Genomic DNA, 112,404 nt, shown 5'->3' with positions numbered 1-112,404 from the left:
CCCACCATCGAGCCCATCACCTCGACGGGCTGCCAGCCACCTGCGCCGCGGAGGCGGGCGGGGCGCCCACGATCCGAGGCCTCGGTCTCGACGTCGACGCAGTACCACCGCGTGGTGCGCGACGTGCTCCAGCCGGCCTCGGCGCAGAGCCGCGCCTCGGCCTCCTGCAGCGCGCGGTGGGACGCGGCAAAGGCAGCCCGCGGGTGCAGCACCAGGACCAAGGCGTACTCCGGTTGCAGCTGGCGCACGATGTAGCTCTTGCGGTGGGCGCGCACCGTGATCTGGCGCGACACCCCCAGTCGCGAGCCTGCGACCTCGGCCAGCACGAGCTGCCAGTGGGCCGCGGTCACCTTCACATCGAAGGGGTCGAGCCCGCCGGCGTAGTCGATGGTCTCCCCCTCGAAATCCACGAGCGCGGCGGCGTGTGCGCCCGGGATCGCGCACAGGAGATCCTCGAGGATCGACGTGAAGGAGGACGGCGCCTGGTCACGTGGAAGCCGGCGTCGGGTCCGGTTGCGACCTCCGTTGCGCGAGGTGGTCATGGCTCGATCCGCACGAGCTCGAGCAACGCATCGACGGCCCCCGCGATCTTCGGCTCGCGCCGTGCCACCTCGAGGAACCTCGACTGGGCGGCGCGCGCGCGGTCCGCCACGACCTCATCGCGCACCAGGCCGCGTCGCTCCTCGACAGACACCACCTGCGCCGGGATGCGCTCGAGGAGCATGATGACATGAACGCCGAAGGCCGATGTGACCGGTTCGGTGAGATCTCCGCGCGCGACGAGGGACGCGGCCGCGCGGGAGAACGCGGTGTCAAACTGCTGCAGCTCCGGCGTGAGCACGCGGCCCGCCTCCGTCACCGGCGCGAGCGCCTGCGCCACGACCTCGAAGCCCTCGGCAGGGACGCCCTTCGCGGCGCTGATGAACGCCTCTGCAGCCGGATCGGGGGGCGGTTGCGGCGTCGCCGCGGCGCGGGGCGGCTCGGTGCGCTGAGCGACCTCGCGCGAAGACAACACGGCCGTCCGGATGGCGTCGGCGATCGCCTTCGCCCTGTCACGGGTAGCCTCGCCAGCGTCTTCCGAGAGCTTCACGACGGCGTGCACGGTGCGGTACCCCTCGGGACGATCGAGATCGAGCCAGTGGCGCTCGGTGGCGACGCGCAGCTCGTCGTCGGTCACCGGGCCGGCGTTCGCCGCCTCCTCTTTCAGGCGGTGGAGCATGCGACGGGCGAGCAGCAGGCTGATCTCGCGCCGCACGTCGGGCTCCTGTTCGAGGCCGCGAGCTCGTGCCTCGGCGGCCCAGAGCGCGTCGCGGACCGCCGCGTCCCGGGCCTGCGCAGGCGGGATCTGCTGCGCCGCCGCGATGCGCGCTACCGAGTCGACGGCGATGGCGCTCGCGCCCACGCGGGCCGCCACGTCGGGCGACAGCGGCGCCGCCCCCCTCGCGGACGTCGATAGAGCAGCCCATGCCGCGCACGCGCACAGACACGCGACGGCCGCGATCGCTCGGCGCCCAGGGCTCACGCGCTACCCCCGCGGGGACGAAGGATCTCCGTGGACGCCTTGAGCGAGAGGCCGCCGATCACGAGGAGGTAGATCGCCTTGAAATCCTGGCGATCACCGAGCGCGTGAACCCCGAAGGCAAAGGAGAACGCTGCGGCGACGAGGAGCAGAACCGCGAACACATCGACTGCGCGGGACACGCCCATGAGTGTAACGCGATTTGGTGAGGAACCGGCGGGGATGCGGGGACACCAGGGAGCGGCGGCAGCCGGGAGGCCACGGCCGCGCCGCCGCTCACCGCAGCGTCATCGCCACCGCCCCCAGAACCGCAAAGACGATCAGGACCACCAGGTGCCGAACGGCTCGGTGGGGGAGCCGCCGTCCGCCGCCCGTGTGCCGGCGACCACGAGCCACCGCGACGCCGGACGCCGCCGTGATCAGCGCGACAGCGCAGGCCACCGCGACGGCCTGGGCCAAGAGGGCGCGCTCCGGGTCCCGGATGCGCCAGGCGAGCACGAGGATCGCGAGGCTCACGAGCGCTCCGAACGCGACGATCGCCGTCGCGAGCGGAGGGAGGTGGGCTCGGGCCTGCAGGAGCGGGGCGTCTGGTTCCGGCTCCGGCTGGCGCCGCACATCCCAGCGATCGCGCCAGGAAAGCGCGAAGATGCCCCAGGCGATCGCGCCGATCGCCGCGCGGACCGGGTCGAGGCGGGATGGCTGAAGGGAAGGAGAAGCCAGCAGCCAGGTCAGCGTGACCAGCGCGAGAAAGACGGAGATGCCAAGGTGCCGGGCGACCCGGCGGTGCGTGGCGGCGAGCAGCGGCGCAGCGACGCCGCACAGGAAGGCGAGCGTGGCGGCGATGCTGGCGACCACGGGCGCGCCACGACCGAAACCCGCGGGCGCGACCGTGATCATCCAGGCGACGACCGCGGCGAGCAACGCCTGCGGGGCGCGCCCGCCGCCCGGACCCAGGTCGAAGCGCGCCGCCCCCGGCAGCGGCGCCTCCGGGTGGTCCGAGCCTGACGCCCCGTCGACCCCGCGCGTCAACGCACCGCCGCGACCGACGGAGGCCGACGCGGTGGACTCCTCTTCGCGCGGAGCGCCGATCGAGATGGCGCCGGGGGCATCCGTGCTCATGAGCGAGCGCTAGGCCAGGTTTCTCAGGAGGTTGCCCACGGGCAGCACGTCCGGCGCTGGGGCACCCACGCCCGCCTGGTCGCCTGCGCTCCCCTCTTCACGGGCGACCTCGAGCCCGAGCCGCTTCCAAAGGCCCGTGTCGAAGAGGTGGCTCGGGCGCACATTGCCGAGGGCTGCGAGCATGTTCTGCCGCGTCCCGGGGTGGCGCGCGTCGAGATCCGCGAGGAGCTGGCTCACCGCCTTGCGCTGGAGGTTGTCCTGGGACCCGCACAGGTCGCAGGGGATGATCGGGAACCGCTCCTCCGCGGCGAACGCGGCGAGCTCGGCCTCGGCGCAGTAGATCAGCGGACGGATCACGATGTTGTCGCCGTCGTCGGAGATGAGCTTCGGCGGCATCGATTTCAGCTGCCCGGCGAAGATCAGGTTCAGGAGCAGCGTCGTCACGGCGTCGTCACGGTGGTGACCGAGGGCGATCTTCGAGCAGCCGAGCTCGCGCGCGATGCGGTACAGGATGCCCCGGCGCAGGCGGGAGCAGAGGGAGCAGTACGTCTTGTTCTCGGGGATCTTCTCGGTGACGATCGAGTAGGTGTCCTCGGAGATCATCCGGAACTCGTGGCCGCCCGCCGCCATGTAGTCGGTGAGGAGGTGTCCCGGGTAGCCAGGGTGCCCCTGGTCGATGTTGACCGCGATCACGCTGAACCGGACCGGCGCGCGCCGCGCGAGGTCGACGAGCAGCGCGTGCATCGCGTAGCTGTCCTTGCCCCCCGAGACAGCACAGAGGATCCGATCGCCGTCGGCGATCATGTCGAAGTCGGTGATGGCGCGCCCCATGGCGCGCGCGAGCTTGCGGCGGAGTTGCACGGTTTAGCCGGTGAAGCCTTCGATGAGGCGGAGGAAGGTAAGCACGCCGTGGCCCGTCCCGCCCTTGGAGAAGATGCCGTACGGCTTGTTCGCCATGGATGGGCCAGCGATATCCACGTGGACCCAGGGGACATCCCCCACGAACTCGCGCAGGAACAAGGCCGCGGTGATGGCCCCTCCCCAGCGGTCGGCCGTGTGCTTGATGTCGGCCCAGTCGCTCTTGAGGCCGTCGCGGAGCTCTTCGATGAGCGGGAGCTGCCACATCGACTCGCCCGCGGCCTTCGCGGCGCTCCGCAGGCGCTCCGCGAGCTCCTCGCGGTTCGAGAAGAAGCCGGACACGGTCGGCCCGAGGGCCACGACGCACGCGCCCGTGAGGGTCGCGTTATCGACGATGAGGTCCGGCTTCAGCGCGCGCGCATAGGCGAGGCAGTCGGCGAGGACCAGGCGCCCCTCGGCGTCGGTGTTGATGATCTCCACCGTCCTGCCGTCCAGAGAGCCGAAGATGTCGCCGGGCCGGTATGCCGCGCCGTCGGGCATGTTCTCTGCCGCGCCGATGACGCCGTGCACCTCGACGTTCGGCTTGGCGGCCGCGACGGCGGCCATCAGCGCGATCACGTTCGCGGCGCCGCCCATGTCGCCCTTCATTTCTTCCATGCCCGGAGCTGGCTTGATGCAGAGCCCGCCGCTGTCGAAGGTGAGCCCCTTGCCCACGAAGACGAGCTTCCCCTTCGGCTTCCCGGGAGGAGCGTAGACCATGTGGACCAGCCGAGGCTCCCTCGCGCTCCCCTGCCCCACCGCCATGATGAGCTTCATGCCCCGCTTGGTGAGCGCGGCCTTGTCGAGCACCGTCACCTTGAGCTGGTGCTGCTTGCCCACGTCCACCGCGACACGCGCGAGCGCCTCCGGATAAACCTCGTTCGGCGGCTCGTTGACGAGGTCGCGCGCGACGCAGATCGCCTCGCCGACCTGCTGGCCGAGCGCGACGGCATCGCGCGCCGCCTTGCCCCCCTTGCCCTCGATGACCACGGTGCCGCGGGAGAGCTCGACCTTGGGCACACGATCGCCCGTGAAGTAGCGGGTGAACCGGTAGGCCCCGAGCACGAGCCCCTCCGCGGCAGCCCGCTCCGCGCGCTCGACGCCGGGAGGCACCACGACCGCGACGCTCTCGGCGCGCACGCCGTTCGCGAAGCGCGCCCCCTTCGCCGCGAGCAGCCGGCACTCGACGTCGGTGACCTTGCCCGACCCGAGCCCGAGCAACAGCACACGGCCGGGCTTCAACGCGCCGTGCGTCGCGAAATCGATGCTCTGATCCCTCTTCCCCGTGAAGTCGTCACGCTTGACCTGGTGAGTCACCGACTCGCCCAGCGCCGCCACGAGCCTCGCCAGCACGCCCTCACCCGTCGAAGCGCCTTCAGGCACGCCGATGACGACGACGTCGACGGCGATGCTCAGCGGGTCGGACGAGGCGAGGTTCACTTTGATCGGCATGCGGTCTCCTGAGCCCGGGATGTGGAGGGTCTCCAGCGCGGCATCTAAACACGAAGGGCTAACCCCGTCGACGTGGACGATGCCCGCAGGCGGTCGGCCCGAGGTGCGGGCGGGAGAGCGCTCCCGCTCCCAGGCGCGTAGTCCCGCACGGTCCCGCACGGTTCCGCGCGGCTCCACGCAGGCTTCGCGCTCGGCGGCCCGCCGTCGGAGCGCCTCGCGCGACGCTGCCCTCCGGACTGCGGGTCCGAGCCGGCCCGGCCCGGGCGCCGGATCCAGCGGCGTCAGCGCGCCGACCCGTAGATCTGGATCACGTCGGCGAGGAGCCGCAGCGCCTCGGCGCGAGGGCGCTGGAACGCGTTGCGCCCCATGATCGACCCGAAAGAGCCGCCTGCGGCCATCTCGCGCACCTCCTCCAGGACGGCGTCGGTCGCCTTGGACTCGCCGCCAGAGAAGATCACCACGCGCTTGCCGCCGAACGTCGCCTGCACGACGTGCCGGGTCCGGTCGGCGAGCGTCTGGATGGGAATGTTGTATTTCTCGTACATCTTTTTCGCCTCCTCCTGCTCGATATGAGCGGTCGGCGGCTTGACCTTGATGATGTGTGCGCCGAGCTGGGCCGCAATCGTCGCCGCATAGGCGCAGACATCGATGGCCGTCTCGCCCTGCTTCGAAAGTCCGGCGCCGCGCGGATAACTCCAGACGATGACGACCAGGCCCCTGCGCTTGGCCTCGAGGGCGATCTCGCGAAGGTCCTCGTACATCCTGTTTCTCGCGCCGGACCCCGGGTAGATCGTGTAGCCGACGCCGACGCAGCCGAGGCGGAGCGCGTCCTCGACCGAGCCGGTCACCGCCGACACGGGCTGCTCCACCTTCGCCAGCGTGTCGCTGTTGTTCAGCTTCAGGATCAGGGGCACCTGCCCCGCGAACCTGGCCGCGCCCGCCTCCAGCGATCCGAGCGGCGCCGCGTAGGCGTTGCACCCGGCGTCGATCGCGAGCTGAAAGTGGTAATCGGGGTCGTAGGCCTCGGGGTTCGGAGCGAACGATCGCACCGGACCGTGCTCGAAGCCCTGGTCCACCGGCAGGATCACCATCTTTCCGGTGCCCGCGAGCGCGCCATGGTTGAGCAGCCGGACGAGGTTCGTCAGCGTGCCTGGGTTCTCGGAGGCGTACCAGGAGAGGATCTGCTCTACACGGGTGGTGAGCGCCATGAATCACTCCGTCGAAGGTGCTGCTGCGCCAGGAAGCGCGTGGCCCGCCCGGGGCGTGAACCCACCCCGTCATGCCCGCGGCGCCGTGCCAGGGTGCTCGGGCGAGCGGGCTCGGGCCGCATCTTCAGGACTTGGACGAACGTATCGAGCCCAACGCGCGGGCGGTCCAGCGCCCCGAGGATGTTGTACGAAGCCATCGGATACGCAATTCTCGAAACTGCGCCGGTCCGCCCTCGGGGCCACAGCGGCGGACGCGAGCGCGAGCACGTGGCGGGGCGGTAACGTCCTCGCCGACAACGCGGAGGGATCATGTCGGACCAACGGGATCTGAGCTGGAAGCCGCCGGAGGCGCCGTCACGCATCGGGATCACGCTCGAGACATACATCCTCGAAGGGATGCTCGGGTTCCCCGCGGCGACAGGGGCGTTCACCTCCCTCCTGAACCAGTTCGGCCTGGTGGCGAAGCTCGTGACGTCCAAGGTCCGGCGGGCCGGCCTCGCCAACGTCCTCGGATACACGGGACAGACCAACGTCCAGGGCGAGGTCGTGCAGAAGCTCGACGAGGTCGCCAACGAGACGCTGCTCAGCGTGCTCGGAAGGCGCGGGCACTGCGCGGCCGTGGTGAGCGAGGAGCTCGGTGAAATGAGGCTCCTCTCCACGGACCCACGAGCAAAGTACATCGTCGTCGTGGACCCGCTCGACGGCTCGTCCAACATCGACGTGAACATCTCGATCGGCACGATCTTCGGTGTGCTCCGAAAGAGCGACGCCAAGATGGGCGCCGATCCCTCGGACTTCCTTCGCCCCGGCCGCGATCTGGTCGCGGCCGGCTACGTGCTCTACGGCTCATCGACGCTGCTCGTCATCACGACTGGCCTCGGCGGCGTGCACGGCTTCACCTACGACCCGACCGTGGGAGAGTTCTTTCTCTCTCACGAGAACATCCGGATCCCCGAGCGCGGCTCGACGTACTCCATCAACGAAGGCCACAGCGCGCGATGGCCGGAGGACGTGCGCCGCTGGAACGCGTGGATCAAGGAGGACAGCAAGCACGAGGGGCGGCCGTACGGCGCGCGCTACGTGGGATCGCTGGTCGCGGACGCGCACCGGACGCTGCTCAAGGGCGGCATCTTCGCGTACCCCGCCGATCGAGGCGGCCAGGGCAAGCTGCGGCTGCTCTACGAGGCGAACCCGTTCGCGTTCATCTTCGAGGCCGCGGGCGGAAAGGCGAGCACGGGGGCCGAGCGCATCCTCGACAAGGTCCCGAGGTCGCTCCACGAGCGCGTGCCGCTCGTCCTCGGCTCGCCCCGCGACGTCGAAGATTTCGAGCAGTTTGTGCGCGGCGAGCGCTGAGGCTGCGAGAGAAGGGCGCCGTCCTCACCGGCACGAGCCGCAGCGCCGGGGGGCGACCGGCGGGTCAGACCCCCTGCGCGTCTGCTCCCCAGATCACCTTGTGGAGCTGGACCTGCACGCGGACGCGGAGGCCATCGTCGAGCACCCACTGGACGAGCTCCTTCGGCGACAGCTTGCCCCACACGCACGAGGCGAGCAGCGTCACGCCGCGCGCGTCGAGGCGCCGCTCGCGGATGGTGTCCCGCATCCACGCATAGTCCGCCCGATCGGCGAGCACGAACTTGATCTCGTCGCGCGGCGTGAGGTGATCCAGGTTCGACCAGCGGTTCCGGTGGGATTCCCCCGAGCCAGGCGCCTTCAGGTCCATGATCTTGTGCACGCGCGGATCGACGCGCGAGACGTCTGCCTCGCCGCTGGTCTCGACGAGGACCGTCCGGCCCGCGTCGCAGAGCTCCGCGAGGAGCGGGAACGACCCGGGCTGAAGGAGAGGCTCGCCCCCTGTGAGCTCGACGAGCGGCGTGCCGAGGGCCAGCGCGCGCTCGAGGACCTCGCCGCGGCGGATCCGCTTGCCGCCGTAGAAGGCCTGCGACGTGTCGCACCAGGCGCAGCGCAGGTTGCACCCGGTGAGCCGGACGAAGGTGCACGGCAGCCCGGCGAACGTCGATTCGCCCTGCACGCTGGCGTAGATTTCGTGGACGACGAGGGTGTCTTCTTTCAAGGAAGCGACGCCTCCGAGGAGCCTCGGTCGGCCTCGGCGGCGCAATGCCGCCGGCGACCCGAAGTGGGGCGGGAGCTTTGGCCGCGCCGAGCGCGCAACGCAAGCGGCGCGGGGCGCTCAGCTGGAGATGACGCTGACCTCGCCCGCCGCCACCGCTCGAAGGATGCCGTCCGCGCCGCGGACCAGCAGGTGCCCCTCCGGATCGATCCCCGCCGCGACGCCGACCACGCCGCCGACCTCGACGCGGCGGCCGCGCAGCCAGTCCATCCGGGCGAGATCCTCCGCGAAGGGCGCGAGCCCTCCTGCCTCGAACCTCGCCGCTGCGTCGCCGATCGCCTGGAGCAGCTCCGCGGCGAGGCGCTCGCGCGGGACGTCGTCGATCCCGAGCATCGCGAGCGACGTGGCCCGCGCCGACAGATCCGGCGGGAAGCTCGACGCATGGACGTTGAGCCCGACGCCGACGATCACGCTGCTCACCGACTCGCCGCGCAGCTGGGCCTCGACGAGGATCCCCGCCAGCTTGCGGGCCCCGGCGAGCACGTCGTTGGGCCACTTGAGCCGCACCTCGACGGCGGAGCCGCCGCCCGACGCGCCGCGGGACGGAAGAGGCGCGAGCCGTCGCTCGATGACGGACGCGACGGCGAGCCCCATGACGAGCGCGATGGGGGCCACTCGGCTCGCCGGCAGGCTCGGGCGCAACACCACCGACAGGTAGAGGTTCTCGCCGGGCGGAGAGTGCCAGGAGCGCCCGCCGCGCCCCCGACCCTGGGTCTGCGCGTCGGCCAGGAACGCAGCCCCGTGCGGCGCGCCGGCTGCGGCCGCGCTCCGCGCGTCGTCGTTCGTCGACGCGGTCTCGGCCGCCACGGCGAGCGGCCGCCCGAACGACGCGCCCAGCCGCGAGAGCTCGCGCTCCATCGCCTCCCCGTCGAGCCGCCTCACAGCGAGAGATCCAGCGCGATGTCGGCGGCGCGCGCCGAATGCGTCAGCGCCCCGACGCTGATGACGTCGATGCCCGCGGCGACGAGCTCGGGGATGCGCTCCAGCGTGATGCCGCCGGAGACCTCGAGGAGAGGCCGGCCGCGCTGCGCCGACCGCACGCGCGCGGACGCGGCCTTGACATCGGCCAGCGTGAAGTTGTCGAGCATGATGATGTCCGCGCCGGCGGCCAGCGCCTGATCGAGCTCCTGCAGCGAGGCCACCTCGACCTCGACCTTCGTCGTGTGCGGGGCACGCGCCCGCGCGCGGGCGATGGCGGTCGTGATGCCGCCCGCCGCGACGATGTGGTTGTCCTTGATGAGCACGGCGCTCCCGAGGCTGTCGCGGTGGTTGTGCGCGCCGCCCACGCGCACCGCGTAGCGCTCCAGCCCGCGGAGACCGGGCGTCGTCTTGCGGGTGTCGGTGATGCGCACGCTCGACCCAGCCGGGATCGCCTCGGCGTAGCGGCGCGCCTCGGAGGCGACGCCACTCATCCGCTGCGCGAGGTTGAGCGCGGTGCGCTCCGCGCTGAGGAGCGAGCGCGCGCGGCCACGCACCGTCCACAGCGCCGTGCCGGCGACGACGGCGGTGCCGTCCGCGACGAGCACCTCGCCCTCCACCTGCCGATCCAGGCGCTGAAAGACGCGCAGGAACACGTCGCCCCCGCACGCGACGAGCGGCTTGCGCGCGACCGCCTTCGCGGTCGCGCGCGCGGAGGCCTCGACACAAGCCTCGGTGGTGAGATCGCCTCCCGCGAGGTCTTCCTCCAGAGAGCGATCGATCAGGGCATCGAGCAACGGCGCAGCCAGCACGGGCATCTCCTCGGCGCCGCTCCCACGCGGCGCTCCCAGGTATACTCGGTCCCGCACGCGCGCATCAGCGGTGTCGCGCCCACACGAAGCGCGACAACGCAGTGCGTCATCGCGAATCCTTGTGATGGCACGTGCACCTCGGAGCGTGCGACCTCAGCCGTATGGGCGCCCTGGACGGGACGCGGGCGGAAATGGATGGGGCTCGCTGCGCCGAAAAGCAGGGCGGTTCGCGATCATCGCGACGCTGTGTCGCACAAATGGGGCTGACGTTCGTCTACCAGCCTGTGAGACTCTCCGAGCAACTCCAGCGCCCTCAACGGAGATCGATGCGTCCGCAGGCAGGCCAGGTCATCAACAACAAGTACCGACTCGTGCGCCTCATCGGCGATGGCGGCATGGGGAGCGTCTACGAAGCCCGCCACGAGGTGCTGGGGACGACGGTCGCCCTCAAGTTTCTCCACCCCGAGCTCTCCCGCCGCTCCGGCCTGGTGCAGCGCTTCCTTCAGGAGGCGCGCGTCTCCGCGCAGATCCAGAGCGCGCACGTGGTTCGCGTCAGCGACGTCGACCAGACGGCGTCCGGCCTGGCGTTCATCGTGATGGAGTACCTGGAGGGGAAGACGCTCCAGACCCTGTACGAGGAGCTCTACCGGGCAGGCATTCGTCTCGGGTACCCCGACGCGCTCGAGTACACGATGCAGATGCTGGAGGGCGTCGAGGCCGCCCATCGCGCGGGCGTCGTCCACCGGGACCTGAAGCCGGACAACGTGATCATCACGAAGTCCGCCAAGGGAGAGCCGCTCATCAAGCTGCTCGACTTCGGCATCGCCAAGCTGAAGGTCACGGGGGAGCTCGATCGCGGGTTGACGCGCCCCGGCGTGATCATGGGCACCCCCGAGTACATGGCCCCGGAGCAGGCCTACTCCGCGGACTCCGTGGACGCGCGCGCCGACATCTTCTCGCTGGGCGTCATCATCTTCGAGATGCTGGCCGGCCGCCGGCCGGTCGGCGGCGATGAGCCCCAGCAGATCGCGGGAGCCTACCTTTCGGGCCAGATCTCGCGGCTCTCTGACCTGGCGCCGGAGCTCGCGCCCGGCCTCTGCGCCGCCGTCCACCGCGCCATGGCGGCCTCGCCGCCGGATCGCTTCGCGACCACCGCCGAGCTCCGCAGCGCCCTGGAGCCGTTCGCCCGAGCCGCCCGCGCCCCGTCGGCGCTCACCCCCGCGCCGTCCGAGGTCAGCCTGGCGCGGTCGTCCGGGGCCGCCCTGGCGGCAGCCCTCGCGGCGCCCGGGATGCTCACGCCTTCCGCGGCGGCGCCCGCGACCAACGCGATGGGGGACGGTCGCGCCAGCTCCGTTCCCAAGACGATTCCGCCGGAGGACGGCGGCGCGCAGCACGCGTCCAGCGGCCCCCCGGGCGGCCTCGGGCCCTCGACCCCCATGGGCGGCTTTTCCTCGGATTCCCGAGGTCCCTCGGCGTCAGCTCCAGGGTTCACGCCGAGGCCGGAGCCCTCCTCAGGCCCGTACTTCGCCCAAGGGGGCTATCCCCAACAAGGTGGGTATCCCCAGATCGCGCAGCCGGCGACCGTGAGCGCCGCCCCCTACGCTCTCCCCCAGGGGGTGCCCGCCACGAGCCACGAGCCGGGACCCTTCGATGTGTCGCCGCGCCCGGGAGGGACGGCGGTCGGAGGCGCGCCGTTCATGGACAGGAGCGCGGCCCCGGGCGGCGGATTCAACGGCGGCCCAGCGCCCGGGTATGGCGGCGCGTATGGCGGCGGCGCGCAGGGCTACATCCCTGGGACGGCGCCGATGGATCCGCTGCCGAGGATCTCGCAGAGCGCCTCGGCGCACGGCGCGCAGCGGCCCGCGCGAGGCGGGACGTCGCTGTTCGCCATCCTGCTGCTCGCCATGGGGATCACGGGGGCCGTCGTCGGCGGTCTGTACATTGCCAACGAGCTGAGCCGGAAGGAGCAGACCGACGTGGCGCCGGCCCTGCCGACCCTCCAGCCGGCCAACACGGTGCCTTCGGATCCCAGCCCGCCCGCGACGACGCCGCCCGCCGTGACGCCCCCGGCGGTGACGCCACCTCCTGTCGAGCCGCCCGTGGTCGCCAAGCCGCAGCCCCGGCCGACCACGACGGCGAAGCCGCCGGCGCCGACGACCACGACGGCGCCGACGACACGCCCCAGCGGGACGACGATCATCCCCCAGCTTCCCTGGGTCATCCCGTCGACGCTGCCGCCGTTCCCGTTCCCCGCGCCGCCCAGCGGACAGCCGCCGGCCAACCCACAGCCGAACACGACGAGCCCGCCGACGACGAGCCCGCCGACGACGAGCCCGACCACCACCACGCCGTCGGACAGGCCTCGACGGCGCGTGATCATCGTACCCAACAACTGACGCGCCCAGCGCCTACGGTAGGTAGGATGCGATCTCGATGAGCAACCAGAATAGCGGTCCGCCGCCGGGATGGCCTGCGCCCCCGAGCGGCATGTACGGCCCTGGCAAGACCGTGCCCGGCGAGCCTCCGCTCGCAGGGCTCAACTCGCCGCAGGGCGCCTTTCCCGTGCCGCCCGGCACCGCGCCGCACGATCCGAACGCCGCTGGCGCAGCCGTCCCGCGGACCCTCGTCGAAGGCGGGACCAACAGCGCGCCTCCCGGAACGCCCGGCCCTTACGGCGCTCCCGCTGGCCCGTACGGCGCGCCGCCACCTGGTGTACCCGGCCCGTACGGGCCCGGTGCGACAGCGAATTACGGCGGGCCACCTGGAGCAGGAGGCGCTTACGGGCAGCCGCCCCAGCCTCCCAGCCCGTACGGCGGCTCGCCGTTCGGGGCCCCAGGTGGCCCCGGGGCCGCCGGAGCGCCGGGGTTTCACGCCGGCGGCGCTCCCCAGCCGCCGGGCAGCGGTGCGCTGTACCCGGCGCCGATCCCCGCGCGGCCTCGCGCGAAGAGCTCCGGCGCGACGCTCGCGCTGATCGGGATCGGCGCGTTCGTGGTCATCGGCGGGCTGACGACCGTCTTCTTCGTGATGCGCAGCCGAGGGTCGTCCGAAGATGCTGCAGCGCTGACGCCCATCGAGGCGCCCCCGGCGCCTGCGTCGGTCGCCGGCGATCCGGCGCCTCCCCCCCCGACGGCCGCCACACCCGCGGCGACCGCGCCGGAGCCGCCCGCGCCTGCCCCGGCGGCAGCCCCGAAGCCGACGGCGCAAGCACAACCCAAGCCGACGGCGACGGCCCCTGCGCCCACCGCCACGGGGACGACCCCTGCGCCCACCGCCACGGGGACGACCCCTGCGCCCACCGCCACGGGGACGACCCCTGCGCCCACCGCCACGGGGACGACCCCTGCACCCACCGCCACGGGGACGACCCCTGCACCCACCGCCACGGGGACGACCCCTGCGCCGACCCCTTCTACGTCCTCGACGGGCCGTCGAAGGATCGTCTTACCGGGCAGCCACTGAGCTGTCCTGCGCCGCCCGCTGTGCCGCTGGCAGCGGCGCGGCGGGTCCGTGCCGAGGTTCCCCCAGCCCGCTTGACAGGGCGGTCACGGTGATCAGGTTCCGATGCCATGAGCAAATCCGGGATCGCCGCAGTGCTTTCGTTCCTTATTCCGGGCGTTGGGCAGCTCTACAACGGCGCGTTCCTGCGCTGCATTTTCTGGCTGATCGTCACCCCCGGCCTGTGGATCGGCTCGGGCGGCTGGCTCGGCTGGATCTGCCACCTGATCTCCGCCTACACCGCGTACCAGTACGCGAAGCGCGCCGGCGGCTGAGCCGCGCTCCCCGGGACAGCGCGCCGGTTCGCGCGGCGCGCCCGCTCACGTAGCCTTCGCGAAGATCCGCTTCAGCACCTCGCCCGTCGCCGTCGGCTGACGCGCCACCTCGCGCGGGGTGCCCTCCGCCACGATGCGCCCGCCGCCGGAGCCGCCCTCCGGGCCGAGCTCCACCACGTGATCCGCGCACGCGATGACCGCCGGGTGGTGCTCGATGATCACCAGCGTGTCGCCGCGCTCGACGAGGCGATCGAGCACGCGGACCAGGCGCGTCACGTCCGCCAGATGCAAGCCGGTCGTGGGCTCATCGAGCACATAGAGCGTGGGCTTCGGCCGCGCGCCGGCCGTCAGCTCCGCCGCGAGCTTGAGCCGCTGGGCTTCGCCGCCCGAGAGCGTGTGCGACCCCTGGCCGATGTGGAGGTAGCCGACGCCGAGATCGCACATCGTCGAGAGCGGGGCGCGGATCTTCGGGTGGGCCGCGAAGACCTCGACGGCCTCCTCCGCGGTGAGGTCCAGGAGCTCGCCGACGGACAGACCGAGGTAGCGCACGTCGAGCGTCGCCGGCTCGAAGCGCGCGCCGCCGCACGCCTCGCACGGCGTGGTCACGTCCGGCAAGAACGACATCTCGTGCGCGATGACGCCCTGCCCCTCGCACGCGGGGCACCGCCCGCCGGAGGCCGTGTTGAAGGAGAACCGCGCAGGGCCGTAGCCGCGCACCTGCGCGTCGGGGCAGGCAGCGTAGAGCTTGCGGACCTCGTCCCAGACGCCCAGGAACGTCGCGGGGATCGAGCGCGGCGTCCGCCCGATGGGCGACTGATCGACGGCCACCGCCCGCAGGATGCTCTTCGGAAACCGGAGCGCCTTGTGCGGGCCCGGCTCGGGCGCCTCCAGCTTCAGCGCACGGCGCGCGGCGGGGTAGAGCACCTTCTGGATCAGCGTGCTCTTCCCCGAGCCGGACACGCCGGCGACCACCGTCATCCGGCCCGCGGGGATCCGGAGCGTGTCCCCCTGGAGGTTGTGCGCGCGGGCGCCGAGGAGCTCGATGTGCTCGCGCACAGGAGGGCGCGCCGGGCGAGCGCTGAGCAGCGCATCCTCGCCGGCGAGCGCCCGGGCGGTCGGCGAGTCGGGGTTCGCGAGCACCGCGCGCGACGGCCCCGCCGCGACGATCCGGCCGCCTTTGCGCCCGCCCGAGGGGCCGAGGTCGATCAGGTGATCCGCCGCGCGGATCGTGTCGGCGTCGTGCTCCACCATCAGCACGGTGCTCCCCATCCCGGCGAGCCTCCGGAGGTTGCCGAGCAGCCGGTCGGTGTCGCGCGGGTGAAGGCCGATGGTCGGCTCGTCGAGGACGTACAGCGCCCCGGTGAGGCCGCTGCCGAGCTGCGCCGCGAGCCGCAGGCGCTGCATCTCGCCGCCCGAGAGGGTGGCCGCGCGCCGATCGAGCGTGAGGTACCCGAGGCCCACCTCGCAGACGAAGTCGAGCCGGCGGCAGAGCTCCTTGTGCGGCGCCTGGGCGATCAGCGCGCGGTCGCCCGTGAACTGTAGCCCCCTCGCCCACGCGGCCGCGGCCGCGACCGACCGGCCCGACGCCTGGTGGTAACGCTCTCCCGCGAGCCGGACCGCCCGCGGGATCGGCGCGAGGCGCGAGCCGCCGCAGGCCTCGCACGGGTCGGGCGTCGCGAGCGCGTCGTCGTCGAAGTCCGAGGCGCCCGTCCCCTCGCATGACTCACACCGGCCCTGCTTCGTGTTGAAAGAGAACCAGCGGGGATCGAGCTCCGGGACGCCGACGCCGCAGCGCGGGCAGGTGCGCGTCGTGGAGAGCAGCTGCTCACCGCCGCGGCCGCCGACGAGCTTGACCGCCCCCCGCCCGAACGCGAGGGCGCGGTCGAAGAGGGCGCGATCCAGCCCGTCCATGCGCCCCTCGTACATCACAAGATCGATCGAGTGCTCGCGGCGCTTGTCGAGGCGGGGAGGGCTGTCGGTCGCGCACGGCTCGCCGTCGGCGAGCGCGCGGGTGATGCCGGCCCGGGCGGCGGCGGTGAAGACGTCGAGGTACGTCCCCTTGCGCGCCACGACGGCGGGGGCGAGGAGCGTCCGCGCGCCGCGCGTCGAGACGAGCGAGCGGTACACCTCGTCCGGCGAGCGCGCCTCGATCGGCACGTCGCAGTCCGGGCAGCGCGCCTCGCCGACCTTGGCGTAGAGCAGCCGCAGGTAGTGCGCGATCTCGGTCACGGTCGCGACGGTCGAGTTGGCGCCGGAGCGCGTGGTGCGCTGCTCGAGCGCGATCGAGGGGGGGACGCCGGTGACGCGATCGACGTCCGGCCGCGGCAGCGTGGGGAGGAACTGGCGCGCGTAGGGGGTCAGCGTCTCGAGGAAGCGCCGCTGGCCCTCGGCGAAGACCACATCGAACGCGAGCGTGCTCTTGCCAGAGCCGCTCGGGCCGGTGATGACGACGATCTCGCCGTGCGGGATCACGGTCGAGACCTCGGCGAGGTTGTGCTCGCGGGCGCCCTCGACCTCGATCCGCCCGCGGTCGAGCGACGCGCGCGCGCCGCCGCCGCGCTTGCCGGGCTTCAGGGCGGCAGGCGCCGCTGCCGCACCGCGCCGCGGGCGCCGAGCGCCGCCGTCGCCCCGCTGCGCGAACCACTCGGCCAGCGAGACGCCGGTCCGCGTCGCCGTCCGGGCCACCTCCTCGGGCGTCCCCTCCGCGACGACGCTCCCGCCCTCGCTGCCCGCGCCCGGGCCGAGATCGACGACCCAATCCGCCGCGGCGATGACGTCGAGGTCGTGATCGACGACGATCACGGAGGCGCCCTCGGCCACGAGCACGGAGAGCGCGGCGTTGAGGTGCGTCACCTCCGCGGGGTGCAGGCCGGCGCTCGGCTCGTCGAGGAGGAAGATCGCGCCCGCGCAGGGCTCGCCGAGCGCGCGCGCGATCTTCAGCCGCTGCGCCTCACCGCCGGAGAGCGTCGAGAGCGGCTGCCCCAGCGTGAGGTAGCCGAGGCCGAGCTGCTTGAGCGGCGCGAGCGCCCGCCGGATCGCGGGCTGCCCCACGAAGACCTCGAACGCCTCGTCGATCGAGAGGTCGAGCACGTCGGCGACCGAGCGGCCGTCGAGCTTCACCTCGAGCACCTCGTCGCGGAACCGCTTGCCCTTGCAGGTCGGGCAGGTCAGCGACACGTCGGCGAGGAACTGCATCTCGATCGTCTCGCTCCCCTCGCCCGCGCACGCCTCGCAGCGCCCGAGCGCGACGTTGAACGAGAAGTGGCCGGGCCCGAGATCCCGCGCCGACGCCTCCGGCTGCTCGGCGAAGAGCGCGCGGATGCGGTTCCATGCGCCGGTGTAGGTCGCGGGGTTGCCCCGCGAGGTGCGCCCCAGCGGCGCCTGGTCGACGAGCGTGACGGTGCGGATGTCGGCCGTGCCCTCGATGCGCCTGTACAGGCCGGGCGCCTCGACGTCCTTGTAGCCGCGCGCCCTCGCGATGTGCCGGTAGAGCACGTCGTTCACCAGCGTGCTCTTGCCCGAGCCGCTCGGCCCCGTGATCGCCACGACGACGCCGAGCGGCACGTCGACCGTGACGTCGCGGAGGTTGTTCTCGCGCGCGCCGTGGATCGCGATCTTCCCGCTCGGCGCCCGGCGCTCCGCGCGCGCCGACGCGAGCGGGCCGCGCGCGGCGAGCCCGTCGGGCGGGCCGTCGAAGGTGACGCGCCCGCCCTGCTTGCCCGCGCCGGGGCCCAGCTCGACGACGCGATCGCTCGCCCGGATGACGAGGGGCTCGTGCTCGATGACGAGCACGGCGTTGCCGCGATCGGCGAGCTCGCGCATGGCCGCGATGAGCGGCGGGATGTCCGTCGGGTGCAGGCCGACCGTCGGCTCGTCGAGCACGAAGAGCGCGCCCGTCAGCGACGTGCCGAGCGCCGCGGTGAGCGCGACGCGCTGCGCCTCGCCGCCCGAGAGCGTGCGCGCCTGGCGGGCGAGCGAGAGGTAGCCCAGCCCGACCCGCTCGAGGTACCCGAGCCGCGCGATGAGCTCGCGGCGGGCCATCTCCCCCTGGCCTGTCTGGGGGCGCTCGGCCTCGAGGCGCGCGCGGGCGTCGCGGAGCTCGAGCTCGTGCCACGCGGCGAGATCCAGGCCGCCGACGCGGTAGAGGAGCGACTCGGGGGCGAGCCGCTTGCCGTTGCACGCGCCGCACACGTCGTAGGTGCGGTAACGCGCGAGCAGCACGCGGACGTGCATCTTGTAGGTGCGCGTCTCGAGCCAGCGGAACCAGGCCTTCACGCCGGGGTACTTCCCCTGGGTCCACGAGCCCTCCCCCTCGAGCACGAGCGCGCGCTGCGCGTCGGAGAGGTCGCGCCACGGCTTGTCGGTGCGGATGCCTTTCCGCTCACAGAACGCGCGGAGCAGCTTCCGCTCCCACGTCGTCGAGCGGCCGTTCCAGGGCCGGATCGCGCCGCCTGCGATCGACTTCGAGGGGTCCGGGATCACCTTGTCGTAGTCGATGCCGAGGGTGCGGCCGAAGCCGCGGCACGAGGGGCACGCGCCGGTGGGGGACTGGTACGAGAACAGCCCGGGGCGCGGCGGATCGAAGGCGCGCGCGCACGAGGGGCAGGCGAGCCCGCGCACGAGCCGGAGCCGCGTGGGCCCCGCCCCCTGGCCGCCCTGCTCATCGGCCTTGCGCTGCAGGTGGAGCGAGGCGTCGCCCCCGCTGCCCTTCCACGCCTCCTCGATGGCGGCGCCGAGGCGCCGGCGCTCCCGGGGGGCGACCCGGACGCGATCGACGATGACCTCGACCTTGTCCGCGCCGCTCATCGCCTCGGACGGCGCCACGGTGTCGATGTCGCGCGCCTCGCCGCGGACGAGGAGGCGCCGGTAGCCGGCGGCGAGCAGCGACTCGCGCACGTCGAGGAACCGCTCGGTTCCAGCGACCGCGATCGGGTACGTGACGAGCGCGGTCGCCCCCTCGTGCGCGCTCGCGGCGAGGTCGGCCGCGCGCGCCGGGTCGGTCCGCGCGGCCGGCTCCTCGCAGGACGGGCAGACAGGCACCGCCTCGCGCGCGAAGAGCGCGCAGAAATACGGCTCGAGGTCGGCCATCGTGGCGACGGTCGACCGCGAGCTCTTGACCGGCGCGCGTCGATCGACGGCGACGCCGGCCGCCACCGGCTCGAGCGCGTCGATCGGCGGCCGCTCGAGCCGCTCGAGGAACTGGCGAGCGTACGGGCTGAAGCTCTCGACGAACCGGCGCTGTCCCTCCGAATAGAGCGTGTCGAGCGCGAGCGACGATTTGCCAGCGCCCGAGACGCCGGCGATGGCCACGAGCTCGCCGGGCCGGAAATCGAGGTCGATGCCCTGGAGGTTGTGCGTGCGGGCGCCGCGGAGACAGATCGAGTGCATAGGACGCGCGGTAGGGTGAACCCGCGGGACGCCGTCCGGAGTGGACACGGCCGCGTGAAAACCGCGAGTGTTTAGCCCCCTTTCAGCCCATCGTCGCGAACGATCGTACGTGGGCGGCGTGCCGACCCAGCGTGCTGCGGCATTGCGTTCCGCGTCGTCGAATTATCACGGTCCGTGACGTGGGGTGCGCACGACGCTCGGGCGACCCGGCAAGCCGAGCGCTGCAGGCGCGCCCGGCAGGCGCGGCGGCTAGCCGTTGACGAGGAGGATCGAGAGGTAGCCGTAATCGTTGCTTGTCCAGTTCGGGCTCAAGGTCTGGCCGCACATTCCGATGTTGTAGGTGCCCGCGGTGAGATTGGTGATGACGGCGCTGAGCCCGAAGGGGACGCGGGTATCCGCGGGGACCCGGCCGCCGGCCATCCCGAGGCCGACCGCCTGGACCTCGTCGAGCACCGTGCCAGACGGCCCGGAACGAACCCGCTGGTAGCACATGTAGAGCTTGAGGCTGTCCGCAGGCGAGCCGTCCGTGCCCAGGTACCGATGCGCGGTCGCATAGATCGACTGGCTCGTCGACGAGACCGCCACCAACGCTGTCGGCCCGAAAAAGTCGACAGGCCTCCCGACCGGCAGCGCGGCGTGCGGCCCGACGCCCTGGACCGTCAACGTCAGCACGACCCCCTGGGGCCCGGTCGGACCAACGGGGCCGGTAAACCCGCGTGGCCCCTGCGGACCGGTAGGGCCCACTGGCCCCTGCGGACCGGTAGGGCCCACTGGTCCCATGGGACCGACCGGCCCCTCTGGCCCGAGCGGCCCCATCGGGCCCTCCGGACCGATCGCGCCGACCGGGCCTTCTGGTCCCCTCGGGCCCATCGGGCCCTCCGGACCGATCGCGCCCACCGGGCCTTCTGGCCCCCTCGGGCCCATCGGGCCCTCCGGACCGATCGCGCCCACCGGGCCTTCTGGTCCCCTCGGGCCCATCGGGCCCTCCGGTCCGGTCGCGCCCGTCGGGCCCTCTGGTCCCGTCGGGCCCATCGGACCGTCTGGTCCCATCGGGCCCTCCGGTCCGATTGCGCCCACCGGGCCTTCTGGCCCCATGGGCCCTGCCGCGCCTGCGGGCCCTGCCGGGCCCTCCGGCCCCCTAGGTCCAGCCACGCCTTCCGGCCCCGTGGGCCCGGTGGGGCCTGCGGCGCCCGTCGGCCCGATCGCTCCGATCGGCCCGGCCGGCCCTGTCGGACCAGCAGCGCCCGCAGGCCCAGTCGCACCGACCCTCCCCTCCGGCCCCGTCGCACCGGCCGGACCGATCGGTCCAGGCAGCCCCTGTGGGCCCTGAAGTCCCGTCGGCGAGCCGACCCACTCGCCGTTCTCGTCGATCACGAGGACGCCGTTCACGATGACCCCACGCTCGCCGAGCACCAGCGTGTTGCCGCTCGTGGTGTTCACCGTGACCGAGGTCGGCGTGATGTCGCCGTTCACATTGCCGGCGAGCAGCGCGTACGGGACGCTCGCGACCGTCGCGCGCGGCTCCAGCTCGACATCGTCGCCCACGGTGATGCCGAGGTACCGCTCGGCGCCGTCGAAGATCGCCTGCTCGAACGGGACGATCGAGCCGAGGCGCACCGAGAAGAAGCCGTCCTCGAACGTGATCGAATGGACCTCGCTCCACAGGGGCGTCGAAGCGTCGCGCTCGTCGTAAAGGGCGAACACGACATCGAGCGTCGCGCTGATGGGCACATCGCGCTCGTCGTAGAGCCGGCCTTGATGGGTGACGGTCGCCGGGACCGCCGCAGCCGCGGTCCCCGCGAGCACGACCGCGCCCGCCGCCAGGGCGGATGCCGTCATGCATCGCGCGATCATCGATGTCCTCATCGCCAGCTCCTCGTCATGGCAAGCTCCCGTCGGCTCCGATGAGCCCTCCTCGCATCCGCACCTTGGGTGAGGTCGACGTCCCCTGGTTCTGCGTCGGCTGCCCGAGCGTGAACACCATGCGGTAGCGCGAGCTCCTAGCGACCTCGCCAGCCGTCACCGTCTCGGTCGCCCCGACGCGCCTGGGAGTCGGCGCGCCCCCGCCGTGCCCATCGCCGCCCTGCCCGCCGCCGCCGCCGTGCGCATCGCCGCCGTGCCCGCCGCCGCCGTGCGCATCGCCGCCCTGCCCGCCACCGCCCCACCCCCCATCGCCGTCCACCGTGCCGGAGTCCGTGGCGACGCCGCAGCTGCAGCTGCACGCGGGGAGCAGCGCAGAGCTCACCACCATCGCCCCGAGCCAGGCCGAAAAGCGCAGTCCGCGATTCACTGAGTCCTCCAGGCCGACGGCAGGTCGTGCGAAAGGACCATTGGACGAGCGGCGGCGATCGGCGTCAAGCGAGGACGCCGCCACTGCAGCGGGGCGCGCCGCGCGAGCGGCGCGCAGCAGCAGCGCCGGCGCAGGCGCCGCCCTGTGAAGCGGTGTGGACAGGCGGCGGCGCGCGCGCTATGCGGCCGCGTGAGCCGCGCTGGCAAAGAGAAGGAGCGAGAGGGGGAGAAGCTCATCGTGCGCAACAAGCGCGCGACGTTCGACTACACCCTCGACGATCGGTTCGAGGCAGGGTTGGTGCTGCTCGGCAGCGAGGTGAAGATGCTCCGCGACGGCGCGGCCGAGCTCACCGACAGCTGGTGCGCCATCGAGAACGGAGAGGTGTTCCTGAAAGGGGTCAACATCCCCGTGATGTCCGGCGCGGCCTTCGGGCACGAGGCGAAGCGCCCGCGCAAGCTGCTGCTGCACGAGAGCGAGATCGAGACGATCCGCAAGAGCGTGGAGCGGGAGGGCATGACGGTGATCGCGACCCGCCTCTACTTCAAGAACGGCCGTGTGAAGGCCGAGATCGCCCTCGCGAAGGGGAAGAAGACCGTCGACAAGCGCGAGAGCCTGAAAGAGAAGGACGCTGCCCGCGAAGCCCGCGCGGCGATCGAGCGGGCCCGCGGCGGCGCCGCCCGCGGGCGGAGCGCCGGCCTGCGGAGGCCGGAATGACGTCGCACCTCACCTGGTCCAAGGGCGGCGAGGCAGAGCTCGTCGAGATCGACGGCGATCGCGTGCGGCTCCACTCGACTGCCTCCTCGGCGCCCGGAGCGCGCGTGGAGGGCTCGCTGCAAGCGACGGGGACGGCGATCCGGGTGAAGGTCGCCCGGTGCCGCCTGCGCACACCCACCGAGCCCAACGACGCGGCGCCCGGTGAGCGCACCTACGAGCTCGAAGGCCGGCTCATCGATGCGACGCGCGAGGTCCGCGCCGAGCTGGCGCGGCTCGTCGGCGGCGAACGCACGGGCTGAGCCACGACGATCCGTCCAGCAGCGAACGCCCAGGCTGTTCTGCAGCGGTAGCGCAGCGCGGCTCGTCCGGCCGGCTCGTCCGGCGGCGAGTGTTGCGATGCCTCAGCGCGACCCATACGCTGGCTTTCTATGAAAATTACGTCGCGCCCTCGTGTAATTCTGCGCCGCTGCTCGACGTATGACGTTGCGAAGATCCGCAGCATCGTGCGCAGCGGTCTCGAAGAGCTCTCGCTGCGCCCGCACGGCCGGACGCTCATCAAGCCCAACGTCGTCGCGTCGGGAACGCACTTTCCGCACGCGTACACGCGGCCCGAGTTCGTCGAGGGGGTGATCGGCGCGCTCAAGGATCGCGACGACGGGCGCGTGAGAGAGCTCGCCGTCGGGGAGCGGTGCGGCATCACGCTCCCGACCCGCATGACGTACGAGAGCGCCGGCTACTACCCGATGTTCCGCCGGACCGGGGTCAAGCACTACCACTTCGAGGAAGAGCAGCAGGTCGAGATCCCGCTCACGCACGAGGGCCGGCTGCGCGACTACGTGTTCACGCCGGAGCCCGTCGCGAAGGCCGACTTCTTCGTGAACTGCCCCAAGTTCAAGTCGCATCCCTGGACCACCGTGACCTTCTCGATGAAGAACTACATCGGGATCCAGGACGATCGGCACAGGCTCATCGATCACGATCACCGGCTGAACGAGAAGGTCGCCGATCTGCAGTACATCGTGCAGCCGCAGTTCATCGCGATCGACGCCATCACCGCGGGCGAGGGGCGGATGCTCACGCCCTCGCCGTTCGACCTGGGCCTCATCATCATGGGGAACAACCAGGTCGCGTTCGACTCGGTCTGCTGCCAGATCATCGGCGTCGATCCGAGGAGCGTCGAGCACATCCGCCTGGCGTCGGAGCGCGGCTTCGGCCCGATGGACCTCGGCGAGATCGAGATCACGGGGGACGTGACGCTCGACGAGGCGAAGCACAAGGCCAAGGGGTTCAAGGTGGGCCTCGTCCGCGTCGAGAAGTACTTCGAGGGCACGAACATCACGGCCTACGCGGGCTCGCCGCCCGAGCCCGAGCACACCGATTACTGCTGGGGCGGCTGTCCAGGGGCCATCGAGGAGGCGATCGAGATCCTGCGCGAGTACGACAAGGAGTGCGACGCGAAGATGCCGCGGATGCACGTCGTGTTCGGCGCCTACGAGGGCCCCATCGACGCGAAGCCGGGCGAGAAGGTGATCTTCATCGGCGACTGCGCGACGTACAAAGGGAAGATCGGCGATCAGCTGGTCAGCATCGAGAGCCTGTACCGGGAGCGGAGCGCGCGGGACCCCTACACCGCGAAGCACGACGACGTCCTCGCGAAGATGGTGAAGGTGACGACCAAGCTCGCGATGGCCCGGAACGAGACCGCCCTCCGGCTCGAGGGCTGCCCCGTGAGCGTGGCGGAGCAGGTGCTCACGCTGGTCACGCTCGGCAAGACGAAGAACCCCTACTTCGCCCCCGACCAGCTGCTCGACTTCAACAAGGCGTACGTCGCCTGGCGCGGGGCTTCACTCGCGAAGCGGCTCGCCGGCAAGCCCTACCAGGTCCACGGCGCCTGCTCGCGCGGCGACGCGGCGCCAGAGCTCCCGTCCGAGCCGCCTAGCCCGCCGGACGCAGAGTGAGATCGAAGAGGACATCGAGCTCGTCCCGCACCTTGAAGGCGCCGAGCGGCCCCTTGACCTCGCGCACGCCGAGCGCAGCCATCGACAGCTGACAGGTTCCCGTCACCCCGATCGCGCCGTCGCCGCGATCGCGCGAGGAGAGCCGCGCCACCAGCGAGGCGCTCCCCGAGGCGATCTGGACGCGCACCTCGGCGCGGTCACGCGTGGCCCCCGAGGCGCGCACCGCCACGATCTCGGTCCCCGCGAGCACCTCGCCGCGCAGGCGCCGCTCGATGTCGCCGCGATCTCCCGCGGAGAGCGCGTCGGGATCGACGCGATCGCCGCGCAGGACCCCCGCGACGGAGAGCTTGGCCACGGGGACCTCGAGCTCGGCGCTCCATGACTCGCCGTCGAGCCGCGCCCGACCGCGCAGCTCGGACGCCGTGATCTCGAGGTCGTGCGCCAGGCGCGCGAGCATCCCTACGGCTCGGGTGTGGATCGTCAGGCGGGATGCGTTCGGATCGAGGTGCAGCTCGCTCATTGGATGGAGCTCCTTTTCATCATCATTCAAGGGCGCGCCGGTCAGCGACGCTTGGAGCGGCGGGGACCGTCGGGCACGAGCACGTAACGGCTCGACGACGGCTCGGGCTGCCGGAGGAGCTCGGCTCGGAGCAGCGCCTCCGCGAGCCGCGCCTCGATGACCTCGTCCGTGACGCCTGGCTCGAGGGTCACCACCGCGGCCTGGATGTCGCGCGCCAGGGCGTCGAACTCCGCGCTGTCGAAGGCGTAGATGTCGTCGGGGAACAGGAGCGCGAGCGGCTTCCGCTCCACGGCCGTGTTCGTCAGCGCCGCCAGGTCGCTCTCGACGATGAGCATGACGCGAGCCCGCAGGCACATCCCCCTGCAGCGCGCCGCCAGCGCCTCGGACGAGCCGACGAGCAGGACCGATCGAGGCGCGTTGACCGCCTTGGTGGCCTCGTCGTCCCCGTGCTCCTGAGTCATTCCCTGAAGAGTACGTGAACGAGCGGATGAAGCCATCCCTCTTGCGCCGCTCACGCCATCGCGGTGGACGTCAAGCAGCCGGTCGGGGCAAGGCGAGCCGAGCCGCCGCGGCCCCGGCCCGCGCGCTACTCCCTGCAGCGAGCCGCCGCGACGAGCGCGAGGACAAGGGCACTCGACGCGAGCAGGGCGGCGCTCGCGGGCTGCCCGAGCCCGAGCGGCGGCGGACCGCCGAGGAGGTTGACGGCGTTGCCCCGGGGCAACAGTGCGCCGATCACCCCGGCCGAGCCACCGAGCAGGAGATCGGCCGCGAGCGGCACGAAGCGGCCGAGGCCGCGCCGGAGAAAGGTCGCACCGAGCGAGAACCAGCCAGCGTAGGCGGCTCCGGTGAGCGCGCCGATCCACCCACTGACGAGCATGTCTCGGACGAATGGCGCAGCGCCGGGACCATGGGCGGCGGCGACGACGACGACGGCGAGCAGCGCTCCCACGAGGGCGGAAGCGAGGGCCGTGGCCAGGGCGATGCCGAGCGCGACATGGTGGGACGAGGCGCCGAAGCGGGCCGCCGGCCAGGCCGCGTCGCGCAGCGTGGTGCGATCGGCGGCGTCGGCGGCGAGGGCGAAGATCGTGAGCGGCGTGGCGAGGCGGAACGTGGAGAGCAGCGCCCGGTCCACGGCCCCGGAAGGCCCGAACGCGATCTCGATGACCGCGGCCGCGACCGCGAGCGCGGCGCCGAGCCCCAACGCCAGCAGCGGACGCCGCGCGCGGAGGCGGCTCAGGGTCATCTCCATCCCGAGGCGGACGCCCGTCAGCGCGCGCCCGCCCCGCTCGACCCCCCCTTCCGCTGGAGGAAGCGGCCGCGCTGCGGCGCTCGATGCGCTCTCACCCACCATCGTGGCGTCCTGTCTCCGTGGCGCGCGGCGAACCGTCGGCCCCCGGCGGGTCGGCCCCGATCCGTCCGCCGGCAGCGGCATCGCCGTGCGCCGACAGCGGCTTACCAGCGGGCGCGGACGGACCGTCCGACGGCCGGCTGAGCGGCGCTGCCAGGCCGAGCGGCGTCGGTGCGTCGAACGCCGCCACCGCAAACGGCCCCTCGGGCGCGCCCGGCAGCGGGGCGGCGCCCTCGATCGCGGGTGCGCCGAAGGGCCGGCGCGAGCGAACGGCGGCCAGGTGCAGCGCGGTCGCCGCCCGCACGTCGTGCATCGACGGGGGCGGCGAGGAGATCGCGATGAGCGTGACGTCCTCCCTCGCGGCCGCATCCAGGATCGCGAGCGCGGCCGCCTCCCTGTCCGCGGCCCGGATCCGCAGCGTCGACGACGCCTCCGCCGGCCCCTGCTCCCACGCGCCCGCGCGCACGGCGGGAGCGCTCGCGAGCGCCGCGGCGAGCGCGCGAGCGCCGGGCGCGTCGGGCGCCCGCTCATGAACGAGCACGTGGATCTCGACCTCGGGCCGCCCCGCGCCCGGCGGGTCCGCGCCCGGGGCAGCGGCGAGGTAGTCGCCGGCGCCAGGCTCGGTTCGCGCGATGACGCCGCGATCGAGCACGTGGATGCGGTCGGCCAGGGCGCTCGCGTCGACGGTCGAGGACGTGACGAGCACGACGCAGGCGCCAGCTGCAGCGAGGGCGCGCAGGCGCTCTCGGAGCGGCTCCGAAGACGGCACGGCGACGTCGGCGAACGGCTCGACGAGGCAGAGCAGGAGCGGCCGCGGCACCCCGAGGGCGAGCGACAGCTCGACCGCCCGGGCCTCGGAGAAGCTCAGCGAGGCCGCGCGGCGGGCGAGGAGCGGCGCGACGCCGAGCGGCTCGAGGAGCGCCGCGGCGCCGCTCGCGGGCGCGCCGCGGGCCCGGAGCGCGACCGACATGCACGACGCCACCGACGCGCCGTCGGGCAGCTCCGGGGTGGCGGCGAGGACGCCGATCCGCGCCCGCGTCGCCGCGCTCCGGCGCGGGTCGCGCCCCGCCACGAGGACGCGGCCGGCGAGGGGGGCTGCGCGCCCTGCGAGCACCTCCGCGAGGGCGAGCGTCCCGTCCTCCGGGGCGCCGAGCACCGCATGCACGCCCGGACCGAGCGCCAAGGACAGGCCCGAGAGGCCCCCCCGAGGGCGCCCCTCTTCGCCGGCGCCGTCGCGCGCGCGCACGCCCTCGAGCACCACGACAGGAGCGTTCGGGCTCATCCTGCAGGGCCTCCCGCCGAGCGGGCCGCGAAGGAGAGGAACGCGCCGAGCGCTCCCGGGATCGACCACCTCGAGTCGCCGGCGAGATCGGCGAGCCCCCAGGGGACGAGGGTCAGCACCAGGAACAGGGCGCGCCCTCGCGCCCCGGCGACGCGGCCGCTCGCCGCGGCGAGGCCGCCGAGCGTCACACCGGAGACCACGCCGAACAGGGCGAGCGCGGCGCCGTACGCGAGGTGCTGGAGGCCGAGCAGCAGCGAGCCGGAGAGGAGCGCCGCGAGCACCGAGAGCGCGGCCAGCGGGAGCGCGACGACGCGCGCGACCTCGAGCATCGCGGCGAGGCTGCGCACGCCGTGGAGCGAGGCCCGCGAGATCCCCCGCGCGGCGGCGAGCGCCTCGATGCCGTCGCGGCGATCGGCCCCCGGGCGATCGTGCGCCGCGGCGAGGGCGATGGGGCCAGCGGCCGCCCACGCGAGCCCGTGCGCCGCGGACCCGAGCAGCGCCTCCAGCGAGGTCGTCCCGTCGTCCAGCCGGAGCACGAGCGCCACGACGCCGCACCCCAGCGAGATGAGCGCCGCCATGGCGAGGCCGAGCCGCCCGCCGCGAGCGCCGCGGAGCCGCGCGCAGCCGAGCGCGACGGCTGCGCGCAGCGAGCGCCGCGCGGCCGCGCGCCGCCGTACGGGATCGTCCGGACGCTTGCTCGGCGCGTCGCGCGGTTCGGGGTCGTGCGGGCGGGTCATCGGAGGGAGCGTGCGGACGGCGCGGCGGCGACGCGCGCTGCTAGCGCTGCCCTTCCAGGCGCCCGGGCGCAAGGCGAATGTGCCGCGGACCGGAGCGCGCCGCCGGAATGTGGTGCCGCCGCGCGCCAGCGCCACCCATCGCGACAGCGTCGCGACCGCGAGCCCCTGCGCGCTCCTCGCGACGCCGAGGGGCCTCAGTCGTACGAGAGCCCGCGGCGGCCCTTGTGCTTGCGCTTGCGCTCCTTGTCGGCGACGCCGATCTTGCCCCACTCGTAGGTGATTCGACGGCGGAAGGCGCCCAGCGCATCGCCGCCGTACAGGAAGAGCTCGCGCGGCGAGTCCGTCTCGCCGATCGTGGGCTCCCAGAGATCCGACGGGACGAACGCGAGCAGCGCCGGCGCGCTCATGCGCATCCGGCCGATGAGGAGCCCGCACGTCGTCCCGTCGCCCGGGCGCGCCCGCTTCGCGCGCTTGCCGCGGCCGCGCGGCGCCCCGTTCACCCCGGCCGGCCGCGCGCAGCCGCCGCCGAGCACGAGCTCCTCGTTGCCCCGGGGGTGCCAGGTCCACATGCGCTCCACGCTGAACGCCCCCTCGGCCGACCCGGCCCGGGACGCGTTGCGCACCTCCTCCGGCGCGAGCGCCGCGAGCTGCGCCGCCGCGCGCGCGTCGACGAGCGGCTCCAGCCGGAGCGGGCGATCGCGCGTCACCTCGAGCACCACCTCGAAGCTGTTCACCTCGCCGGCACAGCAGCGGACGCCGACCTCGGGGCGGCGCGTGTCCGGCTTGGCGCCGCGCCCGTGGGCGCATCGCCCCACGAGCTCGCCCGTCGGCCCGTTGCCTCCGCGCAGCGTGACGAGCCCCGACTTGCCGCTGTCCCGCTGCCACTGGCTCGAGGTCCATGTCCATACGCCGCCGTGGAGATCGTGCACCCCGAACGCGCTCACGCACCCGGCGTTCACCCCGTTGGGCGTCAGGACCCGGCTCTGCCCGGTCGCGCAGACCGGCGCCTTGTACGTGTCGCCGTACTCGTACGTGGTGTTGTCCGGCCCCTTGCAGGCCCGCTCGATCTCGAGCTCCGTGCAGAGGCGCTTGCCCTGCGCCTCGCACAGCGCGCGCGCCTCGTCCTGCGCGATGTTCGTGGTCGGGATCGCGCCGACCTCGTTGGGGTACGAGAAGATGTCGATGTAGAAGCCGTGCATCACGACCTGCGCGCCCGCCATCTCCTCGTCGGCGATGCGCGGCAGCCGGTCCGGCGGCGTGCCCGCGATGAGCACGCCCTTCGGGATCCACGCCATGCCGGGGCGCGGCTCCGGCTCGGTCTGGCTCACGTCCCAGGGCGGGGCGGCGTCGAGATCGGCGTCCGTGCCCGGCGAGGCGCCGCCGCGATCGCAGCCGGGAGCGGCCGCGAGGAGGCCTGCGAGCGAGGCGGCGGCGGCGAGGGCCTTCCCCCCCGGCGCGCGGACGGAGCGCTGCTCGCCGAGGCCCACAGGCTCACTCGGCGTCGCGCTCGCGGAGGTTCAGCTCCTTCATCTTGAGCTGGAGCCCCTTGCGCGAGATCTTGAGGAGCCGCGCGGCGTGGGTGACGTTGCCGTGCGTCTGCTTGAGGGCGCGCTCGATGAGGTCGCGCTCGAGCTTGCTCATCGCCGCCTTCACCTGCTCTTTGAGGCCGTCGGGCGTCGACGGCGCGGCGGAGGTGTCCGCGGCGGCGGCCGCGAGCGGCAGCGACGCGCCGGGCGCCGACGTGGCGCCGCCGCGGATCTCCTCCGGCAGGTCGTCGAGGCGGATGCGCGCGCCGTCGGCGAAGAGCAGCGCCCGCTCGACGACGTTCTCGAGCTCGCGGATGTTCCCCGGCCAGGCGTGCGAGGCCAGGCGCTCGAGCGCCTCGGGCTCGATGCTCTCGATGCTCTTCTTGAGGCGCGCGTTGAACTTCGCGACGAAGTGGGTGCAGAGGTGGGGGATGTCGCTCCTCCGGTCGCGCAGCGCGGGGAGCGCGATCGGGACGACGTTGAGCCGATAGAAGAGGTCTTCCCGGAACGTGCCCGCCGCGATCTCCCGCTTGAGGTCGCGGTTGGTGGCGGCGACGAGCCGGACGTCGACGTGGATGGTCTTGATGCCCCCGACCCGCTCGAACTCGCTCTCCTGCAGGACGCGCAGGAGCTTCACCTGCATCTCGTTCGGGATCTCGCCGATCTCGTCGAGGAAGAGCGTCCCGCCGGAGGCGAGCTCGAAGCGCCCCGGCTTGGAGGCGACCGCGCCGGTGAAGGCCCCGCGCTCGTAGCCGAAGAGCTCCGACTCCATGAGGTCCTTCGGGATGGCCGCGCAGTTGACCTTGATGAACGGCCGGTCGCGACGGCCGGAGTTCTCGTGCAGCGCCCGCGCGACGAGCTCCTTCCCGGTGCCGCTCTCGCCGCTGATGAGCACCGTGGTCGGCGTGTCAGCGACCCGCTCGAGGATCGCGTAGAGCTCCTGGATGGGCGGGCTCTCGCCGATGATGCCGAACCGGTCGGAGCCCCCCCGGGGCTGCGCCGCCGAGACGTCCCGCGTCGCGTCCGCGCTCGCGAGATCGCGGGTGCGGAGGGCCTTCTTCACGACGACGCGCACCTCGTTCTGATCGAACGGCTTCGTGATGTAGTCGAACGCGCCCGTCTTGAGCGCCTCGACGGCGTTGTCGACGGTCCCGTGCGCCGTGAGCAGCACCACAGGCCGCGATGGGTCGTCGCGGAGCGCGGCGCGGAGCAGGTCCATGCCGTCGACCTTGGGCATCCGGAGATCGGTGATGACCAGATCGATGTGGTGCTCCTTCAGGAACGCGAGCCCCTCCTCGCCGTCTTCCGCGGTGTGGACCTCGTAGCCATCCCGGCCGAGCTGGGCGCTGAGGACCCGCCGGAGGTTCGCCTCGTCATCCACGACGAGGATCTGCTTCTTTTCGGGGAGCATCACCGGGCGAGACTAGCAGAACCGGAAACCAAGCAAGCGCCGGGACCGTCTCTCGACGCTCCGGTCGGCCGGTCGGCCACCCACGCGCCGCGCGGGCGGCGTTCCCGTCCCGCTCCCGCGGCCGCCCTCCCATGCCGTCCCCCGGCCGTCGCTTCGCTCGGCGCTCCCGTCCCGTTCCCCTGGCCGCCGCTTCGCTCGGCGCTCGCCACGCCGGTCGGCAGGCCGAACGCATTGCCTCGAGGTCCGCAACTATTCCTTTTTCTCGCTGCCGGCGAAGCGGATCAGTATGCTGCGGCCACTTCTCGGAGGGCGGCTCGGATGCGTGTGCTTCGGACTTGGCTGGTCGGTCTCGGCGCGGGGATATTCCTCGCCGCGGGGTTGGCCTTAGCAGGAGATCCGGCCATCGAGTACCCCGAGTGCTACCGCACGGCGACCCCCGCCGACCTGGAAGGCGCCAAGGGGGCGCACAAGGCCGCCACCCAGTTCTACGAGCGCGCTGACTACGATCGCGCCATCCAGTACTGGAAGGACGCTTACCAGCTCGACTGCTCGGCGCACGGCGTGCTGATCAACATCGCCAACGCCTACGAGAAGAAGGGCGAGCGGGCCGAGGCGGTCACGGCGCTGGAGACCTACCTGGCCCGCACGCCGGACGCGAGCGACGCGCAGACGATCCAGGACAAGATCCAGAACCTCAAGAACGCCCTCCGGCCGGCGCCGAGCGCCAGCGCGAGCGCGTCCGCGTCGGCGCCGGCGGTGCTCCCGACGGCCCCCACCGCCTCGGCGATCCCGGACCGCCCCAAGGAGGAGCCTCCGCCGCAGCCTCCTTACGGCTATTCGCCGTGGGTCGCGACGGGCGCCGGGGTCGTCACGCTGCTGGTCGGCGGGATCCTGACCTCGAGCGGCTTCGCGGACATCGGCGCCGCCGAGGACCGTTGCCCGTCGCGCAAGGGCTGCGCGGAGGAGGTGGCCGAGAAGGGCAATCAGGGGCGCACGCACGCGACGGTCGGCGGCGTGCTGCTCGGGTTGGGCGCCGCCGGCGTCGCCGGTGGCCTCATCTGGGAGCTCGGGTTCAATCAGCCCTCGCCCAGCAGGATCCAGCTGACGCCGGTCGCTGGACCCGGCGCGGCCGGGCTCGGCATGACCGGCCGCTTCTGAGGGCCGGCTTCCTGGCGGCCCGCTGCCTTTCGCCGGGCGTGACGGCGACGGGGTCGGGCGCCCCGACGGCGCGGAACGGCGGGGAGGCAGAGGCTGGCAAGAGAGCGCCGCCACGCGAGCGGGCGCTCACCGGCGCATCGTCTACTCTCCTGTCGTGCGTCTCAGCTCCTACGCCCGCTCGCCCCTGACACGGCGCCGTCTGCACAGGATCGCGCTCCCCTGCGCGTTGCTCGCCGCGCTGACGGGCACGATGACGGCGGTGCTCGCCGATGGCGACGCCCCTGCGCCCGCGATCTCGCGGGTCGGCCGTCTCCTCGTGCCCACGGCCGTCGCGGCGCCCGCCGATCCCTCCGCGCCACCCAGCGTCGCGATCCTCGCGACGCCTCCGGGGGCGGCCCGGACCACGCTCCACATCGCGCCGATCGGCGGAGCCAAGGCCGGTCCCGCGCTCGCCACGCTCCGGCACCTGAGCGACGCCGTGGTCCGCGCCCGCGTCGTCCCGCGAACGCGGCTCGTGGTCGCGACCGCCGAGACGAGCCCGTCCAGCGACCGCTCGTTCAACGCGAGCCTCTTCCGGATCCAGCCGGGCGCAGAGCCCGTCGCGCTCTGCGACGGCGTGGTCCACGCGAGCCGCCCGCTCGTCACCGCCGAGGGGCGCGTCTTCGTCTCACGCGGCGTCGCCGGCCCGGAGCCGCAGCCCGACAACGACCCCGCGCAGCTCCGGGTCGACGCGCTCACCATCGACGAGGTCGACCTCGCCACCGGCGCGATCCGCACCGTGCACCGACACACCGGCCACCTCGCCTTCCTCGCCGGCGCGTGGAACGGCGAGCTCGTCCTCTACCGCGTCTCCCCGGCGTCGGCCGACATCGTCCTCGTGGACCCCGACTCCGGCGCGACGCGGGCGATCGCCCCGTCGATCCCGCCGTTCGCGCGCGATTTCTCGATCGACGCCGCGGCGGGCGCGCTCGTGTTCCAGGAGCGGCACGAGACCGACCCTGGCATGTGGGTCATCGATCGGATCGATCTCGCCCGGGGCAAGCGCACCCGGCTCGAGGCGAGCGCGAGCCACGGCCTCGCCCCGTACGCCTGGCCGGGCGGCGGGCTCGCGTACACGCCCGAGCGCGCCACCGGCTTGTTCGTCGTCGGCGCGCGCGCCACGGTCCGCAGCCCGCTCGGCCCCGGCATCGACGCCATCCAGGCCGTCTCGCAGGACGCGGCGTGGGTGGCGGCGCTGCACACGAACCCGTCCGCGTTCGCCGTCCCCTTCGCGATCCGGGTGGAGAGCGGCGAGGTCGCCGCGATCCCTGCGCCACCCGGAGCGCGCATCGCGGTCGCCGGCTTCACCGCCGCGAAGGAGGAGCCGTGACGGGCCGCCTTCTCCTGATCCCGGCGGCGCTCTCCGCGGCCGCGCTGGTCGCGCCGGCCGCGCGCGCCGCGTACTGCCCCTGCTTCACCGCGTCGAGCGCGTACAACGATCGCGGCTGCGCGATCGAGGCCGTGCCCGGGATCAACCCCTCCGTCGCGGAGTGGAACGCCATCTTCGACCGCGTCTCGCGAGGCCCCGAGGCCTGGGGCGAGGCCGGCCCGCCGGCCTTCAACCTCGGTCAGGGCTGCGACCTGCCCGAGGCGCGGCGCGACGTTCCCGCCACGTTCCCCTGCGAGCTGCTCAAGGCGATCGCCATGCAGGAGTCGGGGTGGCAGCAGTTCTGCGCGCCGGACCGGCCCATGGACCAGGCGGGGGAGAGCTCGCGGACGATCATCTCCTTCGATTGCGGCTACGGCGCCTCGCAGATCACGAGCGGCATGCGGAGCGGCGACAGCCCGGATTTCGATCCGCGCCGCGTGGCCGCGGAGCCGACCTACAACGCGGCCACCGGCACCCAGATCCTGGCCTCGAAGTGGAGGGCCACGCGCTGCGTCGGCGACCGGCAACCCGCGTTCATCGAGCACTGGTACAGCGCCGTGTGGGCCTACAACGGGCTCGCGTACGTCAACAACCCGAACAACCCCAACTACGACGCGGGCCGCGGCGTCTACGATCCGGCTATCGGCGGCGCCGTTCCGTACCAGGAGCGGGTGTTCGGCTGGATGGAGCACACCGCGGGGCGCTGGGAGAGGACCGAGGTCGCCTACCCTGACCTGGGCGAGATCGGCGGCACAGGCGCGCCGCCCGCGCTCTCCGATCCCCGCTGCGCGTCGCCGACGGACTGCACGCGCAAACGTCCCCTCCATCTCACGCGCTGCGCGGACGACGGTGGCGAGACGGGCGGCGGCGGCGCAGGCGGGAGCGGCGGCGCAGGCGGCGCAGGCGGGAGCGGCGGTGAAGGCGGGAGCGGCGGTGAAGGCGGCGGCACGGGCGGCAGCGGCGGCACAGGCGGGAGCGGCGGCGACGCCGGTGACGCCGGCGGCGCGCCCATCACGACCGCAGGCCACGGAGGCGCTGGAGCCCCGCTGGGCAACGACGACGACCACGACGACGAGACGACGGTCGGCATCTACGGCCGATGCTCCTGCGACGCGCCCGGGAACGGCGCGGCCGCGGGTGCGGCGTCCTGGCTCTCGCTCGGCGCCGGGGCGCTCGCGATCGCATGGCGCCGGAGGCTTCCGAGGCGACGCCGCGCCGACTAACCTCGCCATCCATGCCGCCTCCGCTGGGATCCGATCACATCGCGGCGTGGGCTGCCCGGCGCGGCCTCGCCTTCACCGCGCGCCCCGACGAGGCCTGGTTCCGCCGCTGGGAGCCCTACGACACGATCGCGCCGCCCTCCGCGTACCTCTCCGCGTGCACGTGGACGGCGAACCCCGGGCACGCGGTGATCGCCGAGCCCTGGTACGCCGAGGGCGAAGCCGAGCCCCTCGAGCGGACGCTGCTCGGCTTCGCGTCGCACCCGGCGCTCCAGCGCCGCGCCTCGATGCGCGTCGGCGAGCATTTCCTGACGCGCGTCGCCTTCATCGAGAGCGCTCCCCCGCCCCGGGTCACCCTCGACGATGCGCTCTGGGACGCCCACGTGACGACCTTCGCCGCCTCCCAGCGCGAGGCCGCCGGCGCGTTCCATCCGCGGCTGCGCAAGCTCCTCGCCCGCCGCGGTTTCCAGGGGCACCTCGAGCTCCGCCCTGGCGGCCTCGTGGTCCACTGCGCCGGCCTGCGGCCCGTCCCGGAGCACTACGAGCGGCTGCTCGGCGTCGTGCGCGAGCTCGTCAACGCGGCGATCCCGCACGCCTGAGCGCGCACGAACGCGGCGATCGCGACGTCCGCGAGCCCCCGCAGGGGCGGGGCCGGCCAGGTCCGCTGACCAGCCCCGCTGACCAGCCCCGCCGACCAGCCCTGTCGACGCGTCCGCCGCGCCGTTCTAGGCTCACCGACCATGGCCAAGGTCCTGGTCGTCGAGGATGAGCCGGCCATCGCCGAGTCGATCGCCTACTTCCTGCGCCGCGACGGGTTCGCGGCCACCGTCACCACCACGCTCGCGGCCGCGGAGCGGGAGATCGACAAGGCCGACCTCATCATCCTCGATCTCATGCTCCCCGACGGCAGCGGCTTCGACCTGATCGGCCAGGCGCGGCGGAGCGCGGCGCGCGCCGCGATCATCGTCCTGTCGAGCCGCGACAGCGAGGCCGACCGCGTCGCCGCGCTCGAGACCGGCGCCGACGACTACGTGACCAAGCCGTTCTCCCCCCGGGAGATCGTGGCGCGGGTGCGGGCCGTCCTGCGCCGCGCCGCGCGGCCCTCGCCGTCCGCCGCCGCGTCCGCGCCGCTGCCGCTCGTGGTCGACGAGGCCACGCGGCGCGCGTACGTGAGCGGCCAGAAGGTCGACCTCACCCGCGTCGAGTTCGATCTGCTCGCCTGCATGCTCGCCGCGCCGGGCAGGGTCTTCACGCGCGCGCAGCTCATCGATCGCGTCTGGGGCGACGGGTTCGCGATCACCGACCGGACCATCGACTCGCACGTGAAGGGGCTCCGGAAGAAGGTCGTCGAGGCCGGCGGCGACGCCGACCTCATCGAGACGGTGCGCGGCGTCGGCTACCGCGTCGCGGACAAGCCGGGCCCCGCGGAAGGCGGCGGTTGACGCGTGCTGCGCCTCGTCGTCACCGCGGCGGCGGCGGTCTCGCTCATCCTGCTCGTCGCGCTGTTCGCCTCGCGCCTCGTCCGCGCCCGGACGGCGGGGATGAGCATCCGGATGCAGATCTTCATCGCGCTCGGCGGCATCGTCGGCGCGTTTGCGTTCGGGCTCGGGCTGCTCGTCATCGATCGCATCGAGGCGCGCGCGACGCTGCTCGCCGAGGGCAGCGCGCGCGACGAGGCGGCCGCGTTCGCCGCCGTGGCCGCGATGGAGATGGAGGTGCGCGGCGTCGATCTCGCGGCGGTGCGCGCGCTCGACGGCGAGGCCGAGGGCCCGACCGCCCAGAGCATCGCGCTGCTCGATCCCGAGGGCCGCGTGCTCCGGGCGCGCGGCGCCTCGCCGGGCGAGCCCGGGACCGTCTTCGTGACCGCGCCCATCCAGGTCCGCGGCCAGCGCGTCGGCAGCGTGCAGGTCGTGAAGCCGACCATCGTGGTGCAGCGGATGGTCGCCGACTTCGCCCCGCCAATCCTCGTGCTCAGCACGGTGCTCGGCGCCGCGGCGGCGATCTCGTCGTTCCTGATCGGCCGCACCATCGCGACGCCGATCGAGGCGCTCACCGAGTTTGCGGTGCGCGTGAGCGAGGGCGAGGTGCGCGCGGCGACGCCGCCGGCGCAGGGCCGCGAGGTCCAGCGGCTGACGCGCGCCATCGACTCGATGCGGCGCCAGATCGAGGGCCGCCCCTTCGTCGAGACGTTCGCCGCGGATCTCTCGCATGAGCTCAAGAACCCCGTCGCCGCGATCCGCGCGAGCGCCGAGGTGCTCTCCGAGGGCGCGCTCGACGACGCCGAGGAGGCCGCCCGCTTCGTCGCGCGCATCCGCGAGGCGACCACGCGGATCGAGGCGCTCCTCGGGGAGCTGCTGTCGCTCGCGCGCCTCGAGGCGCGCGGCGTGGAGCACGCCGCTGTGGTCGACCTGGTCGCGATCGCAGAGGCCGCCGCGGCGCGGGCGCGAGAGCGCGGCAGCCGCGTCGAGCTCGACGCGCCGAGCTCGGCGACGGTGCGCGGCGACGAGCAGTGGCTCTCGCGCGCCGTCGACAACCTGCTCGACAACGCGCACACGCACGGCGACGCCGCGGCCCCCGTCCAGATCGCCGTGTCTCGCGTGGGCGGACAGGTCGCGATCTCGATCCGCAACCGCGGCGAGATCGGGCGGCACGTCGCGGGCCGCCTTTTCCGCCGTTTCGTGACGACCCGCGCCGACCGGGGCGGCACCGGCCTGGGCCTCGCGATCGTCAAGGCGATCGCCGAGGCCCACAGCGGCTCGGCCGAGTGCACCCACCGCGGGCCGCCCGAGGTCGAGTTCAAGCTCTCGCTGCCGGGGGCCTGATCCTGTGAAAGGATGAGCTCTCTCGCCATGCCGCTCCTCCCGGCGACCCTTTTGGTTTCCGGGAGGTTTCCTCGGTTTGACAGCGCACCGGGTCGGTGGTGCGAAGGCGCGGCGGTGGTCTTCGGGCGAGCGAGCGCGTGCCAAAGAGCTCGCGCACCCGTCAGCGGCCAGAGCGCCTTGAGCTCTCCCGCGCCATCCTCCACAGAACCTCCACGATCGCACCACCGTCGGCCCCCCTGCCGCGCTCATGCTCGGCGCAGAGTCCGTCGTCGTCCCCACCCAGGAAAGCCCATGACGTCCAGCAATCTCCCCAAGCACGTCGCGATCATCCTCGATGGCAATGGCCGCTGGGCGGCGGCGCGGGGGCTCCCCCGCATGCGGGGGCACCAGCACGGGGCGCAGGCCGTGCGCACCTCGGTGCGCGCTTGCCGCGATCGCGGCATCCCGTACCTCACGCTCTACGCGTTCAGCGTGGCGAACTGGTCGAGGCCCAAGGACGAGATCGACGCGCTGATGCGCATCTGCCAGGAGTTCGCCGAGGGGGAGCACGACGAGCTGATCCGTCGAGGGATCGCGGTTCAGGTGGTCGGCGATCTCGAGGACATCCCGACGCCGACGCGGCGCGCGATGGAGAAGCTCGTGGAGGACACCGCCGGGGGCACCGAGATGACCCTGGCGCTCGCGCTGAGCTACGGCGGTCGCCGCGACATGGCGAACGCCATGCGCGCGCTCGCGGTCCGCGCGCGGGCCGGGCTGGTCATCCCGGAGGAGATCAACGAGAAGTCGCTCCGGAACTTCCTGACGACCAGCGCGATGCCGGATCCCGATCTCATCATCCGCACCGGCGGAGAGAAGCGTCTCAGCGACTTTCTGCTCTTCGAGGCCGCGTACGCGGAGCTGTTCTTCACCGACACGCTCTGGCCCGATTTCACGGAGGCGACCTTCGACGAGGCGGTCGCGACCTACAGCCGGCGACAGCGGCGTTACGGCCGGACCGGCGAGCAGGTCCGCCGCCTGGCCGCGTCGACCTGACCGGACGTCGCCGGGGCGCTCGCCGCGCCCACGGCGCTGGCGACGCTCGTAACGCTCGTAACGCTCGTAACGCTCGATTCCGCGTCCGCGATGCAGTACGAGAGATGCGCTTGTCGTCCAAGCGCCCGTAGCTCAGCTGGATAGAGCAGCGGCCTTCTAAGCCGCGGGTCGCAGGTTCGAATCCTGCCGGGCGTGCCGAACGTCCTCGGTGCGTCGCTTGACGGTGCTGCCCGGCGCGGACCACCATGTCCCTGACGCCATGGACAAGAGGGTCGTGCTCGTGCTGGGCGGTCTGGTGCTGGGCGCGGCCGTCGCGCTCGCGGCGGGGCGGGTGCGCGCCCAGGGGCTCACGCCGAGCGTCCCCGCGCCGCGGTGGGAGCAGGACTGCGAGCAGGCGCACGGCGTGGACGAGGCCCGCGCCATCGCGAAGGCGCGGGGCGAGGGCGGCTGGGAGCTCGTGGCGCTCGACGCCGGTGTGATGTGCTTCAAGCGGCCGGTCCCGGCGCCTCCGAAGCCGGCCGATCCCTGGCCGGGCTACTGACGCACCGCCGCTCCGCTGCCCGCCGTTCGAGGCGGAGGAGCGCCCGAGGCGGCGCAGCGACGGCCCTTCTCGGCCGGCGCGCTGCGTGTCAGCGTTCGGCATGATCGAACTCGGCGACCGGCGCTATGCGCTGCCCGCGCGCAAGACGGTGGTGTTCTGCGTCGACGGGTGCGGGCCGGAGTACCTCGACCAGGCGCTCGCGGACGGGCTGATGCCGCGGCTCGCGGGCACGCTCGCCGCCGGCGGCCTGTACGTGCGCGGTCGAGGCCAGGTCCCGAGCTTCACGAACCCGAACAACGTGTCGATTGTCACCGGCCAGCCGGCGCGCGTGCACGGCATCTCGGGCAACTATTACCTCGACGCCGCCACGGGGGAGGAGGTGCCGATGAACGATCCTCGGTTCCTGCGCGTCCCGACGCTCTTCGAGAAGATGGAGCAGGCGGGCGTCAGGACCCTCTGCGTCACGGCCAAGGACAAGCTCCGCGCGCTCCTCGGCGCCTGCCGCGAGGGGGGCCCTCGCCCGATCTCGCTGTCGGCGGAGAAGGCGCACGAGCAGGCCATCCCGGAGCACGGGATCGGCTCGATCACCGCCGCGGTCGGCCGCGAGAACCCGTCGATCTACGACTGGGACATCTCCCACTACGCCATGGAGATGGGCCTCGCGCTGCACGAGCGGCTCTCGGCCACGCTGCTCTACGTGTCGCTGACCGACTACGTGCAGCACAAGGAGCCGCCGCGCGGGCCGATGTCCGATCGGTTCTACGCCCGCTTCGACGCCCTCTTCGGCGAGTACCTCGACGCCGGCTTCGTCTGCGGCATCACCGCGGATCACGGCATGAACGACAAGACCGCGCAGGACGGCTCACCGAACGTGCGCTACCTGGACGACGCGCTGCGCGAGGCCGGCCTCTCGGGCTTCCGCGTGCTCCTGCCGATCACCGACCCGTACGTCGTGCACCACGGCGCGCTCGGGTCGTACGCGACCGTGTACCTCGGCGCGCCGGACGACGGCGCGCGCGCCGCGCAGGTCCTCGAGCGGCTCCCGGGCGTGGAGCTCGTCCTGACCCGGGAGGAGGCCGCGCGGCGCTTCGCGCTGCCGCCGGATCGGATCGGCGACCTCGTCGTCCTCGGCGATCGGAGCACGGTGCTCGGCAAGAGCGCGGCCTACCACGACCTCTCCGCCGTGCAGCGCGGGCTCAGGTCCCACGGCGGCCTGCACGAGGCGGAGGTGCCGATCCTCGCGAGCCACCCGCTCCGGCCCGGGGAGCGCGCCTGGCTCCTCGGCGCGGAGGCAGCCGACGCCGACGCCGCGCGGGGCCGGCCGAGCGCGCTGTCGAACGCGGACGTCTTCGATCTGGTGCTCAACCGACTCTCGACCGCCATGGCCTAGCGCCGACGATCGAGCGCCTGAAGGGGGGACAGGGATGGGCTCGATGCTCTCAATCGATCGACCAGCGTTCCATTTTCCGTGCCTGATCGGGGGAAGACCGGTGAACCGGGACGAGGTCATCCTCGTGCGCTACCCGTTCACGGGGGAGGTGATCGGCAGCGTGCCGAGGCTCGACGAGGGGGCGGTGCTGGAGGCGCTCGCGAGCGCCTCCTCCGGCCCGCCGCGGCTCTCTCGCCACGAGCGCAGCGAGATCCTGCTCCGCGCCGCGGCGCACATCGAGGCGCAGGCGGGGGCGGTGGCGCGGCTCATCACGTGGGAGAGCGGGCTCTGCCTCAAGGACACGGCCTATGAGGTGCGGCGCGCGCTCGACGTGCTCCGCTTCTCCGCGTACGAAGCGCTCCGCGACGACGGCCAGTGCCTCGCGTTCGACATCTCGGCGAACGGCAAGCCCCGGCGGGGGTACACGCTGCGCGAGCCGCTCCGCCTGGTGACGGCGATCACCCCGTTCAACCACCCGCTCAACCAGGTCGCCCACAAGGTCGCGCCGAGCGTCGCGAGCGGCAGCTCCATGGTGCTCAAGCCGTCGGAGAAGACGCCCCTCTCCGCGATCTACCTCGCGGCCGTGCTGCACGAGTCGGGGCTGCCGCCCGGCATGCTCAGCGTCGTGACCGGCGATCCGGCGGAGATCGGGCGCGCGCTCGTGACCCACCCGGCCGTGGAGCTCGTGAGCTTCACCGGCGGGGTCGAGATCGGCAAGCGCATCGCCGGCCTGCTCGGCTACCGGCGCGCGGTGCTCGAGCTCGGCGGCAACGACCCGCTCATCGTGCTCGACGACGCCGATCTCGACGAGGCCGTGCGGCTCGCGGCGTACGGCTGTTACAGGAACTCGGGGCAGCGCTGCTCGGCGGTGAAGCGGCTCATCGTGAGCGAGCGCGTCGCCGACGAGTTCGCCGGCCGCCTCGCCGCCGCGTCGGCGCAGATCAAGGTGGGCGATCCGCTCGATCCGGCGACCGACATGGGGACGGTGATCTCCGAGGCCGCGGCGCGGCAGCTCGAGGCGGCGGCCGAGGACACGCTCGCGCGCGGCGCCCGGCTGCTGTTCGGAAACGAGCGCCGCGGGGCCCTGTACGGCCCCACCGTGATGGATCATGTCCCGCGGGACGCCCCCTCCGTGCAGCACGAGACCTTCGGCCCGCACGCGCCCATCCTGCGGGTGAGGGACATCGACGAGGCGATCGCGGTGGCGAACGGGACGAGCTACGGCCTCTCCGCCGGCGTCTGCACGAACGACCTGGGGCGCGTCCACAGGCTCGTGCGGGAGCTGCGCTGCGGCACGGTGAACGTGCGCGAGGTGCCGGGGTACCGGTCCGAGCTGTCGCCGTTCGGGGGGATCAAGGACAGCGGCATCGGGATCAAGGAGGGCGTCGTCGAGGCGATGAAGGCGATGACCAACGTGAAGCTCTACACGGTCCCCTGGGAGTGAGGGGGCGCCGGCGCTTCCCCGTACCGCCTCGGCGCGCGCCGTTGTAAGCGGATCGGCATGAGCGGAGAGCCCCTATCGGAGCGAGAGTTCGACGACGTGGCCGATCGGTCGCTGCGCGCGCTGGATCGAGCGATCAACGAGATCCCCGACGGCGTCGAGGCCGACCTGCAGAGCGGCATCCTCACCCTGGAGTTCGAGGACGGCATCAAGTACGTCATCAACAGCCACCGCGCGGCGCGGCAGATCTGGATGGCCGCCGAGCGGGCCGCGTGGCACTTCGACTACCGGCCGTCCGAGGACCGCTGGGTGGCCCAGAAGTCGGGCGAAGAGCTCTGGAGCACGCTCGATGCCGTGCTGTCCCGGAAGCTCGGCCGCGCCGTGAAGCTCGCTCGCTGAGCCGCGCGGTCCGCGGCGCGAGGTGCATCACAGGGCGAAGCGGATGCCGAGCCCTCCGAGCAGGCCCGTCACGGAGGCGCCGACCCGGAGGTCGAACGCGACGCGGTCCCACGGGCGAAGCGCGAGCCCTATCTCGGGCAGGACGAGCCACGGATAGACGAGCGGCCGCAGGCCTTGAGGCCGCCCCTTGGGACGGGTAAACCAGCTCGGCTCGACATAGCCTGGGTAGTGATCCGCGTCGTAATCGAGCTCGTTGCAGTACCGGAAGCTCCCGATCGGATTGTTGGGTCCGCGGCATTTCACATAGCGGTACGGGTCCCCCGGCACGAAGGAGCCCGGGTCGCCAGGCACCGCGTCGCCGGGATATGCCTGGGTCCGGTAGAGGTCGCCCGTGAACGTCCAGCCCACGCCAAGGCCGGCCCCGACGCGGAAGGCGAACAGCTCGTCTCGATCGAGCGGGATGTTCCAGACCAGGCGGACCCCCGCCTGGAGCGCCTGGAGATCGCTCTCGACGATCTCGTAGTCGGTGTCCGGGTGCCCCTTCGGCTTGAACGGCGTCTCGTCCATCCAGAAGCGCGCGTAGGCGACCGAGAAGACGAGATCGAACCGCCGCCCGAGCCGCGTGGACAGCGAGATGTCTCCGCCGGGGACGAGGACGTCCCGCCCCCCTTCCCCGAGGAGCCCGAACATGAGCTGAGGGATGAAGAAGCCCTGGAAGCCTGCGCCGAGCCACACGTCGCGCTGCCTGCGCGGGCTGGGCGGCGTGGGCTCGGGCATCTCGACGGCGGGCTTCGGCCTCTCGTCGGGGCCCGTCGCGACGCGCGGCTTCTTCGCGACCGGCTTCTCGGCGGCGCGAGGCGGCTTCTTCGCGACCGGCTTCTCGGCGGCGCGAGGCGGCTTCTTCTCCGGCGGCTTCTTCGCGACCGGCTTCTTCGCGACCGGCTTCTTCGCGACCGGCTTCTTCGCGACCGGCTTCTCCGGCGGCTTCTCCGGTGGCTTCTTCGCGACCGGCTTCTCCGGCGGCTTCTTCCCCCCGGGCTTCGGCTTGAGGCGCAGCTTGATCTCGCGCCGCTGCTTCTCCTTCAGCGTGATCTTCTGCGACGTCTCCTCGTGGCCCTCGGCCCTGGCGACGATCACCAGCACCTCGCCCGGATCGAACCGGTGCGGCGCCGACGGCTCGCTGATCACCTCCCCGTCGATCTCGACCACCAGCCCCTCGTACGGCTCCGCCGGCGTGACGACGAGCGTCGGGATGCGCGCATCGAGCTGAGCTGCCTTCTTCTTGGCCGATGTGATGGCCGCGACATCCCGCGCGTTGTAGCCGGGCGCCTTCTTCTCGCTCGCGACCTTGTGATAGATCTCGCTGGCCTTCAGCAGCTCGCCTTGCTTGACGTAGCAGTCGGCGAGCGGAACCGCCGAGCTCGGGCGATGCCGCTGGCTCTCGGCGGACTCGAGCAGCGGGATCGCCCGCTTGCAGAAGCCGCCTCTGGCTGCGTTCATGCCCTGGTTCGCCTCCTTGTCGCCGGGTCCGGCGAACACCGGAGGGGCGAGCAGCACAGCCAGGAGGCCGAAGAGAGAAGCGATCGGAAGACGCAAGAGGCGCTCAGTCTACCACTGCCCCCCGCGAGGCGCGCGGGACGGACCGGGCGCTGCGACGCTACGACCGCGGATGTCGCGAACGGCGCGGCCCGAGGTAAGGAGCAGCGCCAGGGATCGCCCACATTGGCCCCTGCGTTGCCTGGCGGCTGGCTCGACGGAGCGAGCGGGGCCTGGACCGCTCACCGTCCGGGCAGATAGCGCAGACCCCGGCGAAAGCGCGGGATCTCGTCAGGATCCAAGAGCGCTCCCCGGCGCGCCGAGCGCCGCAGACGAAAAGCTCGACGGATTCCGCTTTACACCTTCGACGCTGGCCGAGAGCCCCTGTAAGCTCCCCCGGAATGGCTTCCGGCGCAGGTATCGAAGGACCGCACGGGCTGGGCGAGAGCACCAGCGCAGAGGGATCGGGCGGCGGTGTTTTGTCCGGGCCCGTGCGACGCACATTGAAGGCAGGCGAGATCCCGAACACGCTGATCGAGTGCACGCACTCGGTCGAGTGCGCGGGCTGTCCGCTCATCGCGGGTGATTACGCGGAGCAGCTCGGCACCAAGCGTGCTCGGGTCGTGTCCGCAGCCGCGCACTACCCATCACTCGGGCTGCTCCAGACGAGCTCGGTCATCCCGGCCGATCCGATCACCGGCTATCGCGGTCGAGCCAAGCTCATCGTCGCCCCCTCCGGCGCGATCGGGCTGTACGGCCGCACGGGACATCACGAGGTCGTCGACATCCCGGGCTGCCGGGTCCTCACCCCGGCCCTCGCCGCGGTCACCTCGCGGCTGCGCGAGCTGATCGCGTCGCCGCCGCCGGAGGTCCGGCCGCTGCTCCTCCCGTACGACCCGGCGAGGGGCGGCGTGCTCCGCGCCCTCGATCTGCGCGAGGTCCACCTCGCGCCCGGGACGCCGCTCTTCGCGGAGGCGGGAGCGACAGAGGACAACCCGGCGTTCGTGCTGGTCACGTTCGTCCTGCAGCGCGAGCGCGCGTGCACGCGCGACGAGCTGCGGGAGGCCGGCCGCGCCATCCGCCCGATGCTCCCGCGCGTCATCGGCGTCGCGGCGAACTTCCACGACGCGGAGGCGCCGCAGATCCTCGGGCCCGAGACGATCGTGCTCGACGGCGCCGCGCACGCGGAGGACCGGATCGGGCAGACCTACCACATCGCCGCGTTCGGCTCGTTCGTGCAGGCGCACCGCGCGCAGGCCGCGCGCGTGCACGCCCTCCTGCTCCGCGAGATCGCGTCGCTCGAGAACGACGGGCCCGTCATCGAGGGAGAGGCCGCGCTCGGCCCCGCCTCCCGGCGCAAGGAGCCGCCGCGCATCCTGGATCTGTACGGCGGCTCGGGCGCGATCTCGCTCGCCCTCGCGCAGGGCGGCAATCGGGTCCTCATGGTCGAGTCCTTCGCGCCCGCGGCGGCGAACGCCCGCGCCGCGGCCGAGGCCCAGGGCCTCAGCCAGCGCGTGGAGGTGCGCACCGGCGACGTCGCGGAGATCGTCAGCTCCCTCGTCCACAGCTCGGAGAAGTTCGACGGCATCGTGGTCAACCCGCCGCGCCGCGGCGTCTCCCCGACGGCGCGCGAGGCGATCGCGCGCCTCGGCGCGCCGCTGCTCGTCTACGTCTCGTGTGATCCCGACACGCTCGCGCGCGACCTCGATCACTTCTGCCGCCTCGGGTACTCGTCGACGGAGCTCACGCCGCTCGACATGATCCCGCTCACGGAGGAGATCGAGACGATCGCCGCGCTCCGCCGGACGCCCCCGCCCGCGCCGAAGGTCATCTACGACGACGACGGCGTGCTGGTCGTCGAGAAGGGCCCCCACGAGCCGGTGGCCACGCAGCCGGAGTACCTCGGCTCGCTGCTCGCCCGGTGCGCCCGCATCCCGGGCAGCACGACGACGCCCATCATCGTGCACCCGCTGGATCCGGGCACGAGCGGCCTGGTCATGCTCGCGCGGAGCGAGGAGGCGGCCGCGCGCTGGGGCGAGGCGCTCGCGAAGACGGGGCGCCTCATCTACCTCGCCGCGGCCAAGGGCGTCACGCCGGGCAAGGGCGCGATCACCCGCGATCTCCGTGAAGGGACGCGCACGTACACGGCGCGCACGCGGTACCGCCGCCTCGCGGTCGCCTCGGGCCACTCGATCCTCCGCGTCATCCCGGACGGCGGGCGCACGCACCAGATCCGGCGGCACCTCGCCGCGATCGGGCACCCGATCCTCGGCGACGAGCGCTACGGTCACGTGCCCACGAACCGGTACTTCGAGGAGAAGCACGGGCTCGATCGCTCGTTCGTGCACCTCGTGCGCATCGAGATCGAGCACCCCCGCACCGGGGTGAAGATGATCATCGAGTCGACGCTGCCCGGCGATCTGCGCTCCGCGCTGGAGCGCTCGACCGGCCCCTCGGTCCTCCGCTTCCTCGAGCAGAAGCACGCCCTCGGCGAGCAGCGCGCCGTGCCCGTCCTGACGACCGCGAGCGACGAGCCCGCGCCGAGCAGCAGGATGATCCCGCTCCGCCCCGAGGACGCGGAGTCCGCGCCTCCTCCCTCCATCCGCAGCCCCGGGCCCATTTCGATCCGCGTCCCGGATCTGGACGAGTCGCCCCGGACCATCCGGCACCCCATCATCTCGACCGGCGACGAGGACTGAGCGGCGCGCGCCGCCGCTCGGCCACCCCGGCGAGGCGGGTCCGCTCCTGTGCCCGACCCGCCCACCTTGGTGCGATGCGCTGCGAGCGGATCTGGTAGGCTTACCGGCCGCATGTCCACGTTTCCAGAAGACCGCCCTCGCATCCTCGTCGTGGACGACGAGAAGGTGATCCGCGACATGCTGGCCGACTTCCTCGGCATGGAGGGCTACTACGTCCGCACGGCGGAGGACGGCTCCAGCGCGCTGAACGAGCTCACGAAGGGTCACTACGATCTCGTGATCAGCGATCTCAAGATGCCGCGGATGGGCGGCATCGCGCTGCTGGATGAGATCGGCAAGACGGCGCCGAACGCGCTCACGGTCATCATGACGGGCTTCGGCACCGTCGAGACCGCGATCGACGCGATGAAGCGCGGCGCCTACGACTACGTGCTCAAGCCGTTCAAGCTGGACGAGGTGGTGCACGTCGTCCAGCGCGGGATCGAGAAGCAACGGATGGCTGCCGAGAACATCCGGCTGCGCGAGGCGGTGTCGCTCTACAAGGTGAGCGAGGCCATCGCGGCGAGCCTCTCGCTCGACCAGGTGCTGGAGACCGTCGCCGACAGCTGCCTCCACGAGGTGTGCGGCGATCTCATCTCGACCTGGCTCGACGACGGCGAGGGCGGCTTCTTCGAGCGCCAGCACCTCCGCGGCCCCTCCATCCCGGCGGGCGCCGACCTCGGGCGGCTCGACCCCGCGCTCGTGCTCGATCACTTCCGGCCCGACGCGCAGCTCCTCGAGCAGGGCATGAAGGGGCTCAGGTTCTTCGCGGCGGAGCCGGCGCTCCCGCTCCAGTCGCTCGTCGCCGTGCCGCTCCGCATCCAGAAGCGGCTCATGGGCTTCCTCGCCGTCGCGTCGTTCACGCGGACGAGGCGCTTCGACGAGGGGCAGCGCAAGCTGCTCAGCATCATCGGCTCGCGCGCCGCCGCGGCGATCGAGAACGCGCGCCTTTACCAGGATCTCCAGGCGACGTTCCAGCAGACGATCGAGGGCCTCGCCAAGGCGATCGACAAGATGGACCGCTACACCTCGGGCCACTCGGATCGGGTCGCCGTCTACGCCGTGCTGCTGGCGCAGCGGCTCGGCCTCGGCCCGCACGAGATCGAGATCGTCCGGCAGAGCGCGCTCATGCACGACATCGGCAAGATCGGGTGCGTGCTCAACCTGAACAAGCCGGGCAAGCTCACGAACGACGAGTACGAGGTGTTCAAGCGGCACCCCGCCTACGGGCGCGACATCCTCGACCCGATCAAGTTCCTGCACCCGCTCATCCCCGGCGTGCACCTGCACCACGAGCGCTGGGACGGGCGCGGCTACCCGCTCCGGATGCGGGGCAACGAGATCCCGATCATCGCGCGCATCATCTCCGTGGCCGACACGTACGACGCCATGACGAGCGACCGCTCGTACCGCCGCGCGCTCCCTCACGAGGTCGCGGTGACCGAGATCGAGCGGTGCTCGGGCTCGCAGTTCGACCCCGAGATCGCGGCCACCTTCACGACGCACATCGAGGCCTACCGCGAGGAGCGGCGGGCGCGGGGCGAGAAGGTCCCGGAGTAGCCATGCCGACCACCTCGCTCCGCGACCTCCTCCAGCCCGCGAACGGCCAGACGACGGCCGTCGAGGCGCCCCGGCCGAGGCGCGCGCGCGCCGTGTGGATCGGCCGGCGCCGCTATGCCCCGATCCACGATCTGCAGAAGCAGCTCGTCGAGGCGCGCGCGCAGGGGCGGATCGGCGACACGATCCTGCTCCTCGAGCACGATCCCGTGATCACGCTCGGCCCGCGAGCGAACCCCGAGAACGTGCTCCTCGACGCCCGCGCGCTGGACGAGCGCGACATCGACCTCGTCGCGACGGGGCGCGGGGGCGACGTCACCTACCACGGCCCCGGCCAGCTCGTGTGCTACCCGCTGCTCGATCTCAGGCCGGACCGCTGCGACGTGCGCAGGTACGTGCGCTCGCTCGCGGAGGTGATGATCCTGCTCGCGCGCGAGCACCACGTCGAGGGCGGCGTGGTCGACGGCATGATCGGCGTCTGGGTCGATCGCGCCGCCCCGGAGGCGTGGGGCGGCGCCGAGTGGGCGCGCGAGATCGCGAAGCTCGGCGCGATCGGCGTGCGCCTGTCGCGATGGCTCACGATGCACGGCTTCGCGTTCAACATCGCGGTGGACCTCAAGGCGTTCGAGCTGATCGTGCCCTGCGGCATCCGAGAGCACGGCGTGACGTCGCTCCACCAGCTCACCGGGCGGAAGCTCAGCGTCGCCGAGGTCGCCCTCGCCAGCGCGCCGCTGCTCACCCGCGGGCTCGAGCTCGACGTCGCCTGCGTCGAGGATCTGTCGGCGGTCACGGATCTCGCGGGCGCGCTCCTCGCCCCGGAGGCCAGCGCCGCCGAGGGCCGGAGCGCGCCCTAGGCGCGCGCCGGCCTCCGGGGCGAGAGCGCGCCGACGTTGCGCGTCGCACGGCGCGCGCTCCGCGGGTGACGCCGGCGCCCGGGACGTGGAGCACGCTGCGTCGCGGAGGCAGTGTCGCTCGGCCGTGCCGTGGGCTAAAAGCCGTCCCGTGTGCGCGCAGCCCACCCCACGGCCCCGTGAGCGCGACGGGAGCTCCCCGCTCCACCGCGACGCATCGACCGCGCGGCCGCCCTGGCGGCGCCCCCTCGCCCTGGCGCTCGCGGCGGCGGCCGTGGCCGTGCCCGCGCTCGCTCTCCTTGGCCTTGTCGCGGCGATCCTCGTGGGCACGCGCACCGCCGCCGCGTGCCTCGCCTCGATCGAGGCGCCGCGCGGCCCGGCGCTGCCCGACTGCAGGCCCGAGATCCGCTGGTTCGCGCTGCCGTCGCGGCTGCCCTGGACCCACAGGGCGGCGAGCGAGCTGGCCGAGGAGCTCGGCGTGCGCGCAGCGATCGCCGACTACACCGACGCCGCGGTCGGCCGGCCGGATGGCGCGGCGCTCGTCGGCGCGACCGAGGCGGTGGCGACGGCCCAGGCCACGGTCGCCGCCGGGACCGGGCGCGTCACGTTCGATGAGCTCGGGCCCGCCTGCGGCGCGCCGAGCCTCGGCCGCGAGGCGGCGAGGCTCGGCGATCGCCGCACGCTCCTCTCGCAGCCGGACCGCTGGACCGACTGGCACGTGCGCGTGCACACCCTCCGCGCGGCGCTCACCGAGGGCGACCTGCAGCGCGCGCTCGCGATCGCCAAGGAGTACGCGGCGATGGAGCCCCGCGACGAGGATCTGCGCACGACCACCGGCGCGATCCTCTGCCTCGGCGCGAGCGCCGAGGCGAAGCGCGGCATCGAGCTCCTGACGCTCAACCAGGACGACCGGGCATCGAGGCGCTACGCCGGCATGGCGCGCAACTGGGGCGAGGTCCGCGCCGTCCTCGTCGCCTGCGCCGCCCGGGCCGGCGTGGAGCCTCCGCCGATGCCAGAAGCCCCCGAGGCCGGCGTGGCCGACGCCGTGGAGGTGCGGCTCGCGCAGCGCGCCCGCCTCGCCGCCGCCCGGAAGGACGCCGCCGAGGCGACGCAGCGCGCGACGCGCGCGATCCGCGACCTGCTCGGCACCTCGGCCGCGCTCGATCCCGAGGCCCGCGGCGATCTGCTCGCCGTCGTGCTGGCGAAGGACGAGGCGCTCGACGCGGCCGAAGCCGCCGCGCTCGCGCGGCCGGACGACGATGGGGACGAGCCCGCGGCCGGAGAGGCAAGCCTCGACGGCGCCCCGGCGCGCGCGGAGCCCCGCGCGCCGACGGCGCTGCCTGCGAGCTCGCTGCGCGCGCTCGACTGGCTCCCGGAGCGTGGGCTCGCGAGGCCCGTGATCGCCGGGTCGTTGCGCGCGCGCGCCGCCGCGCGCGCCGCCGAGCTGGCCGCCGCCCCCCAGCTCTCGCCGTCCCAGGCCGACGCGCTGCGCGCGGCCGCGGGCGCGCTCGCGCTGCGCGCCGCCCGCGAGCTCGCGCTCGAAGGCGACGCGCCCCGGGCGGTCGACGCGCTGGATCGCCTTGACTCGCTCGCGCCGGAGGCGGCCCGCGCGCTCGCGCGATCGAGCGCGTGGGCCCTCGTCGGCCAGCGCGATCGCGCGCTCGACCTCGTCGAGCGCGTCGATCTCGCCGCCGCGCCGCCAGCGCTCCGCGCGGCCGTGCTCCTGCAGCGCGCCGAGCTCCTCGCCTCGAGCGGGCGCCGGCGCGACGCCGCGCGCGCGGCCGTGCTCGCCGACGAGGAGGCCGCCGCCGCGCGCGCGGTGGACCCCGCCGGCGAGGCGATGCCTGCCGGCGCGGAGCTCGCCCTGCTCGACGCGCGATCGCGGTGGACCCGGCTCTCCCTCGCGCTCCCTCCGGGCGACTCGCCGCTCCGACAGGGCAGCCCGCCCGCCCAGCTGACCGCGGACCACGCCGCCGCCTGGCCGTGGGTCGGCTTCGCGAGCCTCGACGCACCCTGGGCGCGCGACGACCAGCCGGCGCTCTCGCGCGCGCTCTCCGCCTGGAGCGCCGCGCGCGACGCGCCGCCGCCCACGCGCCGCGCGCTCCGCTACGCCGCCCTCCGCCGGCGCGGCGACGCGCCGCCCGCGCTCGTCCCGTACGCCGCGCTGTCGGCCCAGCTGCTCGGCGACGGCGAGGGCGATCCCGAGGTGTGGCTCGACGCCTTCCTCGCGCTCGACGCCTCGCGCTTCTCGCTCCGGCGCTATGCATTCGCCCGCGCCGAGGCGGCGCGATGGCGTGGAGATGAAGGCAGCGCGGCCGCATGGCAACGCCGGTACGACGCCCTGCGCGCCGTGGCCTCCGACCCGGCCCGCGCCGAGATCGCGCGCTACCTCGGAATCTGACGCTGGCCGACGCTGGCCGACGCTGACCGACGCCGACCGACGCCGACCCGCGCGGCGGGACCGCGAAAAACCTGGAGATCCCGCGGTTGCACACCTGGCGGCGGAGGGGCTTCATTCCTACGCTACGGCCTGGCTCGCGACGATCTGCTCGCGGGGGAGTCCTCATGTGTCCTCATTGCGGAAAGAACGCGCCCGTCATCCACCGCGGGCTCGCCGCGTACTGCACCGCGTGCGGTCGGGAGCGCCTGCCGTTCGCGGGCAAATCGGTCAGCCTGGCGGGGCAGCCGTCCAGGGTCGGCGGCGCGGTCGCCGGCGTGCTCGGCTGGTTGGTCCTGGTCGGCGGGACCGCGCTGGCGCTCCTCCTCGGGCTGGGCGCGGCCGCGCTGTTCCCGGGGTCGATCGCCGGCCTCGCGATCGGCCTGCCGATCGGCTTCGTCGCCCTCGCCTTCGGCCTGCTCCTCCTGCTGGGCGGACGGAAGCTCTCTCGCTCCGGGGCGAAGGCCTCGCGCGACGCACAGGTTCAGGCGATCTTCTCGCTCGCGTCGCACCGCCGCCGCCCGCTCACGGCGCAGGAGGTCGGCGTCGCGCTCGACCTGCCGGCCCCGGAGGCGGACGCCCTGCTCACGGAGCTCGCCAAGGAGCGCCCCGGCGACGTGGGCGTCGAGATCGGCGAGCGCGGCGAGATCCTCTACACCTTCCCCGGGATCTCGGGGGCGTCCGCCGTCCGCTTTTCCCGGCCGTCGCTCCGCATCGATCCGGGCGAGGGCGCGGCCGACCCCGCGGCGCGCATCTACGCCGACGAGTTCGAGGAGGAGGACGCGGGGGCGTCGCGGGCCCCGCGTCGGCGCGAGCAGCTCCGCTGAACATGTCCTGCGGCGCGCGTGCTAGCCTCGGCCGCGCGCGCCCATCGAGCGCCCGGCGCGCGCCGTCGTCGCCCTCGATCCATGGTTCGCCGCGGGGGCGCTCCGGGCTGCTCGCCGCAACCGACCATGAGATGCTCCCCTGTCGCCCTGCTGACCTCCGCCGCGCTCGCGCTCCTCGCGCTCCTCGCCCCCTCGCGGGCCGACGCCTTTGAACGGCAATGGCATGCCGGCGCCGGCGTCGGGTACGCGCTCCTCGCGGACGGCGGGACGTACCCGGGGATCGGCGGCAGCCTGCACCTCGCCTACGGGCTCACGGACGCCTTCAACGCGGTCGCCGAGGTCAACACCGCGTCCCACCCGGGGGGCGATCTCATGCTCCTCGGCGCGTCCGCCGGCGCCACGTACGTCATCGATATTCTGCAGTGGGTCCCCTACGTCGGCCTCATGACCGGCGCGTACGACAGTGTGCGCCTCGCGCCCTGCGGCTCGTCTGGCCAGCCGGGTTGCCACCGGGGGCAGTTCGGGGTCTCCATCCCGTTCGGCATCGACTACGCGTTCAATCGCGAGTTCGCCGCCGGCTTCGCCGGCAAGTACACGCTGCTCCTCCCTGGCGCGGGCGACGGTCCGGGGAGCTATTTCACGGCGTTCGCCCGCGCGGAGTTCCTCTGGGGATACTAGAGCAGGGTGCAGGCTCGTAGGATACGGGCTCAGCCGCGAGGCAGGCGAGCGAGGCGTACGAAAGTACGCCGCAGCGAGCCGAACGACGCGGATGATCCCGTAGCGCACGACGATGCGCCCCGCTCTGGGCCGTGTGCGCCTGGAGAGAGGAGGAGCGGACCGTGGAACAGCTCTGGCAGCGCATTTCCGAGGGCCGGCACACGGCCTTGCTGAACATCGTCCCCGGGGATCCGCCGGCACGGCTCGGGCTGCGGATCGTGCGCGTGCGCTGCGACGTCCCCGAGATGACGCTCGGACCGCTGCGCGACGCGCGGATCCAGATCGAGCGCCTCGCCGGCGGGGCGCAGCCGACGCTCGATCAGGCGCGCAGCCGCGCCGCCCCGGGGCTCCGGCGCCGCCTCCTCGGCGACGTGCACGAGCTGATGGTGGACGCCGAGTTCATCGAGACCGCCAACCGCCTCGCGCAGCGGGCGGATCGCACGTGGGCCATCGTGTTCGACGCGGTCGAGCACGCCGATCCTGCCACGCTCGACGTGCTGCGCCGGGTGGTGTCCCGCCCCGACGCGCTCCGCGTCGCGCTCGTCCTCTCCTTCCGCCTGCACGCGCCGACCGGCCCCGCAGGCGGCCTGGTCGACGCGATGCGCGCCGCCTGCGGAGCCGACGCGCTCCTCCGGCCGGCCGACGGCGCGATCACGCTGACGAGCGCGACCACGCCCCCGCCGCCGCAGCAGCAGGTCGCGGTGCGCGAGCTGCCCGGCGAGGTGCTCCGGGTGCTCCGAGCCGGCGCGATCGTCGGCTCGGGGTTCGAGAGCGAGCTCGTCGCCGCGCTCCTCCGCGTGGACACGCTCGACGTGCTCGAGGCGCTGCAGCGCGCCGCGGACGCGGGTGTTCCGGTCGAGGACCGCGGCGACGGGCGCTTCCATCTCCCGCAGGAGACCGTCGATACGCTCCGCGGATCGATCCTCCCGTCGCTCGCCCGCGTGTGGCACCGGCGGCTCGCGACGCTGCTCAGCGAGGAGCGGACCGAGCCGGACGCCCCGGCCGCGCGCGAGCCGCGCGCCGCGCTGGGCGTCGTCGCGGCCGATCACCAGGCGACCCATGCCGCGGCGGCGCCCGCCCATGCCGCGGCGCCGCCGACCCAGAGCGCGGCCATCCTCACGTCGACCGTCGAGCGGCACGTCATCGGCGGAGCGAACCTCGGCGTGCCTCGCGGCGACGACCCGACCACGAGGGCCGCCGCTGCGCAGGCAAAGGCCGGGGCGCCGCCGCTCTCGACGGCGCCGCCGTCCGCGTCGTTGCCCGCCATGGCGACGCCGCGCACGATGGCCGCCGCGCCCCCGCCAGCGGGCCCGTGGCCGTCGACGGCGTCACCAGCGGCCGCTTCGCCCGGCGTGCCCGTCGCCGGCGGGCCGACCCCCGAGGCCGGCGGCGCGGCGACCGCCGATGAGTGGGAGAAGACCGCCGACCCCACGCTCTCGGTGGTGCGCGGCGGGGTGCCGCGGGCGGCCGAGACGCTGAGGCCGCCGCCAGCCATGGCCCATACGGGCGGTGCGTCCATGAGCAACACGCGCCGCGCGCCGCCGCGCGTTACCCAGGACAGGCCCGCGCCGATGGCCCCCGCAGAGCCCGGCAATCCTGCGTGGCCCTACGCCGATCTGTTCCACCGCAGCCCCGAGAGCCGCCGCGTCTCGGAGCCACCCGAGTCCATCATGTTCGACGCCCCGCCCGACTCGCTCGACGCGCCCATCCCGGGGCCGATGCGGGTGCCCCGCGATCTCGCGTCCCTCGGCGGCGCCTTCCCGGACGAGCCGAGCCGCTCGGCCCGCGGGGCCTCGCTGCGCGTCCCTGCCGCGCTGTCCGAGCGATCGTCTTCCGGATCCCGCCACGCCTTCTCCTGGCCGGCAGCGACCGACTCCGTCGCCGGGCGCGCCGCGGCCGAGTCCCTGCGCGCCGCGGCGCCGCTCGGCGTGTCCATGTACCCGGCGCCCGTGGCGCCCGATCGCGCCGAGGCAGCGGGCGCCGCGAGCGCGGCGGCGCACGGCGCTGGACGCCACCTCCACGACGTCCGCGCGGCGGCGCACCTGACCGAGGCGGGCGAGCACGAGGAAGCGGCGCGGCGCTACTGCGCGGCCGCGGTCGAGGCGGCGGACATGGGCGCGTACGCCCAGGCGCTGAGCTACGGGCGGAAGGCGCTCTCCCTGCTCGACGGCATGCCGGCCACGCCCGCGCGCCGCCGGCTCCGCATCGGCGCGCTCGCGGGCATCGCTCGGGTGCAATGGCAGGCGGCCGGTCCGGACCCCGCCAGCACGCTCGCGGGCGCGCTCGAGGTGCTCGACGCCGCGCGTGCGCTCCTCGCGCAGGGCGACCCGCCGGAGCTGCACGCCGAGGTCGCCGCGCTCATCGCCGACGTCTGTTACGACATGGGCGACGCGCGCTCGCTGGAGCGCGCGCTGGAGGAGCTCGCGACCGCGAGCCGCCAGCTGCTCGACGCCGGGGACGCGCTCGGCGCGGCCCGGCTGCTCAACGATCAGGCGGCGGTCCACGTGCGCATGGGCGATCCCGTCCGCGCGACGCACCTCCTGATCGAGTCGCGCCGGACCTTCGAGGAGCGGGCCCGGGTCGATCCGTCGGCGCGCGTCGAGCTCGCCGAGACCGACCACCTCTTCGCGCGGATCCCGCTCCACGTCCCCGCCCGCCCCGGGCGCGAGTCCGACGCGCTGTCGATGGGCCTCGACCACGCGCTCGCCGCGGAGCGCGCCTACAAGCAGCTCGGCGACACCCGGGAGCTCGCCCGGGTGTGGGAGACGATCGGCCGGCTGGAGCTCCGCAACGGCCGCCTCGACCGCGCGACGCAGCGCCTGACCGCGGCGATCGAGGCCGAGGAGGCGCTCGGCGACCTGCTCGGCCTGGCCCGCTCGACGGCCGCGCTCGCGGAGGTGCTCTCGGCGAAGGGGTTGCACCGGGAGGCGCTGGCGGTGCTGGCCGAGTCGATGGTGATGAACCTCGAGAAGGGCTCGCCGCTCGGGCTCGCGTACAACCGCCGCGCCCTGAACGCGCTCGTCCCGAACATCTCGCTCCAGGGCGAGGAAGCCGAGGAGCTGCGGAAGCTCGCGGCGCAGCTGGCGGCGGCGGAAGCGGCCCTCGGCCGCGCGAAGCTCCCCGGCGAGCCCGACTGAGGCGGGCCCGCGCCCCGCGGCCTGTTGACCTTGCCCGCGCCCCGCGGCCTTTGACCTTGCCGGCATGCGCCCGCTCCGGCGAAATGCGCCGCATGTCGTCCTCCTCGACGCAGCGCAGGCGCCATGGCGCCACGCGGCGCTCCTTGCTCGGCTTGCTCGGCTCCCTCGCCCTCTCCGCGGCGTGCGCGCCGGCCCCGCCGGTCCCTCCGGCGGCTGCGCCTCGGCCTGCCGCGTCCGCGCCTCCGGCGCCGCCTTCGCCCGCAGGACCGCCGCGGTCTACGCCCGCGCCGGAGCGGCCCGGGTACGCGGGGCACGGCGCGGCGAGCGTCTCTCCGGAGATCCTGGCGCGCTACGCGCCGCCTCCGCTCCCGGACGACGTCTCGCGCCGGATCCAGGCCATGCTCGACGTGCGCGCTCCTTCCGGAGGCGTCCTCGGGCCGGATGGCAGGGCGCTCTACTTCACGTGGACGATCACGGGGACGAGGCAGGTCTTCCGGCTCGACGGGCCGCAGCGCTTCCCGCTGCAGCTGACGGGCGGCGAGGATCCGACCGTCGTGGCGGACGTCACGCCGGACGGCGCGCGCCTCGTCCTCTCGCGCGACCGCAAGGGCGAGGAGAACCCCGGGCTCTACCTACAGGACGCGAAGGGCGGCCCGCTCGTCGCCATCCAGCACATGCCCGGCGTGCAGACGCAGCTCCAGCTCGTCTCCGACGACGGGCGACACGTTTACTATCGGGCCAACGACGTCAAGAAGGACGCGTACGTCATCTACCGGTACGACATCGCGTCGAGGCAGCGAGAGGTCGTGTTCGATCGCGAGGGCATCTGGCGCGCCGTGGACGCCACGGGCGACGGCCGCCTGCTGCTCGCGAAGGACGTGGGCTCCAACATGAGCGAGTTCTTCGAGTGGGCGCCTGGCGCGAAGGCCGCTCCGGGCGCCGACGCGCTGACTCCCCTCTTCGGGCAGGGCGAGCGCGAGGACTACGAGGCCCTGTACGGCGCGGCGCCCGGCGAGATCCTCGTGCTCACGCCGCGCCTCGGGGAGCACCGCCGGCTCTACAGCTGGAAGGCGGGGAAGCTCACGCCGATCTCGCCGGAGATCCCGTTCGACGTCAGCGCGTTCTCCATCGATCGGGCGAGGAAGAGGATCCTCTACACGGTGAACGAGCGGGGCTACACGCGGCTCCGCGCGCTCGACGCGAGGTCGCACCGCGAGATCAAGCTGCCCGCGCTCCCGGCGGCGGATCATGTGACCCCGGTCTCGACGACGCGGGACGGCCGGTTCACGACGCTGCTCCTGGAGACCTCGACGTCCCCGGCGACGGCGCATGTCCTCGACTGGACGACTGGCAAGCTTTCGCAGTGGCACGCTCCGAGCATGCCCGAGATGGCGCCGGGCGCATTCTCGGCGACCACGCTGGAGTCCTATCCAGCGCGCGACGGGGCGCAGATCCCGATGTTCGTGCGCCGCCCTGCGCGGTGCGAGCGGCCTTGTCCGGTGATCGTCCATTTCCACGGCGGCCCGGAGGTCCAGACCAGGGCTGGGTTCAGCGCGCGGGCGCAGATCTTCGTGGACGCCGGGTTCGTGTTCGTCGAGCCGAACGTCCGCGGGAGCGACGGTTACGGCAAGACGTGGCTGCACGCCGACGACGGCGCGAAGCGGCTCGACGTCATCACGGACATCGAGGACGCCGCGAAGTTCGTCAAGGCGAGCTTCGGCCACGAGGGCCGGCCGCCGAAGGTCGGCATCTTCGGCGGCAGTTATGGCGGCTATTCTTCGCTGATCGGCATGACCATGTTCGCCGGCGCGTACGACGCGGGCGCGGCCGTCGTCGGGATGAGCAACCTCGTGACGTTCCTCCAGAACACGGCGCCTTACCGGCGCATCCTCCGGATCTCCGAGTACGGTGATCCCGAGAAGGATCGGGACGCGTTGCTCAAGCTCTCGCCGATCACGTACCTCGATCGGGTGAAGTCGCCTCTGCTGATCGTGCAGGGCGTGTCGGATCCGCGGGTCCCTGCGGGTGAGTCGGTGCAGATCCAGCAGGCGCTGGAGGCAAGGAAGATCCCGTCCGAGCTCATCCTGTTCGCCGACGAGGGGCACGGCGCGCAGAAGCGGGAGAACCAGGTGCTCCAGTATGGACACCTCGTGCGTTTCTTCCGGGCGCACCTCGGGGGCGGGTAGGAACGAGCGTATTCCGGGTGGCCCGGCCCGAGGCCACGTGTCGGCGCGGGTCGAGCTCCGGCGTGAGCAGCGGAATCGTCACGCGTGCGCGGGCGCGCTGGCCGGCGGGCGTCCCGCGGCGGTAGCCACGGCGGCGGCGCGGGGGGCGCGCGGGAGATCGCCGAAGATCTCCGGCATCAACGACGTCTTGCCGTGGAGCCGGAGCACACACTCCACGAGGAGCTTCGCCGCGCGATAGGTGTTGATCCACTCGTCGCGCGCGGCCTTCATCGCCGGAGTCATGGTGCGGCGCGCGAGCCGGGTCTTGCGCACGCTCCGGATGAGCGGCTCGAGGGCGTCCCGGGAGCGCTCGAGGCCGGCCGTCCATGCCTCGCGCTCGGGCAGCTGCCCCTCGTGCTGCTCGAGCACCTCGATCGCGTGGGTCAGCGCGGCGGCGAGCGCCGCGGGGCGGCGGCGCAGCACGGTGGCGAGCGTCTGGCCGTGGAGGAGCTCGCGGGCCAGCGCGACCCCGTTGGGCCGCGAGGCGGCGTGCTCCACGAGGCGGCGCAGCAGGCCGCGGCCCGCCGCGACCGGATTGGCCCGGCCGCCCCTCGAGCCGCGGGACGCGCTGGCAGGCACGGGAGCGGCCGTCGCGTCCAGCTTCGCCTTGCGCAGGGCCTCGGTCGCGGCGTCGAGGCGCGCCGTGACGGTGCGCAGCGCCGTCACGAACCCCGCGTCGACCGGCAGGACGAGCTTCTGTATCTGCGACGCGGTGAGGCGGCCGTACGTCTCGATGTCACGCTGGTAGATGTAGGGATCGGGCATGGGAGCGACTCCACGGCGCGCGGGCGCGTTCAGGGCGGGCGCCATCATACCTGTCGCCGGCGGTGCCGAGCTACCTGCGCGCAGCGACGGACGCGCCCTCGCCCGCCGCCGCGTCGATTTCACCCGCGGCCGCGTCGCTCTCGCTCGTGCCGGAGGGGATACGGAACTTCAAGCTCCGCCAGGCAGGCCCGCGACCGCTGCTCACGGGCAGCAGGTGAAGAGCGCGCTCGTGTCGTGCGCCTCGGGGCAGATCGCGGTGCCGGAGTTGTACCAGATGCGGAAGATCCGCTGCCCGACGTCTGCGCACATGGCGCTGGCTTCTTCACCGAGCGTCGACTGCGCCTGGCACACGTCCCCGTGGTCGATCTTGGTCGTCCAGCACAGGCGCGACGGAAGCGGCTCCGCCGCCGGGCAGCACGCATAGACGGCCCCTGTCGTCTCGCTGGGCCCGCACCCAGGGACACCCCGGTCGTACGTGAATTCGGTGAGATCCGCTCCCTGGTTGCTGCACGTGATGTAGGCCTGATCCTTCAGATCGCCGCTGTCATGACAGGTGAGGCCGTCGCCGAGCCGGCCGCGCCAGCACTCGGTCGGCTCGCCGTTGACGCACGTGTGCTCGACGCCGTGGTAGCCGCCGTCTCTACACGGTTCGAGCAGCTTGACGTCGCTGAGGACGAGGCCCTGCGCGTCGCACACCGCCTCGACGTCGCTCGTCAACTCCTCCGCGGTCCGGCAGCCCGCCTCTTCCTGCGGACCCGTCGGCTTCTCGTGGGGCTCCCCGGTCGCCGCGCCGTCCGCCCCCTCGGCGCTTCGCTCGCCCTTTTGCCCAGCCACCTCCACCGGAGCGCTGGCGCCTCCGGTGCCTCGGCTCCACGAAGGGAGCTGGCCGCGCGACGCGTGGAGCGGCGGACGTTCCAGGGCGTCGATCCACCCCGGGCTCGACGGGAGTGCGACGGCCGGCGGCGGGGGGACCGGGCTGCGGCCATCGGGGAGCTCGCCGGGACGCTGGCCTGCGGGCGCGTCGCGCGCGTCCGGCGGCGCTGCCGAGCTGTGCGGCGCGGGGGGCGAGGTCTTCGGCGGCGGAGCGAGCCGGCGGGGCGGCTCCCGGAGGAGCGGGGCGAGGATCCGGGGCGGCGCCGGTGGGTGGCCCTCGGCCGGCGTGCGCTCCGGGATCCCGCCGTCCGCGCAGGAGCGATCGCCGACGATCCCGATCGCGGGCTCGACGGCCGGGCTGCGCGCGGAGACCTCGGAGGTCACGGGGCGCTGGAGGGCGGCGCCGAGGGCGACCGCGGCCGTTCCGGCGGCGAGGGCCAGCGCGAGCGGGCGCCCCACGCGCCGGGCGAGGGACGGGCGTTCCCCGCGGAGCCGCGCGCCGAGGCGCGCCGCGAGCCGGGGCGATGGCGTCACCGCCGCGAGCCGCTCGTCGACCTCACGCAGCAGCGCGAGCAGGTCGCGGTCTCGCGTCATGGCCCCACCTCCCACCCGGCGTCGCGGAGCCGCGCGACGGCCCTTTGAATCAGCTTGCACACGTACCCTTTGGAGTGGCCAAGGACGCTCCCGATCTCCTCCTGCTCCTTGCCGTCGAGATAGAACATCGAGAACGCCACCTGCTCCTTGGGAGGCAACGTGCCCAGCGCCTTGAACGCCCGACGCAGATCGTCGCGCGCGATGGCCACCTCTTCGAGCATCGGGCGCGGATCGGCCTCGTCCTGCCCGAGCAGCCAGCGGATGGGCGCGAGTTCGAGGAACCGGTCCCGGCGCAGGCGGTTCAGGCAGCGATTCGAGGTCGCCCTGTACAGCCATCCTTCGAGGTTGTCTCGATCGGTCAGCGTCGCGAGCGCCTTCATGAGGTCGAGAAACACGTCCTGCGTCACATCCTCTGCCCAGGCCACGTTGCCGCGGCCGTAACGGAGGGCGAGTCGGTACACTAGGGGATGGTGGCGGCGGTACAGCGCCTCGGCGTCCAGCGCCCCTGCGCCCGAGGCCCGCACCCTGGACGCCGGGAGGTCCTGGGACGACATGGGAGCGATGTGCTCGGGCGGGTCGTACCGCTCGCCATCCGCGGGACGGGGGAGCAGCTCCTCGGCCCCGGCCCGAGGGCCGAGCCGGGATCGCGCGGCGAGGTTCACGGGAGCCTCGGCGCGAGGGACCCGTCCGCCGCGATGCACCATGAGCCGACCACGAGCGCCGTCATCTCGCACTCTACACAACCGAGATCGCCGCCGGTTTCCTCTCCGCGCGCCGGCGGTGACGATCGCGCGACCGAACCCGGGGACGCTCGCGGCGCGCGCCTCCGCCTCGCAGCAGCTGACGCCACCCATGGCTCAACCGTCGGCCCGATCGCCGCAGCCGCCAAGGTCTCGACCTGGTCGAGCCCTCATCTCTCTCCTGAGCCAGAGGCCTCGACCTGACCAGCCTCTCGTGTCCGACCTGCCGCCAAGATCGCGATCTGGCCGAGCCCTCCTCTGCCGGCCGCCGCCAAGATCGCTATCTGGCCGAGCCTTCCTCGGCCAGCTGCCGCCGAGATCGCGATCTGGCCGAGCCCTCCTCTGCACACCTGCCGCCAAGGTCTCGTCCTCGCGGACTCCTCCTCTCGAACCCGCCCCAGAGGTCTCGACCTCCCCGGGACACGCGCCACGACGCAACCCCCAGGTCTGGATCTGGGCGTTGCTTCAAAATTCTACCAAACCCCAGATCGTGACCCTCTCATGCCCACGGTGATGAGCGCCCGCCACGGTCGCGACGTTCCGGATCCCCGCTCTGCACTCGGGCGATGCAGCGCTGGTTCTGGAGCTCCTGCCTAACGCAGCCGAGGCCCCCTCCGCGCGCTGGATATCGCATCACCCGCAGGCTGTGGCGTGTACCACTGTCGATTCGATGGGGACCCTGACGTGCGAGGCGGCCCGAGCTCGGCGCCCTGGGTCAGCTCCGTCGAGACGAGGCGCTCAATCGCAGGCCACGTTCGCGCAAGGGTCGCAAACAGCGGGCAGGCAGTAGCCGTCGACCACGACATTCCTCGCGCAGAGGGCGTCCAGCACGCTGCCGAACGAGCTCTCACCGGGGTTCCCCGCGAGAGAGACCTGCGCGCAGTGGTTGAATACGACGTCGTTCAGCGGAGACGCGTCCTCGATCAGGTTGTCCGACAGATCCAGCGTGACGATGAGCGGCACGCCCAGGAGGGGCGTGAGGTCGGTGATGGAGTCGGAGCGCGCCTCGATCCGCTCGAGGCCCGCGAGCCCCGTGACCCAGCTCAGATCCGCGCCGTTCGATCCGATCTCGCTGATCGTCACCCCCCTCAGCTGCGGGTAGGCGGCGAGCAGGGACGTGTCCGTCAGCGGGTTGCGAGCGAGCCCCAGGTGCTGCAGGCTGGGCACGCTCGCGGGATCGAGCCCTGCGATCGACGCGATGTGATTGCCGCTCAGGTGCAGGTTCGCGAGGGCCGGAAGGACCGCGCCGAGGCTCACGTCCTCGACCTCCGCGTCATCCAGGATCAGCGTCGTCAGGGAGTGGAGGGCCGGCAGCGTCGCGAGGCTCGTCACCTTGGTGTCGGTGAAGTCCGCGTTGTTCAGGCGCGGAAACCTGGAGAGGCTCGAGAGCTCGGCGACGTCGGTGTGGTCGACCGAGAGATGGTACAGGGCGTGTGTACCGTCCAGCCCTTCGAGGGCCTCGAGCGGATTGCCCGACAAGATCAGGTTCTGAAGCTCCGCAAGGTCCTTGAGGTCTCTCGTCGACGAGACGAGATTGTCCTTCGCGTACAGCGAAAAGAGCGCCGGGTGCCCGGAGAGCGCGCCCAGCGAGACGATCCGATTCCCGCCCAGGTGCAGGTTGTAGAGCCGCGGCAGGCGCGCGAGGACCGAGATGTCCTCGATCTGATTGCCCTGGAGGAACAGCTGCTCGACCGACTTGGCGCACTCGAGGCCGCTCAGGTTCTCGATGCCAAGGCCGGCGAGGTCGAGCACTTCAGGCGCGGCGGCGACCGCCGCCCCCGGGATCGGATCGCCGGCGCCGAGGCCGAGCTGCTCTCGCAAGCCCGCGGCGAGCGCTGGATCCGGCACCTCCAGATACCCGTTGCAGCCCTCCGGAGCTGGCCTGGCGTCGACGCTCGCGCCGCCCGGAGCGCCCGTGTCGCTCGACGCGTCCCCATCGTCGACGACGCTGGCACAGCCGAAGAGGGGAAGGCACATGGCCCAGACGAAGGAGCTCCGCGTTCTGGTGAGCATGAGGCGGCTCCAGCAAACCCGGTGCCGCCGCCAAGCACAGCCAATTCTGGCCGATCTGGCTCATCGGCCCGCCAAATGAGCCATCCTGCGCCATCTACCCTGTGCCAAGTCGCGTCCTGCTCGCTCGACGGGCGCGTTCCTCGGCGGCGCGCCCCTTTCTGACGCGAGGACCACGGCGAGCGCCCCGACCTATCGGTTCATCTAGGATTTTATCTCATGGGATAGGTCACGTACCGACGGGAGACGTCAGCGGCCCTCGCTCGCGCCCGTTTCCCCGGGGTTTCTGCGGTGGGCACCGGCCGAGACCACCCTGGCATCCGCCCTGCAATACCCCCCAGCGTCCACGCCAGAGTAGCTCAGCGGTTAGAGCGCGAAAACAAACTCCGGACGGTGTTCTCCGGCGCGATGAGCGCCGGCAGTGAGATCCGGGGTTACTTCCCTTCTAAGGACGAGGTCGCGGGTTCGAGTCCCGCCTCTGGCACCAGGGCGCAGCGCGGCAGTGAGCGTCACGGCTCCTTCGTTTGAACACGACCAACCCCGTGACCACCATCCTCCGCGCTGCGCCCGCTTTCTCGAGCGGGGCGCACCTTCAACCTGCGCCCCGCTCTCGACCCCTCGCCGCGCGTGCGTCGAGGATGGAGGTGTCATCATGGCGTTCTTTCAGCATCTCAAGCGTCAGGACAAGCGCAGCGCCGACTCGCACCTGAACTGGATGGGCGGCCGCTCCTACGACATCGCCGATCCGCTGAAGCGCCTCCGCCTCGCGGCCTCGTCGTGCTTCTTCGGCGAGCCCATGTACTACCACCTCGATCCTGCGGATCCGCGCCCGGCGAAGGCCGTGAACGCGGCGAAGACGAAGGTGTCGGCGAAGGCCGCGAAGAAGGCGGCCGCCCGCGCGCGCCTCTCGGACGCCGAGGTGCGGCGCCTGCGCGAGACGCTCGGCGCCGTGGACCCGGCCGAGTGGCGCAAGCTCTCGCCGGCGGCGCTGATCGAGAAGGCCATCGACGAGGCGCTCGCGGCCGATCCGGAGGCGACGCTCGCCGAGGCGGCGCGGCTGCGCGAGGAGGAGCATCTGCGCACGACGCCCCAGGTCATCCTGGTGCGCGCGGCGAACACCGCTTCCGTGCGCGGGACGGGCCTCGTGCGCAGCTACGCGCCGCGCATCCTGAGGCGCGCGGACGAGCCGGCGGTCGCCCTCGCGTACCAGCTCTACCGCTTCGGCAAGCCGGTGCCGAACGCGCTGAAGCGCGCGCTGCGCGACGCCCTCGAGCGCTTCGATGATCACGCCCTCGCGAAGTACCGGCTCGAGGGCAAGGGGAGCAAGACCGTGGACGTCATGAACCTCGTGCACCCGAAGAGCCCCAGCGTGGACCGCCTCGCGAAGGGCGCGCTCCGCGCGACGGGCCGCACCTGGGAGGCGATCGTCTCGGCGCGCGGCTCGAACCGGTGCGCGTGGCGCAAGGCGCTGCCGGTCATGGGCCACATGGCCCTGCTGCGCAACCTGCGCAACCTGATCGCGGCGGGCGTGCCGTTCGACCAGTTCCTGCCGAAGCTCGTCGAGACGGCCGCGGACGGCAAGCAGCTGCCGTTCCGGTACTACAGCGCTTACCGCGCCGTGAAGGGCTGCGCGCCGGGCGCCGTGCTCGACGCGGTGGAGAAGTGCCTGAACCGATCGCTCGGCCAGGTGCCGTATTTCCCCGGCCGCGTGATGGTGCTCTGCGACAACAGCGGCTCCGCGCAGGGCACGACCACGAGCAGCCTCGGGACGATGCAGATCTCCACGATCGCGAACCTCACGGGGGTCGTGGCCGGGATGCGCGCGAGCGACGGGCACCTCGGCGTGTTCGGCGACCGGCTGGAGACCTTCGCGGTGCGCAAGCAGGAGAGCGTGTTCTCGCAGCTCGAGAAGGCGGAGCACCTCGCCCGCACGATCGGGACGGCGACCGAGAACGGCGTGTGGCTCTTCTGGGATCGCGCGATCCGCGAGCGGCAGCGCTGGGACTCGGTGTTCGTGATGAGCGACATGCAGGCCGGCCACGGCGGCCTGTACGGTACGCGGCCGAAGGACTACGCGGACTTCGCCTGGAACGGGCACTACATCGACGTGGCGAAGCTCGTGGCGACGTACCGCGCGCGGGTGAACCGCGACGTGCGCGTGTTCCTTGTCCAGGTCGCCGGGTACCAGGACACGCTCGTGCCCGAGTTCTACGATCGCACGTACATCCTCGGCGGCTGGGGCGAGGGGCTGCTGCGCTTCGCCGCGGCGATGGCGCAGGACTAGCGTCCCGTCCCTGGAGAGCGCGAACCCAAGGAGCGCAGCAGCGGGCGCCGAGTCCGCTGCTGGGCCAAGGACGGCCGAAGGTGCCGACGGCAACGTCGCTCGGCCCGATGAGCTCATCGCTCGCATGGAGCGACGCCGTGCACCCCTGACAGAGCGATCGCGACACCATAACGCAACGCGCCGCCAGCCGCCCCACCGACCGGGTCGGGGGCCGCTCACGGCGAGCGCGTTACGACGCTAGCGCGGGCTTCGTCAGGCCTTGGCGCCGAGCCCGAAGCCATCGTGCAGCGCACGGACGGCGAGCTCGGCATACTTCGTCGAGACGAGGCACGAGATCTTGATCTCGCTCGTGGAGATCGCCTGGATGTTGATCCCCTCCGCCGCGAGCAGCTGGAACATCCGCGCCGCCACGCCCGCGTGCGTCCGCATCCCGAGGCCGACGATCGACACCTTCACGATGTCCTCCTCGTAACGAATGCTCACGGCGCGCACGCCGCTGGAGACCTTCTCCATCACGAGCTTCGCCCGCGGGAGATCCGCCTTGCCGACGGTGAACGTGACGTCGGCCTTCACCTCGCCGGAGGCGCCGCGCGCCTCCAGGCCGTAGCTCGGCGCGTTCTGGATGATCATGTCGACGCTGATGTTCTCTTCGGCCAGCGCGCCGAAGATCTGCGCCACGACGCCCGGCTTGTCGTCGACGCCGACGAGCATCACCCGCGCCTCGTTTCGGTCGAGCGCCACGCCCGTCACCGTCACGCTCTCGAGAGACTGCTCCTCGCTGACGACCCACGTGCCCGGCACGTCCGAGAACGACGACCGCACATGCACCGGGACACCGTACTTCATCGCAACCTCCACGCTCCGTATCTGAAGGACCTTCGCTCCCAGCGAGGCGAGCTCCAGCATCTCTTCGTAGCTGATCCGCTCGATCTTCCGCGCCGTCTTGCAGATGTTCGGGTCCGTTGTGTAAACGCCGTCGACGTCCGTGTAGATCTCGCACTCGGCGCCCACCGCCGCCGCGATCGCCACGGCGCTCGTGTCGCTGCCGCCTCGGCCGAGCGTCGTGATGTTGCCCGCGTCGTCCACGCCCTGGAACCCGGCGACCACCGCGATCTTCCCCCCGGCCAGCGCCTCGTGCAGCCGCTGGGCGTCGATCGCCTTGATCCGCGCCTTCGTATAGGCGCTGTCGGTCAGGATCTTCAGCTGGTGGCCAAGGAAGCTCCGCGCCTTGCCCCCCTGCGCCTGGATCGCCATCGCCATCAGCGCGGCCGAGACCTGCTCGCCGGTCGCCGCCAGCGCGTCCATCTCCCGCGCGTCGGGCACGGGCGCGATGTCCGACGCCAGCTTGAGCAGCCGGTTCGTCTCGCCGGCCATCGCGCTGACGATGACCACGACGTCATGACCGGCCTGCTGTGTGGCGAGCGCCCGCGCGGCCGCCCGCTGGATGCGCTCGATGGACCCGACGGACGTGCCGCCGAACTTCTGGACGATGAGGCTCACGCGAGGTGTGGCCAACTAGTCCAACACAGACGCCCAGGTCAAGGAGAAATTCGACCGCCGCGCGCGCCCGGCGACCCCGTCCTGCGCACGACATGTCGCGGAGAAATCGCTGCGACCCCGCCAAACCGGGGATAGCCCGGACAACCGTGCCCGGAGCAGCCCCGATCGCCGGGAATAAACCCCAGGTTCAACCGCTTCGGGTCGGCGCTGTTGACAGAGATCCACCCGCCGCTACGATGGCGCCGCCTTTCGCCTGGGTAATGGGTGATCCAGGGTGCTACAACGGCGCGCCCGCCGGCCATGGCGGGGGGGATCGCCAGGGGCGAACGACGGAGCCGGGCGCTCCGCTTCTCAAGGAACCATCTAAGGAGGTCATTTTGGCTAGCGATGTGATGATCGAGGCGAGCTCGCTGACCAAGCGCTATGGGTCGCTGCGCGCGCTCGACAAGGTGAGCTTCGAGGTCCATCGCGGCGAGGTCGTCGGCTTCCTGGGACCGAACGGGGCCGGCAAGTCGACGACGATGCGCATCCTCACCTGCTTCCTCTCGGCGTCGGCCGGGACGGCGCGGGTCCACGGGTACGACGTCTTCGACGACCCGCTCGATGTCCGGCGCAAGCTCGGGTACCTGCCCCAGCGCGCCCCGCTCTACGGCGAGATGAACGTCTGGGAATACCTCTCGTTCGTCGCCGACATGCGCGGCCTCGATCACTCGCTCTTCAAGAAGCGGATGAAGGGGATCGTCGAGGTGTGCGGCCTCGCCCAGGTGCTCGGCAAGGACATCGGCACGCTCTCCCACGGCTATCGCCAGCGCGTCGGCCTCGGCCAGGCGCTCGTCCACGACCCCCCGATCCTCATCCTCGACGAGCCGACGAGCGATCTCGACCCGAACGAGAAGGCGGAGGTCATCCGCTACATCAAGGAGATCGGCAAGGAGCGGACGATCCTCCTCTCCACCCACAACCTGTCCGAGGTCGAGGCAGCCTGTGCCCGCGCCATCGTCGTCTCCAAGGGGCGCGTCGTCGCCGACGGCCCGCTCGACGACATCCGCGCCAAGAGCGGCAAGGTCCGGTACGTCATCACCGTCCACGAGAAGAAGGTCTTCGAGGGCGGCGACGGTTACCGGTCGGGCGCGCGCAAGCCCCCGACGGCCCAGGAGGTCCAGGAGGCGCTCTCCGGTCTGCCCGGGGTCACCAGCGTCACCGAGCTGCCGACCGGCGACAGCGCCCACAGCTTCCAGCTGCTCGGCGCGCTCGGCGGCGACATCCGGCCCGAGCTCTTCCAGCTCGTCGTGCAGAAGGGCTGGCTCCTCCTCGAGATGCGGCGCGACTCGCAGAGCCTCGAGGACGTGTTCAAGGCGCTCACGCGCGGCGACGAGCGCAAGGACCGCGGCCGCAAGCTGATCACCGACGACCTCGACGACGAGGACGAGGCGAGCGCGCCGGCCGACGACGAGGACGACGAGGAAGAGGACGACGACAGCGCCGGCGACGAAGCCAAGGACGGCGGCGACGGCGACGAGGACGAAGGCGCAGAGGAAGAAGCGCCCGCCAAGAAGAAGGGCTGAACGGTATGAGCACCACCCTGACCATCGCGAAGCGGGAGTTCCGCTCCAACTTCGATTCCCCCCTGGCCTATGTCGTGATCTGCTTCGGGCTGATCGCGCTCGGCGTCATCTTCTTCCTGATGAACGGCGGCTTCTGGCAGGCGGACCGCGCCTCGCTCGTGCAGCTGTTCAGCTGGGCGCCGATAGGCCTCTCCTTCCTCATCATCCCCGTCATCACGATGCGGCTCCTCGCCGAGGAGAAGCGGAGCGGCACGCTGGAGATGCTGATCACCCTGCCCGTGCAGGATCACGAGGTCGTCCTCGGCAAGTTCCTCGGCGCGTGGGGGCTCGTCCTCGTGCTCGTCTTCTCGACGATCCTCTACCCGCTGATGATGTTCGTGTGGCCCTGGCACCTCGGCGCGCTCGACAGCGGGCCGGTGCTCTCGGGGTACATCGGCCTCGTGCTCTACAGCGCGGCGGCGGTGTCGATCGGCCTCCTCATCTCGTCGCTGACCGACAGCCAGGTGATCGCGTTCTTCATCACCTTCCTGGTGCTCGGCTTCCTGCACGGCGTGGACAACCTCGCCGACTACGCCCCGTCGCTCATCCGCGACGTCCTCTCCTTCATCAGCTTCGACACCCGCCTCACGCCGTTCGCGCGCGGCATGGTGTCCACCCGAGACATCGTCTTCTTCCTCTCGATCACAGCGGGCTGCCTCATGGCCTCGTTCAGGGCGCTCGAGCGCAGGAAGTGGGCGTAAGGACCAACCATGGAACGGAAAGCCAAAGCCGCGACGCAGACAGGCGTCTACCTGGCCATCGTTGCCGCCATCCTCGTGGCGGCCAACGTCATCTCGTACGGCGCCTACAAGCGCTTCGACATGACGAAGACCGAGAGGTTCACCCTCTCGAAGGGCTCGGCCCACCTCGTCCGCGAGGGGCTCAAGCAGGATCTCCAGATCGACGTCTACGTCACCCGGGGGCTCCCGAAGCACGAGGCGTTCATCCAGGACCTCACCGACCTCATGAACGAGTACGAGCAGGCCTCGAACGGCAAGCTCCACTACGCGATCATCGAGGCGAAGACGGACGAGCAGCGCGCCGCCGCCAAGGAGGCGGGCCTGCAGGAGGCCGCCTTCGGCGAGGGGAGCGAGACCGGCCAGGATCAGGCCACGATCACCCGCGGGTTCATGGGCATCGCCTTCAAGTACGGCAGCGAGAAGGAGGCGATCCCGATGCTCTCGCCGGACCAGGCGCAGGGCCTCGAGTTCTGGATCACGAACACCATCCGCGAGATCCGCGACAAGGCCGACGCCATCGACACCAAGATCGGCGTCGTGACCGGCAAGGATGAGATCAAGCTGACGGACCCGAACCTCGTCGCGTCGCAGGGCGGCCGGGGCGGCGGCCCGTCGATGCGCGCGCTGCTCGAGCACCACTTCCCGTTCTACAAGTTCGAGGACGTCGATCTGAAGGGCGGCGACAGCGAGATCAACAAGGAGCTCGCCGGCCTCGTGATCACGCAGCCGGGCAAGGAGTTCACCGAGAAGGAGCTGCGCCGCATCGACCAGTTCATGATGCTGGGCAACAAGGCGCTCGCCGTGTTCGCCGGCGCGGTGAACCTCAAGGCGTCCGACCCGGCGATGAAGGCGTCGCTCAACACCTGGGGCCTCGAGAAGCTGCTCGACGGCTACGGCGTCGAGATGAAGAAGGAGGCGATCCTCGACTGGAGCCGCTCGATGGCCATCCCGGTGCAGACGCAGTCGGGCCAGATGATGTGGTTCCGCGCGCCGGGCATCCTCCAGCTCCAGGAGGACAGCCGCTTCGACGAGAAGGAGCAGATCCTCGACTCGTCGTTCCCCGGCTTCTTCCGCCTCCCCGAGCTCGCCTTCCCCTTCCCGTCGACCCTCGTGCCGCACCCGGAGAAGCAGCCCGAGGCGACGATGAAGGTCGTCGCGCGCTCGACGCCGAAGACGACGGTCGACGTGTCCGAGGCCATCGACATGAAGTTCTCGGCCGACTGGAAGCCGAAGGGCGAGTACGCGCAGCGCGCGATCGCGGTGACGGTCGAGGGCAAGCTCAAGAGCGCCTTCGGCGGCCAGGAGGGGCTCGGCATCAGCGCGCCCGCGGAGAGCGCGGACAAGGGCCGGATCCTCGTGCTCTCGGCGTCGCAGTTCCTCGCGAACCCGTTCGCCCGCTCCGGCAACCCGCCCCCCATGCCGCCGCAGATGGCGATGATGGGCGGGATGGGCGGCGACGAGGACCTCCTGATGCTCTCGCAGCCGTACGCGCAGAAGTACCTGACCGCCACCATCCTGGCGTTCAAGAACACCCTCGACTGGATGGCGGGGGACAGCACGCTGCTCGCCGCGACCGCGAAGATGTTCGGCGAGACGAACCTGACCTACGCGGGCATCGAGAAGCCGAAGCAGGAGGCCACGGACGACGAGGCCACCCTGGCCAAGAAGGCCGAGGAGTACCGGGCGGAGCGCAAGACCGTGCAGCAGCGCGTGCAGTGGACGCTGACGCTCCTGCCGGCGGCGCTCTTCGCCGTGTTCGGCCTCATCCGGTGGCGGCGTCGCGAGAACGCCCGCGAGAACATCACGCTCGACTGAGCCAGAGCCCCATCGGGTGAAAGAGCCATGAAGACCGAGCACAGAATCTACATCGCCCTCGCCGTCCTCGCGCTCCTCGGCCTCGGCGTGTACTTCACGCAGAAGAAGCAGAAGGACGAGCTCGCCGCGCACTCGGCGACCGCCGCCACGGCGGATCTGCCGAAGGTGGGGATCTCGAAGGAAGACGTCGAGAAGGTCACGAAGATCGCGATCAAGAACGCCGACAAGTCCGACGTGACGCTCGAGAAGAAGGGCGACACGTGGGAGGTCACGAAGCCCGTCAACGCCAAGGCGAACGCGGCGAACGTGCGGAGCCTCCTCGACAACCTGAAGGAGCTCAAGCTGAAGGAGGTCATCGACCGGACGAGCGGCACGTACCCTCAGTACGAGCTCACGGACGAGAAGGCGGTCCACGTCGTCGCGTACAAGGGCGAGGAGAAGGCGCTCGACCTGTACCTCGGCAAGAGCGGCTCGCGCGGGCAGATGGCGCGCGTCGACGGGCAGGACGGCGTCTACGTCGCGGGCGGCTACTCGAGCTACCTCTACACGCGGGAGCCCAAGAACTGGCGCGAGACGTCGATCCTCAAGTTCGAGGACGAGAACGCTATCCAGGTCTCGGTCGAGAACAAGAACGGCCTGTTCAGCTTCTCGAAGAACGGCGACAAGTGGGCCGGCACGTTCGCTCAGCGCGACAAGGGCGGCAAGCTGGGCGCGGCCTCCGCGAAGTGGGAGAAGTTCGACGAGGCCAAGGTGAAGGACCTGCTGCGCGCCTACAAGAACCTCGGCGCGGAGGACTTCGGCGACGAGAAGTCGGACACGGGGCTCGACGCGGCGGCCTCGAACGGCGGCATCATCACGATCAAGCTGAAGGACAACGCGGGCGACTTCACCGTCAAGGTGGGCAAGACCGCGAAGGGCTCGAGCCGCTACGCCACGAAGGAAGGCGGCGACGGCACGATCTACGTGCTGTCGTCGTGGTCGGCCGACTGGGCCATCGCAGAGCCGAAGAGGTTCGAGAAGGCCGAGAAGAAGGACGACAAGAAGGGCGAAGACGCCCATGACGATGAGGCGGCGGGCCACATGGGCCTGGACGACGCCGAGTAGCAGGCGACGTCGCGCATGAGAGCGGGAGGCGCTGGGAGACCGGCGCCTCCTTGCATTTTGTGCGCCCGCCCCCGAAGCCGCGTCGGCGTCTCAGCGGCCCAACCAGACACCCTCAACCTGGGTCGGCGCTGGCAACCTCAACCTGGGTCGGCGGCACCCTCAACCTGGGTCGGTGCAAACGGCCCGGTGTGGCTCTCGAGCCACGCGAACCTCGATTCGCACTCAGGGGCCGATGTGACGAATATTCGACGCACTCTGCGCACGATTTTTCGTCACCTATGACCATGGCGCCCGGTGGGCTCAGAGGCGTTCACGGCGGAATCAGCCCAAACCCTGGATTCCCGTGTTTTCTGTTTGCCCTGGCTCGATTTTCGCTTATGGCTGCGCTCACTCAGGCCCCCGTTGTCCTTATCGGACGGATCACGACGTCCGGCCGACCTGAGCCGCCAGAGAGCCTATGCGCACGTTCGTCGAAGTCCTTCAGCAGAATTCGGTGCACGCCGACCGCGCAGTCACGTTCGTTCGCAGCTCCGGGGAGGAGCGAGCGATCAGCTACGCCGAGCTCTGGGTCGAGGCGAGGCGCCGGGCCTACGCCCTTCGCAAGCTCGGGCTCCGCAAGGGCGACCGCGTCGCGCTGATCCTGACGGAGGCCGACGAGTTCGTCCTGACCTTCGTGGGCGCGCTGACGGCAGGCATCGTCGCCGTCCCGATGTACCCGCCGCAGTCGCTGGCCAAGCTCGAGGCGTACGGCGAGACGGTGCAGCACATCCTCGAGGCGTCAGGCGCCAGCGTGCTCGTCACGAACGAGCAGCTCAAGGAGATGATCGACGCCTACCTCGCGGCGAACGGAGAGAGCCGTGAGGCCCTGCCAGGCCTGCGCGTCGTCCTCGAGCGCGACCTGCGCGCGCGCGATGGGTTGGACGCGTTCGACGCATCCGACGCACCGCACGCGGCCGAGCCCTGGCGCGTGTCCCTCGACGACCTCGCGTTCCTGCAGTTCACGTCGGGGAGCACCTCGCGGCCGAAGGGCGTGATGGTGACCCACCGCAACCTGACGGTGAACAGCCACGCCATCATGTTCGACGGGCTGCGCTCCACGCCGGAAGATCGCGGCGTCAGCTGGCTGCCCCTCTACCACGACATGGGGCTCATCGGCTTCGTCATCGCGCCGCTCTACGCGCTCGTGCCGGTGATGTTCCTGCCGACGACGGCGTTCATCCGCCGCCCGTCCCTCTGGCTCGACGCGATCCACAGGTTCCGCGGCACGATCACCTTTGCCCCGAACTTCGCCTTCGCCCTCGCCACGCGCGCCGTCACCGACGCGCAGGCGGGCAGCTGGGACCTCTCCTGCGTGCGCGCGCTCGGGTGCGGCGCCGAGCCGATCCAGGCCGACGTGCTCCGCGCGTTCCTCCGCCGCTTCAGCGAGCGGGGGCTCCGCCCGGAGAGCATCCTTCCCTCGTACGGCATGGCCGAGGCCACGCTGGCGATCACGTTCAGCGACCTCAAGGCCCCGCTCACCACCGATCGCGTGGACGCGAAGGCGATGCAGGCCGGCAAGGCGTGGCCCACGAACGGCGGCGCGTCGCTGGAGCTCGTCTCCTGCGGTCGCCCCCTCCCCTGCCACGAGCTCATCATCGCGGGCCCTGACGGATCGCCGCTCGGCCCGCGTGAGGTCGGGGAGATCTGGGTGCGCGGCCCGAGCGTCGCCGCCGGCTACTTCAACGAGCCAGAGGCGACCGAGGCGGCGTTCGGAGGGGGCTGGCTGCGGACAGGCGATCTCGGCTATACCGTCGCCGGCGAAGTGTACCTGTGCGGTCGCTCCAAGGACCTCATCATCCTGGGCGGCAAGAACTACTTCCCCCAGGACATCGAGCGCATCGCGTCCTCCGTCGAGGGGGTGCGCGACGGCCACTGCGTCGCGTTCTCGTGCCTCACCGCCGAGGGGGCCGAGCGCGCGATCGTCGTCGCCGAGGCCAAGCGGAGCGTGGCCGGCGTCGCGCAGGCGATCACCCAGGCCGTGCGTGCCCAGCTCGGCGTGCAGCTGTCCGAGGTCGCGCTGATCAAGCGGGGGACGCTGGCGAAGACGTCGAGCGGCAAGGTGCGGCGCCGCGAGATGAAGCGGCGCTTCGAGGCCGGCGAGCTCGAGGTCGCCTCGGATATTGACGAGGGCGCGACGCCCTCTCCCCATGGCGACGCGATCCGCGCGAGCGGACCGGCGTCGCGAACCGAAGGGGGTCGCGCGGGCGGCGCCCCGGCACGTGTCGAAGGAGTCATCGATGGGATCCAGTAAGGCCGAGGTCGAGGTCAGCTACGACGTCTCGAACGAGTTCTTCAGGCTCTGGCTCGACGAGCGCATGAACTACACCTGCGCCGTCTACGAGTCCCCCGAGCAGTCGCTAGAGGCCGCGCAGCTGAACAAGCTCCGGATCCTGTCGGACTTCGCCAAGGCGGGGCCCGGGAGGAAGGTGCTCGACATCGGCTGCGGCTGGGGCGCGGCGCTCGAGTACGTGGCGACGGCGCGCGGCGTGACGCGCGCGGTCGGCGTCACCCTGTCCACCGCGCAGGCCGCCGAGGTGAACGCCCGCAAGATCCCCGGCGTCGAGGTGGTCGGCGGCGACTTCCGGACCTTCGCGACGGCCGAGCGGTTCGACAGCCTCATCTCGATCTGCATGATCGATCACCTGTGCTCGCCGGAGGAGGCGCGCCAGGGCAAGGCGATCGACATCTATCGGGCTTACTTCAAGAAGGCCTGGGAGCTCACGAACAAGGGCGCCTGGTTCGGCCTCCAGACCATCCTCCGCAACCGGACGCCGCGGATGACGCCCTGGGGCGGGCTCCCCGCCGGCACGAGGAACGAGCTGGAGGACATCTACTTCGTCACGAAGGAGATCTTCCCCGGCGGCCTGAACCCTCGGCTCGAGGACATCATCCAGGCGGCGAACCCCTACTGGGAGGTCATGCAGGTGAACACGCGGCGCGAGCACTACCAGCGCACCACCGCGGAGTGGCTCCGCCGGCTCCGGCTGAACGAGAAGACCATCCGGTCGACGTGGGGGGACAAGGTCTTCGACGACTACGATCGTTACCTGTCGACGTGCGTGAACGCGTTCGACAAGCACTACAGCTCCCTCGCTCAATACGAGCTTCGCAGGATCGACTGAACCATGACGGACAAGACCAATCTGCTCGAGATTTTCAAGACGGTTGCCGCCCGGGTGGACAAGCGCGAGTTCCCCAATGTCACCGCGACGTCTGTGATCACGGAGCTCGGCATCGACTCGCTCTCGATGATGCAGATCGTGGGAGAGATGGAGACCGAGCTCGGGATCATGATTCCGGACGAGGATCTGGTCGAGCTCATCACCGTGGGCGACCTCTGCAAGAAGGTCGGAGAGCGGCTGGAGGCGACCGTATGAGCCAGCTGGAGGAGAAGATCTTCCAGGAGTACATGACGTTCTTCGAGAAGGCGGAGCGCGAGCGCCGCTGGAACGTCTTCCAGGACATCCCGTGGGAGCGCGTGAACAAGGACGCGAGCGAGGAGCTCGCCCTGTGCGCGGAGACCTTCTGCTCGGTCGAGATGTACCTGCCCGACTACGTGGCGAACGGCATCAACCTCGTGCGGAAGTATTTCGGCCAGGCGTGGTTCCAGGCCAACTGGGCCTATGAAGAGTCGAAGCACTCGCTCACGCTGATGCAGTACCTCCTGCGCTCCGGCAAGCGCACGGAGGAGCAGCTCAGCGATCTGCAGCACAAGATCTTCGCGAAGAAGTGGGACCTCCCGTTCCACACGCCGCGGCAGATGACGTTCTACGGCTGCGTGCAGGAGATGGCGACGTTCGTCATCTACGTGAAGCACCGGGAGCGGGCCGCGACGGAGGGCGACGAGTGCCTGCGGACGATCTACGACTACATCGCCCGCGACGAGATCGCCCATTGCCGCTTCTACCAGAGCGTCATCAAGGTGCTGCTCGAGGAGGACCGGCCGGGGACGCTCACGGACATGGCGCACGTGTTCGCGAACTTCGAGATGCCGGGCGTCGGGATCGTCCCCGACTACGACTCGCGCATCCTGAAGATGCGCGAGGCCGGCGTCGACCGGAACGTGTTCATCCAGAAGGTCTACATGCCGATCCTCAAGTACCTCGGCGTGAACCGGCACGAGATGCTTGCCGCCCAGCGCACCGCGCTCGATCTTCGCCGCGGCGGTGAGCGCCGTGACCCCTCGATCGAGGGCCTCGCAAGCGCTCCCAACCTGGACAACACTGCGCCCCAGGCGCTGTCCGCCTGAACCTTCCACCTCCCTCCAACGAGCAAGAGCAGTCCGATGCGAAGGCGCGTCGTCGTGACCGGGATCGGAGCCGTTTGCCCGCTGGGCAACGACGTCGCGACCACCTGGCAAAACCTCCTCGCCGGCAGATCCGGCGTGGACTACATCCGCGATTTCCCCGTCGACAGGCTCCGCAGCGACATCGCAGCCAGCGTGAAGGGGTTCGATGTCGGGAGGTACCTGTCGCCCAAGGAGGCGGAGATCTATGGCCGCGTGACCCACTTCAGCCTCGCGGCCGCGGTGGAGGCGCTGCGCGAGGCCGGCATCGTGCCGATCGAGCGCGCCTCTGGCGCGGAGGACGAGGCGGCGGAGCGCGCGGGCGCGCGGGCACAGGGCGCGCCGCCGCTCGCCGCCGCAGCGCCGGCGAGCGGCATCGACCGGACCCGCGTCGGGTGCCTGATGTCCACGGGCATGGGGTCGGTCGAGATCTTTGAAGAGCAGGTCGGCAGGAGCGCGGCGCGCGGGCCGCGGGCCGTGTCGCCCTACTTCATCCCGGGGGTCATGCCGAACGGCGCGGCGGCGCTCATCTCCATGCGATACGGGCTCATGGGGCCGTCGTACAACCTCGCGAGCGCGTGCGCGACGGGCACGCACTCGATCGCGACCTCGGCCCTCATGATCGAGGCGGGCGAGGCCGACGTGATGGTCGCGGGGGGCGCCGAGGCCGCGACGCGGCTCAACACCGTCGCGGGGTTCGGCAATGCGAAGGCGCTCGCCAGGGCCGTCGACGGCGACCCGACGCGCGCGAGCCGCCCGTTCGACCGGCGCCGCCAGGGCTTCGTGATGGGCGAGGGAGCAGGCGCGCTCGTGCTCGAGGAGGAGCAGCACGCGCTCGCGCGCGGCGCGAAGCCGCTCGCCGTCGTGGCCGGCTTCGGGATGACCACGGACGCGGAGCACCTCACGCGGCCGCACTCGGGGGGGCTCGGGCTCGCGCTCGCGGTGGAGCGCGCCCTCGCCAGGGCGGGCACGGCGCCGGAGGCGATCGGCTACATCAACCCGCACGCGACCTCGACGCCGCAGGGCGACGCCGCCGAGGTGCTCGCGCTGCGGCGCGTCTTTGGCGAGCGCCTCGCGCGCATCCCGATCTCGGCGACCAAGTCGATGATCGGGCACCTGCTCGGCGGCGCCGGCGCCGTCGAGACGATCGCGGTCGTGTGCTCGCTGCGCGACCAGCTGCTGCACCCGTCGATCAACGTGGATGAGCTCGATCCGGAGTGCTCCCTGGACGTCGTGAGGGAGCGGCGGGCGGTCGATCTGCGTCACGCGGTGAAGTGCTCGGCGGGCTTCGGCGGGCACAACTGCGCGCTGGTGCTGGAGCGGGCGTAGCGCCGGCGACCGTCGCGGGACGGCTGGCGGCCCCCCGCGCCCGGCTCTACGTGGGGCCCATGGCAGCCCACAAGAACAGGCTCGCGAGCGAGTCGTCGCCGTACCTCCTGCAGCACGCGCACAACCCGGTCGCGTGGTACCCGTGGGGCGCCGAGGCCCTCGATCTCGCTCGCCGAGAGGACAAGCCGATCCTCCTGTCCATCGGCTACGCCGCCTGCCACTGGTGCCACGTGATGGAGCGCGAGTCGTTCGAGGACGAGGCGATCGCCCGGCACATGAACGACCTCTTCGTGAACATCAAGGTCGACCGGGAAGAGCGGCCCGATCTCGACCACATCTACCAGCTCGTCGTGCAGCTCATGGGCCGGAGCGGCGGCTGGCCGCTGACGGTGTTCCTCACCCCGGATCAGCGCCCCTTCTTCGCGGGCACGTACTTCCCGCCGAAGGACGCGCTCGGCATGCCCGGCTTCCCGAAGGTGCTCGACAAGATCGCCGACGCCTTCAGGAACCGGCGCGACGACGTCGAGCAGCAGGCGCAGGAGATCACCGATGCCATCGAGCGCGCTCAGCGCGCGCCGGCGCGCGCTGCAGGCGTCGTCGCGCCCGCATCGTCCGATCTGCTCCGGCGCGCGTCGCGGCAGCTGCTCGCGCGCCTCGACCCCCGCCACGGCGGCATCGGATCGCGGCCGAAGTTCCCGAACACGATGGCGCTCGACGTGCTGCTCCGCCGCGGCGTGCTGGAGGGCGATCGCGTCGCGGCGGAGGGCGTCGAGCTCACGCTGGACAGGATGCGGGACGGCGGCATCTGGGATCACCTGCGCGGCGGCTTCCACCGCTACTCGACGGACGAGCGCTGGCTCGTGCCCCACTTCGAGAAGATGCTCTACGACAACGCGCTGCTCCTGCGCCTCTACGCCGACGGGTTCCGCGCGTTCAAGAAGCCGATCTACGCCGAGACGGCGCGCGAGATCGTCGGCTACCTGTTCGCCGAGATGCGCGACCCGAAGGGCGGCTTCTACGCGTCGCAGGACGCCGACTCGGAGGGGCGCGAGGGCAAGTTCTTCGTGTGGACGCTCGATCAGCTCCGCGACGCCGTCGGCGAGGATCAGCTCGCGTACGACGTGGCCCGCCTCGTCTTCGGCATCAGCGAGGAGGGCAACTTCGAGGACAGCGGCGCGACGGTGCTCTCGCAGCACCGCACGCTCGAGCAGGCCGCGGCGGTCATCGACGACGGCGCGGGAGGTGGCTCCGCGACCCACCTCGATCGGTGCCGCGATGCGCTCGCGCGCGCCAGGGTCGCGATGCTCGCGGCGCGCGACGCGAGGCCTCGGCCGGCGCGCGACGACAAGGTGCTCGCGAGCTGGAACGGGCTGCTCATCGGGGCGCTCGCCGACGCCGGGCGCGCGCTGGACGAGCCCGCCTGGGTCGACGCCGCGGCGCGCGCGTTCGCGCTGCTCGATCGGAAGCTCATCCGCGGCGGCCGCGTCGGCCGTTATCTCAAGGACGGCGCGCCTGCAGGCGCGAAGAGCGAGCGAGGCGGCTCCGGGGCGGCCGTGGGCGACGTCCGGCCAGGGTTCCTCGACGACCAGGCGTACCTCGGGAACGCGGCCCTCGACCTGTACGAGGCCACCTCCGACCCGCGCTACGTCGACGTCGCGCGCGCGATCGCCGACGCGATGATCGCGCACCACTGGGACGAGGCCGCGCCCGGGTTCTTCTTCACGCCGGACGACGGCGACGCGCTGATCGCGCGCACGCAGGACATCTACGACCAGGCGGCGCCCTCGGCCGCCTCGATGGCGGCGCTCCTCTGCCTGCGCCTCTCCGAGATCGCCGACGAGCGTTACCTCTCACCGGCAGAGCGGCAGCTGGACGTCCTCGCGCCGACGGCGCTCGAGAACTCGTTCGGTCTCGGCCAGACCGTGTGCGTTCTCGACCGCCTGACGCGCGGTGCAGTGACGGTCGTGGTGGTCGGCGAGGCGGGCTCGGCGTCGGCGGCCGAGCTCGCGCGCGAGGCGTTCAAGGCGTACCTGCCGAACCGGGCGATCGTGCTCGTGGATCCAGCTCGGCCGGAGAGCGCCGCGGCGGTGAAGGTCGTCGCCGAGGGCAAGCCCGCGCGCCCTGACGGGGCGGTCGCCTACGCATGTCGCGGGCGGACGTGCTCGGCGCCCGTCACGACGGCGGCCGACCTCAAGGCGCTGCTGGCGTAACGCGGCACGCGTTGAGCTCGCACGGGCCGCGATCCGGGGCGCCTCCGCAGGTGCATCCGGACACCGGGCCCGGCGCGTGGGTCTGCGCGCATCCACGTCCGACGCCTTCGGCGCGGGCGTCGCTCGGAGCGCAGACCTCCACGTCGAGCCTCGAGTCGTCGTCGAAGTCCGTGACGAAGGTGCAGCTGCAGCGGTATGGCGTGCCCTGCTCAGGGCGGCACGCCGGCGAGAGCACCATGCACAGCAGGGCTCCCGCGCGCGCCGTCCGGATGGGCCACCTACGGCGTGACGGTACCGCCACCCTTGTCGCCGCCAGCCTTGTTCCCGCCCGTGTTGCTCTCGCGGATGTGGAACTCGACGCGCCGGTTCTTCTGGCGCCCAGCCTCGGTGTTGTTGTCGTCGATCGGCCGCTTCGGACCAAAGCCCGCCGCCGTGAGCCGGGCGGGATCGATGCCGCCCCGCTCGATCAGGTACGTCCTGACCGAGTGAGCGCGATCGTTCGAGAGCTTCTCGTTGAGCTGGTCCGAGCCCCGGTTGTCGGTGTGGCCCTCGATCGCGACGAGCGTGATCTCGGGGTTCACCTTCAAGAGCCGGACGACCTCGTCCAGGATGCTGTAGCTGTTCTGCAGGATCCTCGCGCTGCCGGTCGCGAACTGCACCTGCTTCAGGATCTGGATCTCGCTCGACCCCGTGATGCGACGGATGAACTGCGGGCAGCCGTTCTTCGTCGGCTCGGGGCTCGGCTGGCCCGGTTCCTTGGGGCAGGCGTCCTTCGCATCCGCGATGCTGTCCTCGTCGGCGTCGTCCTCCGGGCAGCCGTCGGCGTCGTTGATCTTGTCGAAATCCTCGGGCTGATCCGGGCACTTGTCGCTGGTGTCGGGGATGCCGTCGCCGTCTCGATCGGGCAGCGCCGGGCAGCCGTCGTCGGCGTTCGGCGGCTTGCCGTCCTCGGGATCGGTCGGGCAGAGATCGATGTCGTCCGGGAGCCCGTCCTTGTCCGTATCCGCGGCGCGCGGCGGGACCGCCTGGAAGCGCCTGCCGGGAGACGCGGGCTCGACATCCTTGATGCCGAACGAGTAGCCGACGACCGCGACCATCCGGAAATCCGGCGCGTAGCCGCCCGACAGCCGCGTTCCGGCGCCGACCCCGAGCCACCCCTTCTTCCGCTGATCGAGCGCGAGCCGCCCCTCGGCCATCCACTCCAGCGGCGTGTTGTCGCCGCTGAACGTCGTGCCGCGGCCGAGGCCCGTCGATCCGAAGATCTGCGCGCCGAGCCGCAGCGCCCCGTTCCGCAGCGGGAGGAAGCCGCCGATCCCCCACCTCCACTCGTTCGTCACGGCGAAGTCGTTGAGCGATGAGTACGGACGGAAGTGCACCCCGGTGTTCAGGACGAAGAACATCGACTTGAGATCGATCTCACCCGAGAGCCCGATCATCGCGCTCGCGGCGTTGTCGCCCGAGAACGAGAGCTTGCTGCCGGTCGGCACCCATGCCGTCGCGTTGGCGCCCAGCTTGAAGAAGCGATCCTCGGTGCGGTACAGGATCGCCCGCCCGTCGAGCCGGATGTCCATGAGCGCGGCGGTCGCCGGGCTCGCCGCGTCCTCTGCGCCGGCGACGCTCGGGTCGTTCGTCGGGTTGCTCGTCTGGAGGGCGATGATCGGCAGCCCCACCTGGAACGAGAAGCGGTCGAGCAGCTCGACGCCCCCGTTGAAGTAGCCGATGAGCTGCGAGGACACCGGCGAGCCGTGTTCCCTGCTGAACCGCCCCGCGGCCTGGTCGTCATTCAGCATGTTCTCGACCCGGAAGGGATTGAGGCCGAGGCCGAGCCCGAACTGCCCGAAGAAGCGCGTCTCCGGCGCCACCTGCGGTCGCCAGAGCGCGATCGAGTCGTCGGGAGCGCCGGCCATGTAGAGCCGGTCCAGGTAGAACGTTCTCGTCTGCGCGCTCACAGGGAGCGCGCTCAAGAACAAGGCTCCCGCCGCAGCAGCCGCCAGCGCGCGTCGCTTGACGCCCCGTGCGGGCGCGTGCTGCTTTTCCCCCTCATGTCCTCCGGTGCGCGTCAAATTCCCTCCTGTGACCCGCTCTTGAACGACCGTTGCGGTCGATCGGAGGCTACACGCTAACCCAGGCCTCTAGAAAGGTGAGAGAGAACGGCGAACCCGGGCAAGGCGCGTAACCGCGCGTAACCGCGCGTCACCACGTCGTCTGCTGTTGACCTGGGCCAAATGCCGTGCTTTCTTGCGCGCCCGCTTGACGTGCGGCCAGGATGCCGCCGTTCGCGGTCCAGACCGAGGGACCACCAGCCATGAAGCGCACCTACCAGCCCCATAACACCCGCCGCGCCCGGACCCACGGCTTCCGTGCGCGTATGGCGACCGCCGGCGGTCGCAAAGTCATCAACAACCGCCGCCGCAAGGGCCGCGCCCGGCTCGCGCCCACCATCTACAAGAAGTAACGCGGCGGTGATGGCGCCAGCGCAACCGCGCTCGTCGGCGTCCTCCTCCTCGTTCCCGCGCGAGCGCCGCATTCGCAGGCGGGCAGAATTCGTCCGCATCCAGAACGGTGGTCATCGCGTCAGCACCCGCCACCTGCTGTTCCTCGTCGCGGCCCCCACCGAGGGCGCTGCTCACGGCGGGGTCCCCCGCGGCACGAAGAGCGCTGCCGCGCCTGTCCCATCCAGGGCGCCTCGCCTGGGCCTCGTCGCCTCGCGCAAGGTGGGCGGCGCTGTGGCGCGCAACCGCGCGAAGCGCCTGCTCAGGGAGGCGTTCCGGAGATTCCCGGAGCTCTTCCCGGAGCGCGTCGACATCGTGGTGATCCTCCGCACTGGCGCCGGCTCGCTCGGCCTCGATGACGTCCTCGCGGAGCTTCGTGGCGTGGTTCCGGTGCTCCGCCGCCGGGCGAAGGAGGCGCTCACCGCCGCGCCACGCGCGCGAACGGAGGTCATGGCCGAGCGCAGCGCAAGCGATCCACCAGCGCCCGCGCCAGACCAGACTGGCCCGACCGACCCGACCGACCCGACCGACCCGACCGACCCGACCGACAGCTAGAAGATAGCGCGGCATACCTTGCGCCGTGGTGCGCTGGGCCCCAAGCTCCTCGCTCTCTCACGGCTCACCGCATGCTGGCGACGCTCCTCCTCGCGCTGATCCGCGCCTACCAGATGACGCTCTCCAGGCTCATCGTGGCGTTGATGGGCCCGGTCTGTCGGTTCGAGCCCTCCTGCTCGCGCTACGCCGCCGCCTGCATCGTGGACCACGGGGCGCTCCGGGGGAGCTTGCTTTCGCTCAAGCGACTGTGTAGGTGTCACCCGTTTCATCCAGGCGGGTTCGACCCTCCGCCACCACCTCGTCTTCGCCGTGCCGCGGCTGCTCGGATGCCGCGTCAACGGGACGCTGACCCGCGGGATACGACACGCTGTTCGTCTACTGGCGCGGAGCTCGCCTCGCACGCCTCATCCCCTTGTCGAGCGGGCTTCAGCGGCCGGGTCACCCTCATGGACTAATCCCCCTCGGCCATCGACAAGGCCCCCTGCGGCACGGCGCCCGACACGCCGCGGAGCGAAGCCCGCACGAAGCGACCCTGGGCAGCCTCGTGAGGCGTCACGAGACGCCCGCAGCGAAGGGCGCGGCTCGAGATCCTGGGATCGACGAAGGACTTCATGGAACGCAGCAATATCGCCAAATGGCTGTTCCTCGGCCTCGCCATCATCCTGTTTTTCCAGTTCGGCAAGCCGCTCCTCTTCGGTGAGGGCGCGCCGCAGCTCCAGCCGCTCGACGTCAAGGACAGCACGGCCCCCGCAGAACGCGCCCCCGAAGAGACGTGCGCCATCGACGGAGATCGCTTCAAGGCTGAGCTGTCCACGCGAGGCGGGTCGCTCCGGCACCTCTGGATGACGGACCCGAAATACACGACGGGGAACGGCGAGCGCAGGCCGATGGACCTGGTCACGACCTCGCTCGAGTCGCGGATGCCTCTCAGGACGGACCTGCACCTGCCCGGCGGCAGCGCGCAGCAGGTGCCGTTCGACGACCTCGACTGGAAGCTCTCGGCGCAGGACGGCAAGAGCTGCACGTTCACCTACGCCGACGACGCGACGAGGCTCACCAAGATCGTCGCGGCCACGGGGCGCCCCTTCGAGCTCTCGGTGCAGATGACGGTCGAGAACCTCGCGCAGGAGCCGCGCAAGCACCGGCTCGCCGTCGAGCAGACCGCGTGGCGGACCCAGAAGGAGACGGAGGGCCATCTCGGCCTGATCTCGGAGTGGATCACCGAGACGGTCGCCGCGACCGACCAGAAGACCGAGCGCCAGCTCCCCGACGCCTTCGAGCCCGGCGACTTCAAGGACCCGGAGTTCACCGCCGAGCGCTGGCGGCGCACGCCGGGCAATGCGCGGTTCGCCGCCGTATCGAGCAGCTACTTCAGCAAGATCGCGATCCCGCTGGAAGGGCCAGGGCAGCCCACGGCCGAGACGCAGATCGAGGACGTCTGGGATTCATCGAAGTTCCAGGACAAGGGCAAGGACCCGAGCTACGGGCACGTCTATCGCGCGCGGCTCGCCTATCCGGAGCACGAGCTCGCGCCCGGCGGCGCGGTGACCTACAAGCTCCTGTCCTTCACCGGGCCGAAGGAGCGCGAGCTGCTCGCCGCCGTCGACCACGGGGCGAGCGAGGTCATCAACCTCGGCTGGTTCTCGCCGATCGCGAAGCTCCTCGTTTCGTACCTCTATGTCCTCCACGGCGCCGTGGGCAGCTGGGGCTGGGCCATCGTCCTGCTCACCATCACGGTCCGGCTCCTGCTCTTCCCGCTGAGCATCCAGCAGATCAAGAGCGCCGCGGCGATGCGCAAGCTCAAGCCGGAGATGGATGAGATCAACGCGAGGTACAAGGACGACGCCGCCCAGCGCGGCCTCGCGATGCAGGAGCTCTGGCGCAAGAACAAGGTCGCGAACCCGGTCGTCGGCTGCTTCCCGATGCTGCTCCAGATGCCGGTATGGTTCGCCCTCTACACCGCGCTCCAGACCGCGGTGGAGCTCTACCACACCCCGTTCGGCCCCGTGATTCCGGACCTGTCGGCCCCGGGAAAGTACTTCATCATTCCCATCGTCCTCGGCGGCTCGAGCTTCATCCAGCAGAAGCTCATGCCCCCGCAGGGCGACCCGGCGCAGCAGAAGATGATGATGTACCTGATGCCCGGCATCTTCACCGCGATGATGCTCTTCCTCCCGGCCGGCCTCGGCGTTTACATGTTGACGAACACCTGGCTCGGCATCGGGCAGCAGGTGCTCGTCGAGCGCTACCTGAAGGCGAAGAACGAACGGGCCGGCGGCATCCAGGTGCGAGAGATCGCGAGCGCGGAGCCCCAATCCGCGATGAAGAAGACTCCGGGCGACGACGACAAGTCGGCCCCTGCTCTCGGAAAGGGAAAAGCACGTGTCCGTGGATAGTGAAGTTGCCGAAAGGGGAATCGACGCAGCGGATGTCGATGCCGAGGCGCAGGGCGCTGACGACGCGGCCGAGTTCGAGGAGGACGGGCGCGCCGACGTCGCGCTCGACTTCGTCATCGATGTGCTCGCGGCGATGGGCATGGACTGCACCGTCGACCTCCTCGAGAACGAGGAGGAGGATCCGCCCGAGGAGATCCGGCTCGAGATCGAGGGGAAGGACGCGGGCCGCGTGATCGGCAAGAAGGGGCAGACGCTCTCGGCGCTGCAGTTCCTCGCCAACCGCGTGATCAACCGGCCGGGCAAGAAGCGGCGTCATGTGATCATCGACGCCGAGGGCTACCGGCAGCGGCGCGAGGACACGCTCTCTTCCATGGCGCGCAGGCTGGGCAAGCAGGCGGTCGAGGAGGGCAAGATCATCACCTTCGAGCCGATGAACCCGCAGGACCGCCGCGTCGTCCACCTGGCGCTGGCGAAGTTCCCGGGCGTCGTCACCAAGAGCGACGGCGAGGGAGAGGCCCGCCGCGTGCAGATCATCCCCGTTCGCCGCTGAGGCAGAAGGCCCGGCACGACGCGCGCACCAAACGCGCACCAGACGCGCGCATCAAGAGCGACTGCGCCGCTGCCGGCGTTGACACCGGATCGCCCGCATGCATAATGCCGCACCTCTCCGGTACCCCCCGGGGAGGTGCGCGGGCACGCGCTCGCGCCCATGTTCTCCCGGAACCGCAACCGGGTTCCATCTGCGTTCATCGCGTGAAGCACGAGGGCCGCGCGCGGCCCCCGCTCCGCCGGACGCAGTCCACGAACGGCGGCGGCCCAGCCCCCTTGAGCACGGGCACGGGACCGCGAAGACGGATCCCCGACCCTTTGAAGGATTGACCGACCATGCAGACCTCGAACATCCTCGCGAAGATCGAAGCTCCCCTGTTCCGCGAGGGGATCCCGGATTTCCGGGTCGGCGATACGGTGCGCGTCCACTACCGGATCGTCGAGGGCGAGAAGGAGCGCATCCAGGTGTTCCAGGGTGTCGTTCTGAAGCGCCACCGCGCCGGGGTCCGGAGCACCTTCACCGTGCGCAAGGTGAGCTTCACGGTCGGCGTCGAGCGCATGTTCCTCCTCCACAGCCCCCGCATCGACAAGGTCGAGATCGTCTCGCGTGGCGTGGTCCGCCGTTCGCGGCTCTTCTACCTGCGCAACCTGGCAGGCAAGGCCGCTCGCGTCCGCGACGCAAAGGATTGATCCCGCCGGCCGGCGCCCCGGCCGCGAGGAGAGCGCTCCCGCAGAGCAGATTGCCAGGGGGACAGCCGGCTCCCTGGTTCGATCGCGCGCGCAGGCATCCATGGCACAGCGCGGAAGCAGCTGCGCGCTGGGCGATGACGCCTGCATGCGCGCGCACGCACCGCGTTGCCGGCCTGTAGCAAGGGTTCCCGCATACTTCTTCCTTGATCCTCGGCCGAGCGGCCACGGTATGCTCGCGGCGGCGGTGCCCCAGCGCCGCGAAACCCGAGAAGGATCACCATGCTCTGTCCGCGTTGCGGTGCGCCCGCGACCCCCGCCGATAAATTCTGCGCTGTGTGCGCCTCGCCGCTCACCCCGTCCGGGCCTGGAGCGTTCGGGGCTCCTCCGCCGCCGCCTCCTCCGCCGTTTCCTGCTCCGGGCTTCGGGGCGCCCCCCGAGCCTCCCCCGAACTATGGCTCGCCGAGCGGCGGTTTTGGTCCGCCCCCGCCGGCGCCTTTCGGGGCTCCTCCAGGCTCGCCTCCCGGGTTCCCGCCGGCGCCCGAGGGCGGCCCGGCCGGCTTCGGTCCGCCTCCGCCCTTCGGGCCGCAGCCTGGTGGTTACGGGGCGCCCCAGCCGCCTCCTCCGGTACCGCTGAAACCTCCGCCGTTCCCGCCGGAGCCGCCGATCTACGGCGCGCCGGGCGGCGGCTATGGCTCGGCCCCGAGCTTTCCGGAGCAGCAGGGCAGCTACCCCGGCCCTCCGCTCCCGCGGCCCGGCTTCGGCCCGCCCCCGCAGCCCGGGTTCGGTCCGCCCCCGCAGCCGCAGGGCGCGCGCTGCGTGCAGGGGCACGCGATCCCGGCGGGCGGCTCGTTCTGCATGGAGGGAGGCCACCCGATCGCCCTCGACGGCATCCAGATGAGCGGCGATCCCTTCAACCAGACGGCCTACGCGCCCAACCAGCAAGGGGCATCCGCGCCACCGCCGATGCCGCAGGCGAGCGGCAGCGGAGCCTACGGCGAGCCGCCGCAGCCACAGCAGAACATCGCCCCGCCGGGCCCGCCGCCCGCGTACATCCCGCCTCCTCCCGCGGTGCGCCCGCCGACGCCGGCGCCGCCGAGGGCCGCGGGGCAGGAGAGCCGCCGCACCCTCGCCGGCTTCCTCGTCAGCTTCCAGGACGACGCGCTCGGCAGGTTCTGGCCGCTCTGGCAAGGCAAGAACATCGTCGGCCGCGCCGAGACAGGGCAGAAGGTCGACATCGAGATAGCGCACGGGACGACGTCGACGCATCACGCAACGGTCGAGATCGACGGCGGTCGGCTCGTCCTCGCCGACCTCGGCTCCACCAACGGGACGTTCCACAACGAGGAGGCGATCGGCTTCCAGGGCCGACGCGAGCTGCGCGATGGCGACAAGATCCGCTTCGGCGGGTTCAGCGTCATCCTGCTCAGCGTGTCGGCGCGGGCCTGACGGGCCCATCGCACGAGGAGAGGCGTTGCCGAGCCTGGCCCCCTTCCCCCGCGACGTTCGACCGGCACCTGGCGCCCCGGCCAGGCTGCGTGAAAACCAACCGGATAGCCGTCGCCAGCGCGCGGCGGCCGCCCCGCTCGCGCAGAGAGCGCTCCTCTGCTCCCTCGCGCCCGCTGGAGATCCCCACGCATGACTCCCTCTCATGACGCGACTCGCCCGATCCACTCCATGAGCGCCTCCGCCCGTCGCGGCAGGCGCGAGGGCAAGGCCCTGCGCTGCGCGAGGCTCCTCGCGCTCGCAGCCGCTGTCCTCGCACTCCTCGCCGGACAGCGCCGCGCCGAGGCCGCGCCCGAGGCGCACGTGCTCCGCATCGACCCGCGCGCGAGCACCGTGGACGGCTCGCCCGTGCTCACGACCGTGCTCGAGGTCGTGCAGAACAAGCGCCTCAGCGACCTCACCCGCAACTGCGCCGCGCTCACGGGCAACGCGAACCTCGATTGCGTCGCCGATGCGATCGAGCAGCCGTCGGCGCTCTACTCGTCGTTCGACTTCCCGGACAAGAACGCGATCCTCTCCGTCACGGTCGACGGCACGGATCTGCCGGCGAAGTTCGAGTCGAAGGCGCGGTGGGGCGACAGCGCCGGTCAGCCGGGCGTCGGGACGGCGTGGCTCATCCTGATCGACGCCGCGTCGAGCATGGGCAACCGCTTCGACGAGGCGAAGGCGGTCGCGAGCGCGTTCGTCAACGCGATGCAGCCGAACGACATCGTCGACGTGATGTTCTTCAACGATCGCGGCATCGTCGAGGACTCGAAGTGGGTGAGCAACAAGCAGGCGGCGGCGCAGGCGATCGCCGGCGTCGCGCGCACCTACCCGACGCAGGGCCGCACGCGCCCGCTCTTCACGATCATCAAGAACGCCGCGACCGACGCGTTCAAGGAGCTCGGCAACGCAGGTCAGGGCGTCCAGGTGCCGATGCACCAGGCGATGGTGGTCCTCTCGAACGGCTCCGCCGGCGCGGATCCCAGCTCGACGGCCGCCGCGTCGAACCTCCTCCGCGAGTACCTGACGAAGGGGCGGTTCCCCGAGAACAACGACGTCCTGCCGAAGACGCCGGTGCCCGTCATCTCGATCTGGTTCCCGAGCCAGCTCGTCGAGGAGTTCACGGCGAACGCTCGCGAGTTCATGGAAGGGATGGCGAACACCGAGATCGGCGGCTTCTTCAGCGTGGTGCGCGACGGCCAGCAGCGGCGAGCGGCCAACATCGTCAACGCGATCCGCACCCGCTTCAACAAGATGCACATCGTGAAGTGGCGGGTCTCGTGCGTCGCGCCGAGCATCACGCAGACGTTCAAGCTCGCCTTCATCAACACGGATCCGCCGATCGCCGGCGACGCCACCTTCCAGAACGTCCCCGTCGGCATCGATCCGACCGCGTGGCCGATCGACATCGACCGCGACGCGACCGACCGCGCGGCGAAGAAGACGCCGATCTATCCCGGCGGCACGATCAAGATCTTCGGCAACTTCTGCTGGGGTGGCAACGCGCAGCGGGCCGAGATCTACATGGTCCCGAAGAACCAGGCCGCGCCGCAGTCGCTGCAGGGCGGGAACCTCGAGGACGCGAAGAAGGCCCAGCGGACGCTGATCGAGGGCGGGATGCGCGGCAAGGCGATCTCGGCCGGCGACAGCGTCGTCGAGTTCGAGCTCCCGGACACCGACAAGTTCCTCGTCGGCAAGGGCGACCAGATGACGGCGCGCCTCATCGTCTACGACAACCAGGCGCGGCGGACGAGCGCGGTCACGGCCGACAAGATCCTCACGCTGAAGGCGAAGGAGGCGCCGCTGCCGTACCTGCTCATCGGCGGCGTGACCTTCGGCGGGGTCGTCATCGTGCTGCTCCTCGTCTCCATCTTCCGCGGCGGCGGGAAGCGACGCGGCGGCACGGTGGCGGCCGCGCCCCCGAGGCCCATCGTGGCGGGGAGCGGGCCGCCTCCGCCCTACGCGCCCGCGCCGCCGCCTCCGGGCGACTTCGGCTATGGCGGCGGGCCGATGATGGGCCCTCCCATGGGCGGGGCCAGCCGGGCGACGCTCTCGGGCCCGGCGGGCATCTTCACCGTGCACCCCGGCGCCGAGGTGCGCGCCGGGCGCGACGGCGCCTCGTGCCTGATCGCGCTGTCGGAGCCGCGCGTTTCCGGCACCCATGCGAGCGTGAAGCTCGAGGCCGGCCAGCTGTTCGTGCGGGACGAGAACTCCAACAACGGGACCTACGTGAACGGCCAGCGCATCGCCGCGTCCGTGTGGACGCTCGTGCCACCCGGCGCGTCGTTGCGGTTCGGCCCCGTCGAGTTCAGCGTCCGTTTGGAGTAGCGTGTCCGGGGCCCGTTCTCGCGCCCCGAGCGACGCCCCCCCATGATGCCCCCGACCGAGTCCTCCCCGCACCTCAAGATCGAGTTCGCCCAGGCCAGCGATGCTGGTCGGGACCCGAACAAGCAGGTCAACGAGGATGCCTGCGGCTACGCCGAGACCAAGTTCGGTTACCTGTGCGTCCTGTGCGACGGCATGGGCGGACACTATGGCGGCAGCGAGGCGAGCCGCACCGCCATCCAGACCATCTTCGAGATGATCGAGCGCACGCCCGCCACCGTGGATCCGAGCGGGGCGCTCAAGGCCGCGATCGAGGAAGCGGGGCGCCGCGTCTACCAGCTGGGCGGGCCGCCGGAGAACCGCGTCCGGCCCGGCTCGACCGTCGTCGCGATGGTCCTCCACGAGCGCGGCGTCGATGTCGCGCACGTCGGCGACAGCCGCGCGTACGTGATCCGGAGCCACCAGATCTACCCCCTCACGCGCGACCACTCGATGGTGCAGGGGATGATCGACGCGGGCATGCTCACGGAGGCGCAGGCGATCGGCCACCCCGACGCGAACAAGATCACGCGCGCGCTCGGGATGAGGCCGGAGGTGGAGGTCGAGGTTCGACCCGAGCCGATGGAGCTCTACCCGGGAGACGTGCTGATCCAGTCGAGCGACGGGCTCACCGACCTCGTGCTCCCCGGCGACATCCTCGGGTGTACGCGGCAAGCGCTCGCATCGGGCTCGGTCGATCACGCGTGCCGGATGCTCGTGCAGCTCGCGAACCACCGCGGCGGTCACGACAACATCACCGTCCAGATGGTCCGGGTGCTCGAGACGGGCGGCCGCTCGCTGACCATCGCGCACGGGCCACCTGGGACGGCTGGCCCGGGCGACGGCGTCAATCCTGCGCGCGCTTCACGCCCTCAGGAGACCGTCGCGATGACCCGGTCCGAGGCGGCGGCGATCGGCCAGCAGCACGCCACGAGCACGCCGCTCCCCCACGGCCATGGCGCTCCTGCGGCCGCGAGCGGCGCGGCGGCGGGCATGGCGGCCGCAGGAAACGCGCCGGCGCCGTACCCGGCGTCCATCAACAACGCGATCACCGTGGTCCCGACGGGCTCCCCCGACACGCCGCGCCCTGCGCCCACCAGCGACGCGGTCACCGTGGTCCCGGCGGGCTCCACCGGCGCGCCGGGGCTGCGTCCAGCGTCCCCCCGCTCCGCGGCGACCGCGGCCTCGACGGGCTCCGACAACGTGCCGGCCGTCGCGCCGACGGCCACCGACAACGTGCCGGCCGTCGCGCCGACAGCCACCGACAACGTGCCGGCCGTCGCGCCGGGCGCTGCCCTTGGCGCGCCGGGGCTTCGCCCCACCACCGTCGACAGCGCGCCGGCCGTGAGCCCCACGGCCACCGACGAGCTGCCTCCCGTGGCTCTTGCCGCTGCCCCCAGCGCGAAGGCCGTGAGCCCCACGGCGGCCGATGGCGGGTCGGCCATGACGCCCACGCCGATGGACTCCGCGCTGGCGCTGCCTCCAACCGTGCCAGGCGCCCATCCCCCGGTGGCTTACCCGAACGCGCCCGACGCGCCCGCCGTGCTGTCTCCCCTTCCCCTGAGCGCTCCTGCGCCGTCTCCGATGGGCCGCGCCGCGCCCCATCAGCCTGGTTCGTTCGGAGCGCCGCTTCACCCAGGCGCCGCTTACGGCGCTCCGCCCCACCCCGCCGTCCCCCACGGCGCACCGCCCCCTCCTGGCGCCGCCTACGGCGCGCCGCCCCCTCCTGGCGTCCCCTACGGTACGCCGCACCATCCTGGCGCCGCGTACGGTGCGCCGCCTCACGTCGGCGCCGCCTATGGTGCGCCTCTTCACGCGACCGAGCAGGATGTTCCGCCGCCTTCGGTGGCCTTCCCGGGGCACAACCCAGCAGCGCCCGGTGGTCCCCCGGTCGCCGCCGCCCCACCCCCCCACCTCGCGCCCGCGCCGCTGCATGCTCACGCGTACGCCGCGACCGGCCCGCGCCCCGCGCCAGCACCGAGCTTCTCAGGACCCGTCTCGTCCTCCGGGGCATCGAGCGTGCCGAGCACCGTGCGCGCCACGCGCGGCGTCTACATCGCCCTCATCGCCTCGGCCGCGGCCGTGATCCTCGTGCTGTTCGTCTTCCTGCTCTGGAAGCTCCTCGGCAGCTGAGCGCGGCGCGGAAAGGCGCGGAAAGGCGCGGAAAGGCCGCCCCCCACCCACCGCCCCGCACGGATGAGCGGAAACCGCGACGGAAACGAGAACGAGGACCGAGCTCGGCTCGCTCAACTCAGACGACCACCGCGCAACGGCCCCGCTCGCGGAATGCGATTGAAGAAAGATCGGATTCCGGATTAGCCTAACTTTCCGGAGGTCCTTCCATGCTTGGCGACCAAGAGCTCGAGCACGGCGACGACATGGATGGCGCGCCTGAGGATCTGGAAGAAGAGGTGCCGGAGTCGACCCGTACACCCTCTCTCGAGGAGGCCCGCGCCGGCTTCATGCTGCTCGATCTGTGACCCGCTGAACCACCTGTTCCCGGAAGTCACGACGCTCCGCGCCGACACTCCGTTCGTCCAGCGGGCGAGAGCCTCTCGCCGAACGGCGCCCATCGCCGCGCGCGTGCAGAAGCGCGCTCCTCTCCCGCGAGCGGCACCGCGCCAGCGTGGCGAGAGGCGGCGCACGGGACGCGCCTCTTCCCTTGCCCTCCCCGACGGCCTGTGGTGAAACGCGGCCCGCATGATCCCGGGGCTAGGCAAAACAAGCATCACGATCGGCAGCGCCCCCACCTGCGATGTGGTGCTCGTCGCTCCCGGCGTCCTGCCCGAGCACGCGCGCATCGTCAACCAGGGGGGTGGCAAGCTGCTCTTCTCCTGCGGGCAAGGGCCGGCGTCGGCGAACGGGCGGCCCCTCTCGCCGGGAGAGCAGGTCCCGTTCGACTTCCGCACCCAGTTCGTGGTCGCGCAGACGCCGGTCCCGCTGAACCATCCGGCCATCACGCTGATGCTGGCGTCGCCCGGGAGCCTCGCGCCCGCGCCCGGCCAGGTCGTGATCGGACGAGACCCCGGGCGCGCCTCCTTGGTGCTCCAGCACCCGAGCGTCTCGAGCCAGCACGCGACCGTCACGCTCGATCGCATGATGGTCATCGACCACAACTCGACGAGCGGCACGTACGTGGGCGCGCAGCGCATCGCCGCTGGCTCGCCGACGCCCATCGATCCGCAAGGCGCCATCGCCTTCGGGCCCGTCCCTGTCCAGATCAGCCTGCTCGTCCAGCTCGCGCAGGCCGCCCGGCAATCCGCGCTGCCGGCCGCCTCCGGCGCCCCGCCCGCGGTGAGCGTCCTGCCGCCGCAGCCTGCCGCTTCCGGCTACGCGCCGCCGCAGCAGCCCGGCGCCGGGGGTTACGCGCCGCCAGGCGTCGCCGGCGGTTACGCGCCGCCGCAGCAGCCCGCGCAACCGGCGTCCTCGGTGCCCGCCGCCGGCGCGCCCGGGAGGAAGAACAAGACGGTCCTCGGGCAGCTCGACTTTTCCGGCGGCGGCTCGAACGTCAAGAAGATCGGCCGCACGCCCGACAACGACATCGTGCTCGCCCACCCCCAGGTGTCGAGCCACCACGCGCTCCTGCACTCGATCAACGGGCAGCTCTACGTCGAGGATAGCGGCAGCGCCAACGGGACCTACGTCCGCGGCAACCGCATCGCGCCCGGCCAGAAGATCGCCGTGCAGAGCGGCGAGAAGATCTACATCGGGCCCATGCCCCTCCAGATCGAGATGGGGGGCGCGGGCGCCGTCGAGGTCGTCCAGGAGGAGTACTCCGCCGATCGGTGGGCAGGGCGCCCGCTCTACGAGATCGAGGCGTGGAGCCTCGTCCTCCAGGTCCCCGACCGGGACAACCCGAACGAGCAGAAGACCCTGCTCGACAACGTGTCGTTCAAGGCGCTGCCGGGCGACATGATCGCGCTCATGGGGCCGTCGGGCGCCGGCAAGACGACGCTCCTGCTCACGCTGAACGGCTACCTGCCGCCGACGAGCGGCGTCGTCCGCATCAACGGCGAGGACCTCTACAACATCTACGACACGCTCCGCGGCTCCATCGGCTACGTGCCGCAGGACGATCTCGTCCACCCGGAGCTCACCGTCTTCGAGGCCGTCCGCTACAGCGCGAAGTTCCGCCTCCCGCCCGACTACACCGAGGCCGAGATCGACGCCCGCGTCGAGCAGACGATCAAGGATCTCGGCCTCGAGGGCGTCAAGAACCTCCAGATCGGCAAGCCCGAGAACAAGATCCTCTCGGGCGGGCAGCGCAAGCGCGTCAACATCGCGCTCGAGCTCGTCACCGATCCGGTCATCCTCTTCCTCGACGAGCCGACCTCGGGCCTCGCCGCCGACGACACGACCGCGCTGATCAGCCTGCTGCATGACCTCACGAAGGCCACCGGCAAGACGATCATCATGACGATCCACCAGCCGGCGAAGGACGAGTTCGAGAAGTTCAGCCACGCGCTCATCCTGGGCTACGGCGGCATCCCGATGTTCTTCGGGCCGACCCGGCCCGACGCGTACCGCTTCTTCGGTAGCTGGAAGGAGCGGCACGGCCAGCAGAACGACGTCGATAACCCGCGCGACATGTTCGAGATGCTCGCGCTCCGGGAGCGGCCCATCTTCGATCAGCTCCGCGCGCGGAACCCGAACGCGTCGCGCGGCGACGCCAGGAAGCTCGCCGCCATCGAGTGGCGCAAGGAGTTCTTCAGCGACGGCAACCCGACGTACCGCCGGATGTACTCCGGCCGGCGCGAGATCGGCACCGGCCAGGGGCAGCGCGGCATCCCGGCCGGGCGCGCCACGACCAAGGGGCAGCTCGGTCTGCTCCTGTCGCGCTACTTCAAGGTGAAGAAGCGCGACATCGGCGGCACCCTGATCATGCTCCTCCAGGCCCCGATCATCGGCATCCTGCTCGCGATCGTCTTCGGCGGGCAGGAGAAGGCGATCCCGGCGTGGTGCCTCGGCGCGCTCCAGGAGCTCGGCCGCCGCGCCGGCGGCGCGGACAAGAGCACCGACGTCATCAAGGGCATGGAGGTCACCACCGACCACACCGCGGCGATCTTCTTCCTCGTCGTCGCCGCGGTCTGGTTCGGGACCTCGAACGCGGCGCGCGAGATCGTCAGCGAGCGGGCCATCTACCTCCGCGAGCGCATGGTCAACCTGGGGCTCGTCAACTACGTGCTCTCCAAGTACCTGCTGCTCGCCGGCTTCTGCCTCGTCCAGTGCACCGTCCTGCTCGCGATCGTGTTCTTCGCCCTCGGCTTCCACGGCGGCATGCAGGCGTTCGGCATGCAGCTCGCCGCGCTGACCGCCACCTCGCTCAGCGCCGTCGCGATGGGGCTCCTCCTCTCCACGGTGGTCGCCTCGTCCGAGGCGGCGATGGCGCTCACGCCGATCGCGCTCATCCCCCAGGTCGTCCTCGGGGGGCTCATGGTGCCGATGACGACCGTGCCGCACCTCCGGCCGCTCATGTACATCATCCCGGCGCGCTGGGGCTTCGAGGGCGCGATCGCGCCGGAGCGGCTCGCGACCGCGGAGGATCCAGCGTGGGTCATCGATCTGCACCGCACCGACACGAGCGCCGCGGACTTCATCGAGGGCGGCAAGTTCAAGTGCGCCATCGCGCAGATGGCGGCCGACAACTACGCGGGCGCGTGGGGCTTCACCACGTACGATCAGACCTGGATGCCCTATGCGGTGCTCGCAGGCATGACGTTCCTCATCCTCGTCACGCTCTGCGCGGTGCTGAAGCGGCGCGACCCGGTGTGACGTCGTGACCACGCAGGAGCCCGCCGCTTCCATCCGCATCGATGACCGGCACGCGCGCGGCGATCGCAGGCCGGCCGCCGCGGCGCTCCTCTCGCTGCTCGCCGCCCTCTCCCCCTGCCTGGCGCAGGCGCAACAGCAAGGCCAGGAGGGGCAGGCGCCCGAGGGCGGGGCGGCCGTGCCCCGAGGCCCGGGCGGCGCGATCGTCACGCCTCCTGCCTCCACGGCCGCGCCGGCGGGGAAGGCGACGCCGCCGCGGGCGCTCAACTACACGCCCCCGGAGTACCCGCCGGAGGCCGAGAAACAGGGGCGCGAAGCGTCGGTGACCCTGCAGCTCGACATCGACCGCGACGGGCGCGTGAAGCACGCCGTCGTCGTCGAGAGCGCGGGGCACGGGTTCGATGAGTCGGCGCTGGCCGCGGCCCAGAAGCTCGAGTTCGAGCCCGCCCGCCGCGCGGACGGGGCCCCCGCCCCGGCCCGCATCCTGTACCGCTACTCGTTCACCCTGAAGACGGCCTCGCCGCCGCCGGCCGCCGGCGAGCCCGCGAGGCCCGCCGAGAGCCTCCGCGGCACCGTGCTCGCCAGCGGGGGCGACGTCCCGCTCGCCGGCGCCACCGTCTCGGTCGCGCGCGTCGCGGGCGCGGGCGCGGGCGCAGCGACGCTCGCCGCGCCGCCGGGGCTCACCACCGACGAGGGCGGCGCCTTCGCCTTCGCCGCGCTGCCGCCGGGGCGCTACCAGGTGACCATCGCGGCGCCCGGCTTCGAGCCGCTCTCCGTCGAGGAGGCGCTCGCCCCCGGGGAGCAGCTCGAGGTGAAGTACCGGCTCCTGCCGCAAGGCGACGGCCTCGAGGTCACGGTCCGCGGCAAGCGGCCGCCGCGCGAGGTCACGAAGCGCACGATCGAGCAGCGCGAGATCAACCGGATCCCCGGCACGAACGGCGACGCCCTGCGCTCGCTGCAGAACCTGCCGGGCGTCGCCCGCCCGCCCAGCATCGCGGGGCTGCTCATCGTCCGCGGCTCCGGCCCGCAGGACACGCAGACCTTCGTCGACGGCACGCAGGTGCCGCTCATCTACCACTTCGGCGGCCTCTCCTCGGTCGTGCCGACCGAGATGCTGGATCGGATCGACTTCTACCCCGGCAACTTCAGCGCCAAGTACGGCCGGGTGCAGGGCGGCATCGTCGACGTCGCCCTCCGCTCCCCCAAGGAGGACGGCAGGCTCCACGGCCTGGCGCAGATGGACCTCATCGACGCGCGCGTCCTGCTCGAGGGCCCCGTGCCGTTCCTCGACAACACCCGCTTCATGGTGGCGGGACGGCGGAGCTACATCGGCGAGTCGTTCGGCCCGGTGCTCGAGGCCGCGGGCGCAGGCGTAACGCAGGCGCCGGTCTATTACGACTACCAGGTCCTCCTCGAGACCGAGCCCACGCCCTCCGCGCGGGTCCGCCTCACGTTCTTCGGCTCCGACGACGCCCTCGAGCTGCTGCTCAGCGACCCGGCGCCCAACGAGCCGGCCCTCTCCGGCAACGTCGGGCTGCACACGGCGTTTCAGCGGCTCCAGCTCCGCTACGATCACGAGCTCACCGACAAGGACCGGCTCGACGGCGTGCTCGCCATCGCGCGCGACGACGCCGATTTCGGGATCGGGCCGATCTATTTTCAGCTCGATCTCAAGACGATCTCCGGCCGCCTCGAGTACGCGCGGCGCATCTCGAAGGGCACGGTGTTCAACGCGGGGCTCGACGTCTTCGCCGGCCTCTACGCCGTGAACCTCCGCGCCCCCGGGCCGAACCGCCCCGGCGAGCCGCCGAACCAGCCGTTCTCGACGCGCACCCTCCAGGAGGTCTCGCGCGACGGCGAGTTCTTCTACCCCGCTGCGTACGCCGAGCTCGAGCTCGCCCCGACCCCTCGGGCGAAGATCGTCCCGGGCCTGCGCCTCGACTACCAGGACCTGAACCAGCAGCTCACCGTGAGCCCGCGCGTGAACGGGCGCTTCGACGTCGTCCCCGGGTTCCCGCGGACCACGGTGAAGGGCGGCCTCGGGGTGTTCCATCAGCCGCCGCAGTTCCAGGAGGTGATCCCGCCGCTCGGCAACCCCGGCCTGAAGTCGACCCGCGCGCTGCACTATGCGGCCGGCGTCGAGCAGGAGCTGACCCGGCACATCGAGGCGTCGGCGGAGGGGTTCTACAAGCAGCTCGACGAGCTCGTCGTCGGCGTGAACCGACCCGGGTCGATCCAGCTCGACTACCAGAACGTCGGCTCGGGCAGGGTCATCGGCGGCGAGTTCCTGCTCAAGTACAAGCCCGACGATCGCTTCTTCGGCTGGGCCGCGTACACGCTGTCCCGCAGCACGCGGGTGCCGGAGCCCGGCGAGCCGGAGCGGCTCGTCCCGTTCGATCAGACCCACATCCTGACGGTGCTCGGCAGCTACCGCCTGGGCGACGGCTGGGAGTTCGGCGCCCGGTTCCGCCTCGTCTCCGGCAACCTGGTCACGCCCAACGTGTGCAACGTCAACGAGCAGAGCTGCGACCCGTACCGCACCAACGCGCTCTTCTACGCGCCCACCGGGACGTATACGCCCATCCCGTTCTCCGGCCCGAACAGCGAGCGGCTCCCGGCGTTCCACCAGCTCGATCTGCGCCTGGACAAGACGTGGAAGTTCAAGACCTGGCGGCTCTCGGCCTACCTCGACGTGCAGAACGTCTACAACAACGCGAACAGCGAGGCGATTCAGTACAACTACAACTACACAGCCCGACAGTACGTCACGGGGCTGCCCATCCTGCCGAGCTTCGGGATGCGAGGAGAGTTCTGAGATGCGCGGGGCGCAGGCGATGAACGGCGCGGCGAAGCGCGACGGCGCGGGCCGCGGGCGCCGGTGGCGGCGCGCGGTGCTGGGGACGCTCGCGCTCGCGGCGATCGCGTCGCCGGCGATCGCCTCGGGCTGCGTCGCGGGCTTCGATCCGCCGAGCCTCGTGGGCGGGCTCCGCGTCCTCGCGGTGGTCGCCGACAAGCCGTACGCCAACCCCGGCGACCAGGTCACCTTCCGGATCCACTACCAGGACGGGCTGGGCGGCCCCGAGGACGGGTCGCGCCCTGTCTCGGTCTACTGGTTCGGCGGGTGCGAGAACCCCGTCGGGGACGACTACTACGGCTGCTACGCGCAGCTCGAGGGCATCGCCTCCGAGATCGAGGCGTGGGTGGAGCGAGGCGACCCGACGGTCCCGCTGCCCGACCTCAACGGCGTGCGCCCCGGCTTCGGGGACACGTACACGATCACGATCAGCGACGACATCCTCGCCGGCCGCAGGCCGCCCGCCACCGGGGGTCCGGCCTTCGGGAGCGCGTTCGTCTTCTTCGTCGCCTGCACCGGGGAGCTCGGTCTCGTGGAGGACCAGGGCACCGGCCGCGCCGGGACGTTCCCCGCCGCCTGCTTCAGCGGTGGGCGCCGGCTCGGCCCGGACAGCTTCGTGCCCGGCTACACGCAGATCTACGCCTTCGAGGGGGGTCGCGAGAACGCGAACCCGGAGGTGCAGGGGCTCACGCTCGACGGCGAGCCCCTGCCGGAGGACTTCGCCGACATCCCCACCGTCCAGCGCTGCCACGTGAGCGCGGAGGCGCGGCGCGAGGCCGGCTGCAGCGCGGAGGATCCGTTCGTCGAGTGCACGGCCTACGAGCTCGAGGCGATCGTCGATCCCGAGGTAGCGGAGGACGATCCCAGCGCGCAGCAGCAGGCGCTGAAGGAGATCGTCTGGGTCGATTACTTCGCCGATCTGGGCGATCTCGACGGGGGCATCAAGCTCGTGAGCGACGCGAACGAGGGGTACATCGGCGATCACGCCGTGACGTGGATCCCACCTGCCGAGCCGGGCGTCGCCACGATCACCGCGGTCCTGCGCGACGCGCGCGGCGGCTCGTCCGTGGTGCAGCGCCTCGTCCGCGTCGAGTGACGGGGGCCCCGCGGCCCCCCGCGGCGATCAGCCGCAGCCCGCTTCGATCTGCGAGAGCTGGTCGATGAGCTGCGCGGGGTCGTGGGCTGCGCACAGCGCGTCGGCGGCGCCGAGGCTGGCGAGCCTGGCTGCCTGGGCGAGCAGCTCGAGGTGCGCGCGGCCCCCCTCGCCGCAGATGAGGACGACGAACAGCCGGAGCGGGGCGCCGCCCGGCGTCGGCACCGCGAGCGGCTCGGCCAGGGTCGCGAGCACGGCCGCCTGGCACGCGCCGGGGACGATCGCGTGCGGGACCGCGACGCCGTTGCCGAGCGCCGTGGGCGACTCGAGCTCGCGCCGCAGGATCTCCTGGGCGAGCGCGCTCGCCGAAATCGGGCCGCCGGGGGGCGCGAGCCGGGACGCCGCGACGTCGATGACGTCCTCGATGTCCGCGCACGAGAGGTGGAGCACGACCCGCTCTGGCGTGAGCAGGCCGCTGAGCCGCCGCGCGGGCGCCCCCCCGAAGGCCGCGTTCGCCGGGAACTCGGCGTCGATGAACGCCTTGACGCGCGCGAGCTGGGGGGCGCTGAGGTTGCGCCGCGCGAGCTCCGCGCAGAGCGCCTTCGCCGACGGAACGCGCTCGAGGTAGCGCGAGACGAGCGGCTCGACCTGATGGCCTAGCTCCAGGAGCACCGCCGGCGGGAGCTCGAGCGCGCCCGCGATCGCCGTGAGCCGGTCGGGCGTGGGGATGGCGTCGTGCCCATGCTCGACGCGGCTCAGGTAGGCGCTGGAGACGCCGATGCGGTGCGCGAGCGCGCGCAGGCTCAGGCCCGCCTCGACGCGGAGGAGCCGCAGCGCGGCCCCGAACGCGGCGACCGCGCGGGCGCGCGCGGCGCCGTCAGCGTCGGACATCGCTGGCATGGGGCCTCAGGAGCGATCGGGCTCGACCGCGAGGGCGGTCGGGAGGACTTTCGGGACGGGCGCCGCGGCGGGGGCGGACACGGCGGCGGGCTCGTAGTGGCGCACGACGAGCAGCGAGGTCGGGCACCCCTGGATGATGTGCTCGGCGCGGATGCCGAACCGGCGCTGCGCGAGGCCCCACTCGGGACCGACGCCGACGAGGACGAGATCGTAGCCGCGCTTCGCCTCCTCGAGGGCCGCGTCCGCGGGGGAGTCGTGCTCCACCACCTTGAGAAGCACCTTGGACTTCTGCAGCGCGCCGCCCTCCTCGCCCTCGAACACCTCGTCGACCGTCTGCTGCGCGCCGAGCGTGTCGTCGGACCTGCGCTTCGGCTTGACCACGTGGAGGATGGTGACGTCGGCGCCGACCTGCTGCGCGAGCCGGCGGGCGAGCGAGAGCGCCGCCTTGTCGTGCAACGTGCCGTGGAACGGCACGAGCAGCTTGCGGACCGCGGCGAGCCCGCGATCGATGAGCACACCGACGTCGGTGTGGGCGCCGCGCATGACCTCGTAGACGGTGCCGCCGAGCACGGTCTGGCTGAGGATGGGCTTGTGCCAGCCGACCAGCACGAGGTCGGCCTGCTTCACGTCGGCGACGTTGCAGATGTCGTGGCTCGGCTTGGGCGAGACGAAGGAGAGCTGCCGGACCTCGGCGCCCAGCTCCTTGGCCCGCGACAGGAGCGGCGCGAGCGCGGCCGTCCCCTGCCGCTCGAGCCCTTGCTCGAGGTAGAACGAGCCACGATCGGTCGGCGGGATGAGGCGCAGGGCGTAGAGGCGCCTCGCCTCGGGGCCCGTGCCGGCGAGGGCGCTCGCGAGCGTCACCATGCCGGGGCCGGAGCGCTCGTAGGAGACGCACATGAGCACGGTGAACACCTCTGCTGCCGTGGGCAGAGGCGTCCGCTCCGGCACGTCGGCGAGCTCCTTGGCGAGCTCCTCCGGCGGGTAGATCCAGCGCAGGAGCGGCGAGGTCATGAAGGTCGTGACCAGCGCCATGAGCACCATCATCGTGAACAGCTTGGGCGAGATGATGCCCAGATCGAAGCCGAGGTTCAGGACGATGAGCTCCATCAGGCCGCGGGTGTTCATAAGGATGCCGACGGCGCTGGCCTCCCGCCAGCTCTGGCCGGTGAAGCGGGCGGCCACGGCGCTGCCGCCGAACTTGCCGACGCAGGCGATCAGGATGATGAGGCCGCACATCATCCAGCCGTCGGCCGAGTTGAGCAGCCCGATGTGCGTGCGCAGGCCGCTGTAGGCGAAGAACAGCGGGAGCAGGAAGACCACCGCGAAGTCCTCGAGCTTCTCGGCGAGGCTCTGCGCGAAGCCGGTGCCCTTCGGCATGATCGCGCCGAGCATGAAGGCCCCGAACAGCGGGTGGATGCCGATCATCTCGGTCATCCAGCTCGACACGATGAGCAGGAGGAGCGTGACGGCGACGAGGTCCTGCGAGAGCCCTTCCTTGCTGGAGCCGCGCTCGCCGAGCCGGACGAGGAAGGGGCGGACAAGGAACAGCATGCCGGCGATGTAGGCGACGGCGAAGACGGTGGTCCAGACAGCGCCCACGAGCCCCGTGGCGCGCGCGATCGAGACGACGAACGCGAGGATGCACCAGGCGGTCACGTCGTCGACGGCGGCGCACGTGATGGTGAGAGCGCCGACCTTGGTGCGCAGCAGGCGCCGCTCGGTGAGGATGCGCGCGAGCACCGGGAACGCCGTGATGCTCATGGCCACACCCATGAACAGCGTGAACGACGAGAACGGGACGGAGCTGTCGGAGAGCCGGGGGTACAGGTAGAGCGCGAGGAGCCCGCCCAGCGCGAACGGCACGACGATGCTCGTGTGGCTGATGATGACCGAGGCGTGGCCCCGCCCGCGCAAGAGCTTCGGATCGAGCTCCAGCCCGATGAGGAACATGAAGACGATGAGGCCGACCTCGCTCACCAGCTTCAGGAGCGGCAGCGAATCGTTTGCGAACAGGACCGCCGACGCATCGGGGAAGAGCCAGCCGAACAGCGACGGGCCGAGCAGGATGCCCGCCGTGACCTCGGCGATGACCATCGGCTGCTCCATCCGGCGGGCCACCAGGCCCACGAGCCTCGCGCAGGCAATGATCAAGAACGCCTGGATGAGGAAGCGGGTCAGCGGGTTGTGAATCAGGATCTCCATACGGAGCGCTCCCTCCTGGTGGTAAGTGTTAAGTTATCGCTTATCAGCGGGCTGTCTCGACTGTCAAGAAAGGGATGCGCAGCGTCAAGCGACCTGAACAGGACGTCGGAGGCGCGCAGACGGCGCGTCAGGCAGGCAGCGTGAGAGACCGGGTGCACCGCGCGATCGGGCGAGCGGGCCCAGCTCGACCAGCTCGTCGCCGGGTGCCTTGCACGGGCGGTTGTTGAGGGTAGGAGCGCGCCCTGGCGCGGGCGGCGCCTACCAGTCGGTCGGCATGTAGTCTTTGAAGAACTGGCCGTACGCGTGCTGGCCGCTGAGCAGCCCGGCGAAGATGGGGTCGCAGATGCGGGCGGCGCCGTCGACGATATCGAGCGGCGGATGAAAGCCGTGCTCCTCGAGCTTGCGCGCGGCGAGCGCCGCGGGGTCCTCGTCGGTGACCCACCCGGTATCGACGCTGTTCATGAAGATGCCGTCCTTCACATAATCGGGCGCGGACGTGCGCGTCATCATGTTGAGCGCGGCTTTCGCCATGTTGGTGTGAGGGTGCCTGTCCGTCTTGTAGCGGCGGTAGAACTGCCCCTCCATCGCCGAGACGTTGACGATGTGCCTGTCGAACGTGGGCCGTCGCATCATGAGCGGCTTCAGCCGGGAGTTCAGGACGAAGGGGGCGACCGCGTTGACGAGCTGCACCTCGAGCATCTCGACGGTCGGGACCTCGGCGAGGGTGAGCCGCCAGCTGTTCAGCGTCCGGAGATCGACCTGCTGGAGATCGGCGTCGTAGCGCCCCTGGGGGAAGAGCAGCTCGTCGAGGCGCTCATCGCCCGGAGCCGGGATCTGGGAGAGCAAGGCGGGCTCGCGCAGGCCCGCGGTGGGGTCGGCGCCGGCGACGAGGGGGAGCGTGCCGCACGCGCGGAGCGCGTCGTACTCGCGGAGCGGGGGCTGAGCGCCCTGCGGGAGGGAGCGGACGGGCGCGGTCTCGCCCTCGATGAGGTGGCCGTAGAAGCCCGGCGGTCGCCGCACGGTCTGACAGGCGTTGTTGATGATGAAATCGAGCCGGTCGAGCGTGTGGAGGAGGTGGCGCGTGAAGAGCTCGACGCTCGGCGTGTGTCGGAGATCGAGGCCGTAGATCGCGACCCGTGAGCCCCAGGCGTCGAAGTCGCGCTCCGCCGAGAAGCGGCGAGCAGCGTCGTGCGGGAAGCGGGTCGTGACGATGACCCGCGCGCCGGCGCGGAGGAGCATGATCGCCGCCTGATAGCCGATCTTGACGCGCGCGCCCGTGACGAGCGCGATGCGGCCGTCGAGCGGCGCGGTCTGGCTGCGTTTGCGGTAGTTGAAGTCGCCGCACGCGGCGCACATCGCGTCGTAGAAGAAGTGGACTTTGCGGAACTCGACCTTGCAGACGTAACACTTGCGCGGCCGCGCGAGCTCCGGCGCGCCCGGCTCGGCCGGCGGCCCGGGCTCCTCGGTGGCCTCGGGCGGCGACGCGGGCTCCTCGGCGGGGTCGGCCCACGACAGCGGGGGCGCTGCCTGGGCGAGCGCGTCCGGCGTACGGAACACCGGCTCTCGACGGGCGACGCGGATGCCGACCGCATCGAGCAGGGCGGCGTCGGCGGACTTCTGCGCGTGCCGGTCGCGCTTGCGGAACGCCCTGGCGAGCTCTCGCTGCTCGGCGCGCTCGGGGCGCGAGACGCGGCCAGCGGCCAGGAGAAGCCGGCGGCGGTCCTCGGAGCTGATGGCGGCGAGCTGCGCGCGATCGAGGGCCACGGCCTCCAGCACCTTGAGGCAAGCGTCGAGATCGGCGGCAGTGAACGGCCGGCCTGCGCCGGCGGCTTCGCGGTCGGGACTCATCGAAGCGTGCGTGCATAGCACGCGGGAGACCGCGCGCGAACCGCAGCGGCGCGTCGGGTCCTGCCGGCACGCTTCTACCCGCTCTGCACCGCGGCGCGCCGCTCCGCTCCGCTCCGCTCTGCACCGCGCCGCGCCGCGCCGCGCCCAGAGCCCCGTGGACGAGTCGCGCGAGCCGCGTCCTGTTCGCCAGCCAAGGATTGTACACTACGTCCTCACATCACCCTGAGCCCTCGGAAACTCCAGCAGAGGATCTTATGCTCGAGTCGCCACACAGTCTGTTCGCGACGGAATTCATGCCCCATGGCCATTGCTACTTCTGGCAGCCGGGCATGGTCTGGCTGCAGGTCATCACCAACCTGGCGATCGGCTTCGCCTATCTCTCGATCTCCCTGACCCTCGCCCATCTGGTCCGGCGCATCCGGGACATCCCCTTCCAGCGGGTGTACCTCGCGTTCGGCACCTTCATCGTTGCCTGTGGGTTCACGCACTTCATGGATGTGTGGGTCATCTGGCAGCCGTTGTACTGGCTGGATGGGGCCCTCCGGGCCATCACGGCGATCGCCTCCGTCGGCACCGCGATCCTGCTCTTTCCGCTGCTGCCCAAGGTGGTCGCGATGGCGGGCGCGGCGCGTATCACACGCGAGGACGAGCTCCGCAGGGAGGAGCTGAACCGCCAGCTCTCGACGCTCTACGAGAACACGCGGGAGGCGCTCGCGGAGGCCATTCCCCAGCTCGTATGGACCGCGACGCCGGACGGGGAGTTCGACTACTTCAACCGGCGCTTCGCGGAGTATGTCGGCGAGCGTCTGCCCAGCGGCGCGGCCTGGACGGCCGCCATCCACCCCGAGGACGCGGATCGGGTCGTGGCGCGCTGGAAGGAGAGCTTCGCCAGCGGAGACGCCTACGAGATCGAGTGCCGAATGCGGCGCAGCGACGGGGTCTACCGCTGGTTCCTCGTGCGCGGGTTGCCCCTGCACGACACGGCCAGGCGGATCGTGAAGTGGTTCGGCACCTGCACCGACATCCAGGAGCAGAAGATCGCGGCCGAGGAGCGCGAGGTGATGCTCCAGCAGGCGCGAGAGGCCGTGAGGGCGCGAGAGATCTTCCTCGCCGTCGCGGCCCATGAGCTCAAGACACCGATCACGCCGCTGCGCGCCGAGGTGGAGAGCGTGCTGCGCGCGGCGCGCGCCGCGCGCGCAGACCGCCTCACGCCCGAGCGCCTGGTCATCAAGCTATCGGTCGTGGAGCGGCAGATCGACCGCCTGGAACGGCTCGTCTCCGACCTGCTCGACGTCTCGCGCATCGCCGCTGGACGGATCGAGCTTCAGATACAGGAGGTCGACCTCGCGGAGGTCGTGTGCGAGGTGGTCGAGCAGCACAAATACGACCTCGCCAGGAACTCGATGTCGCTCCAGCTCGCCGCCGACGCCACGGGCGGCTGGGATCGCAGGCGCCTCGACCAGGTGGTGAACAACCTCCTCACCAATGCGCTCAAGTACGGCCGCGGGCGTCCGATCACGATCACCGTGTGGTCAAGCGATGTCCGCGCGTGGCTCACGATCACGGACCAGGGCATCGGCATCGCGCCCGAGCACCAGGCCATCATCTTCAACCAGTTCGAGCGCGCGGTCTCGGAGCGGCATTACGGCGGGCTCGGCCTCGGGCTGTGGATCGTGCGGCAGGTCGTCGGGGCCATGGGTGGGACGGTGTCCGTCGCGAGTGAACCTGACGTCGGCTCGACCTTTACTGTGGAGTTGCCTCGACAACGTGGGAACCTCGATGACACCGAGACCAAATCTCCTTAAGCTGACACGATGAAGCACATCCTGTTGGTGGAGGACAACGAGGATATTCAGATCTCGCTTCGCGATGCGCTCGAGGAAGACGGCGCTTACAGCGTCATGACGGCTGGAAACGGAGCGGAGGCGCTCGCGCTGCTCGAGCGCGGCGAGCGGCCGAATATGATGCTCGTCGACCTGTTGATGCCCGTCATGGACGGTGTGGAGTTGATCGACCGGATGCGGCGCGATGCGCGGTTCGCGGGCATCCCGGTCGTTGTCCTGTCGGCCGCGTCGATCACGTCCCCGCCGCCCGGAACACCCTTGCTCAGGAAGCCGATCCGCTACGAGGCCCTCCTTGGAGCGGTCCAGAAGGCGTGCGGGTGCTGAGAGCGGTGCGTTCGCGCACAGAGGACGCTACTGGCCGGCGGGCGCGTAGGGGCAGGGAGCGCCGCCTTCTCCGGTCTCGGCGAGGGCGCCCGTCGAAGGATCGATGGTGAGCGTGGTCGGGAACGGGTGAGCGCCCGGCCCCTGCGACCCTTCGGAGACCGAGAGCAGGAGCGTCCTGTCGGCGCGCTTGAACGCCCCCTTGCGATGGACGATGCCCGACCAGACGCACACCGCGCCCGGCGGGCAGGGAGAGACGCGATCCTCGGCGACGAAGCTGCCGTCTTTCGCGAGGGAGAGCCGGCGCTCGTACTTGCGCAGACCGCACGCGGCGGAGCTCCACGTGCCGAACAGCGCTTCCTCGCCGGGCGCGGTCCGCGCTGTCGTGGCCGGCGCCTGGGTCGTCGCGGTGACCGTGGCCGAAGCCTGCGGCGCGGGCGCGCCCGGCGCCGCGGTGGACAGCGGCGCCGGGGGCTCCACGGGTGATGACGGCTCGGGCGCCGGCTCGCGCGGACCGTTGACGGTGCACGCAGCGAGCGGCGCCAGCAGCGCGGCGAGGGGGAGGATGAACGTTCGCATCACACCCGCTCATCCCATGGCGGCTCAACGCGCGCAACGCGTGCACCACCAGAGTCCGCGGCGATGCGCCCGCCCGCGAGCGACACGACGGGGAGCGCCGCGCGGAAGGCCGCGATCGATGTGCGCTACCCCAGCAGCGCGAGCAGATCCTCCCGCGTCAGCGAGGCCGCCCTGTCCGCCTCGCCCAGCGCGGCGCCCGCGATCGCGCGCTTCCGCTCCTGCAGCGCGAGGATCCCCTCCTCCACCGTGTCCTTCGCGACGAGCCGGTGGACCATCACCGGCCGGTGCTGTCCGATACGGTGGGCCCGATCGGCCGCCTGATCTTCGACCGCCGGGTTCCACCAGGGATCGAGCAGGAAGACGTGATCCGCCGCGGTCAGGTTCAGGCCGGTGCCGCCCGCCTTGAGCGAGATGAGCATCACCGGCGGGCCGCCCGGCGACTGGAACTCGTTGACCACCCCGGCGCGGTCGCGCGTCCCGCCGTCGAGGCGGCTCCACGGGATCCCCGCCGCGCCGAGGTGCGGCTCGACGAGGTCGAGCAGCGAGGTCCACTGCGAGAACACGAGCGCCTTGTGGCCGTCCGCGACGCACTCCTCGAGCGCCTCGATCAGCCGCGTCACCTTGGAGGAGGGCACGGTCCGCGCCGCCGGCGCCGCGCCGCCGGCGCTCGATCCCGGGATCAGCGCCGGATGGCAGGCCGCCTGGCGCAGGCGGAGCAGCGCCTCGAGCGCCGCCATGACGCTCGCCCCCTCCGCGAGCTTCTCCACCACGTCCTTGCGGGTGGCCGCGCGCACCGCGTCGTAGAGCTCGCGCTCTGCCTCCTCGAGCTCGCAGTAGAGCACCATCTCCGACCGCGGCGGCAGCTCCGGCGCCACCTCGCCCTTCAGCCGCCGCAGCACGAAGGGGCGGATCTTCTGCCGCAGCTCGGCCGCGGCGCCCTGCACGCCCTCGGCGATCGGCCGGCCGTAGCGCTCCTGGAAGGCGCTCCGCCCGCCGAGGAGGCCGCGGTTCGTGAAGTGGAGCAGGCTCCAGAGCTCCTCGAGCCGGTTCTCGACCGGCGTGCCGCTCAGCGCCACGCGCAGCTCGGCGCGGAGCGCGAACGCCGCCCGCGCCGCCTGGCTGTCGGGGTTCTTGATCGCCTGCGCCTCGTCGAGCACCACCGCCTCCCAGGCCTGCGCCGCGAGCAGCTCGGCGTCGTTGCGGAGCACGGCGTAGGTCGTCAGCGTGACGTCGGCCGCAGGATCGAGCGCGCGCCGCGTGCCGTGGTAGATCGCGAACCGGAGGCCCGGGCGGAAGCGCCGGATCTCGTCGGCCCAGTTGTGGACGACGCTGCGCGGACACACGACGAGCGTCCGCCCGCGCAGCGAGCAGAGCGTCTGCAGCGTCTTGCCGAGCCCCATGTCGTCGGCGAGCACCGCGCCGAGGCCGGCGTCGCGCAGGAACGACAGCCAGTCGACGCCGCGTCGCTGGTAGGGGCGCAGCGTCGCGGTCAGGTCGGAGGGCAGCGGCGCCTCCGGGAGCGACGCGAAGCCGTCGAGCAGCGGCATGAGCTTGTCGAAGCCCGACGGGCGCGGGTACTCGATCTCGTCGCACAGCGCGGCCAGCGCCGGGAGCGCCGCGGGCGGCACCTCCTTGTCTTCGCGCCGCGCCGCGAGCAGATCGGCGACGCGCGCGCCGTACTTGTCGAGCCACGCCGAGGGCAGCGGCGCCCACCCGCCGCCGAGGAGCGGCACGAGCGGCAGGCCGTCCTGCCACGCGCGGATCACGGCCGTCGCGTCCGCGCGCTTCGGGGGCGCGCCGGCGCCGTCGCCCTCGTCGCCCGCGCCGTCGTCGCTCCCCGCCGAGAGCTCGAACTCGACGTCGAAGGCCCGGTCCTGGATGACGAAGCGCGGCACGAGCGCGGCCTTGCCGAAGATCTCGCCGCGCGCGTCGGCGAAGGCGCGGGCGTCCCACGACTCGAGGCGCGAGGCGAAGCGGATCGCCTCGACGCCGTCGAAGTCGACCCGGCGTCCCGGGATGAGGTGGAGCTCGTCGCGCAGCCGGATCAGCAACATGCGCTCCGCGGGCTCGTCGCGGACGGGCACGGCGCCGGACAGGTGCACGAGCCGGCCGTTCTCGATGCGCGCCTCGGGCGGGTCGCCGTACACGAGGCTGGGCACGACGGAGAGCGTGTGCTCCTTCTGGCTGAGCTCCAGGAGGATCCGCGGCCGGGACGCGCCGCCCGCGCGGGGCAGGCGCTGGCTCTGGATCGTGACCGGGACGCGCTTGGTCAGCTCCGGCAGGACGTCGGTCACCAGCTTGCCGAGGTCCCCCCGCGGGAACACCCGCCGGAGCGGCAGCCGCTCGAGCTTCGGCCCCGTGAGGTCAATCTCCCGGAGCAGGTGCAGCGTGCCGCCGCACCGCACGACGCCCGACGCGATCACCTCGTCGACGCGCGGGTCCCGCTCCACGACGAGCGCTGCGCCATCGTCGTGATCGCGCACCGCCGCGCGAGGGCCGATCGCCTCGCTGGAGATGCGCACGGGCGCGCCGTCGAGCTCCACGTCCGCGACGCCCGCCAGCGCCGCGAAGAGCTCGGGCTGGCGATCCGAGGGGAAGTAGCCGTGCTGCTTCGTGCCGACGAGGCGGTCGACGGCCAGGTCCTCGTGCGTCGGGTAGAGCTCGGGCAGCCTCGGCCCCGGCCGCTCCGGGCTCGCTGGAGCCCGCACGGCGCGGCCAGCGAGGCTGGCGAGCGAGACCCGGAGCGGCTCCTCGGCGCCGCTCGCGTGCACGATCATCCGCTCGAGCGCGAGCACGAGCCCCTTGCGCCGGAGCCGGTACCGCAGCCGCGCCGGCGGCGCAGCCGCGGCGGTCGCGCCGCCTTGCGCGGCCGGCTGGCCCTGCGCCGCCGGTTGGCCCTGCGCCGCCGGCTGGCCCTGCGCCGCCGGCTGGCCCTGCGCGATCGGTTGCGAGAGCGACAGCGTCGCCGCGACAGCGTGCGCGCAGGGGTCGATTTTTCCACCGCAGTCGCACGTCCACTCGGCGTCCGCTGGGTAGAGGGTGACGGTGGGTGCAACGGGCTGCCCGGCCGCCTTGACGCGGACCACGATGGAATCGCCGCGATCCTCCCGTCCGAAGGCAGCGCCCTCACGGGCGAGCTTGACGCCCTGGGACCAGAGGCCCGGAAGACAGGCTTTCCTGATGGCTTCGAGAAGACCCTGCACTGAGACTCCAGACACCGACGGCTGGCTGCGGTAGCTCGCGCGCTCTCCCGGGACCAGCGCCACTTCTTGGGATGTTCACAGAAAGACGAAGATGACGGAAAGAGGTTCAGGCGTCTTCTTCCTCTTCTTCCGCTGCCTCGCCTTCCAGATTCCGGGAGCTTGCCCGGCATGAGCGGGGCGCTGCTGTAGCAGGTATCCGCGCTGCATCACGCCGCGAGCTTCACCGACGCGTCAGGTGCTCGCGGTAGCGCGTCGTGAGCTCCATCCAGCGCAACGTGAGGATCGGCTCGCGCTCGAGCCGATCCTGCCAGCTGCGATCGACGGCCTTCCACAGGTCGCGGTCGGCGATGCCGTGGCGCAGGAGCGCCTGGTCGAACGACGAGGCCGCTCCGATCGACGACTCGGCGCAGAGGACCGCGTACTGCTGAAGGCTGAGCGAGGGCAGCGCGCTCCGCGCGCCCGGAAGGTCGCTCCGCGAGGCGGGCGCAGGGGCCGCACCGCTCGGCGTCGCCAGCGCCGGCGCGGCCGGCACGGCGCCGCTCGCGTCGAGCTCGCCGGGAGATCCACGGAGGGTGACCCCCGACCGCGCGTTGCCGCCATCGAGCTCGAGCGGCTCGGCCTCCGGCGGGAGCTTGATCGAGGGCAGCGGCAGCGCCCGCGGCACCTCGACGGTCTCGTCGGCCTCGCCCTCCGAGGGGGGGCGTTTTCCGCTCGACGTGGGGACGATCACAGACTGCGGCGGCGAGGCCGCGCGCCGCGGCGGCGCGGAGGAGGCGCTCCCCCGGCCGCCTCGCCGTGAACCGGCGCGCTCGCCGTCGGGCGCCGCGAACGACAGCACCGGACCGGCGTCGGTGATCTCCATCTGCAGGACGATCTCACCCGTCCTTCCGCGG

86 protein-coding genes and 2 tRNA genes (2 of these 88 cut by a window edge) are annotated in these 112,404 nt (G+C 71.9%); 54 read left to right on the top strand and 34 right to left on the bottom strand.

Going from position 1 to position 112,404, the window contains the following annotated elements:
- The 7 genes from WMF39_RS14095 to WMF39_RS14065 form a co-directional block, all read right to left on the bottom strand.
- Positions 1-542, bottom strand: partial view of a roadblock/LC7 domain-containing protein gene (locus tag WMF39_RS14095; RefSeq protein WP_437746022.1) — the 5' portion only. The gene continues 112 nt to the left of window position 1, outside the view; the window shows 542 of its 654 coding nt (coding positions 1-542); it begins with the start codon at positions 540-542; its stop codon lies beyond the left edge, outside the window.
- Complete coding sequence (locus WMF39_RS14090) at positions 539-1,414, bottom strand: peptidylprolyl isomerase (protein ID WP_437746021.1); 876 nt, start codon at positions 1,412-1,414, stop codon at positions 539-541. Before WMF39_RS14090 ends, WMF39_RS14095 begins: the two co-directional genes overlap by 4 nt.
- A gap of 104 nt (positions 1,415-1,518) precedes the next feature.
- Entirely contained in the window at positions 1,519-1,701 is a 183-nt protein-coding gene (locus WMF39_RS14085; protein WP_157906650.1) for a hypothetical protein, read from the bottom strand.
- 94 nt (positions 1,702-1,795) lie between these two features.
- Positions 1,796-2,638: a hypothetical protein gene (locus WMF39_RS14080; RefSeq protein ID WP_437746020.1), complete on the bottom strand. Its 843-nt coding sequence runs from the start codon at positions 2,636-2,638 to the stop codon at positions 1,796-1,798.
- A 9-nt stretch (positions 2,639-2,647) separates the two neighbouring features.
- Complete coding sequence (gene ttcA, locus WMF39_RS14075; RefSeq protein ID WP_437746019.1) at positions 2,648-3,499, bottom strand: tRNA 2-thiocytidine(32) synthetase TtcA; 852 nt, start codon at positions 3,497-3,499, stop codon at positions 2,648-2,650.
- A 3-nt stretch (positions 3,500-3,502) separates the two neighbouring features.
- Positions 3,503-4,987: a leucyl aminopeptidase gene (locus tag WMF39_RS14070; RefSeq protein WP_437746018.1), complete on the bottom strand. Its 1,485-nt coding sequence runs from the start codon at positions 4,985-4,987 to the stop codon at positions 3,503-3,505.
- A gap of 281 nt (positions 4,988-5,268) precedes the next feature.
- Entirely contained in the window at positions 5,269-6,195 is a 927-nt protein-coding gene (locus WMF39_RS14065) for a class I fructose-bisphosphate aldolase (RefSeq protein WP_437746017.1), read from the bottom strand.
- A 309-nt stretch (positions 6,196-6,504) separates the two neighbouring features.
- Between WMF39_RS14065 and fbp the strand changes: the two genes are divergently transcribed.
- Entirely contained in the window at positions 6,505-7,548 is a 1,044-nt protein-coding gene (gene fbp / locus WMF39_RS14060; RefSeq protein WP_437746016.1) for a class 1 fructose-bisphosphatase, read from the top strand.
- Between the two features lie 64 nt (positions 7,549-7,612).
- On the opposite strand, the gene WMF39_RS14055 is transcribed toward fbp, so the two are convergent.
- From WMF39_RS14055 to nadC, 3 genes are all read right to left on the bottom strand, one after another.
- Positions 7,613-8,266, bottom strand: a complete 654-nt coding sequence (locus tag WMF39_RS14055) for a radical SAM protein (RefSeq protein WP_012235209.1) — start codon at positions 8,264-8,266, stop codon at positions 7,613-7,615.
- A gap of 117 nt (positions 8,267-8,383) precedes the next feature.
- Positions 8,384-9,205: a biotin--[acetyl-CoA-carboxylase] ligase gene (locus tag WMF39_RS14050; protein ID WP_437746015.1), complete on the bottom strand. Its 822-nt coding sequence runs from the start codon at positions 9,203-9,205 to the stop codon at positions 8,384-8,386.
- Positions 9,202-10,053, bottom strand: coding sequence for a carboxylating nicotinate-nucleotide diphosphorylase (gene nadC, locus WMF39_RS14045; RefSeq protein ID WP_437747977.1), 852 nt, complete (start codon positions 10,051-10,053; stop codon positions 9,202-9,204). The genes WMF39_RS14050 and nadC overlap by 4 nt, the downstream gene beginning before the upstream one ends.
- Positions 10,054-10,379: 326 nt before the next feature.
- On the opposite strand from nadC, the gene WMF39_RS14040 reads away from it, so the two are divergent.
- Positions 10,380-12,449, top strand: a complete 2,070-nt coding sequence (locus WMF39_RS14040) for a protein kinase domain-containing protein (protein ID WP_437746014.1) — start codon at positions 10,380-10,382, stop codon at positions 12,447-12,449.
- A gap of 471 nt (positions 12,450-12,920) precedes the next feature.
- Here WMF39_RS14040 and WMF39_RS14035 read toward each other — a convergent pair whose 3' ends face one another.
- Entirely contained in the window at positions 12,921-13,436 is a 516-nt protein-coding gene (locus WMF39_RS14035; protein WP_437746013.1) for a hypothetical protein, read from the bottom strand.
- Positions 13,437-13,619: 183 nt separating this feature from the next.
- Here WMF39_RS14035 and WMF39_RS14030 point away from each other — a divergent pair, with 183 nt between their 5' ends.
- Positions 13,620-13,823, top strand: coding sequence for a hypothetical protein (locus WMF39_RS14030; protein WP_012235204.1), 204 nt, complete (start codon positions 13,620-13,622; stop codon positions 13,821-13,823).
- Positions 13,824-13,868: 45 nt separating this feature from the next.
- Here WMF39_RS14030 and uvrA read toward each other — a convergent pair whose 3' ends face one another.
- The 3 genes from uvrA to WMF39_RS14015 form a co-directional block, all read right to left on the bottom strand.
- A complete protein-coding gene (uvrA, locus tag WMF39_RS14025; protein WP_437746012.1) occupies positions 13,869-19,211 on the bottom strand; it encodes an excinuclease ABC subunit UvrA in 5,343 nt (1,780 codons plus the stop codon).
- Between the two features lie 249 nt (positions 19,212-19,460).
- Positions 19,461-21,050: a collagen-like protein gene (locus WMF39_RS14020; protein ID WP_437746011.1), complete on the bottom strand. Its 1,590-nt coding sequence runs from the start codon at positions 21,048-21,050 to the stop codon at positions 19,461-19,463.
- A 40-nt stretch (positions 21,051-21,090) separates the two neighbouring features.
- Positions 21,091-21,501, bottom strand: coding sequence for a hypothetical protein (locus tag WMF39_RS14015; RefSeq protein WP_437746010.1), 411 nt, complete (start codon positions 21,499-21,501; stop codon positions 21,091-21,093).
- A gap of 189 nt (positions 21,502-21,690) precedes the next feature.
- Between WMF39_RS14015 and smpB the strand changes: the two genes are divergently transcribed.
- The 3 genes from smpB to WMF39_RS14000 all read left to right on the top strand — a co-directional run bounded on the left by smpB (position 21,691) and on the right by WMF39_RS14000 (position 24,173).
- The gene (smpB, locus tag WMF39_RS14010) at positions 21,691-22,215 is read left to right on the top strand and encodes an SsrA-binding protein SmpB (RefSeq protein ID WP_437535436.1); all 525 of its coding nucleotides are present in this window, start codon (positions 21,691-21,693) and stop codon (positions 22,213-22,215) included.
- A complete protein-coding gene (locus WMF39_RS14005) occupies positions 22,212-22,514 on the top strand; it encodes a hypothetical protein (RefSeq protein WP_437746009.1) in 303 nt (100 codons plus the stop codon). The genes smpB and WMF39_RS14005 overlap by 4 nt, the downstream gene beginning before the upstream one ends.
- A gap of 204 nt (positions 22,515-22,718) precedes the next feature.
- A complete protein-coding gene (locus WMF39_RS14000; RefSeq protein WP_437746008.1) occupies positions 22,719-24,173 on the top strand; it encodes a DUF362 domain-containing protein in 1,455 nt (484 codons plus the stop codon).
- On the opposite strand, the gene WMF39_RS13995 is transcribed toward WMF39_RS14000, so the two are convergent.
- The 7 genes from WMF39_RS13995 to WMF39_RS13965 all read right to left on the bottom strand — a co-directional run bounded on the left by WMF39_RS13995 (position 24,151) and on the right by WMF39_RS13965 (position 30,997).
- Entirely contained in the window at positions 24,151-24,693 is a 543-nt protein-coding gene (locus WMF39_RS13995) for a hypothetical protein (protein WP_437746007.1), read from the bottom strand. The two genes, WMF39_RS14000 and WMF39_RS13995, sit on opposite strands and share 23 nt — an antisense overlap.
- A gap of 41 nt (positions 24,694-24,734) precedes the next feature.
- Positions 24,735-25,154, bottom strand: coding sequence for a hypothetical protein (locus tag WMF39_RS13990; RefSeq protein WP_272103474.1), 420 nt, complete (start codon positions 25,152-25,154; stop codon positions 24,735-24,737).
- Positions 25,155-25,279: 125 nt separating this feature from the next.
- Entirely contained in the window at positions 25,280-26,044 is a 765-nt protein-coding gene (locus WMF39_RS13985) for a hypothetical protein (protein WP_437746006.1), read from the bottom strand.
- Positions 26,034-27,323 carry an ABC transporter ATP-binding protein gene (locus tag WMF39_RS13980; protein ID WP_437746005.1) on the bottom strand — a complete coding sequence of 430 codons (1,290 nt, stop codon included), beginning with the start codon at positions 27,321-27,323 and terminating at the stop codon, positions 26,034-26,036. The genes WMF39_RS13985 and WMF39_RS13980 overlap by 11 nt, the downstream gene beginning before the upstream one ends.
- Complete coding sequence (locus WMF39_RS13975) at positions 27,320-28,060, bottom strand: hypothetical protein (protein WP_437746004.1); 741 nt, start codon at positions 28,058-28,060, stop codon at positions 27,320-27,322. Before WMF39_RS13975 ends, WMF39_RS13980 begins: the two co-directional genes overlap by 4 nt.
- Before the next feature lie 194 nt (positions 28,061-28,254).
- Positions 28,255-29,547 carry a formylglycine-generating enzyme family protein gene (locus WMF39_RS13970; protein WP_437746003.1) on the bottom strand — a complete coding sequence of 431 codons (1,293 nt, stop codon included), beginning with the start codon at positions 29,545-29,547 and terminating at the stop codon, positions 28,255-28,257.
- A 4-nt stretch (positions 29,548-29,551) separates the two neighbouring features.
- Entirely contained in the window at positions 29,552-30,997 is a 1,446-nt protein-coding gene (locus tag WMF39_RS13965; protein ID WP_437747976.1) for a sigma-54-dependent transcriptional regulator, read from the bottom strand.
- Positions 30,998-31,375: 378 nt separating this feature from the next.
- Here WMF39_RS13965 and WMF39_RS13960 point away from each other — a divergent pair, with 378 nt between their 5' ends.
- The 12 genes from WMF39_RS13960 to cyaY all read left to right on the top strand — a co-directional run bounded on the left by WMF39_RS13960 (position 31,376) and on the right by cyaY (position 42,447).
- A complete protein-coding gene (locus tag WMF39_RS13960; RefSeq protein WP_437746002.1) occupies positions 31,376-32,155 on the top strand; it encodes a tetratricopeptide repeat protein in 780 nt (259 codons plus the stop codon).
- A 154-nt stretch (positions 32,156-32,309) separates the two neighbouring features.
- Positions 32,310-33,524 (top strand): hypothetical protein, encoded by a 1,215-nt coding sequence (locus tag WMF39_RS13955; RefSeq protein WP_437746001.1) that lies wholly within the window; start codon positions 32,310-32,312, stop codon positions 33,522-33,524.
- Positions 33,521-34,786, top strand: coding sequence for a hypothetical protein (locus WMF39_RS13950; RefSeq protein WP_437746000.1), 1,266 nt, complete (start codon positions 33,521-33,523; stop codon positions 34,784-34,786). The genes WMF39_RS13955 and WMF39_RS13950 overlap by 4 nt, the downstream gene beginning before the upstream one ends.
- 11 nt (positions 34,787-34,797) lie before the next feature.
- A complete protein-coding gene (locus WMF39_RS13945) occupies positions 34,798-35,382 on the top strand; it encodes a hypothetical protein (protein ID WP_437745999.1) in 585 nt (194 codons plus the stop codon).
- 141 nt (positions 35,383-35,523) lie between these two features.
- On the top strand, positions 35,524-36,225 hold the full coding sequence (locus WMF39_RS13940; protein ID WP_437745998.1) for a winged helix-turn-helix domain-containing protein: 702 nt from the start codon (positions 35,524-35,526) through the stop codon (positions 36,223-36,225).
- Between the two features lie 3 nt (positions 36,226-36,228).
- Entirely contained in the window at positions 36,229-37,605 is a 1,377-nt protein-coding gene (locus WMF39_RS13935) for a histidine kinase dimerization/phospho-acceptor domain-containing protein (RefSeq protein ID WP_437745997.1), read from the top strand.
- Positions 37,606-37,896: 291 nt separating this feature from the next.
- On the top strand, positions 37,897-38,637 hold the full coding sequence (gene uppS / locus WMF39_RS13930) for a polyprenyl diphosphate synthase (RefSeq protein ID WP_437745996.1): 741 nt from the start codon (positions 37,897-37,899) through the stop codon (positions 38,635-38,637).
- 121 nt (positions 38,638-38,758) lie between these two features.
- Positions 38,759-38,832 (top strand) — tRNA-Arg (locus tag WMF39_RS13925).
- Between the two features lie 64 nt (positions 38,833-38,896).
- On the top strand, positions 38,897-39,178 hold the full coding sequence (locus WMF39_RS13920) for a hypothetical protein (RefSeq protein ID WP_012235184.1): 282 nt from the start codon (positions 38,897-38,899) through the stop codon (positions 39,176-39,178).
- A 100-nt stretch (positions 39,179-39,278) separates the two neighbouring features.
- Complete coding sequence (gene phnA / locus WMF39_RS13915; protein ID WP_437745995.1) at positions 39,279-40,568, top strand: phosphonoacetate hydrolase; 1,290 nt, start codon at positions 39,279-39,281, stop codon at positions 40,566-40,568.
- 34 nt (positions 40,569-40,602) lie between these two features.
- Positions 40,603-42,051 (top strand): phosphonoacetaldehyde dehydrogenase, encoded by a 1,449-nt coding sequence (gene phnY / locus WMF39_RS13910; RefSeq protein ID WP_437745994.1) that lies wholly within the window; start codon positions 40,603-40,605, stop codon positions 42,049-42,051.
- Between the two features lie 57 nt (positions 42,052-42,108).
- On the top strand, positions 42,109-42,447 hold the full coding sequence (cyaY, locus tag WMF39_RS13905; protein ID WP_437745993.1) for an iron donor protein CyaY: 339 nt from the start codon (positions 42,109-42,111) through the stop codon (positions 42,445-42,447).
- 27 nt (positions 42,448-42,474) lie between these two features.
- Here the strand turns inward: cyaY and WMF39_RS13900 are convergent, their stop codons facing one another.
- The gene (locus tag WMF39_RS13900; protein WP_437745992.1) at positions 42,475-44,043 is read right to left on the bottom strand and encodes a hypothetical protein; all 1,569 of its coding nucleotides are present in this window, start codon (positions 44,041-44,043) and stop codon (positions 42,475-42,477) included.
- Between the two features lie 431 nt (positions 44,044-44,474).
- On the opposite strand from WMF39_RS13900, the gene WMF39_RS13895 reads away from it, so the two are divergent.
- The 8 genes from WMF39_RS13895 (at position 44,475) to WMF39_RS13860 (ending at position 58,433) form a co-directional block, all read left to right on the top strand.
- Positions 44,475-46,682 carry a pseudouridine synthase gene (locus WMF39_RS13895; protein WP_437745991.1) on the top strand — a complete coding sequence of 736 codons (2,208 nt, stop codon included), beginning with the start codon at positions 44,475-44,477 and terminating at the stop codon, positions 46,680-46,682.
- Between the two features lie 111 nt (positions 46,683-46,793).
- The gene (locus tag WMF39_RS13890) at positions 46,794-48,281 is read left to right on the top strand and encodes an HD domain-containing phosphohydrolase (protein ID WP_437745990.1); all 1,488 of its coding nucleotides are present in this window, start codon (positions 46,794-46,796) and stop codon (positions 48,279-48,281) included.
- A 2-nt stretch (positions 48,282-48,283) separates the two neighbouring features.
- Complete coding sequence (gene lipB / locus WMF39_RS13885) at positions 48,284-49,132, top strand: lipoyl(octanoyl) transferase LipB (protein ID WP_437745989.1); 849 nt, start codon at positions 48,284-48,286, stop codon at positions 49,130-49,132.
- Positions 49,133-49,280: 148 nt separating this feature from the next.
- Entirely contained in the window at positions 49,281-51,530 is a 2,250-nt protein-coding gene (locus tag WMF39_RS13880; protein WP_437745988.1) for a hypothetical protein, read from the top strand.
- 164 nt (positions 51,531-51,694) lie between these two features.
- Positions 51,695-52,393: a hypothetical protein gene (locus WMF39_RS13875; protein ID WP_437745987.1), complete on the top strand. Its 699-nt coding sequence runs from the start codon at positions 51,695-51,697 to the stop codon at positions 52,391-52,393.
- Between the two features lie 126 nt (positions 52,394-52,519).
- Entirely contained in the window at positions 52,520-53,071 is a 552-nt protein-coding gene (locus WMF39_RS13870) for a hypothetical protein (RefSeq protein WP_437745986.1), read from the top strand.
- A 161-nt stretch (positions 53,072-53,232) separates the two neighbouring features.
- A complete protein-coding gene (locus WMF39_RS13865; RefSeq protein WP_437745985.1) occupies positions 53,233-56,247 on the top strand; it encodes a hypothetical protein in 3,015 nt (1,004 codons plus the stop codon).
- Positions 56,248-56,339: 92 nt separating this feature from the next.
- The gene (locus tag WMF39_RS13860) at positions 56,340-58,433 is read left to right on the top strand and encodes a S9 family peptidase (protein WP_437745984.1); all 2,094 of its coding nucleotides are present in this window, start codon (positions 56,340-56,342) and stop codon (positions 58,431-58,433) included.
- A gap of 78 nt (positions 58,434-58,511) precedes the next feature.
- On the opposite strand, the gene WMF39_RS13855 is transcribed toward WMF39_RS13860, so the two are convergent.
- Positions 58,512-59,237, bottom strand: a complete 726-nt coding sequence (locus WMF39_RS13855) for a hypothetical protein (RefSeq protein ID WP_437745983.1) — start codon at positions 59,235-59,237, stop codon at positions 58,512-58,514.
- Positions 59,238-59,299: 62 nt separating this feature from the next.
- Between WMF39_RS13855 and WMF39_RS13850 the strand changes: the two genes are divergently transcribed.
- Positions 59,300-59,455 (top strand): hypothetical protein, encoded by a 156-nt coding sequence (locus WMF39_RS13850; RefSeq protein WP_437745982.1) that lies wholly within the window; start codon positions 59,300-59,302, stop codon positions 59,453-59,455.
- Here the strand turns inward: WMF39_RS13850 and WMF39_RS13845 are convergent.
- From WMF39_RS13845 to WMF39_RS13835, 3 genes are all read right to left on the bottom strand, one after another.
- The gene (locus WMF39_RS13845) at positions 59,439-60,704 is read right to left on the bottom strand and encodes a hypothetical protein (protein WP_437745981.1); all 1,266 of its coding nucleotides are present in this window, start codon (positions 60,702-60,704) and stop codon (positions 59,439-59,441) included. The two genes, WMF39_RS13850 and WMF39_RS13845, sit on opposite strands and share 17 nt — an antisense overlap.
- Positions 60,701-61,366 carry an RNA polymerase sigma factor gene (locus WMF39_RS13840; protein WP_437745980.1) on the bottom strand — a complete coding sequence of 222 codons (666 nt, stop codon included), beginning with the start codon at positions 61,364-61,366 and terminating at the stop codon, positions 60,701-60,703. The genes WMF39_RS13845 and WMF39_RS13840 overlap by 4 nt, the downstream gene beginning before the upstream one ends.
- Before the next feature lie 816 nt (positions 61,367-62,182).
- On the bottom strand, positions 62,183-63,457 hold the full coding sequence (locus WMF39_RS13835) for a leucine-rich repeat domain-containing protein (protein ID WP_437745979.1): 1,275 nt from the start codon (positions 63,455-63,457) through the stop codon (positions 62,183-62,185).
- 345 nt (positions 63,458-63,802) lie between these two features.
- On the opposite strand from WMF39_RS13835, the gene WMF39_RS13830 reads away from it, so the two are divergent.
- Positions 63,803-63,941, top strand: a tRNA-Arg gene (locus tag WMF39_RS13830).
- Between the two features lie 165 nt (positions 63,942-64,106).
- Complete coding sequence (locus WMF39_RS13825) at positions 64,107-65,738, top strand: TROVE domain-containing protein (protein WP_437745978.1); 1,632 nt, start codon at positions 64,107-64,109, stop codon at positions 65,736-65,738.
- Positions 65,739-65,990: 252 nt separating this feature from the next.
- Here WMF39_RS13825 and WMF39_RS13820 read toward each other — a convergent pair whose 3' ends face one another.
- On the bottom strand, positions 65,991-67,238 hold the full coding sequence (locus tag WMF39_RS13820) for an aspartate kinase (protein WP_437745977.1): 1,248 nt from the start codon (positions 67,236-67,238) through the stop codon (positions 65,991-65,993).
- Positions 67,239-67,615: 377 nt separating this feature from the next.
- On the opposite strand from WMF39_RS13820, the gene WMF39_RS13815 reads away from it, so the two are divergent.
- The 10 genes from WMF39_RS13815 (at position 67,616) to WMF39_RS13770 (ending at position 80,364) form a co-directional block, all read left to right on the top strand.
- On the top strand, positions 67,616-68,803 hold the full coding sequence (locus WMF39_RS13815; protein WP_437745976.1) for an ATP-binding cassette domain-containing protein: 1,188 nt from the start codon (positions 67,616-67,618) through the stop codon (positions 68,801-68,803).
- 5 nt (positions 68,804-68,808) lie between these two features.
- Positions 68,809-69,543, top strand: a complete 735-nt coding sequence (locus WMF39_RS13810; RefSeq protein ID WP_437535377.1) for an ABC transporter permease — start codon at positions 68,809-68,811, stop codon at positions 69,541-69,543.
- 9 nt (positions 69,544-69,552) lie between these two features.
- Complete coding sequence (locus tag WMF39_RS13805) at positions 69,553-71,397, top strand: GldG family protein (RefSeq protein WP_437745975.1); 1,845 nt, start codon at positions 69,553-69,555, stop codon at positions 71,395-71,397.
- Between the two features lie 27 nt (positions 71,398-71,424).
- Positions 71,425-72,501 carry a DUF4340 domain-containing protein gene (locus WMF39_RS13800; RefSeq protein ID WP_437745974.1) on the top strand — a complete coding sequence of 359 codons (1,077 nt, stop codon included), beginning with the start codon at positions 71,425-71,427 and terminating at the stop codon, positions 72,499-72,501.
- Positions 72,502-72,958: 457 nt separating this feature from the next.
- Positions 72,959-74,791 (top strand): fatty acyl-AMP ligase, encoded by a 1,833-nt coding sequence (locus WMF39_RS13795; protein ID WP_437745973.1) that lies wholly within the window; start codon positions 72,959-72,961, stop codon positions 74,789-74,791.
- A complete protein-coding gene (locus tag WMF39_RS13790; RefSeq protein WP_437745972.1) occupies positions 74,778-75,662 on the top strand; it encodes a class I SAM-dependent methyltransferase in 885 nt (294 codons plus the stop codon). Before WMF39_RS13795 ends, WMF39_RS13790 begins: the two co-directional genes overlap by 14 nt.
- A 3-nt stretch (positions 75,663-75,665) precedes the next feature.
- On the top strand, positions 75,666-75,917 hold the full coding sequence (locus WMF39_RS13785) for an acyl carrier protein (protein WP_012235160.1): 252 nt from the start codon (positions 75,666-75,668) through the stop codon (positions 75,915-75,917).
- Positions 75,914-76,789 carry an acyl-ACP desaturase gene (locus tag WMF39_RS13780; RefSeq protein WP_437745971.1) on the top strand — a complete coding sequence of 292 codons (876 nt, stop codon included), beginning with the start codon at positions 75,914-75,916 and terminating at the stop codon, positions 76,787-76,789. The genes WMF39_RS13785 and WMF39_RS13780 overlap by 4 nt, the downstream gene beginning before the upstream one ends.
- Positions 76,790-76,825: 36 nt before the next feature.
- Positions 76,826-78,154, top strand: a complete 1,329-nt coding sequence (locus WMF39_RS13775; protein ID WP_437745970.1) for a beta-ketoacyl-[acyl-carrier-protein] synthase family protein — start codon at positions 76,826-76,828, stop codon at positions 78,152-78,154.
- A 59-nt stretch (positions 78,155-78,213) separates the two neighbouring features.
- Positions 78,214-80,364 (top strand): thioredoxin domain-containing protein, encoded by a 2,151-nt coding sequence (locus tag WMF39_RS13770; RefSeq protein ID WP_437745969.1) that lies wholly within the window; start codon positions 78,214-78,216, stop codon positions 80,362-80,364.
- Positions 80,365-80,642: 278 nt separating this feature from the next.
- Here the strand turns inward: WMF39_RS13770 and WMF39_RS13765 are convergent, their stop codons facing one another.
- Positions 80,643-82,328, bottom strand: a complete 1,686-nt coding sequence (locus WMF39_RS13765) for an OmpA family protein (protein ID WP_437745968.1) — start codon at positions 82,326-82,328, stop codon at positions 80,643-80,645.
- 341 nt (positions 82,329-82,669) lie between these two features.
- Between WMF39_RS13765 and rpmH the strand changes: the two genes are divergently transcribed.
- The 13 genes from rpmH (at position 82,670) to WMF39_RS13700 (ending at position 100,617) form a co-directional block, all read left to right on the top strand.
- Positions 82,670-82,819, top strand: a complete 150-nt coding sequence (rpmH, locus tag WMF39_RS13760) for a 50S ribosomal protein L34 (protein ID WP_012235155.1) — start codon at positions 82,670-82,672, stop codon at positions 82,817-82,819.
- Positions 82,820-82,829: 10 nt separating this feature from the next.
- Entirely contained in the window at positions 82,830-83,411 is a 582-nt protein-coding gene (gene rnpA, locus WMF39_RS13755; protein WP_437745967.1) for a ribonuclease P protein component, read from the top strand.
- A gap of 71 nt (positions 83,412-83,482) precedes the next feature.
- Positions 83,483-83,866, top strand: a complete 384-nt coding sequence (yidD, locus tag WMF39_RS13750; RefSeq protein ID WP_276598071.1) for a membrane protein insertion efficiency factor YidD — start codon at positions 83,483-83,485, stop codon at positions 83,864-83,866.
- A 156-nt stretch (positions 83,867-84,022) separates the two neighbouring features.
- The gene (gene yidC, locus WMF39_RS13745) at positions 84,023-85,807 is read left to right on the top strand and encodes a membrane protein insertase YidC (RefSeq protein ID WP_437745966.1); all 1,785 of its coding nucleotides are present in this window, start codon (positions 84,023-84,025) and stop codon (positions 85,805-85,807) included.
- Complete coding sequence (locus WMF39_RS13740; RefSeq protein WP_437745965.1) at positions 85,800-86,357, top strand: protein jag; 558 nt, start codon at positions 85,800-85,802, stop codon at positions 86,355-86,357. The genes yidC and WMF39_RS13740 overlap by 8 nt, the downstream gene beginning before the upstream one ends.
- Positions 86,358-86,692: 335 nt before the next feature.
- A complete protein-coding gene (rplS, locus tag WMF39_RS13735) occupies positions 86,693-87,046 on the top strand; it encodes a 50S ribosomal protein L19 (protein ID WP_012235149.1) in 354 nt (117 codons plus the stop codon).
- 279 nt (positions 87,047-87,325) lie between these two features.
- Complete coding sequence (locus WMF39_RS13730) at positions 87,326-88,492, top strand: FHA domain-containing protein (protein ID WP_437745964.1); 1,167 nt, start codon at positions 87,326-87,328, stop codon at positions 88,490-88,492.
- Between the two features lie 228 nt (positions 88,493-88,720).
- Positions 88,721-90,862 (top strand): FHA domain-containing protein, encoded by a 2,142-nt coding sequence (locus WMF39_RS13725; protein ID WP_437745963.1) that lies wholly within the window; start codon positions 88,721-88,723, stop codon positions 90,860-90,862.
- 42 nt (positions 90,863-90,904) lie between these two features.
- A complete protein-coding gene (locus WMF39_RS13720) occupies positions 90,905-93,031 on the top strand; it encodes a protein phosphatase 2C domain-containing protein (protein ID WP_437745962.1) in 2,127 nt (708 codons plus the stop codon).
- Positions 93,032-93,240: 209 nt separating this feature from the next.
- Positions 93,241-93,378, top strand: coding sequence for a hypothetical protein (locus WMF39_RS13715; protein ID WP_437745961.1), 138 nt, complete (start codon positions 93,241-93,243; stop codon positions 93,376-93,378).
- 220 nt (positions 93,379-93,598) lie between these two features.
- Entirely contained in the window at positions 93,599-96,670 is a 3,072-nt protein-coding gene (locus tag WMF39_RS13710) for an FHA domain-containing protein (protein WP_437745960.1), read from the top strand.
- A gap of 4 nt (positions 96,671-96,674) precedes the next feature.
- Entirely contained in the window at positions 96,675-99,482 is a 2,808-nt protein-coding gene (locus tag WMF39_RS13705; protein ID WP_437745959.1) for a TonB-dependent receptor domain-containing protein, read from the top strand.
- Position 99,483: 1 nt separating this feature from the next.
- Entirely contained in the window at positions 99,484-100,617 is a 1,134-nt protein-coding gene (locus WMF39_RS13700) for a hypothetical protein (protein WP_437745958.1), read from the top strand.
- A 27-nt stretch (positions 100,618-100,644) separates the two neighbouring features.
- On the opposite strand, the gene WMF39_RS13695 is transcribed toward WMF39_RS13700, so the two are convergent.
- From WMF39_RS13695 to WMF39_RS13685, 3 genes are all read right to left on the bottom strand, one after another.
- A complete protein-coding gene (locus WMF39_RS13695; RefSeq protein ID WP_437745957.1) occupies positions 100,645-101,514 on the bottom strand; it encodes a PTS sugar transporter subunit IIA in 870 nt (289 codons plus the stop codon).
- A gap of 6 nt (positions 101,515-101,520) precedes the next feature.
- The gene (locus WMF39_RS13690; protein WP_437745956.1) at positions 101,521-103,716 is read right to left on the bottom strand and encodes a cation:proton antiporter domain-containing protein; all 2,196 of its coding nucleotides are present in this window, start codon (positions 103,714-103,716) and stop codon (positions 101,521-101,523) included.
- A gap of 258 nt (positions 103,717-103,974) precedes the next feature.
- Positions 103,975-105,564 carry an SDR family NAD(P)-dependent oxidoreductase gene (locus WMF39_RS13685; protein WP_437745955.1) on the bottom strand — a complete coding sequence of 530 codons (1,590 nt, stop codon included), beginning with the start codon at positions 105,562-105,564 and terminating at the stop codon, positions 103,975-103,977.
- Positions 105,565-105,857: 293 nt separating this feature from the next.
- Here WMF39_RS13685 and WMF39_RS13680 point away from each other — a divergent pair, with 293 nt between their 5' ends.
- Together WMF39_RS13680 and WMF39_RS13675 are read left to right on the top strand one after the other, a co-directional pair.
- Complete coding sequence (locus WMF39_RS13680; RefSeq protein WP_437745954.1) at positions 105,858-107,369, top strand: PAS domain-containing sensor histidine kinase; 1,512 nt, start codon at positions 105,858-105,860, stop codon at positions 107,367-107,369.
- A 9-nt stretch (positions 107,370-107,378) separates the two neighbouring features.
- Positions 107,379-107,732, top strand: a complete 354-nt coding sequence (locus WMF39_RS13675; protein ID WP_012235137.1) for a response regulator — start codon at positions 107,379-107,381, stop codon at positions 107,730-107,732.
- 27 nt (positions 107,733-107,759) lie between these two features.
- Here WMF39_RS13675 and WMF39_RS13670 read toward each other — a convergent pair whose 3' ends face one another.
- The 3 genes from WMF39_RS13670 to WMF39_RS13660 form a co-directional block, all read right to left on the bottom strand.
- A complete protein-coding gene (locus tag WMF39_RS13670) occupies positions 107,760-108,308 on the bottom strand; it encodes a hypothetical protein (RefSeq protein ID WP_437745953.1) in 549 nt (182 codons plus the stop codon).
- A 125-nt stretch (positions 108,309-108,433) separates the two neighbouring features.
- On the bottom strand, positions 108,434-111,511 hold the full coding sequence (locus WMF39_RS13665) for an SNF2-related protein (RefSeq protein ID WP_437745952.1): 3,078 nt from the start codon (positions 111,509-111,511) through the stop codon (positions 108,434-108,436).
- 220 nt (positions 111,512-111,731) lie between these two features.
- A protein-coding gene (locus WMF39_RS13660; RefSeq protein ID WP_437745951.1) for a hypothetical protein crosses the window boundary here: on the bottom strand, positions 111,732-112,404 show its 3' portion. 113 nt of this gene lie beyond the right edge of the window; only the last 673 of its 786 coding nucleotides appear in the window; its start codon lies off the right edge, out of view; it ends in the stop codon at positions 111,732-111,734.

The sequence above is a fragment of the Sorangium sp. So ce1504 genome (genome assembly GCF_051521635.1).
GTDB classification, from domain to species: domain Bacteria; phylum Myxococcota_A; class Polyangia; order Polyangiales; family Polyangiaceae; genus Sorangium; species Sorangium cellulosum_B.
The sequence above is the reverse complement of the archived record's forward strand: the minus strand, read 5'-3'. Positions and strand labels throughout refer to the sequence as shown.

Coding starts and splice junctions, on each gene's coding strand:
- WMF39_RS13990 (WP_272103474.1), bottom strand. CDS start 25,154: ATGACTCAGGAGCACGGGGACGACGAGGCCACCAAGGCGGTCAACGCG.
- WMF39_RS13870 (WP_437745986.1), top strand. CDS start 52,520: ATGAGATGCTCCCCTGTCGCCCTGCTGACCTCCGCCGCGCTCGCGCTC.
- WMF39_RS13715 (WP_437745961.1), top strand. CDS start 93,241: ATGCTTGGCGACCAAGAGCTCGAGCACGGCGACGACATGGATGGCGCG.
- WMF39_RS13940 (WP_437745998.1), top strand. CDS start 35,524: ATGGCCAAGGTCCTGGTCGTCGAGGATGAGCCGGCCATCGCCGAGTCG.
- WMF39_RS13980 (WP_437746005.1), bottom strand. CDS start 27,323: ATGAGCCCGAACGCTCCTGTCGTGGTGCTCGAGGGCGTGCGCGCGCGC.
- rpmH (WP_012235155.1), top strand. CDS start 82,670: ATGAAGCGCACCTACCAGCCCCATAACACCCGCCGCGCCCGGACCCAC.
- rnpA (WP_437745967.1), top strand. CDS start 82,830: ATGGCGCCAGCGCAACCGCGCTCGTCGGCGTCCTCCTCCTCGTTCCCG.
- WMF39_RS13985 (WP_437746006.1), bottom strand. CDS start 26,044: ATGGTGGGTGAGAGCGCATCGAGCGCCGCAGCGCGGCCGCTTCCTCCA.
- WMF39_RS14030 (WP_012235204.1), top strand. CDS start 13,620: ATGAGCAAATCCGGGATCGCCGCAGTGCTTTCGTTCCTTATTCCGGGC.
- WMF39_RS13995 (WP_437746007.1), bottom strand. CDS start 24,693: ATGAGCGAGCTGCACCTCGATCCGAACGCATCCCGCCTGACGATCCAC.
- WMF39_RS13700 (WP_437745958.1), top strand. CDS start 99,484: ATGCGCGGGGCGCAGGCGATGAACGGCGCGGCGAAGCGCGACGGCGCG.
- fbp (WP_437746016.1), top strand. CDS start 6,505: ATGTCGGACCAACGGGATCTGAGCTGGAAGCCGCCGGAGGCGCCGTCA.
- WMF39_RS13965 (WP_437747976.1), bottom strand. CDS start 30,997: ATGCTCCCCGAAAAGAAGCAGATCCTCGTCGTGGATGACGAGGCGAAC.
- lipB (WP_437745989.1), top strand. CDS start 48,284: ATGCCGACCACCTCGCTCCGCGACCTCCTCCAGCCCGCGAACGGCCAG.
- WMF39_RS13690 (WP_437745956.1), bottom strand. CDS start 103,716: ATGGAGATCCTGATTCACAACCCGCTGACCCGCTTCCTCATCCAGGCG.
- WMF39_RS13875 (WP_437745987.1), top strand. CDS start 51,695: ATGTGTCCTCATTGCGGAAAGAACGCGCCCGTCATCCACCGCGGGCTC.
- WMF39_RS13785 (WP_012235160.1), top strand. CDS start 75,666: ATGACGGACAAGACCAATCTGCTCGAGATTTTCAAGACGGTTGCCGCC.
- WMF39_RS13695 (WP_437745957.1), bottom strand. CDS start 101,514: ATGCCAGCGATGTCCGACGCTGACGGCGCCGCGCGCGCCCGCGCGGTC.
- WMF39_RS13670 (WP_437745953.1), bottom strand. CDS start 108,308: ATGCGAACGTTCATCCTCCCCCTCGCCGCGCTGCTGGCGCCGCTCGCT.
- WMF39_RS13805 (WP_437745975.1), top strand. CDS start 69,553: ATGGAACGGAAAGCCAAAGCCGCGACGCAGACAGGCGTCTACCTGGCC.
- WMF39_RS14070 (WP_437746018.1), bottom strand. CDS start 4,987: ATGCCGATCAAAGTGAACCTCGCCTCGTCCGACCCGCTGAGCATCGCC.
- yidD (WP_276598071.1), top strand. CDS start 83,483: ATGCTGGCGACGCTCCTCCTCGCGCTGATCCGCGCCTACCAGATGACG.
- WMF39_RS13790 (WP_437745972.1), top strand. CDS start 74,778: ATGGGATCCAGTAAGGCCGAGGTCGAGGTCAGCTACGACGTCTCGAAC.
- WMF39_RS13920 (WP_012235184.1), top strand. CDS start 38,897: ATGGACAAGAGGGTCGTGCTCGTGCTGGGCGGTCTGGTGCTGGGCGCG.
- WMF39_RS13720 (WP_437745962.1), top strand. CDS start 90,905: ATGATGCCCCCGACCGAGTCCTCCCCGCACCTCAAGATCGAGTTCGCC.
- WMF39_RS13675 (WP_012235137.1), top strand. CDS start 107,379: ATGAAGCACATCCTGTTGGTGGAGGACAACGAGGATATTCAGATCTCG.
- WMF39_RS13710 (WP_437745960.1), top strand. CDS start 93,599: ATGATCCCGGGGCTAGGCAAAACAAGCATCACGATCGGCAGCGCCCCC.
- WMF39_RS13775 (WP_437745970.1), top strand. CDS start 76,826: ATGCGAAGGCGCGTCGTCGTGACCGGGATCGGAGCCGTTTGCCCGCTG.
- phnY (WP_437745994.1), top strand. CDS start 40,603: ATGGGCTCGATGCTCTCAATCGATCGACCAGCGTTCCATTTTCCGTGC.
- WMF39_RS13795 (WP_437745973.1), top strand. CDS start 72,959: ATGCGCACGTTCGTCGAAGTCCTTCAGCAGAATTCGGTGCACGCCGAC.
- WMF39_RS13945 (WP_437745999.1), top strand. CDS start 34,798: ATGCCGCCTCCGCTGGGATCCGATCACATCGCGGCGTGGGCTGCCCGG.
- yidC (WP_437745966.1), top strand. CDS start 84,023: ATGGAACGCAGCAATATCGCCAAATGGCTGTTCCTCGGCCTCGCCATC.
- WMF39_RS13975 (WP_437746004.1), bottom strand. CDS start 28,060: ATGACCCGCCCGCACGACCCCGAACCGCGCGACGCGCCGAGCAAGCGT.
- WMF39_RS13685 (WP_437745955.1), bottom strand. CDS start 105,564: ATGAGTCCCGACCGCGAAGCCGCCGGCGCAGGCCGGCCGTTCACTGCC.
- WMF39_RS13860 (WP_437745984.1), top strand. CDS start 56,340: ATGTCGTCCTCCTCGACGCAGCGCAGGCGCCATGGCGCCACGCGGCGC.
- cyaY (WP_437745993.1), top strand. CDS start 42,109: ATGAGCGGAGAGCCCCTATCGGAGCGAGAGTTCGACGACGTGGCCGAT.
- WMF39_RS13845 (WP_437745981.1), bottom strand. CDS start 60,704: ATGACGCGAGACCGCGACCTGCTCGCGCTGCTGCGTGAGGTCGACGAG.
- WMF39_RS13770 (WP_437745969.1), top strand. CDS start 78,214: ATGGCAGCCCACAAGAACAGGCTCGCGAGCGAGTCGTCGCCGTACCTC.
- WMF39_RS13730 (WP_437745964.1), top strand. CDS start 87,326: ATGCTCTGTCCGCGTTGCGGTGCGCCCGCGACCCCCGCCGATAAATTC.
- WMF39_RS14020 (WP_437746011.1), bottom strand. CDS start 21,050: ATGACGGCATCCGCCCTGGCGGCGGGCGCGGTCGTGCTCGCGGGGACC.
- rplS (WP_012235149.1), top strand. CDS start 86,693: ATGCAGACCTCGAACATCCTCGCGAAGATCGAAGCTCCCCTGTTCCGC.
- WMF39_RS14040 (WP_437746014.1), top strand. CDS start 10,380: ATGCGTCCGCAGGCAGGCCAGGTCATCAACAACAAGTACCGACTCGTG.
- WMF39_RS14005 (WP_437746009.1), top strand. CDS start 22,212: ATGACGTCGCACCTCACCTGGTCCAAGGGCGGCGAGGCAGAGCTCGTC.
- WMF39_RS13800 (WP_437745974.1), top strand. CDS start 71,425: ATGAAGACCGAGCACAGAATCTACATCGCCCTCGCCGTCCTCGCGCTC.
- uvrA (WP_437746012.1), bottom strand. CDS start 19,211: ATGCACTCGATCTGTCTCCGCGGCGCCCGCACGCACAACCTCCAGGGC.
- WMF39_RS13780 (WP_437745971.1), top strand. CDS start 75,914: ATGAGCCAGCTGGAGGAGAAGATCTTCCAGGAGTACATGACGTTCTTC.
- WMF39_RS13825 (WP_437745978.1), top strand. CDS start 64,107: ATGGCGTTCTTTCAGCATCTCAAGCGTCAGGACAAGCGCAGCGCCGAC.
- WMF39_RS14080 (WP_437746020.1), bottom strand. CDS start 2,638: ATGAGCACGGATGCCCCCGGCGCCATCTCGATCGGCGCTCCGCGCGAA.
- WMF39_RS13835 (WP_437745979.1), bottom strand. CDS start 63,457: ATGCTCACCAGAACGCGGAGCTCCTTCGTCTGGGCCATGTGCCTTCCC.
- WMF39_RS13725 (WP_437745963.1), top strand. CDS start 88,721: ATGAGCGCCTCCGCCCGTCGCGGCAGGCGCGAGGGCAAGGCCCTGCGC.
- WMF39_RS14065 (WP_437746017.1), bottom strand. CDS start 6,195: ATGGCGCTCACCACCCGTGTAGAGCAGATCCTCTCCTGGTACGCCTCC.
- WMF39_RS13810 (WP_437535377.1), top strand. CDS start 68,809: ATGAGCACCACCCTGACCATCGCGAAGCGGGAGTTCCGCTCCAACTTC.
- uppS (WP_437745996.1), top strand. CDS start 37,897: ATGACGTCCAGCAATCTCCCCAAGCACGTCGCGATCATCCTCGATGGC.
- WMF39_RS13680 (WP_437745954.1), top strand. CDS start 105,858: ATGCCCCATGGCCATTGCTACTTCTGGCAGCCGGGCATGGTCTGGCTG.
- WMF39_RS13855 (WP_437745983.1), bottom strand. CDS start 59,237: ATGCCCGATCCCTACATCTACCAGCGTGACATCGAGACGTACGGCCGC.
- WMF39_RS13890 (WP_437745990.1), top strand. CDS start 46,794: ATGTCCACGTTTCCAGAAGACCGCCCTCGCATCCTCGTCGTGGACGAC.
- phnA (WP_437745995.1), top strand. CDS start 39,279: ATGATCGAACTCGGCGACCGGCGCTATGCGCTGCCCGCGCGCAAGACG.